Here is a 92361-nt window from a genome sequence, read left to right as displayed (position 1 = left end):
TACAACGACCATCGACCGCATTCCGGCCTCGGCTGGCTGACGCCTGCCGAGTTCGCCCAGACCATCAACCCGAGACGTGATGCAGTGCTACGCAGCCGGAATGGCTCCGCACCGCAACCCGTCGCTAGCGCACCAAATACAGAAACCCAAAACCGCCGGAGCAAACTCAAAACTGGATAAAACTTGGGGGCAAGGTCATTCTTCAAAGCCGATCTCAAGCAATGTCTGCGAGACGTAATTCGTGCAGTCTTGGCAAGAAAGCTTGTTGCCCTGTTTTGTGCGTTTGGGCTGAACGTCGCCTTCCTATGTTATCTTTCAGGACTGGTCGGTTTCTGGAATATTAGCTTCCTTGCACCAACCGTCGTGTGGTATTTATTGGGTGGCATGCCGTTATTGGTGCGCTCATTCGACGTGAAAGAGGGCTCTCAGCATTTTCTAGGTTACGTTAAAGACGCCATAGGCGCTGCCGCACTGTTGGAGTTTTTATTTGTTGCCAATACGTTCAACTTGCTGATTGAGCTAGTCTTGGCACCGATTATTACGTTGATTACCATGACGGCTGTTTTGAGCGAGAGGAACCCAGAGCATAAACAAGCTCATGATTTTTTGACTTGGGTTATGGCGATTATAGCAGTTGTGATTTTTTGGCATTCAATTGCCGGAATATATTCGAACCCCAATGCTTTTTTCACCACCAATACGTTCAGAACTTTTGTTTTGCCGATCTATCTGACGATTGCGTCGATTCCATTTTTCTATTTGTTGCACTGCTACTCCCACCTTAAGGACGCTCGCGCTCAGATAGATCAAGAGACGTTTCAATCCGACGAACTCAAGTCATATGCGCAAAAGCGCTTTTTCACGGCCTTTTTTCTGTGGCCATGGCTTCTTAGGCGAGCAACACGGCAGTTCAATAAATTACCAGCAACGACCAACGGCGACGTGGACAATATCATTCGAGATATTCGCAAGTACGAACGCGAGGCCAAGAGGCCGCCCGACGTTGATGAGCAGAAGGGCTGGAGCCCGTACAAGGCACGTGAGTTTTTGGCACAAGAGGGTATCTTGGCAGGGGATTATCATTGTGGATTTGGCGGTGAGGAATGGTGGGCCAGTTCCGCGCCTGTTGATATCGACAATCAGGTAATTCCGAATACTGCCTCATACTACGTGGAGGGTGTTCAGGGGTTGGTCATGGTTCTTAAGCTGAAAGGGCAGTTTTTTGATGACTTCGATCCGAAAGATGCGGTTTCAAGATTTCTCACAATTTGCCAAATGCTTTTAAGCAACGGGGCCAGTGAATTGGTAGCTGTGCTCACAGACAAACTGTCGAGCGATGACAATTTTTCATACTCGGATGGAAACACGACGGTGTCTTTGCGAAAAGAGCGGTTTCCCTCTGGAAAAGGGTTCAACATTATTTTTCAGATATCGAAGGGCATGTTGGCCCCTTGATCGCTCGGATGGTTCCAAGGAAGGGCAGTGCGAAAGCGCTCTTCCTGGTCAGGATTGCATAAGGGCAGGGACACCCTTTGCTCTCGGGTGAAACTCGTCTCCATGAAATGGTCATGGGGGTATCGGTGGGAGCAGGAACGCTCCCCTGATTGGCGATCGGACGGCCAGACGTTCGTGCATGGTTCGGTGCAGGTGGAGAGGCATATCTCCAAGTTCTGCTCGTGGTTCCAAGGGTGCGAAAGCCTTTGGTCCTCCTTGACAGGATCGATGGGTGCAGGGAGAGCGAAGTCTCCCGCGAGTGATTGACCGACGATACGGTCTACTGGCTCTGGAACGGGTTTGATGCCCTGGAAGAGCCACGGCGTGAGGGTCCACGGGAGAGCGCAGCGTCTCCCTGGCAAGATCGGTTTTGTATTACAAAACACATCTTGCCTATCGCTTTACGGCAAAGAAAAGGCACGTTTTACTTGACAGACTATGGTCTCCCAAGAACACACATTAGCTATATTGGTTGGTATGCGAACAATACTTCGAGCCAGCGCCGGTTCATGCGACATAGGTGCGTACAGGGCCCGGAACCGCCCCGGAAACGAGAAATAAAAAGAGTTTTTCAGTTATTTAACATCATATATCAGCGATTTTACGTGCGTAACCGCAGGGGTCCTCAATGTAATTCCAAATGTCCTCTTCAGGTATATTTGAGAATCTGACTATCATGTTCCCATCTCCAGTTTTATATATGATGTAATCCTTCAACGTCTCTCCTAATTTAAATGTTACATCAGAAATTCGATAAATATCTAGCTCTCCCGAATCGTCTGATTTTGTCACGACAAAATTTTCCCCACTGTTTTCATAAATCATGAGAACTTTTTCGGGCGATCCAATGGGAGTCTCCACTTTTATCATTGCTTTCCTATAAATTTTATATCTTCGATCTTCCCATTGTTATTGTTATATTGGTAACGAGCAACATAATTTGTTCCTTTGTATACAGTTGTCCCGTCTTCTTTTATTGATTTATAGCCGATCGTTCTTATTGAAGCTTGCTTCTTCTGCCATCCTTCCGATTGCTTGAATCTTGGGTCATCATTAAGAGGAAGGCTAACTCCAGATTCAGGCGTTAATAGAATATTCTTTAGTAAAAGCTGTTCGTGCAAATTCCTCGGCTTCGCAGACTGGCCTCCTTTCGCTGTACTTATCTCGGTTAGCCGCTTCGTTCCGAGTCTATCAGCCACGATCTTGCGGGTGACGGCTAAAGGCCTAGAGAGACTTTCTGAGATTGTAATGCGCGTTTTGATTTTCGAAAGCTTTAGGCCCTTAACGCGAGCCACTGTAATTGGCTTTTGCGTGGCTTTCCTGCCCAGATGGGGATGCGGTTTGAGCTTTTGTCCTACGGTCTTCTCAGATTTCGTGCGCGGCTTAGCAGCGCTCTTTTTGAAGGCAGGTTTAAGCGGCTTGGCACCGGGGCGCCCGGCTACGAATAGATGAGGTGTTTCTCGGTTTGCTTCGACCTTGATTGGCAGCATTCGAGGAGCAAATGGGACACCTGCCGATGAATATCCGGGCAAAAGAGCGAACAGTGTTATGAGGAAATATGCCAAGGATTTCTGAAACAATACTGTTCTCCACCGAAATTGGATTGACACAACCCTAGCGTATAATTTTTTATGGAAATATCAAATTCCGAGGGCTGTGGTTGTGAAAAGTTTTTTTCTCACATTAATATTTTCATTGCTTCCGGTCTCGGCGTCCGTGATGGCCGAAGAATATCAGGACATGCATTCATGCGACGAATATGCCGCTCATCCTGCTGATCCGAACCGTTGGGCCAAGGGTGTGACCGATGAAGAGATTATCCCCGGCCCTGCCGTGAAATTTTGCCGTGAGGCAGTGGATGACTACCCTGATACGCCTCGGTTCCAATTTCAGCTTGGTCGCGCCCTTTGGGCCGCTAACAAAATTGAAGAGGGCATTGAGGTCTTCTTCAAGCTTGAAGAGAAGTCTGAGTACGGCCCAGTTTATGCGTATCTGGGCGACGTCTACATGTATGGCCTTGGCGGTCTTGAAGTCGATCAAGACCTCGCGATTTCTCTCTATCAGATTGCTGAAGAATCCGGGTTTTCTCCCGCAGAAGACGTCTTGGCCTCTCTGCAAGAAGGTGACGAAGTGACAGGGGATCAAGAGGTCGCAGAAACGCCTACCTCCGCCCAGGCGATTGAACGTCCGCCCGCTGCTGTCGAAGAAACCGCTGTGCAGGAGGTGGCCTTCAACCCTCGAGATTATACCCAGCCCGAGATCATGCAGGCCCTCTACACGGGCAATTTGTCTAAACTCAAGGTTACAAATGCGGGAAAGACAAACTATGCGAACTTGGATAATACTATCATATATCTTGCCAATCTAAATAGTCAGTTTTCTGGGGACTACAATTTCAAAGACCCTAATTGCATTATGCTCTATAATCCGCAGGTGGAGCGACAACTGCAGTCCAAAGCCCTATCAGGTGTTTTCGGCAATGAGCTGAACATGGGGTATGGCTCTGGCAACATGCCCACGGCTGGGTTGAAAGCGTTTGGAGAGATGCTTAATGGCTTTGCAAAGGGTGGATTCGGCAACGTCATTGCTGTCGAGCAAGCGGCAGAAGCATTGAAGGCGAGCGCCGAAAAGGACGGCGCGTCTCTTATTATTAAGCATCAATGTACGAGTCAGGTCGTCAAGCGCATCTATGCTAATATCGAGGCCTATGCGTTGGGTACGTCTCCCGTTCTGACGGCAGAAGAAAAGGCGAGACAAGAACAGGAGCGCATCGAGACCGAACGCAAAGCACGTGAAGAAGCGGAGCGATTGGCTTTGGAAAAAAAGAAGCAGCGCGAAGAAGGTCTTCGTACATCCGCCCGGAACTCCTGCAACAAGGCGTTCAACAATAGCGAGTTTTGTTCTTGTATCGTTTCCAGCCTTGATGAGTTTTCTATTGAGGACAGCGAATGGTCTCAACTCGGGCAGGACTTTCAAAAGGTACTGTCGGTCGGTGCAAAGCATGATGGCTTTTCCGACAGGCTCAGAAGTTGCCGCTCGTAAGGCGATGTATCTTAACCATAACGCGCGCCCATTTGTCATACTCGAACAAGGCAACCTTGCATGTGTTCCGGGAACACCGGGGATTGAAGGGAAGAAGGTATGCAGCGACACCTAGCTTCGATGGCTGCCGTGGCGGGTATTTTGGCGATCACGACCAATGCCGCATTTTCCCAACAGCTCATCGATCGTTATGAAGCCGTTATCGGGAAAGAAGACCGGGTAAATTCCAAGGGTGTTCCGCTCTCAGGGTTAGCCGCTTTCCTTCGCCAGGATCGGGCAAATTTCCATCGGTTCGGAATTCGTCAAAGCGGTGATACGCAGGATAGCTATTTCAGCAACCCTGCCAATCGCGAAACTTTTCCGGCGTTGGTCAATAACGGCATTTTAGAGCCAGACGCGGTTCAAGCCATTATCGGCGGAACGATGCAGCCGCTTATTGTGTACATATATGGCCGGAATGGTCGCGCCGACTCTCTGCGGGTGGCGTTGAAAGTTGTTGAAGGCGATCAGACACCCAGCGCCGGTGGAGTGGACTCGACTGGTCGGAAACGGCTTTCCGACGTCCAGAAGCGTTTGAATGAACTTGGTTTCGCGACTGGAAATAGCGATGGATTTCCGGAGCAAAAAACAACAGACGCCATAGCGGCCTTCCAAAAATCTTTGGGACTTCGTAGCAGCGGACGGTTAGACTCCAGGACATTGTCGAGACTTCTGGCAGGGCAGCCGAACCGAGCAGCCTCGAACGTTGATATTGTTGCCTCTCAACAACAGTCGAGCATTCAGGCTTCCGATGCCACCGATCCCCAGGTTAGCCCCGCCCAGGCCGTTGGTCCGTATGGGCTATGGTATGCGTCATCGGCCTGCAAAAGAAATCGCGGGGATTTAAACTTCGAGGTTGAGCTAACGGTTTCTCCGGGAACACAGGACGACGGGGTTCCTTATGTTGCCAAAGTCATTGCATCTTCAGACGAGAGCATGGGTTCCGGGACATGGGAGATAGACTATGTGGGAGAAGGCGATCCCTCGGCACCGGAACACCTTCGTTTTTTCAGAAAGAGGGTAAAGCGCGGATCGTTGGGTTCGTTTAATGCAGAGAGTTTTGTATTCTCTACGACCGATCGAAGGGCTATTTTTGCAGACAAGAACTGCGCTCCGTTCATGGCGATAAAACAAAATAGTGCTTCACCACGAATGAACCCTACGAGCGTTACGCCGGGCAATGGTGGAACCTATTGGAAGGCAAACTCCGAAAGGGATCGCTGTGAAGTTGCCATCGCATGGACCGAGCGCTTAACACAAGAATATCCTGGGCGTGACTTTTTCCGAAGAAACCAAGAAGGTGACGCATGGCGAAAGGTAAGGCTTCTTGCTGATGACGATTTTGTTCCTGTGTTTGGAACACCCTATGATCTAATGCCTCATCCGAAGAGACGCGAAATAGATAATCAGGTTAAACGCTGCAGTGCGAACCCTTTTACGCGCGATCGTATGGAGCCATATCAGGTCATACGGCGATTTCTTGACGGAAATCCAGAACAGGAACTTACGACAGAGGGGTATTCATCTGCCGTATTTGCCATTCGAGCAACTCGCGCGGCCAGAAACAGAATTAAAGACCTGTTTGCGGAAATGTCGTCTGGTATCTCGCTTTCAGAAGCATTGTCAAAAACGAAAGCGGTAGTTGCAGAAATTGAAAAGAATAAAGAAAAATTGATTTGGCCGAGCGAGTTTAAAAACCTGCTAGATGACGTGAATGCGCAGTTGAGAGTGTTAGGACAGGCTACGCTTGAGCAGGGAATGGAGCGCATAAACTCAGAAACCGACGACAGTAAAAAATTGGAGTTAGTGGGAGAGCTGGCCAAGGAAGAGAGGTTGGAAAACTATGTGCCAGCGCAAACCTGGATTTCCGCCGTGGCACAGTTGGATGAAATCAAAAAAGTAAGTTCAGCAAATATCGTCGCACCGTGGATATCTGCCGCAGAACAGGCCCCTGATGGACTATCGGGTGCGATGGAGATCCAAGTCTTAATTGATAGGGAATTGCCTAAAATCGCAGTAGTTGGCCAAGAAATTTCAATTGGTTATTTGGATGCGCTGAAGGCCCAGCGGGATAGCAGATTGCAGTCAGCTATTGACCTTGAAGTGGCGGCGTTCAGTAATTTTTCGAGTGATAAAGCGGGGTTAGATGCAAGTCGCCAATGGTTGGCTTCGTTCGAAGCCAGCTTCGCGAATTTTGCCAAGTTGCCACAGTTTGAAGCTGCGTTGGCTGAGCACCGCAATAACCGGACGAAACTTCTCGAATCGGCGCTGGACGCGTTCATTGCCGAAGTGAAGATTGCCGAACCTGCTGAGCGCAAGGCCGTGCTCCAATCTTACCTGAGCTTGAAGTCTGACTGGAAGGAGCCAATTGCATTGGAGTATCAGCTCTTCGCAAATTAAAAAGTCTCAGCGACACATCTCGCTGTGCTACCAAATCGGCGTCAAACTGATCGAATGTTATTGAGAACGTCCGAGTAATTTGCACGCCGCGCGATAACGGCGCCGTTCTTTTTCGAGAGCCGTTGTTGTTCGTTCGAGGAACGCTATCCGCGTCTTGTCCTGCTCCGCAGCCTTTTTTGCCCGATCATGGATGAGTTTGGTTCGCGCGTAGCGAACATAGGCCGATACGACCTGCTGCTGGGTTTCCGAAATTTTCAGCGCTTTATCGATTGGTCCGGTGAGCGTGATGATCTTGCGGAGATGGCGCAACACTTCTCCCGCTGGCCATTCCTCGGCCCATTCGATGGCTTCGGCAGCGTGGGCGTAGATATCATCCGCGCCCAGGCCCCGCCGCCTTCTCAGCTCTGCCTTCACTCCTTCAGATAGGCCCGGCTCGTCGATAGACAGGGCAGCATCCCAATAGTAGCCAACCTCAATCAATCGCCAGCGTATACGGCTGTACTGCTCGTACACCGTATTGAGCGAAAGACCTGTGCGCTTTGCCGTCTCGGCTGGAGGCAGCCGTTCCGCGTAGCACTTCAAAAGCTTGTCAGCCTTCGCTGCTGCAACCTTTGATCGGGTGCTCAGGATCGGTGCTGGCATGGCTTTGTCTTGGCCTCAACTGCGACATCGATAAAAACATAAAATCAATAAATTAAGTGAATTTTTGGGGCGCTTTATCTTGGGAAATCATTGGCCGTCGATTTGGCAAAGGTCGCGAATAGCGCCATGTTTGGGGCTGTGAGGCACGGCAGAGTGTCCCGCCTCACCAGGAAGTAAAAATGCTGCGCGCTCGCAGCCCGTAATCGACATCGAGATTTGATCCGAAACCGCCGGAAGCCTCTCGCTTCCGGGGACAGGGAAACTGCGCCCGAATTTCGGGCGGGAAGGACGAGCCATGTTTGGAAACCCTGGGCAGAACAACGGTCAGCGCGGCGGTGGTCCGGGCGACGATCTGAAGGGCGGGTTTGCCACTATCGCGGCAGCGATGGTCTCCATCGTTGTCAGTCCAACGCTGAGTTCTGCCACGCTGCCTTATGTCATCGGCATCGCGCGGCAATCTTATCCGCCCGAAATCGTGGAGCTCTTCAAGGTCGCGTGGATGCTGCTGTGCTTCCCGTTTGTGTTCTTTGCAGCGCGGGCCAGCATCGCCTTCGCGCTCACTGCGGCGGGCGTCTACGTCGCCTACCGCTTCATCTAACCCTCCCCCCCAGAAGAAGAAAAGAGAATGAGCATGCCCAAGCAGATCAGGACGAAGGTGGGCGAAATCCACCACGTCCGTACCGTCAAAATCTTTGGCGATCAGGTGAAGGAATTCGCCCAGGGTGTCGCCGGAATCGCGATCATAATTTTTATCATCGTCGTGATCTTCGGCTGATGCGCAACATCGGCGGGGGCGGCACGTCCGGCCCCGCCATCCGTTTCCACCGGAGTGATGCCGATGTCTACCATGCAGGATCATCCCTACGGCGCGGCACGGTTTGCGACGGCGCTGGAAATTCGCCGTGCGTTTCGTGACCGGGGCGGCATACCAATCGGCTTCTCTCAAGGGCGGCTGCTGACCCATTCCAAGCTGGCCGGAGCGCTGCTGCTGGGCGGCGCTGGTAGCGGCAAGTTTACCACCATTCTTTCGCATATCATGGGCGCTTGAGGCCGGAACGGCGAACCCGCGCTACGCGATCCTCGACCCCAAGGGTGAGTTGGCTGCTGTGATCGGGCTTGGCCTCGTCCATAGCGGCGCGCATGTTTACACGATTAATCCTTATGGTCTGCATGACCTGCCCAATCACCGCTTGGCGCTCTACAGCCATCTAACGCCGGACACGCGCACGCTGGTGGCTGATGCGCGCCGCGCGGCACGAACGCTTTCGCCGGAAAGCGGTGGGGGAGATGCAAAGTTCTTTGAGCAAAAGACGCAGAACTGGCTGGATGCTCTTATTCGAGGTCTAGTTCACGCGGATAGTGGCGTTTCGCCCCTCAGCCTGTATGAGCTGGTTGGCATGATCCGCGCCGCGCCAGAAGCCTGGGCGGAAATGTCCGAGCATATGGCGGCGCTTGGCGAGCCTGATCTGACTGTCACCTATGCCGAGATGCGGGAGATGGCTGCTGAGAGCCGCCGCACCTACGATTCGGTCGCGGCGGAGATCACCAACGCGCTGTCTTTCATGACCGATCCTGCCTTGCAAAGCACCTTTACAGGGACGGCGGAAGCGGACTTTACGCTGGATGTGCTGACGGAGGGCTCTGACCGTCCGGTTTTCGTCTTTCTCTGCATGCCTGCTGAGTTGATCGCGCAGAACGCGGCTGTGATCCGGCAATTCTTCTCGACCTTGCGGACACTCAAGCAGCGCAAACCCCAAGCGCCAACAGTGAACCTCATTATTGATGAAGCCGCGCAGCTTGGCCGTTTTCCCGAAGTTGCCGAATTCTATGTCGTTGGCCGTGGCTTCGGGCTTTCACCACTTTGCGTCTATCAGGATATCGGCCAGCCCAAGGCCAATCTTGGTGAGACTGGCGCAATGACGCTCTCGGCCAGCTCCGACGTGGAAATCTATCTTGGTGGCGGCATTTCCGATCTGGAAACCGCGCAACATTTGAGCCGCAAACTCGGCAATCAAACGCTTCACCTGGACGACCCCCTGACCAATGAACGCGGCGCGCGGGCAAAGCGTGAGGCTATGCATGCGATGCTGTTCGAAGGAGCAAACCCGGTGAAGACGGGGCTCGCCTTGCGGGCGCTCGATACTGAGATGAGCCACCAGCGCAAGGTGGCGCGTGCCTTGATGACGCCGGATGAGGTTCTCTCCATGCCCCCAAACAAGGCGCTGGTCTGGGCTTCGGGCTACGGCATCCGCCCGTTCTTTGCGGACAAGGTGCCGTATTACATGCGCTCTGAATATGCCGAGCGCTTCTTTCCAAATCCGTATTTCGACCGCGACTTGAACCGCGTCCAGTTGCGCACCTGGTTTGGCATGCGGGCGCGTCAGGTCATCACAGAAGCTGTTCCAGGTATCTACCGTGAATTCCCGCAATACCAAAGCGGCGAATGGAAATTCATCGAAGGGCACCGCCCGAACCTCAAGGAGTGACGATCATGAGCGATCAACAAAACCGCCCGCTGGAAACCCTGCGCGATGGCAGCCTGAAAGCCTCGATCTGGGAGAACCAGCGCGAAGATCACACTGCGCTCAATGTGCAGTTCCGCAAAGGCTACCGTGATCAGGACGGCCAGTACCGGGATACCGATAACTTTTCCTCGGGTGATCTGCTGCGCCTCTCGCGGCTGGCTGAGCAGTCCTACGACCGGATCAAGGCGATCCGTGAGGCTGCGCGGGAAGGCAGAACCGAAAGCCGCCCGCGCACGCGCGAACGGGACAAGGGCAGGGAGCGCTAAGGATGGCCAAAGAGCAGTTTGACCGCTCTGCCTCAGCGCGCACCACCTGGCGGCAAGAGGCGTTGCCCGATCCGGCGAAGGTTGCTGAGCGCGGCATCCACACAAAGGAAAGCCTTGATTGGCTCGCCGCCCGCGAACCAAAGCTGCCTGCGCTGGAGCGTCACATCGATAACGCGGCTCTGCGGTTGGAGGCCACGCAAGAAGCGCAAGCAAAGCACCGTGCAGTTATCAATGCGCTGCGCGAAGAGTTCCGTCAGCGCCCGCAAAAGGCACGGAAGGATTTCACAGTGGCGCGAGATTACCGCGCGCCGGAACGCGAGCGATAAGCAAAGAGGAGTGAATGTCATGCAACAATCACATCAACACCGCAGAAAGCCTCATGTTTTTGCGTTGCAGCACTGAAATGTGATAAACTTAAAGTATATATAAGTGTATCTGCATCAATCAGTGGTGTAGTTCTGACAAATACAAGCGGCAAGCCTTCACACATGACAAGAAAGCCGCCCGGATCGGCAGAACAGTATTTCGCCAAAGCAGCAAGGTTGCGAGGGGGGAATGCAGACGATCAACCGGGGCAAGATGTGGGGAGGAGTGAGCTATGAAACCGCACAAAGACAAGCCGGAATCCGCTTTGGGTTTGGCCTTTCGCAATGGGGCAGGAGCGGAGCCCGTCCGCCCAAGCATCGTTGAGGTCGATTTCGAACACTTCCAGCATTTCCTCGAAGACAGTGACATGAGCGATGCCTAGAAGCATGAGTTTCTGAGCGCTCTGTGGGATATCATGGTGGGGTTTGTTGATCTTGGCTTCGGCATCCATCCGATGCAGCAAGTATCGGAGGAAGATATTGAAAAGACTGTTGAAACTTTCCTTTCAAAAGCGGATACTAAAACATATTCAAAAACAAATATGACTGAAAAATTTTCTGAAACGGCCAGAGGTGATCCCAATGAGCCGTAAGAAGGAAGGCAATATGATTCCAGAAAAACCAATGCCAGAGCCAGGCACGCGGGCTGTCGTTTACTGCCGCGTGTCCTCGGCCAAGCAAACGAAGCAGGGCGATGGTCTCGGTTCACAGGAAACCCGCAGCCGCGAATATGCGAAGTTCAAGGGCTATGAGGTTGTCAGTGTCTTCACTGACGATATGTCGGGCAGTCTGGCCGCGCGGCCCGGCATGCAGGCCATGCTCTCTTTCTTACGCAAACACCGGAAGAATTCGCATGTGGTCATCATTGATGACATCTCCCGCCTTGCACGCGGGCTGGAAGCGCATTTGAAGCTGCGGAGCGAGATCGGCGGCGCTGGCGGTATCCTGCAAAGCCCATCGATTGAATTTGGCGAAGATTCGGATTCGCAGCTTGTCGAGAACCTGCTGGCCTCCGTCTCTCAGCATCAGCGTCAAAAGAACGGCGAGCAAACGGTCAACCGCATGCGCTCGCGCATCATGAACGGCTATTGGGTGTTCCAGGCCCCTCTGGGCTATCGCTATGAGCGTACAAGTGGCCATGGCAAAATGCTGGTGAGGGATGAGCCGCGCGCCTCCATCTTGCAAGAGGCGCTGGAAAGTTACGCCTCGGGGCGGTTTCAGACGCAGGTCGAGGTGAAGCGCTTTTTGGAAAGCCAGCCAGCATGGCCCAAAGACCTGCCAAATGGAGAGATTCGCAATCAACGCGTGGCTGAGCTTTTAAACCGCGTTGTCTATGCCGGATATGTCGAAGCGCCGAAATGGAAAGTCTCGCTGCGCAAAGGGCACCATGAAGGCATCATTACCTTTGAAACCTATCAGCACATTCAAGAGCGTCTGACAGGCACAGCCAAAGCGCCTGCTCGCAAGGATATCAGCGAAGACTTCCCGCTGCGCGGCTTCGTCCTCTGCGATGATTGCAGCAAACCTCTGACGGCCTGCTGGTCGAAGGGCAAGACGCAGAAATATCCTTATTACCATTGCGTCACGAAGGGTTGCGAGAGCCACGGTAAGTCTATCCGCCGAGAAACACTTGAGGGAGACTTCGAAGCGCTGCTGCAACGCCTCCAGCCAACCGACAATCTGTTTCATCTGGCCAAGGCTATGTTCAAACATGCCTGGGATATACGGTTGGCCCAAGCCGCCGATATGGCCAAGACCCTGCAAGGCAATGTCATTCGAATCGACAAACAGATTGAGCAATTGCTGGATAGGATCGTCGATGCCAGCGCGGCGTCCGTCGTCCATGCTTATGAGAAGCGTATCGCCAAATTGGAGGAGGAGAAGATTCTGGCGCGCGAACAGATGGCCAACTCAGGCAAGCCAAAGCATACCTTAGAGGAGTCGTTCGAACTCGCCTTCGGATTCTTATCAAGCCCTTGGAATATATGGAAAAACTGTGATTTTGCGTGGAAGAGAACGGTGCTGAGATTGGCTTTTTCGGAGCCTGTTTCCTACAGCCGGAAAACCGGACTTCGAACACCAAAAACCGCCTTACCTTTCAAGGTCTTAGCGAAAATTTCAACGTCTAAAAGCGAAATGGCGCACCCGACAGGATTCGAACCTGTGACCTTTGGAATCGGAATCCAACACTCTATCCAGCTGAGCTACGGGTGCATGGCGGTTTTGGGCCGCTTTGTGTGATGGCTTCATAGCGCAGAGTTTGGTCAGCATCAATCGTGAAAATATGCTTTTCCGTCCTGCCTTGAAACTAACCGACATACGTCGGTCTGTTGAAGCTCTGTGTGGATGTTTAGCGGCGCCTTGAGACAGTTTATGACTATAAAAGTCTTCGCAGAATGTCCCAAGTCTAGGAAAGGGCTTGAGATTCTTTTTCTGTTCTGTAGCCTGTTAAATATTGTGTGGATCGCGATTGAAGTGTACCCGTGATCTGGGGACAACAATAGACTGGCTTGGGGATGGCCGATAATTTTAATAAAGAATCTGAAGCTGAAATTGATTTTTCGATGTTTGCCGACGCCGTTGGGTACCGTCTGAGACGCGCCCATCTTTCGGTTATGCAAAATTTCAACGAGACGCTGGCGGCCAAGGGGTTGCGGCCTGCGGATTTTGCCTTGTTGATGCTGTTGACGAAAAATTCCGGTTTGAAGCAGAGCGAAGTGGCGCAGGCCTTGGGCGTGCAGCGTGCGAATTTCGTTGCCATTGTCGATGGTCTCGAACAACGCGGATTCGTCGAACGGCGCAAGTCCGAAGTGGACCGGCGCGTGCAGTCGCTCTATCTCACGCCTGAGGGCTTTGCCTATCTGGACGAGATCCGGCCTGTCTGGCAGGGATATGAGCAGCGCATAACGGAGTTGCTGGGCGGTCCAGAGGCGAGTGCGGAATTATGCGCGTTGTTGGGGCGGCTCTATACGGAAGGCTGATGCTGCTCATTCAGCGCGCGCGGCTCATCGCTTCGTCAATCAGGAGATTGGCAATCTTCATGCGGCTGGTCGCCTGTTCGCGAAACTGCGGCGCCAGCCGGTCAGGATGATTGTTTCTGGCAAAGGTGCGGCGTTTCTCGGACAGTTGTGCCGGCGTGTCTGACTGCGACAGCTGTAGATCTTCGAGAATTTCAACAACGGACAGGCGTTCCAGGTGCGGCGGCATCCGGGGCTCGGGTTCCTGGCATTCCGGCTTTGGCTGCGGGGGTGGCGGGCCGCCTTCTGCCATTTCCTGATAGGCGGCGGCATGCTGTTGGAAGGCCGCCTTCGACGGCTCCGCCTTTTCTGCAATGAAGGCGGCGCCAAAGCCGCGCAGCTTGTAGGCTCCGGGCGCTGCCGCATCCGGTTCCAGTTCTTCCGCCTCTTCGGCAAGACGTTCCAGCACTGACTGAAAAATTGATTGTCCAAACAACATCAAATGATCTCCGCTTCTATGGCTTAGGCGCGCAAGGTGGCGCGGGGCTTGCCGGAGCCGGGGTGCCAAATTGGTATGGTTGAATTGTCGGTCCGTTCCGTTGCAGGATCGCGCCGAATTGATACGCCCTTCGACAGGAGACCGTCTGCATGCCCGTCACGCCGCGATACATCATCGAGCCTCAAAGAGCGGTGGAGGTCATCCATTCAACCGATGTGCTGGTCGTGGGCTCCGGTCCCGGTGGTCTTGCTGCCGCACTTGCGGCGGCGCGAAGCGGGGTGGCAGTGACACTGGTCGAGCGTTTCGGATGTTTTGGCGGCAATATCACGGTCGTTGGTGTCGAAGGTTTCGCCTGGTACCGGCACGAGAAGACGGTCGAGGCTGGTGGGATCGGCTGGGAGTTCGAGGAGCGGGCCAAGGCCATGGGGGCCGCGGCTCCGGAAAGCCAGTCGCTTTCTTACGAACTCGATTCGGAAGGCTTCAAGCTGGTGGCTGACCGCCTGGTGGAGGAGGCGGGCATCCACGCCATGCTTCACCGGCAATTCGTCGCTCCGATCATGGAGGGCGATGCCATTATTGGCATCATCGTCGAATCAAAAGCCGGCCGCGAGGCCATCCTTGCCCAGCGGGTGATCGATGCCACCGGCGATGCCGATATCGCCACGCGCGCCGGTGCGGCGGTGTTCAAGACTCCGGTTGAAGACATGCAGGCGGCCTCCGTGATGTTTCATCTGGCGGGCGTCGACAAATCGGCCTTCATGGCGGGCGTTAAAGCCGATCCGCAGACCTATGGCGACTGGTCGACCGGTGAATGGAAGATCGAGACGTCGGGCAAGGAAGACCAGATGTTTTCCCCCTTTCTCTCCAAGCCTTTCGCGCAGGCGATCGAACAGGGCTTGATCCCGAAACACCTGAATACGATCGCCGGCACCTGGGGTGTGCCGCATGACAGCGGTGAACTCACCTATATGAACCTCATTCATTTGGCCGGATGCGACGGGACCGATCCTGACAGTCTCACCCGTTTCGAGATCGAGGGACGCAGGCAGTCGATGCTGGCAATCGAGGCGCTCAAGCGTTTTCAACCGGGCTGCGAAACGGCCCGGCTTCGCAATTTCGGCATGTCCATCGGCATTCGCGATACCCGCAAGATCGATGCGGTCTACAACATGACGGAAGCAGACGCCCGCCATCAAGGGCGGTTCGAGGATACGATCGGCATCTATCCCGAGTTTATCGACGGTTATGGTGTGCTGATCCTGCCGACCACCGGTCGTTACATGCAGATCCCTTACAGGTCGATGTTGCCCAAGGGTGTGCGCAACCTGCTGGTTGCCGGCCGCGCCATTGGCGGTGACAAGATTGCCCATGCCGCCACGCGCAACATGGCGTGCTGCGCAGTCGCCGGACAGGGCGCAGGTGTGGCTGCTGCCCTGTCGGTGAAGACGGGGGCTGAGTTGGGCGGAATTTCCATGCCCGAGGTTCAGGCCGAGCTTCAGCGGCAGGGCGTGCGTATCCATTAAAGAATGAGGCGTACGGCGCCGCTGGTTCGGCCGCTTTCGATATCGGCATGGGCGGTTGCGGCATCGGCAAAAGCGTAGTCGTGACCGCCGGAGACATCGAGACCCGCCTCCAGTCTGGAGAACCAGCCTTTTGCCGCGCATCGATAGGCTATCGGATCGGCCAGATAGGCCAGTACGCTTGGACGCATCAGGGAGCGGTTTGTCAGCAGCTGGATATCGAGCGGCGGAACAGGGCCGGCGGTCTGACCGATATTCAGCACCGTGCCAAAGGCCCTGGTGGCCTTAATGCTGCGAACCAGATTGTCACCTCCGACACCATCGATGACAAGATCTGCGCCCCGGCCCTCGGTTGCAGCCAGCGTTTCTTCAACGAAATCTGCGTCGCGATAGAGGACGGGAATATCGAGGCCCGCCTTGAGAGCCATTGCGGCTTTGTCGGTGGTGCTGACGGTGCCGATGGTCCGAGCGCCGCGCCGTTTTGCCCATTGCACCAGGATCAGTCCAAGGCCTCCCGCTGCCGCATGGATCAGGACGCTCTTGCCCGGTTGCAGCTGGCCAACGACATCGAGCAGCAAATGGGCTGTCATGCCGCGCAGTAGCGATCCGGCAATGGCCGTGTCGGGCAAGCTGTCTGGCACTTTTACAAGTCTTTCGGCGGCGATGTTGCGGTATTGGCGATAGGCACCCACAGGCAGGCCCGCATAGGCAACGCGATCTCCGATGCGGTAGTCCTTCACACGTGTTCCAACGGCGTCAATCACGCCGACCGCTTCCACACCCGGCACGGTTTCACCCTTTGGCATGGGGTAGAGGCCTTGGCGGAAATAGATATCGACATAGTTCACGCCGATTGCCGTCTGGCGTATGCGCACGTCGTTGGGGCCGGGGTCGACGGTCTCTGCGTTTCGCCATGCCAATTGTGCGGGCCCGCCGCGCGTGTCGAATTCAAGCTGTTGGTTCATGATGTGTCTCCGGGTTCTGATGGAACCAATCTAGGCATTCGCACCTATCTGCGGTATTCCACATTATCGCGACATAGATGGGTGAAAATGCACATATGAACTGGGATGACTATCGTTGCTTTCTGGCCGTGGCACGCGAAGGAAGCCTGTCGGCGGCGGCCCGCAGCCTGCATGTCGATCACACCACAGTCGGGCGGCGGCTTGCCTCTTTGGAAGATGCGCTTGGCGTGCGTCTGGTTCACCGCTTGACGCGCGCGGTCATGCTCACCGATGAGGGGCGACGGCTTGCAGATCTGGGTCTCGAAGTGGAGACGGCGATGCAGGCCGTGTTGCGTGCTGCTGCCGGTGCGCGACCGGATATTGCCGGCGACGTGCTTGTCAGCGCGCCTCCCGCCTTCGTCACCTGCGTTCTCTGTCGCGCACTGCCCTTGATCAAGGAGCGCTATCCCGCTCTGGTGCCGACATTCGTCGGCGATATCGGCAGTGCCGACCTCAATCGTCGGCAGGCGGATATCGCGCTTCGCATGTCGCGCCCGACCCAGCCGGGACTGGTTATCCGAAAGCTTTTCGATGTGACGTTTCGGTTTTATGCCGCAGAGGACTTTGAACAGTCCGAGGCGGATTGGCCATTCGTCACCTATGATGTGGACAATGCAGTGCTTCCGCAGATGCGTTGGCTTGATACCGTCCTTGGCGGACGTCACATCGTCGCACGCAGCAATGACGCCTATTCGCAAGCACAGGCGATTTCCACAGGCATGGGCGTGGCTTTGTTACCCGATTTCGTCGGTGAGCTTTTTCCCGGTATCAAACCGCTCGACACACAGCTCAAACCGCCTGTTCGGGAAATGTGGCTCGTGGTCCATGAAGATCTGAGACAGGCGCCGCGCATTCGTGCGACGATGGATTTTCTGGCCGAGGTACTGCCGGGGCTGTCACCCCGGCACTAACCAATATTGACGATCAGCTCTGGCTTTGCGACTGGCTCTGTCCCTGTTGTTCGACAACGACCGTGACGTTCAGGTCCTCTCCAGATGCGCCAAAACGCATGCCGGAAATAGGCGCGGCATCTTCATAGCAAAGGCCTGTGGCGAGGCGCACATAACGGTCGTCCGGGCACATATTGTTGGCAGCGTCAAAGCCAACCCAGCCAAGGCCGGGAAGATGGGCCTCCGCCCAGGCATGCGTCGCCACCTGCTGTTCAACGCCGTTCATCATCAAGTAGCCGGAGATATAACGGGCCGGAATGTCGAGGAGGCGTGCCGCCGAGATGAAAATGTGGGCATGGTCCTGGCACACACCGGTGCCGCTTTCCAGCGCCTGTTCGCCCGTGGTTGTCGCTGTGGTCATACCGGTTTCATATTTGACCGTCTCGCTGATCGTATTCATCAGGGAATGCATGACCTCCAGCGGATTGTCGCCGGACAGGCTGCGGGCAAGTTCGTGTATCAATTTTCCCGGCTTGGTCAGGGGCGTGTCGCGCAGATAAAGCCAGAGCGGCACAAAACCCAGATGCGGGCCGAAAACGCCGGTTCTGTCTTCCGTCTCCACCTCGCCAGAGGCGACGATGTTGACGGCATGGGTTTCCCCCTCGGTCGAGACGAGATGGACGTGATTGCCGAACTGGTCGTTATAACCGGCTTCGACAACAGCACCGTCCACCTTGATGTTCCAGCTGCGGACATTCTGTCCAGGGCCGATGCAGGGGGTGAGCCGCAATCGCTGCAACGAGTATTGCACCGGCTTGTCATAGGTGTATTCGGTCGTATGGGTGATCTTCAGGCGCATGACGTCATTTCCTGCTGGGCTCGTTTCTATTTGTAGAAACGATAGCCTTCGGTGATCTCCTGGCTGAGCTGGTTGTTGCGCGAGATAAAGGTATCGAGAAACTCGTGCAGCCCTTGTTCCATGATGTGTTCAATGCCAACCGTTTCCAGGGTACGCTTGATCTCCGCAGCTGTATCATCTGCCGGGACGCGTTCGCCGTATCGTTTGGCGATGTAGCCGAGATTGGAGACGATCTTCTCGTAACAATAGGCGAGGGATCGCGGCATCTGTCCGTTGAGGATCAGGAAGTCGGCTATGTTGGCAGCGTTATACTCGCCATCATAGACCCACCGGAACGACCGGTGGCCGGAGACGGATCGAAGGATCGATTCCCACTGCATGTTATCCAGTGACGAGCCAACCTCGCTGATGGCCGGAAGCAGGACGTAGTATTTCACGTCGAGAATTCGGCTGGTATTGTCGGCGCGTTCGACGAAGGTGCCGATGCGGGCGAAGTTGTAGATCTCGTTTCGCAGCATCGAACCATGGAAGGCACCGCGCACCAGACCGGCACGACGCTTGATAATGTCGATGACCTCGGGCAGATCGGCTGATTTCAGCCTGCGGGCGAGGACATGTTTCAGTTCGATCCAGAACTCGTTGACCGCTTCCCATGTTTCGCGGGTGAGGGCCGTTCTGACCATGCGTGCATTGTTGCGTGCTGCTTCCACACACGACATTACGCTTGCGGGATTGGCGCGGTCACGCAGCAGGAAATCCACCGCGTCGGCAGAGGTGACCTTGTCGTATTTTTCGCAGAAGGTTTCGCGCACGTCAGCACTCTGCAAAACGCCGTCCCAATCGTCATCGGACGCGCCGGTGCGCGTCAGCGACATTCTCAGGCCCGCATCGACGATGCGAGCGACATTCTCTGCCCGCTCGATATAGCGGAACATCCAGTAAAGGCCATTGGCCGTTCTTCCCAGCATCACCATGGCTCAGTCCTCCAGCACCCAGGTATCCTTCGTGCCGCCTCCTTGTGAGGAGTTGACGACGAGCGAACCCTGCTTGAGGGCCACGCGGGTGAGCCCGCCCGGAATAATGCGTACCTTGTCGGAGACCAGTACATAGGGTCTGAGATCCACATGGCGCGGGGCAATGCCCTTTTTGACCAGGATCGGAACGGTCGAGAGCGACAGCGTTGGCTGGGCGATATAATTGCTGGGCCTTGCCCTCAGCTTCTCGGCGAAGATCGCGCGCTCCTTCTTGGTCGAGGTCGGGCCAACCAGCATGCCGTAGCCGCCCGAGCCGTGCACTTCCTTGACGACCAGCTCTTCCAGATGCTCGAGCACATATTTGCAGCTATCGGGTTCTGAGCAGCGCCATGTGGGCACGTTTTCGAGAATCGCCTTGCGACCGGTATAAAATTCGACGATTTCCGGCATGTAGGAATAGATCGCCTTGTCATCGGCAATGCCGGTCCCGGGTGCATTGGCGATAGTGATGTTGCCGGCACGGTAGACATCCATGATGCCCGGAATTCCCAGCGCAGAGTCGGGACGGAAGGTGAGGGGGTCGAGAAAGTCGTCATCGACGCGGCGGTAGAGCACATCGATCGTCTCATAACCCTGCGTCGTGCGCATTTTTACCTTGCCATCGACGACACGCAGGTCCGAGCCCTCAACCAGTTCCACGCCCATCATGTCGGCGAGGAAGGAGTGCTCGTAATAGGCGGAGTTGTAGATGCCGGGCGTGAGGACGGCGACGCGCGGCTTGCCACGACAACCGGGCGGCGCCACCGCTGCCAGCGACTGACGCAGTAGGTCGGGATAGTCCTCGACGCGCTGTACCTTGTTGAGCTGGAAAAGCTCCGGGAACATCTGCATCATGGTTTCGCGGTTTTCCAGCATATAGGATACGCCAGAGGGGGTGCGGGCATTATCCTCAAGGACGTAGAACTGGCCTTCCCCCGTTCGCACGATGTCGGTGCCGACAATGTGGGTATAGACGCCGCCTGGCGGCTTGAAGCCGATCATCTCTGGCAGGAACGTGTCGTTCTTTTCGATCAGTTCACGCGGTATGCGACCGGCGCGGATGATTTCCTGCTTGTGGTAGATGTCGTGCAGGAAGGCGTTGATCGCGATGACGCGCTGCTCGATACCCTGGGCGAGTTTTCGCCATTCCTGGGCAGCAATGATGCGTGGAATAATGTCAAAGGGAATGAGTTTTTCAGAACTATCGGCGTGTCCGTAGACAGCGAAGGTAATGCCAGTCCTGCGGAAAATGTTTTCGGCGTCCTTCGATTTTGCAATCAGATGCGCCGGATCCTGGCTGGAATACCACTCGTGATACTTCTGGTATGGCCCCCGCGGTGCGTCCCCCGCAGATATCATTTCATCAAATGCCAATGGCGCCGACTCCCCTTTTTTATGTTCATTGAGTACAACACTTCTTGCAATGCAAGAACCGTGCACAGTTCACGCAACATACTGTGTCGGGTCTCCGGAAAACCGGAAACGGCCTGTGTGGCCAGCGTATTTCATCCTTCTATTGTTCGTGGCCCCAGCGGTCTTTGCCGCAATCAATTCAGGTTTGCCCTGACTTTGATCCATAAATTATGGTGATGCCCATAATTTAGTCATTCAGCATCAAAGTCCAGTGCAATCGACCCTTCACCGAAATTGGATGCAGACATCAGCAAAACTGCTTTGACCTTTTGCTCCCCAATAACTAACGCAACAAGAGCGGGATAGTTTCCCTCTCGCGACAGCATTTTCATTCTGGATATTTAATGACCCTGGATCGCCTGGCGCCCGCCATCTTCGTTTTTCTGTGGTCTACCGGATGGGTGGCTGCAAAATATGCGGGGTTTTACGCCGACCCTCTCACCTTTCTGACAATCCGTTTTGCGGTTGCGGCCGTAATCTTCTACGGGCTCTGTCGCGTTGCCGGTGTCGCATGGCCGCGCGGGCGGATGTCCATTGTCCATGTCATCCTGTCCGGCGCGTTTCTGCACGGACTTTATCTGGGGATGGTATGGTGGGCGATCGGGCAGGGTGTGCCCGCTGCGATATCGGGGATTATTGCCGGACTGCAGCCCTTGATGACGGCGGTGGCAGCGCCGTTGATCGTTGGCGAGCGACTGGCGATCTGGCAAAAGGTCGGGCTTGGCCTGGGTTTTTTAGGCATCGGGATTGCCGTTCTGCCCAACCTCTTCGCGCTGGGAGACAACGCCATTCCAGCATTTGCGGTGATGATCAATGTCATCGGCATGGGGTTCGTCACGCTCGGAACGCTCTATCAGAAGCGCTTTGTGCGCGACGGAGACCTTCGCTCCGTCGCCACATTGCAATATGTGGGGGCGGTGGCTGTGACCTTGCCGGCGGCCATGTTGCTGGAGGATTTGCACGTCGACTGGCAGATCGGTTTCTTTGTGACCATGATCTGGTCCGTGGTCGGTATCTCCATGGGTGCAATCTTGCTGCTGCTCTATCTGATCCGGCGCGGGGCCGTGTCGAAGGCCGCATCGCTGATCTATCTTGTGCCGCCGCTTGCTGCGCTTGAGGCCGCCATCGTGTTTGGCGAAAGACTGACTGTGCCAATGATCATTGGCACGGTTCTGGCTGTGGTCGGGGTGTATCTGACCAATCGGCGCGGGGCTGAGCGCCAAGCATAAAAAAACGGCACCGCGAGGGTGCCGTTTTCGTTGTTACTTCAATTTGTTGCTCAGGCTTCCTGACGCTGGCGACGCTGGCCGCCGCCCTGGTTGGCGGAGCGCTGCGGGCGACCGCCGGGCTTGCCGAAGCCACCCTTGTTGCCGCCTGGCTTGCGGCCGTCGCTGCGGGCCGGACGACCGTCGCCGGCAGCCTTGGCGCCCTGGCCTTCGCCTGGACGCTTTGCACGATGGCTCTTCGGTGCACCAGCACCCTTGCCAGCATGGTTGCGATTGGCGCCACCGCCGGCGCGACGCTGAGGACGGACCGGGCGGTTCAAGGTCGCATGCGGTTCGCCGCTTGCAACTGCGATCTCGATGCCCATCAGACGTTCGATATCGCGCAGCAGGCCACCTTCGTCAGGGGCGCAGAATGCAACTGCGATGCCTTCACGACCGGCGCGGGCCGTACGACCGATACGGTGGATATAGGCGTCCGGCACTTCCGGCAGGTCGTAGTTGAAGACGTGGCTCACGGCCGGGATGTCGATGCCGCGGGCCGCGACGTCTGTTGCGATCAGTGTCTTGATGTTGCCGTCGCGGAAGCCCTTGAGCGCGCGTTCACGCTGACCCTGGCTCTTGTTGCCGTGAATGGAGGCAACCGAGAAGCCGACGATTTCCAGATGCTTCATCAGCTTCTCGGCACCATGCTTGGTGCGCAGGAAAACGATGGTGCGGCCATCTGGATTTGCCGTCAGGATCTGCTTGAGCAGTTCTGTCTTGTGGTTCTGGCCGTTTACGAAGTGGACATACTGTTCCACCTTGTCTGCTGCCTTGCCGGGAGGGCTGACTTCGACCTTGACCGGGTTGGTCAGGAAGTTGGCGGCGAGATCGGCAATTGTCTTCGGCATGGTGGCCGAGAACAGCAGGGTCTGACGCTTCGGCGGCACAAGCTTGGAAATCTTGCGCAGATCATGGATGAAGCCGAGGTCGAGCATCTGGTCAGCTTCGTCGAGAACGAGATGCGTGACGTGACGCAGGCTGACGGCATTGCGGTCAAGCAGGTCAAGAAGACGACCGGGCGTGGCGACCAGAATGTCGGTGCCGCGTTCCAGCATCATCTGCTGCTTGCCGATCGAGGCGCCGCCGACGACCTGTACGATCTTCAAAGGCGTCTTGCGCAGGAAGTCGCGCAGGTTGTCGCCGATCTGGTTCACCAGTTCGCGGGTCGGTGCGAGGATGAGCACGCGGGTTGAACGGCCCTGCGGGCGTTCGCCGTTGTTGAGAAGCATTTCGATGATCGGCAGGCCAAAGGCTGCCGTTTTGCCGGTGCCGGTCTGGGCGAGACCGATGAGGTCGCGGCCTTCGAGAACCTGCGGGATGGCCTGGGCCTGGATCGGCGTCGGGGTAGTGAAGCCGAGCTGTTCAACCGTCTTTACGATTTTGTGGGACAGGCCGAGGGTTTCAAAAGTGGTCAATTCAATTGCCTTTCGGGGGCGCCAACAGCAATCGGGCACGATCGCGTCTTGCGATCCTGCCTGCTCTTGGCGTCAAGAACCCCGCGTGAAGTGGGAACTTGTGTGTTGGAAAATGCTTCCCAGCGCTGCGACCGCAAAGTGCGGCCTCTTCATCTGTGCGCTTTTGTCCTTCTTCGCGAAGTCTGTTCGCAAGGCGCGCTCACGCGGCGGCCGGAAGGTGAAAGCTGACCTGCATTTGGGCTCAAAGCGTCTGAAAGTCAAGCAAATGTTTTTGCAGTGCAACCGTCAGCTGTCGCACGAAGTTCGACAGAGGGCTGCAGATCACCGTCAACTGGCGAGTTTTTCACTATAGAGCGGCTTGGCGTCGCGACCGTAGAAAGTCGCATTGCTACCATTCGCTGAGAGTTCCATCAGCAGGAAGCCGGGTTCGGAGCGGGAGAAAAGGCTCTTGGCGTGATGCTTCACAGGTCGCCCCTTGCTGCCGCCGCCGGAGACAAAGTAGGAGACGCCGTTATCGCTGAGCGCTTCCAGGTCGTGATCGTGCCCGCAGAGATAGGCATTGACGCCATACCGGACGAAAAGCGGCTTCAAAATGCGGATGAGCTCTTTATTGTCGCCATGTGCGCCCCCGGAAAAGAGGGGATGGTGGCCGGCCACGATCTTCCAATCGGCCGTGCTGGCCGCAAGTTTCTGTTCCAGCCATTTCAGTTGATCGGCTTTTGCCCAGCCAAACCATTCTGTGATCATGCCGTTCTGGATCAGGACCTCGGTGTCGAGAAAGAAGAAATCTGCCGTCTTCGAGCCCACGCTTTTGCTCATGGTGTAATAGGTGGACGGCATGTTCCAGCGTGGATCGACGCTGCCATATTCCAGTTCCGCATCCACATTGCCCTTATGGTCATGATTGCCGAGCACGGCATACCAGGGGAGTTGCAGTGCCGGTGCCTTGTAGATGGCTTCGAAGGTCGAGGTCCATTTGGGATCTTTGATGTTGGATACGCCAGCTTCGTAAAAATTGTCACCGGTGGAAATAATGAAAGTGACCGCCTGCTGCTCGGCGACTTTGGCCATGGCGTCGGCAACGGCTGTCTGATCCGCCTCGACTGCCTCATCGCCCCAATCGCCAAGAACAAGAAAGGACAGGTTGTCGTCGGCTTTAGTCGCCCATGCGTGACTGGAAAGGCTTGCGAGGGTGAGCGCAGATGCCCCCAGCAGTAAATGGCGTCTTTTCAATTCCATGATAGGGCTACCTGTCTTTTTGATTCAGTTCAGGGCGTGGTCCTGGCCGAAAGGTCTGGCGTGAAATCAAGAGTGAAGCGCAATCCGCCAGACAGCCGGTTCTCGATGCAGATCGACAGATCATAGGCGGTGGCGATGTCGTGGACGATGGAGAGCCCGAGACCTGTTCCAGGTGTGGTGAGGTCCAGTCGCGTGCCGCGTTCCATCAGCCGGCTGATATCGTGCGGATTTGCGCCCGGGCCATCATCTTCAATAACAAGACGGCGGCTCTTCTCGTCGAACTGGATAAGGATGGAGGAGCGTGCCCATTTGACGGCATTGTCGATGACATTGCCGAGCATTTCTTCAAGGTCTTGCTGGTCGAGTGGAACCGGAGTGTTGGTGGCGACCGTCACCTGCCAGTCCAGATATTCTCCGCGCGGGGTGCGTTTGAGCGTTCGGACAATGCGCTCGACACCGAGTGACAGATCGGCGCTCTTGCCCGATAGCGCACCCGTTGCTGCGATCCGGCTTCGGCTCAGTTCGCGATCCACATGCGATCGCATGACCGTCGCGAGATGGGCAAGCTCCTCGCCAATGTCCTTTTCTCCGCGTTCTTTCAACGTCTCGGCGTCGTTGGACAAGACAGTAAGGGGCGTCTTCAGCCCGTGGGCCAGGTCGGCTGCGCGCGAACGGGCGCGCTTGATGGTTTCCGATTGTGCTTCCAGCAGCCGGTTGACGGCTTCGACGACGGCTGAAAGCTCACGCGGGAAGGGGCCGGTCAGCCGTTCTGCCTGTCTCTCGCGAATGCGATTGAGGCCTTCACTCACGGAATACAGCGGCTTGAGGCCGAAGGTCAGCTGCGCGAGCGAAGCGGCGATCAGGAAGGCTGCGATTGCCACCATATAGGGGATGATGTCTTCGGCGAAGTCGTTGCGTGCCTTCGTCAGCACCTTCGCGTCCATCGCCACCGCAACCCGCACCGGCCGTTGTCCATCCGGGGCCGCAAAGAGAAGCATCTGTTCCTGGATGATCACCTGTGAATTGTCGGGACCCTTGAGAGAATAGCGGTCTGTTTCACCGATCTTCTGGTCATCGACGGGGAGGGGAAGAACATAATCCCAGAGCGATTCAGATCGCAGCTGCACGCCCTTGTGATCGTCTTCCACCTGCCAGTACAGGCCGCTATACGGCCGATCGAAGCGGGCGTCTATCGGTCGGACGGGGGGCAAAAGTGTGCCATCGGCAGCAAAGGTCAGTGCGCCGGTAATATTGTTGATATGGTCGGTCAGTTCCTGATGGATTCGCCGTTCGAGACTGTTGGTAAAGAGTGCCACCAGCGCGAAACCAGCAAGTGCCATTGCCGCCAGTACACTGAGGACCGACACGATCAGAAAACGGCCGCGGATAGATTGGATCATTCCTGCGCCCCGCCGATGCGGTAGCCATATCCCCTGCGTGTCGCGATAACATCCTTGCCAAGCTTCTTGCGGAGCCTGCCAATCAGAACTTCGACCGAGTTGCTGTCGCGCTCGAAATCCTGCGCATATAGCTGTTCCGTGAGTTCGATCTGGGAAATATGGCGTTCGTGGTTGAGGGCCAGAATGCTGACGCAACGATATTCGAGCGGCGTCAGGTCGATCTGCTCGTCGCCACGATGAACGGTCTTGTTGCGTGGATCTATGGTGATGCCGGCAAATTCGAGCAGCGGGTTGGCCTGGCCGGAGCTGCGGCGGATGATGGCGCGCAGTCGCGCCAGAAGCTCTGCCATCTGGAAGGGCTTGGCCAGATAATCGTCGGCACCGGCGTCGATGCCTTCGACACGCTCCTGCCAGTTTCCGCGCGCCGTCAGAATGATGACGGGCATTGTGCGTCCGGCTGCACGCCAACGTTTCAAAACAGACAGGCCATCCAGGCCGGGCAGGCCGAGATCGAGAATGGCTGCTGCAAATTCTTCTTCGTCGCCGGAGAACCAGCCGGCCTCACCATCGGTCTCGTGAACCACGTTATAGCCGGCGCGCTCGAGATTGGCGGTCACATCGCGCGCAATTCGCAGATCATCTTCAACGAGGAGAAGGCGCATCAGTCGTTCTCCACCTGCAGGATTAGTCCGCTTTCTCCATCGACTTCAACCTCGACGACGCGACCGTCGCTGCGCAAGATGCGAAACTCGTAATAGCTCTTGTCGTTGCAGCGCTCGATTTCGATATCGACAATTGTCCCATCGACCCGTGACAGAACGGTGCGGCGCAGTTCCGACAGTGACTTGATGCGGCCGCTCGTTACATCATCGAGCACCCGGTCGTGTTCCTGTTCGTGGTGTTCTTCATGCGCGTTGCCGGCATGCGCATGGGCAACGACAAGCATCAGCACAGCCATCAAGGCGGTGCTGCACGCGGCAAATGTGATCACGGGATGCTTGCGGGCATGTCTCATGCCTTCTCAATATCATCACAAGACTGAAGTTTCGCTGACATTTCTCGTCAGTCTTCCCTCAGTCCAGGTCCACTAGGTTGCAATCCATGGCCGGGCAATGATGCCGGGCCGACAACATCCTAAGGACTTTACGATGAAAAAGATCATGTTTGCCTCGCTTTTCGCAACAACGGCCTTTGTCGGGTTTGCCCATGCGGAAAACGACATGTCGTGCGGTGATGTGCCGAAGGAAAAGTGGATGACCGAAGACCAGATGAAGGAAAAGGCGACCGGCATGGGCTTCGATGTCCGTCAGGTGAAGGTCGAAAACGGTTGTTTCGAGGTCTACGGCATCAAGGACGGCAAGAAAATCGAAGCGCTGTTCAATCCCGAAACGGGTGAACAGGTCGGTGAAGACTGATGAGCGCAGCCGAGCATATTCAGCCCGGCTCACCTGCCGGCCGCGAAAGGCGGCCGGACACGGTGCAGGTCTGGGATCCGGTCGTGCGCGTCTTTCATTGGTCTCTGGTCGCGCTGTTTACCTTTTCCTTTTTCACCGGCGACGAGTGGAAGACGGCGCATATCTATTCGGGCTATGCGATCGGCTTTTCGATCGCCGTCCGGGTCGTCTGGGGCCTGTTCGGCTCGCACCATGCCCGTTTCGTCAATTTCCTCTATCATCCGCGAACGGTCGCACGGTTTCTTATTGAAAGCGCCGGAATGCGGGCCAAGCGCTATCTCGGTCATAATCCCGCCGGCGGTGCGATGGTGATCGCGTTGCTGTCGATGATCACCGGTATCGTTGCGACCGGCTATATGATGACGACGGATGCGTGGTGGGGCGTCGGGTGGGTGGAAGTCACGCACAAGACACTGGTCTATACGACGCTCGGACTGATCGCCCTGCATATCGGCGGCGTGTTGTTTGCGAGCCTCGAGCATCGAGAAAATCTCGTTCGCGCCATGATTACCGGACGCAAGCGGCGCGACTGAATTGGCAGCCCCGTCCACGCCTTCATCTGCCGAACGGCGTGGAAGAAGCCCGAACGTGCCCCCGCGTTCGGGCTTCCTTGCGTCCGTGATCCGACGTTCGCTTCAAAGCGTCTCAGATCACATCTGTGGTGTCGAAATGCTGCATCAGCTTTACCGATACGATTGTCTTCATATAGGGGGCAAAGGCCGGATCGGTGCGGACCAAGGCGGCCGCCTTCTCGGCTGAGTCCATATCTTTCCATTCGACGAGGTCGGCGACCGTCTGCCGGTCTCCATGGCCGGTGAGTGCGCGCCACGAGAGGAAACCGGGATAGTTTTGTACGGCTTGCATGGCCGCGCGACGTGCAATCTCGGCCTTTGCGCTATCCGTGATCGTGCAGATTGCGATTTCGAGAACGTTTGTGTCTGTCATTCTTCTTTGTCTCCGTTGCAGATGGCTTGACCTAGCATTGTCCAACTGACAACCTTGTGGCCATAGCCTTCAAGGAGCTCGCCGATGCGTCCTGCAGATCGTCTTTTTCGCATCATTCAGCTCATGCGCAGCTCCGGTCGAGCGATGACGGCGGCCGAGATTGCCGAGAAGATGGAGGTGGCACCTCGCACCATCTATCGCGATATGGAACATCTGATGGCATCGGGCGCTCCGATCGAGGGGGAACGGGGCGTTGGCTACATGCTGCGTGAGGCGTTCGATGCCCCGCCGCTCACCTTTACATTCGAGCAACTGGAGGCGCTGGCCTTCGGATTGCGGGCGGTCGAGATGCTGGGCGATCCAAAGCTTGGGAAATCAGCGCGCGAAGCCCGCGACAAGATGCTGGATATCCTGCCTGAGGATCACCGGCAGCGTCTTGTCGGCGCGCCGATCCATGCCTTTCGCTCTGCCTCGCAACCACCGACGGAAAGTCTGTCGGAGATCCGCCGCGCCATCGGCGAGGCCCGCAAGATCTGGATCGCGTATCATTCGCTGGACGGCGAGCGCAGCCAGCGTGTGATCTTGCCTGTGGCGCTGTGCGCATTTGGTACCATCTGGCTGGTGACGGCATGGTGCGAAATGCGCGATGATTTCCGTGACTTTCGCGTCGACAGGATCGAGGATTGGCAGATGCTGTCAGACCGTTTCACCCTGGAGCCGCATCAGGCCTATGAGGTCTATCTGCAGCGACTGCAAAAGGGCTGATCAGAAGTCGGTCTGTACACCGCCTTCTTCCTTGCGTCTTGCAACGAAAGCGTCGAGCTCTTCCTCGATGGCCGGATCCAGCGGTGGCCGCTCATAGGCGTTCAGTGTTTGCCTGCAGACGCGGCTGGCGTGTTCGAATGTGGTTGGGCGTCCGGCATCGGTCCATGTCTCGAAGTTGCGCCAGTCAGACAGGATCGGGGAATAGAAGGCGCTCTCATAGCGTGCCAGCGTATGCGCTGTTCCGAAGAAGTGGCCGCCTGGGCCGACCTCGCGGATGGCATCCAGTGCCAGGGCATCCGGCGATGTATCGAGCGGTTTGAGGAATTCGGCCACCATCTGCAGCATGTCGACATCCAGAATGAACTTCTCGAAGGATGCGGTAAGCCCGCCTTCCGACCAGCCGGCGGCATGCATGATGAAGTTGCCGCCGCCTTGCGTAAGGGCCCAGAGCGAGAAGGCCGATTCATAGGCTGCCTGGGAATCGACCGTGTTGGAGGCGTTGGTGTTGGAGGTGCGGTAGGGCAGGTTGTAGCGGCGTGCAAGCTGACCACCGGCGATCACGGCCTTCATGTATTCCGGTGTGCCAAAGGCAGGTGCACCGGTCTTCATGTCCACGTTGGATGTGAAGCCGCCGTAAATGACGGGTGCGCCCTTTCGCACCATCTGGGTGAAGGCTATGCCGCACAGAGCCTCGGCATTCTGCTGGACCAAGGCGCCGGCAATCGTCACCGGGGCCATGGCCCCCGCCAGGGTGAACGGAGTCATGATCACGGGCTGGTTGCGGGAGGACATTTCGATGATGCCCTGAAGCATCGGGCCATCCAGTCTGAGAGGAGAGGAGGAATTGATGACGGTAAAGAGCGTCGGCTCCATCTCCATCTGTTCTGCCGTGATGCCTCTGCCGATGCGTGCGATCTCCAGCGCATCGAGATTGCGCTGTTTACCGAGCGAATAGCAATGGAATGGCTTATCGGTCAGTTTGACCAGGTCAGACAAGCAGTCCAGATGGCGGATGGATGCATGGATGTCAGTCGGTTCGACGGGATATCCGCCGGTCATGTGAATGATGTCAAAGGACTGGGCGAGCTTTAACAGCTTGCGGTAGTCCGCCTGATTGCCGGCCCGTCGTCCACCTTCAAGATCGCTGACAAAAGGTGCGGATGCGATCTGGGCAAAGGCCAGATTCCGGCCACCGATGGCGACATTGCGGGCGCTATTGCGGGCATGAAGGGTGAACTGCGACGGTGCCGAGGCAATCAACTGCATGATCAGGTTTCGATCAAAGCGCACGCGGTCGGAGCCTGGATGAACGTCTGCGCCGGCACGCTTCATATAGTCCCGCGCCTCGGGCAGCATGATATCCATGCCGACGTCCTCGAGAACCGTCAACGAGGCCTGGTGGATATTCTCCAGTGCATCGGCAGACAGCAGTTCGCTGTGGGCAGTCGGGTTGACGAGGCTGCTGTAGTGTCGATCCAGCACCGTGCGTTGACGTTCCCCTGATCTGCTCGACGATCGGCGTCGGCGCTCAGGAGCGGGTGCGCTACTATCAGTCTCGGGCAAGGCTGTGGAGATATCATTCGTCATGAAAATACCGTTCCTTTTGATAGACCCTGAATTTGACAGAGTTGAAACAATATTTCTTCCGCCAAATGCGACAATCACCCGGCTCATCTGGAACATTGGACAAGATACAGGGACGGGCGATTCAGTATTTGCGCATGTTGCGAATGGTTAACGAATTGGATCTATCTTGTGCTGAGTCGGGTTGCCGGTAGGCCGAGTATTTTGATGATTTTACACAAAGACCGCGTCCGGCGGCGAAGAAGACTGGTTTTGAGGAGGCGTTTTTGACGCGGCACAGCAGCTTGCTCAAGCTCGCAAGTGAGAGAATTGGCGACCTGCCGCAGCCTGCCTATGTGAAGGACTGCGAGCTTCGCCATGTCGTGGTGAATGCTGCCTATGCCCGCTTCTTCGGCCTTTCGCCGGATGACTTCATTGGCAAGACCAGCTTCGAACTCTTCGGCCGCAGAGAAGACAAGGCGATTGAGGATATCGAGTGCAAGGCGCTCGTTTTCGGCGAAGAGCAAGAAGCCTTGAGTTTCGAGCCGGATGGGCCGGGACGTCGCGGCGTCATGATCGAGCGTTTCGTTGACGAGGATGAGAGCCTCTATCTGTTCGGAGAGTTTCTGGACGGGGAGGCGGATCTGCCGCCTGTGGCCGCTGCACCGGTACAGGCGAATGAGAACCGCCCCGTTGCAGATGGTCTCTTGAAGACGATTGTAGAAGAGCTGCCGTCGCCGACATTCCTGCGCGATGCCGATCATAAGATGTTGATCGTCAACAAGGCCTATTGCGATCTCTTGGGTCTTCGCAAGATTGATCTGCTCGACAAGAGCGAGATTGAAACGATGGGTGAAGATGTCGGACAACATCTTTACGAGCTCAATCAAAGCGTTCTCGACGATGGCACGGCATTTGAAAACGAAGAAATATTCGGCACGCCAACGTCGCCCGTTCATGTGCTTACCAGCCGACGTCGCATTATCGGTGACGATGGCAAGCCTTATCTGCTCGGTTCTTTCACCAATATGTCAGAACTGAAAGCGCGCGAAACGCAGTTGAGTGAAGCTCAGCACGAGGTTGAGATATTGCGGGCGCAAGTCGAAAGCCTGTTGCGCGCCATGCCTGTCGGCATACTACTCCTCGATCATGAATTCCGCATCGAATACGCCAATGAGGCCTTCACCCGGATGTGGGCAGTGCCTGATGCGTCCAAGCTGACGGGGCGTTCATATCTGGATATGATCGTGGGGAGCCATAAGCGTGGTATTTACGATCCCGAAGGCCCCAGCCCCGCTGAGATATTTGCTGATCGCAAGGACAAGCTTAAAAACAAGCTTACCGCTTCCTGGCAATTCGAACGTCCGGATGGGACGTCGCTTTCCGTGCGCGGGAAGCCTCTGGAAACCGGGCAATATCTCCTCAGCTATATCGATGTCTCGGACTTGCGTGCGCATGAGCGAGAATCCGCGTTGTTTCGCGCGGCGATAGAGCAGATGCCGGTGCCGATGTTCGTCCGGGACGATGATCACCGCCTTGTCTTCGTCAATGCCGCCTATGAGACGCTGTTGGGCAAGACCCGCGACACACTTTACGGGACGCGCGAAAGCGATCTTTTTACCGACAAAGCAAAGCGTTTCGAGGACGAGAACAACGAGATCCTGACGACAGGAAAGAGTGTCCAGCGCGAACATGACTTTGAGACTGTCGACAAGCGCAAAATGTCAGCGATCACGCGGATCAACCGGATTACCCTGCCCAGCGGGCAACATTATATCGTCGGTTCGATCTCCGATGTGAGCGCGCTGGTTGCCCAGAAGAAGGAATTGATCCAAGCCCGGTCTGAGGCAGAACGGTTGAACGACTATCTGGAAGGCATCATGCGGACCATGCCGGTTGGCGTGATGATCCTGACAGAGGACCTCAACATCGAGTTCGCCAACGAGAAGGTTTACGAGATCTGGGATCTGTCGGTGGACCGTCCGCTGGAAGGCGTGAGTTTCCGCGACCTTTCCGAGGCGAATTACCACCGGGGCTGGACCTGGGCCCAAGACGAGACATTTGACAAGAATTTCGAGGATCGTGCGAAAGAGTTGAGCCAGCTCGAAGGCACGCTTCAGCGCGAGTTGTCCGGCGTCGACGGAAAGCTCGTGTCGATTACATCCAAGCGCATGCCGGACAACAAGATCCTGCTTGTCTATGCCAATATGACCGACCTGCGCGAGAGAGAAATCGAAATCGACAAGGCGCGCGCCGAGCTCGAACGTCTGGGTTATTTGTGGCAGGACGCCACACAAGTGATGTCTCAGGGACTTGCGATCATCCAGGACGGGGTGATCATCGAAAACAGCATCGCGCTGTCGCGCATGCTCAATGCCCCGGCCTCTCTTCTGGATAAGGGAAATGCCTGGCGTCATTGCTTTGCTTTTTGCGCGCGGCGCGGCGATTTCGGAGCGGAAGCCTTGCCGCTTTTGAGGGAATGGCATGAGAGCATTCGCGCCAACGAAAACTTCTCGCTGACATTTCTGGCTGACGGAACGACCTGGGTACAAGTGGAAGCAATCGTCAGCGGTCGCGGACACTGGATGTTGGTCTTCACCGACATGACAGAAGTGAAGGATCGCGAACTCGAGCTCAAGGCACTTCTGGCACGGGCCGAGATGGCGGACCGGGTGAAATCCGAGTTTCTGGCGAATATGAGCCATGAAATCCGCACACCGATGAATGGTGTGCTGGGCATGGCCGAGCTGTTGTCGAAATCGCAGCTTGAAACGCGACAGAAGACCTTTGTCGACATCATCGTCAAATCGGGCAATGCGCTTCTGACGATCATCAATGACATTCTGGATTTCTCCAAGATCGACGCCGGCCAGTTGAAACTGCGCAAGGCGACATTTGACCCCGTCGAAGCAATCGAGGATGTTGCCACGCTGCTGTCGGCATCGGCCTCCGAGAAGGATCTCGAACTGATCGTTCGCGCTGATCCTGCCATGCGTCACCTTTTGCAGGGCGACGCCGGGCGGTTCCGTCAGATCATCACCAATCTGCTTGGCAATGCCATCAAGTTCACCGAGACGGGGCATGTCCTGATCGAGGTATCCGGAGAGCCGCAGTCGAATGAGCAGATGATGCTGTCCGTGCGTATCGAAGACACCGGAATTGGTATCCCGGAGGTCATGCGGCAGTCGATCTTCGAGAAATTCTCACAGGTAGATACGTCCTCGACGCGCCGCCATGAGGGAACCGGGCTGGGGCTGGCAATCACCGCTGGTCTCGTCGACCTGTTTGGTGGACATATGGAGGTCGAGAGCACGGTGGGAGCCGGATCAACCTTCTCGATCCATATTCCGCTCGCCATCTCGACCGACAGCAAGCCGCAAGAGGGCGTGCCGTTGCTGGTCAAGGATGCCCGTGTCGTCGCGATCGACGACAATCCGATCAACCGGCAGATCCTGTCTGAACAATTGGCCAGCTGGGGGTTCGACGGCGTGGCCGTTGATGGCGGTCGGCAGGCTCTCACCCTTCTCGACGAAGCCGTGCGGCTCGGCCTGCATGTCGATGCCCTGGTGATCGACTATCATATGCCGGAGATGAATGGCGTTGAGCTCGCGCGGCGCATTCGTGCCGATCACCGCTTCGACGAGATTGCCATCATCTTCTTGACCTCCATGGACATGGTTGGTGACGACGATATTCTGGATGAACTCAATATTCAGGCGCACCTGATGAAGCCGGCGCGGGCCAGCATGCTGCGCAAGGCCATTATCGATGTGACGCGGGCGGCACGGCTGAAACGTGGTTTGAACGCTGCTCCATCTGCCGGGAACGGCCCGAACCTTCCCGTGGCAGCCAAGCCGACGCCGCTGCCGGCAAAACCTGAAAACACTGTCCCGCAGGGTGGCAGTGACCTCGATGTGCTGGTGGCAGAAGATAACGAGGTGAACCAGATCGTCTTCACGCAGATCCTTCAGGCGACCCCATTGAGCTTCAAGATTGTGCAGAACGGTGAGGAAGCAGTCGCTGCTTGGGAGCGCGACAATCCGCGCATGATCCTCATGGATGTCTCCATGCCTGTGATGAACGGACACGAGGCAACCCGTACCATTCGCGCCAAGGAAAACCTGATGGGCGCCAGGCAGCATGTGCCGATCGTCGCTGTAACGGCGCATGCGCTCGACAGCGATCGCGACATGTGTCTGGCGGCGGGAATGGACGATTATCTCTCCAAACCGATCAGTCCCGAACTGCTGGAACAGAAGATTGCCGTCTGGCTGAAGGATTTCGCCGACGCGCGCGCATCGTCCAAAGGCGCTCAGGGCTGATCGATGTGACGGTCAGCCCGCCGATCTTACCCCGCACAGCATCTCCCTTTTGCCGGCAAAGCCCTTGCGGCGCTCGAGATTGAAGCCGGCTGCGATCAGGTTGCGACGGACGAAACCGGCGGCGGCATAGGTGGCGAAACTGCCGTTTTCCGCGGTGCGGTCGTGGACGGCCTGCATCAGTTCAGGTGACCACATGTCGGGGTTACGCGAGGGGGCAAAACCATCGAGATACCAGGCATCGAACAGGGCCTGCGCCGATCGGACATTGGGCAAGGCGTTCCCGCACACCACCGTCAGGCGTGTGGCGTCGTCCAGCGTTATATCGATCACGTCTTTCGGAGTATCGGGCCAAAGTGCGGTCAGCGCCTGTCTTTCGGCATCCAGTTCCGGCCAATGCGCGAGGGCGCGGTCAATCGCGTCCCGGCTCATCGGATAGAGTTCGAAGGATGTGAAATGCAGGTGTCCGCCCGGCTTACGTTCCAGCTTCCATTGCCGCCAGGTTTCGCAGGCGTTCAGACCGGTGCCGAAACCGAGCTCGCCGATGCGGAACTTGCCGGCCGAATGCCAGCGCTCCGGCAGGCCGTTGCCGGCCATGAAGACATGACCACATTCAAGCCTGCCATCGGTCTGGCAATAAAAGTGGTCGCCAAAGGCGGTTGAATAAGGCATATCGCCCTCGTGCCAGACGAGGGCATTGTCCTCATTTTTATCCGCTGGATCGAGATTTGTAACTGTCATGCCTGAAGCCGATATTCTGACCGGAGCCGGCGGTCAATCTTCCGTCGATCTTTTGATTGTCGGCGGCGGCATTATGGGGCTTTGGGCTGCACTCAAGGCCGAGCGGCTGGGTATCAACACATTGCTCGTGGATGCCGGTGTTCTGGGGCAGGGTGCAAGCGGTGGCGTTCTGGGCGCGCTGATGGCGCATGCGCCGGAGCGATGGAACCCGAAAAAGCAATTCCAGTTCACCGCATTGATCGCACTTGAAGAGGAAATCGAACGGCTGGAAGCCGAAAGCGGATTGAAGTCAGGCTATCGGCGTTGCGGGCGGATCATTCCGCTGCCCACGGCGCATCATCGCGTAACGGCGGAGCGGCAAGCGCTTGAGGCGAAGGTGAACTGGCAGGCAACAGGTCATGATTTTCGCTGGGAGGTCTTTGATAGTCCGATGATCGGCGGCTGGCCCTCTGCCGATGTGGCGGAACATGGGATCGTGCACGATACGCTTGCCGGCCGGGTGTCGCCACGGCAACTGCTCGCCGTTCTCATCACGCTGCTCAGGCGGGCCAAACATGTGCGTATCGTTGAGAATTCCAGTGTCGCTGCGCTCCAGCCGAATGCCAGCAGTGCACGCCTTTCCGATGGCGATACAGTTGTGTTCGGGCATTGCCTGATTGCGGCTGGGCATCAGTCATTCCCATTGCTGCAAGGGCTTGGCGAACCGACGAAAAAGCCCCTGGGTATGCCGGTCAAGGGGCAGGCGGCCCTGATGAAGGCTGAGGGGTTGGAGGATCGGCCATTGATCTTTCGCGATGGTCTCTACGTCGTTCCGCACGATGATGGGATTGTTGCGATCGGCAGTACCAGTGAAAACAGTTTTTCCTCCGCAGACGATACCGATGCGCAACTGGAGACCTTGATTGCCGAGGCCCGCAGGATTGCTCCGGTTCTGACCGATGCGCCTGTGATCGCGCGCTGGGCCGGCTTGCGGCCCAAGGCGATTGGGCGCGATCCCATGATCGGCCCGCATCCGGCTCACTCCAATATCCTGGCGTTTACCGGCGGCTTCAAGGTGAGCTTCGGGGTGGCGCATCAGCTGGCAGATGCGGTCATGGCCCTGGTCGGCGATCGCGCTATCGATCTGCCTGCATCCTTCCTCTTTTCTGCGCATCTGGAATCGGCTTCGCGCTAAACGCGAGCCATCCCTCTGATTCTTCGTCAAATTGTCATGCAAATCACCTATCTGCATGAGCAATCGGTGATTAACGCCGATGTGACCCGAACGGACGAGGAATGCCATGCGCTACGCCATCTTCTTCACGCCTTCTTATGGCGATCCGTTGACACTGGCAGGCGCAAGCTGGCTGGGTCGCAGCGTCTATTCGGGCGAAGAGGTCGAGCATCCGGACAGTCTGGGTGTCTATCACCACGATATCGCCTTCCAGACAGCCTTGCCGCGCCGCTATGGATTTCATGCTGAACTGAAGGCGCCCTTTGCCTTGCATGCCGATACGAGCGAGCCGGCCTTGCTGCGTGAACTCATGCGGTTTGCCGGCACGGTCGAGCCCTTCGTCATTGAAAGCCTCGAGGTCATGCGGTTCAGCAATCACTTCGGTTTGGGTCTCAGGTTGCCCTGTGCCGAAATCGAGACTCTTGCGGCGACCGTGGTTCAGCATTTCCACGCTTATGCCGCGCCTCTTACGGAAGCTGAGATCGAGCGGCGCAATCCTGATCATCTGACGGCACCGCAATTTGCCAATCTGCATCGCTGGGGAAATCCTCATGTGATGGAGGAATACCGCTTCCAGATGCCGTTGACCGGCCCTGTGCAGGCCACGCATATGGCGCGGATCGACCGGGCGCTCCGGGATTACTTCGAGCCGCTACTGCACCGGCCCGTGCCCTTTACCAATCTGGCGCTGTTTGTCGAGCGCGAGCCGGGTGCGCCTTTTATGGTGCATTCCCTGCATCCGATGGGACGTGTATCGGCGCGCAAGATCGCCTGATTGCACTCAAGCTGTTCCGCATTGCCTAAATGGCGGCGCACTGTTTCCGGTTTTGTATCTCGACATATGGAGTTGTCCTGCTTACCGTTTGCGTCATCACGAGCCAGGATGACCGTATGACAACCAAGACCTATCCCCGCAATCTCGTCGGCTATGGCCGCAATGCGCCCGATCCGAAATGGCCGGACGCGGCGCGGATCGCCGTTCAATTCGTCGTCAATTACGAAGAAGGCGGCGAGAGCAGCATCATGGATGGCGACAGGGCCTCGGAAAGCCTGTTGTCGGAGATCGTCGGCGCGCAGCCTTGGCCCGGCCAGCGCAATCTCAATATGGAATCGATCTACGAATATGGCTCGCGCGCCGGTTTCTGGCGCTTGTGGCGCATGTTTACAGAGCGACAGGTGCCGGTGACCGTTTATGGTGTAACGCTTGCCATGGCGCGCAATCCGGAAGCGGTGGCCGCAATGAAGGAGGCGGATTGGGAAATTGCCTCGCACGGCTATCGCTGGCTGGAATACAAGGACTATTCCGAAGAGGAAGAGAGAAAGCACATTCTTGAAGCCGTACGGCTGCACAAGGAGCTGACCGGATCCCATCCGCTCGGCATGTATCAGGGCAAGCCGTCCGACAACACGCTGAAGCTGGTGATGGAGGAGGGCGGCTTCGTCTATTCCTCCGACAGCTATGCCGATGATCTGCCGTATTGGGTACCGGACGCTGACGGCAAGCCGTTTCTCATCATTCCCTATACTCTGGAAACCAACGACATGCGGTTTGCAACGCCTCAAGGGTTCAATTCCGGTGACCAGTTCTTCACCTATCTCAAGGACGCGTTCGACGTTCTCTATGAGGAGGGCAAGAACGGCGCACCGAAGATGATGAGTGTCGGACTGCATTGCCGGCTCGTCGGTCGTCCCGGTCGGGCGGCAGCCCTTGCCCGTTTCATCGATTATGTGACCAGTCACGAGAAGGTCTGGGTGCCCAAGCGGATCGATATCGCCCGCCACTGGCATGAACACCACAAGCCGGCATGGTGAGCCTATGACCAGAGACGAGTTCATTTCCAGCTATGGCGGGGTTTTTGAGCATTCGCCCTTTATTGCTGAGCGTGCCTGGGATGCCGGCAAGATCGCGCTGCCCCTGACGGCTGCGGCAGTGCATTCCGCGCTTTGTGAGGAATTTCGAAGCGCGACACGTGACGCGCGATTGGGGGTATTGTGTGCGCATCCGGATCTTGCCGGAAAGCTGGCTGTTTCGGGGGACTTGACCGAGGATAGCCGCAACGAGCAGGCCGGTGCCGGGCTCGACCGGCTGACAGAGGCCGAGTTCAGCCGCTTTACGCAACTCAACGAGCGATATACGCGGGACTTCGGCTTTCCCTTTATTATTGCTGTAAAAGGCCTCGACAAAACCGATATTCTAGCCGCTTTTGAAGCGCGCATTGACAATAGCATCGAGGTGGAGTTTGCGACCGCCTGCGGGCAGGTTGAGAAAATCGCCCGACTGCGCCTCGAAGCCCTTCTTCCGGAGACCTGATATGCCCGAAATTTCCACAGTAGACATGCCCGGTTTTGCCGCCGGCGCCATTAATCTCGCCTCGGCGCGGCTGGGGGCCGTCGGGATTGCGTCCAGCGACGAGTTTTTTGCGCCGCTGTCGCGCATGCTGGAAGATCGTCCGGCGGAATTCGATCCGGACCTCTATGACGACAACGGCAAATACATGGATGGCTGGGAAAGCCGGCGCAAGCGCGTGCCCGGGCACGACTGGGCCATTGTCAGGCTCGCCATGCCCGGTCGCATCTTCGGCTTCGATGTGGATACGCGGTTCTTCACGGGCAATTATCCGCCAGCCTGTTCCATCGAGGCTGCCTATATTGCCGATGGTGAGCCGGTTGACGACACGGTCTGGACCGAGCTGGTGAGCAAGCATGATCTGGGTCCGTCAGCGCAGCATTTCTTTGAAAATGTCGGTCAGGACAAGGTGTGGACGCATCTGCGGCTGAATATCTATCCTGATGGCGGTGTGGCACGTCTGCGGGTCTATGGTGCCGCCTATTTCGACTGGTCGAAGATCGGGGATCAGGACGAAATCGATCTCGCCTATATCTTCCATGGGTCCAAATCGCTGGCCTGGTCTGACGCCCATTACGGCCATCCGGACAAGATGCTGTCGACGGGGCGTGGCATCAATATGGGTGACGGTTGGGAAACCAAGCGTCGTCGCGGTCCGGGCCACGACTGGGCGATCATCCGGCTCGGGCATGCCGGGCACATATCCCGTGTGGTCGTAGATACGCATTTCTTCAAGGGGAATTATCCCGATAGCTGTGAATTGCTCGGGGCTTATCTCCCTGACGCTGGCGATGTGCTGAGCCAGGCCGACATTGCTGCTTCGGAACTCTGGATGCCGATATTGGGGCGCCAGAAGCTTGAGATGGACAAGGAACACACCTTCTCTGGCCAGGCACTTGCCGATATCGGCCCTGTCACGCATGTGCGTTTCGCCATGCATCCGGATGGCGGCGTCATGCGTCTGCGGCTGATCGGCACCAAGGCCTGATCAGTCGCCTGGCATGGGACGCGCTTACTGTTTGCGCGTCTCGTCTGCTTCGCGGATGGCGTCCTCGTGATACCAGCTGCCGCAGCCGCTCTCCATCACGTAAAGGCTTGCCATACGCTGTCTTTCACGCATTTCCCGCAGTTTCTGCGGATTTTTTACCGGGAACTCGTAGATCGTGGCCGATTCCCGAACAATGTTCGTTGTCATGCTCCTGCCTCTCGTTCTTCATCGACTCCTCGTTCGATGGTAATTGCCTAACATATTTCGCAATGGGACGCACACAAAAAGTGCAAAATGCCTAAAATATGGGCATGTACGCGGCAAAAAGTGACATGGTCGCAATTTCATCATGTCTGCCTCGCTCAATATTGTGGCAGGCGAAGCTTGCCCAAGCTTGAACGATGCTCTCATTGTAGGCCGCAAATCTTAATGAAAAGGCGGGTTGTCGGGTTCCACTGCCGGCGCGGATGTCGGATTTCACATTTTTTCTAATGTAGAGAGCAAAGTGGCACGCTATGTGCATCTAATGTGACGGCCTCCGGTTTTTACCGGAGATTCGACCCCTCTGGTGCGCCCATGAAAGGCGCCGGACTAAAGAGAGAGCACTATGACCAAATACAAGCTCGAGTATATCTGGCTCGATGGCTACAAGCCGGTACCAAACCTGCGTGGCAAAACGCAGGTCAAGGAGTTCGACACCTTCCCTTCGCTGGAAGAGCTTCCGCTTTGGGGCTTCGACGGTTCGTCGACCGAACAGGCCGAAGGCCGCAGCTCCGATTGCGTTTTGAAGCCCGTGGCGATCTACCCAGATCCGGACCGCAAGAACGGCGCTCTCGTGATGTGCGAAGTGATGATGCCGGACGGCGTTACCCCGCATCCGTCGAACAGCCGCGCGACCATCCTTGACGATGAAAACGCATGGTTCGGTTTTGAGCAGGAATACTTCTTCTACGAAAACGGTCGTCCGCTGGGCTTCCCAGAGCAGGGCTATCCGGCTCCGCAGGGTCCTTACTACACGGGCGTCGGCTACAAGAACGTCGGTTCGGTAGCACGCGAAATCGTTGAAGAGCATCTCGACCAGTGCCTCGAAGCCGGCATCAACCACGAAGGCATCAATGCTGAAGTGGCCAAGGGTCAGTGGGAATTCCAGATTTTCGGCAAGGGCTCCAAGAAGGCCGCCGACCAGATCTGGATGGCACGCTACCTGCTGCTTCGGATCTGCGAAAAGTATGGCATCGACATCGAATGGCACTGCAAGCCGCTCGGCGATACCGACTGGAACGGTTCGGGCATGCACTGCAACTTCTCGACCAAGTTCATGCGCGAAGTGGGCGGCAAGGACTATTTCGAAAAGCTCATGGCCCAGTTCGACAAGAACCTGGAAGACCACATCGCTGTTTACGGTCCGGACAACCATATGCGTCTGACCGGCAAGCACGAAACGGCTCCATGGAACAAGTTCTCCTACGGCGTTGCTGACCGTGGTGCGTCGATCCGCGTTCCGCATTCCTTCGTCAACAACGGCTACAAGGGCTACCTTGAAGATCGCCGTCCGAACTCGCAGGGCGACCCCTATGCCATCGCTTCGCAGGTTCTGAAGACGATTTCTGAAGTGGAAGAATCGGCAGCAGCAGCGGCCTGATTTCAGACCTGACTTCCAGGGGGAATGATCCCAAAAGGGACAGTAAACATAAAAGGCGTCGACTTCGGTCGGCGCCTTTTTCGTTATGGGCGGTTTGTTCGACGTCCGATATGGCTGCTTTACGGAGTGAGGCGGCGCACGGTAGAGTTCCGACGGTCGCAAAGACGAAATGACACAAGAGTATGATTTGCCAATGTCCAGCAGGTTAGGCAGCACGCGCGAGGAAAATGATCATGGCTGACATTCTGGCCATCAAGCCGCTCACTGCGGCAGCTTTTGCGCCGTTCGGCGATGTAATCGAGGCGGTGCCATCGACGATGCGTCTTATCAATGGGGGAACGACCGAGCGTTTTCATGGGCTCGCTTCCGCAGAGGCTTCGGGTGAGGGCGCGGGGGTTGTGATCAATATCTTTCGCGGGCAGCCTCGTGCTTTCCCGTATGCGATTGACATGATGGAGCGGCATCCATTCGGGAGTCAGAGTTTTTCACCCCTTGCAGGGCGCCCCTTTCTTGTGGCCGTCGCAGAAGATGAGCGCGGGCGACCGGGCAAGCCGCGCGTCTTTCTCGCGCGCGACGGACAGGGCGTGAACTATCATCGCAATGTCTGGCATCATCCGCTCATGGCTCTTGGGGATGTGTGCGATTTTCTCGTTGTGGATCGCGACGGTCCGGGCAACAATCTCGAAGAGTTTTTCTACCCCAACCCATTTACCATCCAGGAGCCGCAGATATGACTGGACTGACAACGCATGTTCTCGACACGGCGCTCGGCAAGCCTGCGAAGTGCATGCGCATTCAGCTTGTGCGGATGAAGGGTGAAGAGGCCGAATTGATCCGAACGGTCTTTACCAATGACGATGGACGGGTCGATGGTGGGCCTATCCTGGCTGGCGATGAATTCATCCCCGGACAATATGAGCTGATTTTTCACGCGGGCGACTATCTGAAGGAAAGTGGCGCTGAGCTCACGGATCCGCCATTTCTCGATGTCATTCCGATCCGCTTCGGTATCTCCGACACCGACGCGCATTACCATGTGCCGCTGCTGATCTCACCCTATGGCTATTCCACATATCGCGGCAGCTGACGATGCGATTTGCAGTGATTGCTGACATTCACGGGAACGCGCTGGCGCTTGAGGCTGTGCTTGCCGACATAGCAGCCAGGGGCATCGGCGATATCGTCAATCTGGGCGATTGCTTTTCCGGGCCGCTGGAAGCTGACAAGGTGGCAGAAACGCTGTTGCTTCTCGACCTGCCAACGGTGCGGGGAAATCACGACCGCTACCTGATCGAGCAGGATTCGACCGAGATGGGGGCGTCCGACGCGATTGCCTTTTCTCAGCTTGATGATCGCGCGCTCGAATGGATCCGTGGCCTGCCGGTCGATATGGTCTGGCGCGATGACGTTTATTGCTGTCATGCACAACCAGAAAACGACAACAGTTACTGGCTGGAAACCGTCTCAGACGGTGGAAAATTTCATTTGAAGCCGTTGGCCGAGATCGAGGCGATTGCCAGGGATATTCCGCAGTCGCTGATCCTGTGCGGGCACAGCCACATCGCGCGATCAATGCGCCTTTCCGATGGGCGGCTGATCGTCAATCCGGGTAGCGTCGGCTGTCCTGCTTATGATGACGACCTGCCGATCCCGCACAAGGTGGAGGTCGGCCATCCACGCGCCTGCTATGTGATCTGCGAAAAGATCGAGGGCCACTGGCATATTGCCTTCCAGCAGGTCGAGTACGACCATATGGCCATGTCGGCCCTTGCCGCCGCCAATGGCCGGGCCGAATGGGCAAGTGCACTTGCCTATGGCGATCTACGTTAGGAACATTCTTCAATGCGCATTGCGGCACTCGCCGATATTCATTCCAATCATCTGGCACTCCAAGCCGTGCTGGAGGATATCGCCGCTCTGAACGTCGATATCACCGTGAATCTGGGCGATGTGTTTTCAGGTCCCATCGACGCGGGCAAGACCGCGGCCTTGCTGGCACCGCTCAAGCTTCCCACGGTGCAGGGCAATCATGACCGGGCGCTGGTGGAAGAGGATCCGGAGGCATTGGGCGATTGGGAAAAACCTGCCTATCCGCTGTTGCGTCATGAGGATCTGGAGTGGCTGCGGCTCTTGCCTCTCACGGAAGTGGTCGCCGATGAGGTGCTGCTCTGCCACGGCACACCGGAGAGCGACAGCCGGATGTGGCTCGAGACACTCACGCCCGAAGGCTATTTCCGCATGAGTGACCGTGCTCACATCGAAGAGCAGGCTGTGGGCGTCGATTATCCCCTGATCCTGTGCGGGCATACCCATGTGCAGCGGGCAGTTTCAATTTCAGGTGGGCGCATGGTGGTCAATCCGGGTAGCGTGGGCTGTCACGGTTTTGCCTATCACAAGCCCTGGGAGCACCGGCTGGAGCAGGGCGCACCGGTTGCCTGCTATGCGATCCTGGAAAAGTCTTCGCGCGGCTGGCAGCCGTCGTTTCGGCAGGTTCGCTACGACCATATGGCCGCGGCGAAGCTGGCGAGGGAGCGGGGATTTGAGGGCTGGGCCGAGGTCCTGACCAGCGGTTGGGCGGGCTGAAATCAGGCCGCGAACGGGTTCTCGGCAATGATGCTGCCGTCGATCTGACCGATTTCCCGCTTGCCGCAGAGCGCCATGGTCACATCCATTTCCCTGCGGATGATCTCCAGCGCCTTTGTCACTCCCGGTTTGCCCATGGCGCCCAGGCCATAGAGGAAGGGGCGGCCGATGAAGGTGCCCTTCGCGCCCAAGGCAACGGCCTTCAGCACATCCTGGCCCGAACGGATGCCGCCATCCAGGTGTACTTCAATGCGGTCTCCGACTGCGTCGACGATTCTGGGCAACATCGAGATCGTTGAGAGCGCGCCATCGAGCTGGCGGCCGCCATGGTTCGACACGACAATGGCATCGGCACCGCTTTGTGCCGCCAGGACAGCATCTTCCGCGTCCAGGATGCCCTTGATGATGAGCTTGCCGCCCCAGCGTTCCTTGATCCATTCGACATCTTTCCACGACAGTTGCGGGTCGAACTGCTCGTTGGTCCAGACATTGAGGGATGACAGGTCGGTCACGTTCTTCACATGGCCATGAATATTGCGGAATGTGCGGCGCTCAGTCTGCAGCATGTGCCAGCACCAGCGCGGGCACATGGCCATCTGCATCAAATGCCTGGGCGTCAGCTTCGGCGGTGCGGAAAGACCATTGCGGATATCCTTGTGGCGCTGACCAAGGATCTGCAAGTCAGCGGTCAGCACCAGTGCCGAGCACTTTGCCGCCTTGGCCCGTTCGATCAGGTTGAGGACAAAATCGCGATCGCGCATCACGTAAAGCTGAAACCAGAAAGGCTTGGTGGTGACAGAGGCGACATCCTCGATCGAGCATATGCTCATGGTTGAGAGTGTGAAGGGGATGCCGAATTCTTCCGCAGCCTTCGCCGCCAGCATCTCACCATCGGCAAATTGCATGCCGGTCAGGCCGGTCGGCGCAAGTGCGACGGGCATGGATACATCCTGCCCGATCATGGTGGTGGCCAGCGACCGGTTGGTCATATCCACCAGCACGCGCTGGCGAAGCTTCACCTTGGCAAAATCGGATTCGTTGGCGCGGTAGGTGCTTTCCGTATACGAGCCGCTGTCGGCATAGTCGAAAAAGAGCTTGGGGACGCGGCGCTTGGCCATTTTCTTGAGGTCGGCAATTTCCAGCGGTGCGCCCATTCGACAAACCTTTCCACGTTTTCCCTGACCGGATAGCACGGGCAGGGAGAGTCTGTGAACAGGAATGGCGCGTTATCCGTCGTGTGCTGCGCATTTTCCTTCAGCCTGCGCGGTTCTGGCGCCAAATTACGACAAGCTGGACCGACAGGCCGACCACGAGCGCAACAAAAAGAAGCGCCTGCACACCGATCAGCAGTGGTGCGTCAAGGCTGGTGACGAAGGGATGACCGTCCGGAACGCGACGCAGTGTCTCGCTGACTGCAGGCACCATCAGGAGGAAGACGGTCAGGCTCAGACAGATCGTTTCGATATAGCGTCGTGCACCACCGAGGACGGTCAGCCGACCGACGCCATAACCTGCCAACAGGAATACAAGAGTGGCAATACCGATCACATAACTGATCTGCTGGTGGGCCACGAGAAAGACCGTGAGGGCGCCGATCAGCATGCAAATGAAATAGACGGCGCCGGGACGGGTTTGCGGGGTGATACTACCGCGGGTTGCCAGCATGTATAGGGCGGCAGGTATGGCGGGCAGACTGGAAAGGGTGTGAACCCAGCCGAGGGGTGAGATTCCGAACATGGAGATTTCCTTTGACGTGGTGTTGGAGGGCTAAATATATCTATCTACTAGTTGGTAGGCACATTGGGTAAATTGTACGGCGGAGCTGGGATGCTCAAGAACCGAGGCGTTGCAAGGTCGGCTGAATGATGGACGCGAATGTTGCGGGATCTCCATAGGCACGTGCCGACAACATGGCGCCATGGACGGTTGCCATAAAGCCGTCGGCTTCCACGGCTGGTGGCGCTGACAGGTGGAACTCTCCCTGGTCGGCCCCCGTTGACAGGACCGCGGTCAACCAGGCGGACAAGGTTTGAAAATGCGTGCGAACCTCCAGCGCCACATCTTCGGGCAACATGGTCATTTGTCCGGCCAACAGGGCGCAGAGGCAGAACGATGCTGTGTCGTCGAGAATGCAGGCCTCCCAATAGCCGGCATAGGCGCGCAGCCTTGCTGCGGGTGAGGCGATGGCACTGTCGAGACCCGCAAGGCCGGCTTCTGCTTCCTGGCGGTAGCGATTGACGAGCGTCCGCACAAGGTCGGATTTCGCCGGAAAATGATGGTGGATACTGGCTTTACGGATGCCGACAACGGCAGCGATATCGGCATAGCTGAAACCGTTATAGCCGCCGGCGATGACCAGCGAGCGCGTGCAGTCCAGAATTTGATCGGCAGTGGTACGAAGATTGCTCATTCAGTTCGATTACCTACTAGTAGGTAGATTGTCAATCTCGGCTATAGCATGTGGTGCCGATACGCTAAGGACGGTATGCATTCTGCGATTGACTGGACCGTTCATGGTCGCATGCCACTGCGATGGCCACATATTCGGCTGCGACCGGCGATCCAGCTTACGACGTGGGAAGCGCCATAACGCCGAACCTGTGCCTGCCGACCGTCAGTGACATTGCCAACGTGCAAAGCGCCATGTTGGCGGTGAGGTTCATCACATGGGCTTGCTTGCCGTTCCCGCTACATAGGTTTCGACCACAGCCCGGTCGTCGCCAAGGGTTTGCAGAAGAAAGAGCTCTTCTGCGAGTGTTGTCACGGTCTCCATGCGCAAGGCCATGGCTGGCGTCGAGGCTGCGTTGAGGACAACAAGATCCGCATCTGTTCCGGGTTCCAGTGTGCCGATGCGGTCTTGAAGGGAGAGTGCCTCGGCATTGCCCAGGGTCATCATGTGGAAGCTTTCCAGCGGGTTGAGCCGTTCGCCCAGCAACTGCTGGATCTTGTAGGCTTCATCCATTGTTTTGAGCATGGAATAGCTTGAACCACCGCCGACATCAGATGCGACAGCCATGCGGACCGGCTTTTCGCGGTTTTGAAACTTGCGCATCGGAAACAGGCCGGAGCCGAGGAACAGGTTGGATGTGGGGCAATGGACGGCGATGGCTCCGGCATCGCTCATGGCATCGGCTTCGCGATCGGACAGGTGGATGGCGTGACCGAAAAGCGCCTTTTCCCGCAAAAGGCCGTAGCGAGCATAGACGTCCGTATAGTCCTTAGCATCCGGATAAAGCTCGCAGGTATAGGTGATCTCGTCGAGATTTTCCGACAGATGGGTCTGAATGTGGAGATTGGGATATTCGCGCGCCAGCGTTGCGGCTGCTTCCATCTGTTCCGGCGTGGAGGTGATCGCAAACCGTGGGGTGATGGCCACGTGATTGCGGCCCTTGCCATGCCATTGTTCGATCACCGCCCGGGTTTCGTCGTAACCCATTTGCGGGGTGTCGAGCAGACCCTGGGGCGCGTTCCTGTCCATCATCACCTTGCCGGCAATCATGCAGGTGCCGCGCTTCAGGCTTTCGGCAAAGAAGGCGTCTGCGGAGGCCTTGTGCACCGAGCAATAGGCGGCGGCCGTGGTGGTGCCGTTGCGCAGCAGTTCGTCGAAGAAATGCGTGGCGATGCGGGCCGCATGGGCGCTTTCGACGAAGCGGCATTCCTCCGGGAAGGTATAGGTGTTCAGCCATTCCAGCAGGTTGGCTGCATAGGATGCAATGACCTGCATTTGCGGGAAATGGACGTGGGCATCGATAAGGCCCGGCATGACCAGGTGCGGGCGGTGGTCTATTTCCGTGCAGTCTGCTGGCGCCCTGGCTTTGATGTCCGCAAAGGTGCCGCAGGCGGAGATCAGGCCATCTTCGATCAACAGTCCGCCATCGTCTTCATAGAAATAGGATGCGCTGTCATCGATGGACTGCGGTGCGCGCTTGAAGGACAGAAGTCGGGCGCGAATCAGAAGGGGTGTCATTGGATCTCTTTGTCTTCGGCGACAGCGCTTTCGAACCAGGCGGTCAACAATGCCCGCTCCTGCGGCGTCACCTCGGTAATGTTGCCGGGCGGCATAGCATGGCTGCGTCCAGCCTGGATATAGATCTCACGGGCATGGGCGGCGATCTCCGCATCTGTTTCGAGCATGACATTCTTGGGTGGGCGTATCACGCCTTCCCAGACCGGTTCTGCCGCATGGCACATGGAACAGCGCGACAGGACCACATCACGGGCCGCATCGAAGTGGATATTCTGGGCAAAGCGCTGGTTGACCGGTGCCACCGACAGTTCATCCTCGTGCGCTTCTTTCGGCACCGTGGACAACCAGGCGATGACGATGAAGATCAGGACGGTTGCAAGCCAGGTCCATGTAGGGCGGCCCTTGCGGGCATGGGTGGTGTTGAACCAGTGCCGGATGGTGACGCCCATGAGGAAGACGAGCGCTGCGATGATCCAGCTATAGGCGGTGGCGAAAGCCAGCGGATAATGGTTCGACAGCATGAAGAAGATGACCGGCAGCGTCAGGTAGTTGTTGTGAAGCGAACGCTGCTTGGCGATGCGGCCATATTCGGGATCGGGCGTGCGACCGGCCTTGAGGTCTGCCACCACGATCTTCTGGTTGGGAATAATGATGAAGAAGACATTGGCCGACATGATGGTGGCCGTGAAGGCACCCAGATGCAGGAAGGCGGCGCGACCGGTGAAAATCTGCATATAGCCCCAGCCCATGGCGACCAAAACGCCATAGAGAATGACCATCAGCCCCCAGGTATTGCGGCCGACAGGCGATTTGCACAGCAGGTCATAGACAATCCAGCCGACGGCCAGGGACGCCATCGAAAGGCCTATGGCCTGCCATTGGCTGATATCCAGGACATGGCGGTCGATCAGGAAGAGATCTGCGCCTCCGTAATAGACGACCGCCAGCATGGCAAAGCCGGACATCCAGGTGAAATAGCTTTCCCATTTGAACCAGGTCAGGTGTTCCGGCATCGAGGCGGGCGCCACGAGATATTTCTGGACGTGATAGAAGCCGCCGCCATGGACCTGCCATTCCTCACCGGAAACACCTGCAGGCATGTGATCTCGTTTGACGAGACCGAGGTCGAGCGCGATGAAATAGAAAGACGATCCGATCCAGGCAATGGCCGTGATGACGTGCAGCCAGCGGACCGCGAAGGCCAACCATTCCCAGGCAATGGCGTATTCGTACATGCAGTGTCCCTTTCTAATCCCCGCCCTCCACATTGCAAAAACTGGGGGAGGAAGGGAAGGGCGAGATCAGCTGTGAGGGCGATTTATCGTGTTTTTTGCAGTGCAATAAAATGTCCCCCATTTCATGCGATAGGACGTATATGACGAATATGTTACGATCATCCCGCAGGGCCGCCGGAGGAAGGTGGTTTGCGTAGCACCGGCGGCTGATCTCGAATGGAGAACAGCTCATGCGCATTATCCTCCCAAGCGTATTGTTTGCGTCCGCGTTTCCATTGAGTGTACTGGCCCATGATGCCGCCTCTGGCTGGCGGTATGAGGCCTATTGTTGCAACGGCAATAACCATACGGGGGATTGCCAGATGATCCCGTCCAGCAGTGTGAAGATTATCGGCGGCGGTTATCGTGTGCAGATCGAGGCCGGTGAACACAGACTTGTCACGCGCGAGCATATCTACCAGTTCCCCCAGACGACCGCGCGACGCTCGCAGGACAGCGAGTATCACTTATGCCTCTATCCGGATGAAAATACCCCGCGTTGTTTCTATGCGCCGGATATGGCCTTTTGAAAGATGCGTTCCGTCGGGCCTGATCATGGCGTCGGTATCGGCCAATCGACGCTTGCCGTCGCCATGATCCAGTCAAGGAACGCCTTGATCTTGGGTGTCCTTCCCCGATGTTCGGGATAGACGACCCAACAGTCGTTGCCGTCATTGCAGGAGAGGTCGAACGGCTGTACCAGGCGGCCGGCTGCAACTTCTTCCGCATAATAGGCAGGCGTCAGAATGGCGACGCCTTGTCCCGCCATGGCTGCGTTTGCCTCGTAGGATTGCACGCCGAGTTGGCTTCGGGGGTGCTTTTTCAGATCTGCATCCGGCACACCTGCCGCGTCGAACCACATGCGCCACCAGGGATCACCGGGATCGATGATCCGCAGTTTCAAGAGGTCGGACGGGTGCTCGATACCACCGATCGTCTCGGCCAGCTTCGGGCTGAGCATGGGCGTGAAGGCTCCACGCAGAAGCAGGTGGCTGGTGAGACCCGGCCATTCTCCCTTTCCGATGCGGATTGCGACGTCCGCCTCCACCCGCGAGAAGTCGATGATGGACTGCGTCGTATCCAGACGCACGGCCAGATTTGCATGCTGCATCTGAAATGTGCCAATCCTGCGCGCCAGCCATTGCGATGTAATGGTCATGGGCGCGTTGATGGTGAGTGTGTCATTGGCGTCTTGCCGCAAGGATCCAACCGCCTCCGTCAATGTGCCAAACCCTTCCGTCACCTTGGGCGCCAGCTTTCGGCCCGCGTCTGTCAGGGTCACCTGACGTGGGCGGCGTAAAAACAGAGACTGGCCAAGGGTCTCTTCCAGCAGCTTGATCTGATAGCTCACCGCCGTCTGCGTGAGCCCCAATTCCTCGCCGGCCTTCGTAAAGCTTAAATGTCTTGCTGCCGCCTCAAACACGCGCAAGCCGTTGAGCGGAAAGTTTCTCGACATTTTCATGGATGAGTCCTCTTGATCCATGCAGATGATATACTCGTTGGAATATCCCTATGATTCAGCGCTATCTCATCCACGATAGATGAATTGCACAGTCCTATAGGGAAGGGAAGACGGTTATGATCATGTCATTGCCGAAGGCCGTGTTGCGCCTGCTCCAGCGCGCAGTTGCGGCTATTGCACACCGGTGCCTGTCCAAGCGTCCCGACATTTTGATGTCGGACGACCAGCGCAGGGATATAGGTCTTCTGGATGGCCGTCGGCGGCATAGCGCGGACGAGCGCCGCGGTGTTTCACGATACCCGGCACCGTTCGAAGAGCGGCGGTGGTTTCTATGATTGCGGCTTCAGTGCTCCAGCAGTGGCAAATCCCGTGCGGCACTCGCGCCTGCTTCGAGAATCAATTCCAGTGATGGTCAGGATCGATGCGCGCTTCCCGAAGGGTCGCCTCCAAGGGAGCCAGGAAGGGTCTGAACATTTCCGTCCGGCGATCCTTCGAGCGGTCGAGACCCTCACGTACGCGGGCCGCCGACAGAGTCTTTACCGCGCGGTTGGTGCGCTCGAACGACAGGCAGGTGTCAGACCATTCAAGGCTGCAGAACTCGAGGAGGCGGCGTGTTTGCCCTTCCTGGTCCTGCTTTAGTGCCGTCAGATCGAAATGCAGGATGTGATCTTCTCCCAGCACATTTGTCCAGTGCTGCATCAACTGGACATGGGCGGCATAATAGCGACCCAGTTCCTGCTGCTCATAGGCATAGCGATTGCCTTCGGAGCCGAAGAGGCTGGCATAGATCGACATGCAGTTTTCAATGGGCGGGCGGGTGCAGTGGATGATCCGTGCGTTTGGAAAGAGCGTCTTGATGATACCGATCCAGCGAAAATTGAGCGGCATCTTGTCGGTGAAGCGCGGTTTGCCGCCGGCGACCTGTCTCAGTGCCGTAAGATAGCGGTCTGCCATGATGCTTGCTTTAGGTGCATGCGGTTCGAACCCGTCGAGCATTAATCGAGGGTGCCTGGGATCTGCCAGGTACTCAACCACCAGTTCGGTCAATTCCGCTCGTTCTCCGCCGCCATGAACGCAGGGGTGGCTGGCAAGTATTTGTTCTGCAAGCGAGGTGCCGGATCGTGGCATGCCGACAATAAAGATCGGCGATTGCTGGTCGTCCCGTGGCGGCGCTTGAAAATAGGCGGCATCGAAGTGGGATTGCAGCGCCGCAAACAGCGCTTCCTCGATTTGAGGGTCATGACGAAAGCTCAATCGGCACACCTGATTGCCGCGCTCAAGGGCCGCAAAGGCCAGATCAGGGTTGTCAGACCTTTCATGGGCGCGGAACAGGGCGAAGAGGAGCATGGCGCAGTCCGTTGCATCCGAGGTCTTTTTCGCCAGCCGTTCCGTCTCGGCAATCCAGGTCGCATCCGGTTGGAAATCCGGGCCGTGGGCAAGATTGTATCGCGCTTCCGCATCAGCCGGCTGCTGCGTCAGCAGATGCAGCCAAAGGCAACGTGCGCCGGGGCCATCGCCCTTGTCGCGAAGCAGTGTGGCGAGCATTCTGAGGATAACAGGATCGTTTGGTGCCTGTTCCAGGCCAGAGCGGAGGATCGTTTCTGCTTCCTCATCTCGTTCCAGATCCAGCAGAATGCGGCCTAGATTGGTCAGCACCGACGCGTTTTCAGGGGCCAGTTCCGAGGCCTGCCGCATGGCACGAAGGGCGAGCTGGGGCTTGCCGCACTGGTGGAGTGTCGTGCCGAGCAGGAAGAATAGTTCTGCGTTCAACGGATCTAGTTCCGTTGCCTCCAACAGATGCCTGGCTGCGGTATCATAGTCGCGCCGGGCGCGGCACAGGATGGCTGTCTGCAACAGTTGTCCAGACCGTTGCTTGGACGTCAGCTCCGGTTTCGTCCTGCTGGTGTCTGAGGTCTGGCCGTTGGCGAGTTCGTTCAAAAGGGCGAGAGCCGCGACCGGACGACTTGCGTGATTCATCGTTTTCTCCTTCCCGTTTGGACGTTCGAGAGCTTCAGGGTCACATGGAGGTGGCACCGCGAAGTGCTTAAGCCATGGTTGCATGGACATTCAGCCTCACACTGGTCGTTCTGGCTTGTCCGGGCCTTTCGCGCGGGCATGCAGGTCGCAGCCGTTGGGGACAATCGCAGTTCAGCGCGCGAGCGCTGCCATCAGTTCAGCGGCAACCATGGCCGCGATCACGGCCGGCCGCTTGTCCCTCACCGTTTTGCCGCCGATCGGGAGTATCAGTTGCTCCAGCCTGGCTTCGGGTACGCCCTCCCGGGCAAGCCAAGAGGCAAAGGTGGCGCGCTTTGTGGTCGAGCCTATCATGCCGACATAGGTAAGGTCTTCCCGGGCCAGCGCCTCGTTGGCGATCAGGAAGTCCAGCGCATGGTCGTGGGTGAGGATGATTGCCGCACCGCCCGCGCCAATTGACGCTACTTCGGCTTCGGGCATGGCAATATGGCGAAGATTGACGCCGGCGGGAAGCGTTTCTGCAATGGGGCGGGTCTCCACAATGGTCACACGGACGGGCAGGGGCGCCAGTGCCTGCGCCAATGCCAACCCAACATGGCCGGCACCGAACAGGAAAACATCGGGGTCCTCTTCGCGCTTTGCCAGATCCTTGGCCACAAGCCTCGCCGCCGCCAGCATGTCCACGCGCTCAAACGAAAGCGCCACCCTGCCGCCACAGCATTGGCCGATCTCGGGACCGAGCGGGATATCGAGTTCCAGCGGCTTGTCCTCTCCGCGCAGCAAAGCCTGGGCATGGTCGATTGCCATGAACTCCAGCTGCCCACCGCCAATGGTGCCAAAGCAGGCCTCTTCCGCCACCAGCATGAAGGCGCCTGCTTCCCGCGGCGTGGATCCCTTGGCGCCGATAATCTCGACGAGGACGGTATCGGGGTGCGTCGACAGGAAGGTCGGGAGCGTGTTCGCCATCCTTTCAGGCACCGCTTGCGTTCCGCAATCGCTCCACGGCCATCAATATCCGCTCGGGAGTTGCCGGAGTGTCCAGCTTCGGGCAGATCTTGTAATCGGCGACACTGGCGACGGACATGGATAGGGCTTCCAGCACTGAAATTGCCAGCATGAAGGGTGGTTCGCCGACGGCCTTGGAGCGGCCGATGGTGGGTTCGGCATTTTCAGACCAGGTCGCGAGCTTCGTGTTGAAGATCTTCGGGCGGTCGGAGGCAAGCGGGATCTTGTAGGTGGACGGCGCGTGGGTGCGCAGGCGACCCTTGTCGTCCCACCACAATTCTTCCGTTGTCAGCCAGCCCATGCCCTGCACGAACCCACCTTCGATCTGGCCTATATCGATGGCTGGATTGAGCGACTTGCCGGCATCGTGGAGAATGTCGGTGCGGTCGATCAGATATTCTCCCGTCAGCGTGTCGATCGAGACTTCCGTACAGGCGGCGCCATAGGCGAAATAATAGAAGGGCGTTCCCCGTCCGGCGGCGCGGTCCCAATGGATTTTCGGCGTCTTGTAAAAGCCCGCAGCAGACAGCTGGACGCGGGCGAAATAGGCCTTGTTGATGAAATCCGGGAAGGGAATTTCTTCCTCGCCGACGCGCACGCGGTTGGGCATGAATTCGACCTCGTCCGGCGGCACCTGGTAGTGCCTGACGGCAAAGGCCAGAAGCCGTTCCTTGATCTGGCGCGCAGCATCATAGGCGGCCATGCCGTTGAGATCAGAGCCCGAGGAGGCGGCCGTTGCCGAGGTGTTCGGCACCTTGGCCGTGGTGGTCGCGGTGATCTTGACCTTGTCGATATCGACCTGAAAGCAATCGGCGATCACCTGGGCCACCTTGATATACAGGCCCTGACCCATTTCCGTGCCGCCATGGTTCAGGTGGATCGATCCATCCTGATAGACATGGACCAGGGCGCCGGCCTGATTGAAGGCAGTCATGGTGAAGGAAATGCCGAATTTGACCGGCGTGAGTGCAATGCCCTTCTTGATCACCGGGCTCGTCTTGTTGAACGCGATGATCTCCCGACGGCGGGACTGGTAGTCGCAGGAGGTTTCGAGTTCATCGACGACGCGGGCGATGATGTTGTCGTCCACTGCCTGATGATAGGGGGTGATGTCGCGCCCCGAACCGGCTTCGCCATAGAAATTCAGCTTGCGGATTTCGAGAGGGTCCTTGCCGACAGCATAGGCGATTTCCTCGATGATCCGTTCTCCACCCACCATGCCTTGAGGACCACCGAAGCCGCGATAGGCCGTGTTGGAAACCGTATGGGTTTTAAGCGGTTCAGAGGTGAGCCTCACATGGGGGAAGAAATAGCTTGAATCCGCATGAAACAAGGCGCGGTCCGTCACGGGGCCAGAGAGATCGGCGGAGTAACCGCAGCGGGCGGCGAAATTGGCATCCACCGCGTGAATACGACCCGCGCTATCGAAGGCGACATCGTAATCAACGACGAAATCGTGACGCTTGCCCGTCATCGTCATGTCCTCGTCCCGGTCGGGGCGGAATTTGACAGCGCGGTTCAGTTTCTTGGCTGCAATCGCGGCAAGGGCTGCAAACTGGTTGCCTTGCGTTTCCTTGCCGCCGAAGCCGCCCCCCATGCGCCTGACATTGACGGTGATGGCGTTGGAGGCAATGCCGAGCACATGGCCCACCATATGCTGGATCTCGGAGGGGTGCTGTGTGGAGGACCAGACGGTGACGTCGTCATCCTCGCCCGGCACGGCCATGGCGATGTGGCTTTCGAGGTAGAAATGTTCCTGACCACCGATCACCATCCGGCCTTTCAGGCGATGGTCGGAGCTATCCAGTTCGGTTAACGGATCACCGCGCTTCAGAACCATTCCAGGTGTCACCAGCGGCGATCCGTTGGTCTTTGCGCCTTTCACATCCGTCCAGAAGGGCAGGTCGGCATATTGGATCTTTGCGAGGCGCGCAGCGCGCCGTGCGGCGTCCCGCGTTTCGGCAACCACGGCAAACATCACCTGACCGTGAAATTCGACCTTCTTGTCGGCCAGCAGCGGTTCATCGTGATGGGTTCCCGAGGCGATGTCATTGACGCCGGGAACATCTTTCGATGTCAGCACGCAGACAACACCCGGAGCGCTTTCGACATCGGACAGATCCATCGAGACGATCTCTGCATGAACCCGATCTGACATGCCGATGGCACCATGCAACAGGCCGGCCGGTTCGGGAATGTCGTCGATATATTCCGCGGTGCCGGCGACGTGCTTATGCGCTGAATCATGAGCGCGCGCTGCATGCATGGGGCCTTTGATATCCGTGGCGGCGGTAAAGGCGGCCTTGTCGATTATGGGGCTCTTGTCCATCATGCCTCCTCCAGCGCAAAACGCTGCAATTCCTGGCCTTGGCCCGAGGTTTCCAGGAAGAACCGGGTGAGCAGGTTCTTGGCTGTCAGCGTTCGGTACTGGGCGGTGGCGCGCCAGTCGGTGAGCGGTCGATAATCCTCCTCAAAGGCTGTTCGTGCTGCGTCGACAGTGGCTTGGGTCCAGGACTGTCCGATCAAGGCGGCTTCCACGGCTTTCGCGCGTTTCGGTGTCGCGGCCATCCCCCCGAACGCGATGCGGATGGTGTCGACAGTGCCCTCGTCATTAAGCCCAAGAAGGAATGCACCGCAGAGTGCGGAGATATCCTCGTCGCGGCGCTTGGAGATTTTGTAGGCCGCGTAGTGAAGTTTGGCAGCGGGCCTTGGAACGAAGACGCTTTCGACGAATTCGCCCTCTTTCCTGTCCTGCTTGCCGTAATCGATGAAATAATCTTCGAGCGCGATCGTTCGGCTGCCGGCCTTGCTGCGCAAGGTCACTCTCGCATCCAATGCAATAAGGGCAGGCGGCGTGTCGCCGATGGGGGAGCCGTTGGCGATGTTGCCGCCGATGGTGCCCATATTGCGCACCTGTTGTCCGCCGATGCGGTCGATCAGGCGGCCGATGGCTGGGATTTCGCGGCCCAGTGTCGCAAATGCCTGCGCATAGGTGACGCCAGCGCCGATGGTGATGCCCTCTTGCGAAACAGTCGTCGTTTGCAGTTCCGGGAGATGATTGACGAAGACAACAGGATCGATGTCACGCATCTGCTTGGTGACCCAGAGACCGACATCGGTTGCTCCGGCCACAATTGTCGCCTTTGGTTGTTGAGCGAGTATCTCGGCCAGGTCATCAACCGATCCGGGCACGACGAGCCGTCCGCCATTGCTGTTCATGGTGATGGTTCGTCCGTCTGACAGGGACCAGAGGCGCGCGCTTATATCGGCACGGTCGCGCTCAATCGGATCGAAGAGCGAAGACGGACGCTGGGCTGCCACCTGTTCGGCGGCCTTGACGATCGGCTCGTAGCCGGTGCAGCGACAGAGATTGCCTTGCAAAGCGCGTTCGATATCGGCGCGAGACGGGCTGCTGGCCGTCAGCCACAAACCGTAGAGCGACATGACAATGCCCGGCGTGCAGAAACCGCATTGTGACCCGTGCTGGTCAACCATGGCCTGCTGGACCGGGTGAAGTGTGCCGTCCTTTGCGGCCAGATGCTCAACCGTCACCACATGGGTCGCATTCAAGGAGCCGACAAAACGGATGCAGGCATTGACGGTTTCATAGCAGAGCTTGCCATCGGCAAGGCGTCCGACCAGCACGGTACAGGCGCCGCAATCGCCCTCCGCGCAACCCTCCTTGGTGCCGGTCAACCGGCGTCGCAGCCTGAGGAAGTCCAGCAGCGTTTCCGTCGATCCGACATCGGTGAGTGCGATGTCCTCGCCATTCAAAATGAAACGGATGCTGTCACTCATGCCCTTGCCTCTTCTCCGCCCGGATGGCGGGGTCTTTTTCGCATTGTCTTAATCAGTCTACTGTGCGGTCCAGCCGCCATCAATCGAGATATGCGTGCCGGTAATCTGCCGGGCGGCGTCGCTTGCCAGGAACAGCGCTGTGGCCGCCACTTCATCTATGGAGACGAATTCCTTGGTGGCCTGCAGTCGCAGCATGACGTCCGATTTGACTTCGGCCTCGGATATGCCGCGGGCCTTGGCGGTGTCCGGAATCTGCTTTTCGACCAGCGGTGTCAGTACATAACCCGGACAGATGGCGTTTACGGTGATGCCGAATTCGGCAAGCTCGAGGGCGGCACTTTTGGTCAGACCCATGATGCCGTGCTTTGCTGCCACATAGGCCGCCTTGTAGGGAGAGGCGACAAGCGCATGGGCGGATGCGATATTGATAATGCGACCGGACTTCTTCGCCTTCATCGCCGGGATCGCTGCTTTCATCGTGTGAAAGGAACTGGTCAGATTGATGGCAATGATGGCATCCCATTTGTCGGTGGGAAAGTCTTCGACCGGTGCCACATGCTGGATTCCGGCATTGTTGACGAGGATGTCGACCATCCCGAATTCGGCGGCGGCTTCCGCCATCATGTCGGCGATCTCGTCCGGCTTCGTCATATCTGCGCTATGGTAGAGAGCGCGGCCTCCGCCGCTTTCCAGACCCTTGCGGATCTCTTCGATCTGGCTTCGATCGCCAAAACCGTTGATCATCACGTTGGCGCCGTCTGCTGCAAAGGCCCTTGCTATGCCAAGCCCTATACCGCTGGTCGAACCGGTGACGACGACTGTTTTTGGCATGTGATCTGTTCCCCCCGAAACTGGAGCGCTGTGTTGCGCCGCAATAGACTGGGAGGTTAAGCGGAAACGGGTTTCCGGCGCAATCCGGTATTTGGCCTCGTCACGGGCATAACGCAGTTGCCGAAAGATCCAGTGACGCACTGTTTCCGTATCCGGCCTTTGCGGTGGAGGGCTGCTGCACTATCTGTTTGCAAAGCTTTCACAGACGAGGAAACCCCATGGAACTTGGCCTTTACACCTTCGCAGATGTCGACCCGGACGCGCCCAACAAGGGCGCAGAGGCCAAGCGGCGCATGGACGAGTTGATGGCGGAGATCGAGCTTGCCGACCAGGTGGGGCTCGATGTGTTCGGCCTTGGCGAGCATCACCGGCCTGACTACATGGCCTCGTCTCCCGCGACCATTCTGGCAGCCGCTGCCGTCAAGACCAAGAATATCCGGCTCACCAGCGCCGTAAGCGTGCTGTCATCGGATGATCCGGTGCGTGTGTTCCAGCAATATGCGACGGTCGATCTGTTGTCGGGCGGTCGTGCTGAAATCATGGCCGGTCGCGGATCGTTCATCGAGAGCTTCCCGCTGTTTGGCTATGAACTCGACGATTACGACAAGCTGTTTGACGAAAAGCTCAAACTGTTGATGGAGCTGCGCGACAATGAGACCGTGACATGGTCTGGCGAAACGCGGGCACCGATCCCAGGTCTTCCAGTCTATCCACGACCTTTTCAGGATCCGCTGCCGCTGTGGATTGCCGTAGGTGGCACACCCAATTCGGTCGCGCGGGCTGCCTATTTCGGCCTGCCTCTGGCGCTTGCAATCATTGGCGGCGAGCCACGTCGCTTTGCGCCGCTGTTCGAGCTCTATCGCAAGACGGCTGAAAAGGTGGGACGCGATCCGGCGACCTTGAAGACCTCGATCAATGTGCACGGCTTTGTGGCCGACACGACCGAGCAGGCCGCCGACATTTTCTACGAGCCCCAGGCTGCCGTGATGAACCGGATCGGTCGCGAACGCGGCTTTCAGGGCATGACGCGGGCGCATTTCGATATGCAGCGCGGACCCCATGGCGCGATCTTCGTCGGCGATCCGGAAACGCTGGCCGAAAAGATCATCGCTCATCACGGCATCTTCCAGAACGACCGTTTCCTGATCCAGATGGCCATAGGCCTGATGCCGCACAAGGAACTGATGCGGGCCATCGAGCTGTTCGGCACCAAAGTGGCGCCGATTGTCAGAAAGGCGTTGACCGAGAAGGCAAAGAACGCGAAAGCGGGCGCCGACGAAAAACAGACCGGGTGAGGCCAAGTCTCATCCGGACGGGAAAACCATGATTGTAAAGACTGACGACGAACTGCAGAAGCTCAAGGAGATCGGACGGCTGTGCGGGCTTGCCATCAAGACGATGAGCGAGGCACTGAAGCCGGGGATCACCACGCTTGAGCTCGATCAGATCGGTCGCAAGCTGCTGGAAGACAATGGCGCACGCTCGGCGCCGGAGCTTTGTTACGAGTTTCCCGGCGCGACCTGTATCAGTGTGAATGAGGAAGTGGCGCACGGCATTCCCGGCGACCGGGTGATCGGTGCCGGCGATATCGTCAATATCGATGTGTCAGCCGAGAAAGACGGCGTGTTCGCCGATGCTGGCGCGTCCTTTGCCGTGCCGCCAACCACATCCAAGATGGAGCGCCTGTTGCGCGATGGCAAACGGGCCATGTGGGTCGGTATCAACCAGGTGAAAACCGGTCAGCCGCTTGCCAGTATCGGAAATTCCATCGGCACCTTCGCCAGGAAGAACCGCTACACGCTGATTTCCAATCTCGCCAGCCATGGCGTTGGCTATTCGCTGCACGAGGAGCCGAAGGAACTGGCCACATGGCCCGATCCCGACGAGACCCGGATCATGGAGGAGGGGCTTGTCTTCACCATCGAACCGTTCCTGTCGATCGGCGGTCAATGGGCGGAAGATGGTGACGATCCCTGGACGCTCTATTCCAGTCCCAAGGCACCAACCGTGCAGTTCGAGCACACGGTGGTTGTGACCCGCAACGGCCCGCTGGTCGTAACCATGGTGGACTGAGACAGGCGCGGTTTGCCACCGAGTTGAAACTCGGCCTCTGTTATTCCGAATGACGGTGCAGCATGCCACCCCCGCTTCGACTGAGAGTCAAAGGCGGGGAAAGTGGTCAGCGCGCCAATAGGTCAGTCCGTGAAAGTGACGGTGATGCCTTTCTTGCGGAAGTAGGACTGCATCATCTTGCGACCCTGGCGGTTTGGCACGGCCAGTTTCTTTGTTTCGAACACAGCTTCCCGGACACCTTCGCGAGCCATGGCGGCTTTCAGTGCTGCCACATGGGCGTCGATATCTTCGTTGTCATTGTTGATCGAGACGTAGATGGCGTCGGTTGCCTGCTGCACGGTCAGGTCGCTCATGGGATGCTCCTTTGAATTTTTCCCCTCCAGTAGCGGATTTTGCGCCAAGAACAAGTCATCAACGGCTCGCTCCATCGCCGATGCTCTTCAGTCGCATGAATGGCGGCATCAGAATTTATGATTTGTCAGTCTGAGGACCGGGTGCGATATCCCGGCCATGACGATCATCAAAACGGGCGGCACTGGACTGGTTGGCACCGCGCTTGCGGGTGCCGTGGCGATGGCATCCGCCATGGGTTTCGGACGTTTTGTATTCACCCCTATTCTTCCGGGCATGATGGCCGATCTGCCGCTGTCATCGGCAGAGGCAGGGCTGATTGCCGCTGGGAATTTCGTCGGCTATCTGGCTGGTGCCATTCTCGCAGCCTATGGCTGGGCGGCGGGCCGCGAACGATTGGTGGGGCTATTGGCGCTGCTTGTCAGTTCGTTCATGCTGGCGGCCATGGGGGTCACCAGCAGCGTGGTGGTTTTTATCGCCATCCGGTTCGTGGCCGGTATCGCCAGCGCCTTTGCCATGATCTTCATTTCGTCGATTGTCCTCGCGCATGCGGCAGCGCGTGGCAGTGAACATGCGCAAGCCACGCATTTCGGCGGTGTCGGCATGGGCATCGCGCTGTCTTCCCTGATGGTGTTCGTCACAGCGCTTCACGGCGGTGGCGATCCTGGCCTCTGGCGCACCGATTGGCTTTATGGTGCCGGTATCACGATCTTGCTGCTGTTGTTTGTGTGGCGTTACCTTCCGCATGCACCGCATATTCCGTCGGGCGTGGTTCGCGAGCCACCGCTCGTCTGGCGTCTGCCATTGGTCCTCGTTACGCTTTCTTACGGTGTCTTCGGCTTTGGCTATGTCATCACCGCCACCTTTATCGTCACCATGGCGCGTATGGGCGACGCCGGGCCGACGGTCGAGTTCCTGACCTGGTTCCTGACCGGTATCGCTGCTGCCATCTCGCTGTTTGTGTGGCGTCCTGTGATGCTCCGGATCGGGCTGGCTGGCGCCTATATCACCGGCCTCCTGGTGGAAGCTGCGGGTGTGATGTCGACAGTCGTTCTTCCCGCATCGATGGCACCGATGATCGGGGGCACAGCACTTGGCGCGACCTTCGTGATGATCACGGCCTATGGTCTTCGAATCGGGCGGCGTCTGGCGCCTGAAAGTCCCCGCCGGGCGCTTGCCTTCATGACAGCGTCCTTCGGTGTCGGTCAGATCGTCGGGCCGCTTGTGGCTGGATGGGTGGCGCAGGCGACCGGTGGATTTACAGTTGCGACTGTGCTTGCAGCGGTTGCACTATGTCTGTGCGTGCTGCTGGTTGTCCCGGTCTACAGGCGGTTGGCCGACTGATACCCCCTGATATGCGGCATTCCACGGTGCAAACGATCGCCGAGCGTTCGTTCAAACTCCGCGCGTGCACACGCAAAAAGCGCGGATGACATTACAATGTTGCAAGGTTGGATTGTTGCCATTGCTGGCGAATAAATTCTGCCTTAGTTTCACGGCACTCAAGAAGTTTGACAGGGCTTGCCCTGTCTTCGCCGCTCTTGCATGAAAGTGCCCTGCCTGTGTTTCAATCATTCTTCCCAAAGCCGAAACTGTTCTTTTCCTCAGCCGCGATTTGGACGTTGCTGTCTGTTCTCATCTGGTTTTTCTACGGAGATCAGATGGGGACCGCGCTGGGCATGCCGCCACTGGGTGCGGATGAAGCCCCGTCCATCAGTCTGGGCTTCTTCGTCACGCGGGATTATCTCTGGTTCTATCTCTACGCTCTCGTCTGGACCGTGAGTTTCGGCCTGTTCTGGCAGTTTTATGCCAAGGACCAACCCTGGCGTACATGGTCGATCTGGGGCTCGGCCTTTATCATTTTCACCACCTATTTCGGTGTCCAGGTGTCCGTTGCCATCAACAACTGGCGGCGGCCATTCGGCGACCTGTTGCAGAATGCCCTTACCGGCAAGGAAGGCATTACGGCGCAGAACTTCTACGACCTGATGGTGTTGTTCATGGGGATCGCCTTCCTGAACGTGATCGTCTTTGTCGTCGTTCGCTTCTTCGTCAGTCACTATGTCTTCCGCTGGCGCACCGCGATGAACAATTACTACATGTCTCAGTGGCAGCGCGTTCGCTATATCGAAGGTGCATCACAGCGTGTGCAGGAAGACACGATGCGTTTTGCATCGACCTTCGAGGGACTTGGTGTGTCTTTGATCGATGCGCTGATGACCCTGATTGCGTTCCTGCCGATCCTGTTTTCGCTGTCGCAATACGTCACCGATCTACCGATCCTGGGTGCCATTCCACATAGCCTGTTCTGGCTTGCACTTGTGTGGTCAGTGTTCGGTACGGGGCTGCTCGCCGTCGTCGGCATCAAACTTCCGGGCCTTGAGTTCAAGAACCAGCGGGTGGAAGCGGCCTATCGTAAAGAGCTCGTCTACGGGGAGGATAATGCTGACCGCGCCCAGCCGATGACGGTGCGTGAATTGTACAGCCATGTGCGCACGAATTATTTCCGCCTTTATTTCCACTATCTCTACTTCAACTTCGCACGTTCGTTCTATGGACAGGCGGACAATCTGTTTCTGCTGTTCTTCCTCGTGCCGACGATCGTGGCGGTAAAGATCACCTATGGTATCTACCAGCAGATCGCGACGGCTTTCGGTCAGGTGTCCAACTCGTTCCAGTATCTGGTCAATGTGTGGCCAACGGTGGTGGAGCTGATGTCGATCTACAAACGTCTTCGTGCTTTCGAAGCGGCAATCGACAACGAGCCGCTGCCGGATCTCGATCAGGAATATCTGGAGAAGGGCGAGTAAGCGTTTCGCTTTGTCCACTTTTGAACATGGAAGATCCCGGCGTCCTGGCGTCGGGATTTTTCGTTACTGGCTGACGCTCTTTGGCTCCTGCCGTTCCGCATTGACGGACTGCATGGCCTCGGAATAACTCACACAGGCTACATCTTTGATGCCGCAGACCTCGCTCACGATACGGTCGAGGGCCCGCCAATAGGCCCCGGCGTTCATTTCGACGAAGTGGAAGCCGAGCTGGAGTGGGATGCGGTCGCCGTCATACTGTTCGTCGAAGGCTGCGCGGAAGGCCTGATAGGCGCGCTCCTCAAACTCTCTGGTGCGGGATGGATTGTCCATTCCGGCGGAGTGGCGAACGAACAGATTGTAGTCCATGCCGATAATGCGGCGTTGCTTCGGTCCCTCGAGAATGAGGGGCAGGCCGAAGGCGGTCAGTCCTTTTTCCATGTCCGGCAATTGCGGTCCGTTGGTGACGAGACTGGCGTCGAAGGTAAAGCCGGCTTCGCGTTCGGCTGCGTGCAGGCTGTCGCTGGTGGAGAGATAGGGTGCGCGAAAGCCTTTGATGCCGTGCGTTGCAAAGTCGCGCCAGCCTTCCGGTTCCTTGTTCGCGATGCCGGCTGTCTGCCAGGCGTTCAGAACCACATCATCGAAGCTGCGCATTTCCTTCAGCCAATCGGCCTTGGTCCAGTCTTTGCCGTCGAAATGACCGCAGCCGTGGCTGGCGATTTCGTGGCCTTGCAGATGGGCGTTCCAGATATGCTCGAGGCGCGTGCGCACGTCTTCGGTTGACACGGCAAAGCCGACATTGGAGCGTCCGGCCTTCATGCCGGGCGCCTTGTAGGCGGTGCCCTGTTGGCGCGTCATCAGGTTTGTGCAGGAGAGGAAATAGGTGAAGTGGGCACCGCTTGCCTTTGCCATGGCAAGGCTCTTGCCCCACAGCTTGTTGTCGCCAGCACCATCGAAGGAAATCAGCACCAGCTGTTTCTGCGGGTCGGCAGCTTTCGTGGCATGCGGCGAAGCGATGCTGAGCGCAAGGACGGAGAGGGCGTAGAGAGAACGCGACATGGGCACCTCGTAATGTTTGGCGGCCTCGGTGCCACTGAATTGCGGCCAAGCTTTGAAACGGCTGGAAATTTACCTCCGGGCGCTTTATGCCAAGCCTTGGAAACCTGACCCAGGGGCGAGGACAAATGGCCATTCTCATTATCGGTGTTTTGATGTTTATCGGAACGCATTCATTGCGCAGTTTTGCACCGGGTGCGCGCACCTCGATGATTGCCAAGCTCGGCGTGCAAGGCTGGCGCGCCGTCTATTCGCTCGTCAGCATCGTGTCGATTGCGGTTATCGTCTACGGCTACAGCCAGGCGCCGACCGTCAATCTGTGGTTCCCGCCGGTCTGGACAGCGCATATCGCCTTGACCCTGATGCTGTTTGCCATGGTCTGTCTTGTGGCGGCAGTTTTGCCGGCCGGCCATATCGCCACCAAGACCAAGCATCCCATGGTGCTATCCATCAAGATCTGGGCAACCGCCCACCTGCTTGCCAATGGCGATCTGGCCTCGGTCATCCTGTTCGGTGCTTTCCTGGCATGGGGCGTCTTCATGCGCATCACCCTGAAGCGCCGTCAGCGCGCCGGAGAGATCACGCTCAGGCCCTTCGTTTCCACGCGTTATGACCTGCTTGCACTCGTTCTCGGCGTCGTCGTCTGGCTTGCTTTCATCCTCAAGCTGCATGAATTGTTATTCAACGTCGCGCCATTGCCGGCGATGAGTCTCTAAATATAGGCGCTTTTAGCGCTAGCCCCCTTACAACCGGCTGGATTTGTCGCTAGAAGGCCGTTTCGATCTCAAAATACTGCAGGCGGCCAGCCGGAGAATGACATGGTAGATGAAAACGACAGCTTTATCCGTGAAGTGAATGAGGAACTCCGTTCCGATCAGGTCAAGGATGTATGGCGCCGTTTTGGCAAGATCATCATCGGTCTCGCTTTGCTGATCGTTGTCGGCACTGCCGGTTATCGCGGTTATGAGTATTGGCTGAATACTCAGGCCTCCGGTTCCGGCGACCGCTTTCTGGCGGCGCTCAAGCTTTCCAAGGACGGCAAGAATGACGAGGCGCTGGCCGCGCTCGAAGCTCTTGAGAAGGATGGTCACGGGTCCTATCCGGTGCTTGCCCAAATGCGCGCTGCCACCATTCAGGCGCAACAGGGCCATACCGATGCAGCGGTCAGCGGCTTTGACGCCATTGCCAAGGATACGTCTGCCCCGGATGCCATCCGCGATGTGGCACGTCTCCGTTCTGCATGGCTGCTCATTGACAGCGGTGACTATGACCGGGTCTCAGCCGAAGTCGAAGTCATGGCTGTGCCTGAAAATCCGATGCGTCATTCGGCGCGCGAAGCCCTTGGGCTTACCGCCTACAAGGCCGGTGAATTTGGCCGTGCGCGCGAATGGTTCGAACAAATTACAGAAGACCCGGAAACGCCGGGTAATGTCCGCAGCCGCGCGCAGATGCTGCTGGACGACATCATTGCATCCCAGGGCGCCTCGTAAGCGCTTGCTGGTGAGCTAGAAAGAAGACTGAAATGAGCTTCTCCATCGCCATCGTCGGTCGTCCGAACGTCGGTAAATCCACCTTGTTCAACCGTCTGGCTGGCAAGAAGCTGGCGCTTGTCGATGACACGCCCGGTGTTACCCGCGACCGACGTCCGGGGGAAGCCAAGCTGGTCGACCTCAGATTCCGTATCGTCGACACTCCCGGTCTCGAGCAAGCCGCTCCCGATACCTTGCAGGGCCGTATGCGGGCCCAGACGGAACTTGCCATTGAAGAGGCCGATCTGACGCTGTTCGTCATTGATGCCAAGATGGGGCTGACCCCGGTCGACCAGGAAATGGCGGAGATGATCCGGCGCAAGGGCAAGCCCGTTGTGCTCGTTGCCAACAAGTCTGAAGCCAGGGGGTCGGACACCGGTTTCTACGATGCCTTTACGCTTGGGCTTGGCGATCCGTGCCCTATCTCCGCTGAGCACGGCGGCGGCATGATCGATCTGCGCGATGCGATCGTTGAGGCTCTGGGTGAGGACAGGGCGTTTCCGCCGCAGGACTTCGAAGAAGCTGAAACGGATGTCACTCTGCCGCGGTCGGAAACGGACGAGGACGACGAAGACTATGTCTACGACGAGACCAAGCCGTTGCGGGTTGCCATCGTCGGTCGTCCGAATGCCGGCAAGTCGACGCTGATCAACCGCTTTATCGGCGAGGACCGTCTTCTGACCGGTCCGGAAGCCGGCATCACCCGTGATTCCATCTCGGTTGAATGGGACTGGCGTGGCCGCATCATCAAGATGTTCGACACCGCCGGCATGCGTCGCAAGGCGCGTGTTCAGGAAAAGCTCGAAAAGCTTTCCGTTGCCGATGCGCTGCGCGCCATTCGTTTTGCTGAGACAGTGGTCATCGTCTTTGACGCGACCATTCCGTTTGAAAAACAGGACATCCAGATCGTCGATCTGGTGCTGCGCGAAGGTCGTGCCGCTGTACTGGCGTTCAACAAGTGGGATCTGGTCGAGGACCCGCAGGAGGTTCTGGCAGAACTGCGCGAGAAGACCGAGCGGCTTTTGCCGCAGGCACGCGGCATTCGAGCGGTGCCGATGTCCGGACAGACCGGCTACGGGCTTGAAAAGCTGATGCAGTCGATCGTCGATACAGACCGTGTCTGGAACCAGCGTGTATCGACGGCCAAGCTGAACCGCTGGCTGGACAGTCAGCAGACCCAGCATCCGCCACCGGCCGTATCAGGTCGTCGCCTCAAGCTGAAATACATGACGCAGGTCAAGGCCCGCCCGCCGGCCTTCATGATTTCCTGCACGCGACCGGATTCACTGCCTGAAAGCTATACGCGTTATCTGATCAATGGTTTGCGCGCAGATTTCAATCTGCCCGGTGTGCCGATCCGCATCCATTACAAGGCAGCAGACAACCCCTTCGCCAATCGTCGCAAGAAGCGCTGACCCGTCAGGCCTTTCCGGGCTGACGGGCCGTCGTGCGGCAGGTCTTTTCGCGACGGGTCTGAACGGCTGCGATGACGTTGTCGTAGAACTGGCGCGACGCCGATCGCCAGGAATAGCTTTCTGCCAGGTGACGGGCGGCCGTTCTCGATAGATCCAGAGCATTCAGGCAGGCTGCGCGCAGGTCCTGATCCAGCGCGCCGGCCATGCCGTGCTTTGGAATGATGTCGATAGGACCCGTGACGGGGAAGGCGGCCACAGGAACGCCGGATGCCAGCGCTTCCAGAATGGTGTTGCCAAAGGTGTCGGTTTTCGACGGGAAGACGAAGACATCGGCCTGCGCATAGGCGTCGGCCAGCTCCTTGCCGAATTTCACTCCGGTGAAATGGACGTCCGGATAGCGCGCCTGCAGATCGGCGCGTGCCGGGCCATCGCCGACCACGACCTTTGAACCCGGTAAATCCAGTTCGAGAAAGGCCGACAGGTTCTTCTCGACCGCCACGCGGCCGACCGTCATGAAGATCGGGCGGGGGAGATCGAAGGGTGCAGCCTCCTGAGCTTGCGGGTGAAACTGCGTGGTATCGATACCGCGGCTCCAGATGCGCAGGTTGGTCAACCCCTTGCCCGCCAGTTCCTTCTTCAGGCTCTCGGTTGCCACCATGCAGGCGCCGCTTCTTCCATGAAACCAGCGCACATAGGCATAAAGCCAGCTGAGCGGGACCGGGAAGCGGGCTGCCACATATTCGGGAAATCGGGTGTGGTAACTGGTCGAGAAGGCCTTGCCGTTTCGCAATGCCCAGGCACGCGCCATCAGACCGAGCGGGCCCTCCGTGGCGATGTGCAGATAGTCGGGGTTCTGATCTTCAAGGGCCTTGCGAACCTGCCCATAGGTCGCCAGCGACAGGCGTATCTCGCGGTAGGTGGGCATGGGGATGCTGCGGTAGCGTTCCGGCGTGATCATCGATACGTCGACGCCCATTTGCGCCAGTTCTCGATTGGTGTTTTCAATGGTGCGGACCACACCATTGACCTGGGGGTGCCAGGCGTCGGTTACGATCGTCAATCTTGGCATGCGGTGCGCAGCCTCCTCGCGGATGGTCCGACCCTTATGTGATGTTGTTGTTACAGTTTGATGTCAGGGCTGGTCAGCCCCCTTGAACGGGAACCATCGTGCTGCGGTGCGGTTCTTCTATAGTGTCGGCTAGCCGCCGATTCGTCACGTCGCTCAGGAACCCTCCCACGGAGCCCCGCCATGTCCAGAACATCCCCGAAGAAATCGATGACGCAGACCCAGGCCAGCGAAGACTGGTGGCGCGGTGCGGTGATCTATCAGGTCTACCCACGCTCGTTTCAGGACACCAGCAAAGACGGCATCGGCGACCTGAAGGGGGTCACCCAACGCTTGCCCTATATTGCCTCGCTGGGCGTCGATGCGATCTGGCTGTCGCCGTTCTTTACATCGCCGATGGCGGACATGGGCTATGACGTTTCCGATTACTGCGATGTCGATCCGATGTTCGGGACGCTGGCCGATTTCGACGAGATGATGGAAAAGGCCCATTCCCTCGACATCAAGGTGATCATCGACCAGGTCATCTCGCACACATCCGACAAGCATCCATGGTTTGTCGAAAGCCGGTCGAGCCGGGATAACCCCAAGGCCAAATGGTATGTTTGGGCCGATCCGAAGAAGGATGGCACTGCGCCCAATAACTGGCTTTCGATCTTTGGCGGTCCGGGCTGGGAATGGGATGGGGTGCGCAAGCAGTATTACATGCACAATTTCCTCACATCGCAGCCCGATCTCAATTTCCACAATCCTGCGGTTCAGGAGGCGCTTCTCGATACAGTGAAGTTCTGGCTCGATCGCGGCGTGGACGGGTTTCGTCTCGATACGGTGAATTTCTATTTTCATGACAAGGAATTGCGGGACAATCCACCTCATGTGCCCGATAGCGACGATGCGGGCCTCGATGCACCGGACGTCAATCCCTATGGCATGCAGCATCACCTGCATGACAAGACACAGCCTGAAAATGTTGTTTTTTTGAAGAAATTCCGAGCGTTGCTCGATCAATACGAGGGGCGCACCACGGTTGGAGAAGTGGGCGACGGTGCACGGTCGCTGAAGACCGTGGCAGATTATACCAGCGGCGGCGACAAGCTGCATATGTGCTACACTTTCGACCTGTTAGGCCCCGATTTTACGCCAAGCCATATCCGACACTGCGTGGAAGCGTTCCAGGCAGCGGTGACCGATGGCTGGGTGTGCTGGGCCTTTTCCAACCACGACGTCAACCGCCATGTCAGCCGCTTCATGCAACATGAGAGCGAACGTGCGGATATTGCCAAGCTTGCCATTTCTGTCCTGTCGACGCTGCGAGGCTCGATTTGCCTTTATCAGGGCGAAGAGCTCGGTTTGCCGGAGGCAGAGCTCGCATTCGAGGATCTGCGCGACCCCTACGGGATCCGTTTCTGGCCAAGCTTCAAGGGGCGGGATGGATGCCGCACGCCGATGCCCTGGGATGCCGGAAAATCGCATGCGGGTTTTACCAGCGGTACGCCCTGGCTACCGGTTCCCGATGCGCATCAGGCATTGGCGGTCAAGGACCAGGACGGAGACCCGGATTCGGTTCTGGCCCATTACCGCGCGACGCTGGCGTTTCGCCGTGAGCATGAAGCATTGCGTGACGGGGATATCGAGTTTCTGGACATCACCGAGGATCTGTTGACGTTTGTTCGCAGCAAGGGCGAGGAAAAACTGCTATTCGTCTTCAATCTGCGTCGCGGACCGCAGGTGGAGCATCTGCCCAAGGGCCTGACGGTCAGGGATGTTGTGCCGATGCCGGGATCGCAGGCCACAATCAAGGGCCATGAGATTTCGCTCGATAGCCTCGACTGTTTCTGCGCCCGGGTCTGATTTCAGGCTTCGGTGTAGCGCTCCGGCTGGACGCGCAGACGCCCGATATCCTGCAGGGGCGGCGCTCCGAATTGCCGCCGGTATTCGCGGCTGAACTGCGATGGGCTATCGTAGCCCACGCGGCGGCCGGCTGTTGCCGCGTCCATGCCGTGCGCGAAGATCAGGCGGCGGGCCTCCTGAAGGCGTAGCTGTTTTTGATACTGCAGCGGGCTCATATTGGTGACCTGACGGAAATGCTCGTGCAGCGATGATGCGCTCATGCGCGCTTCGCCCGCCAGATGCTCTATCAGCAGCGGTTTTTGAAAATTCTCCTTGATCCAACTGATCGCACGATTGACGTTTTGCAGGCGGTTGTTGGGCGTGAGGATCTGGCGCAACAGGCCTGCATGCTCACTCTTCAGCAGACGGTAGAGGATTTCACGCTCTATGATCGGGGCAAGGAAGGGCGCGTCGTCCGGCGCATCCAGCAGGCTGACCAACCGGTGGGCCGCGCCCAGAAGTTCCTCTGAGGTCTCGCCAATGCCGATGGCCTTGCAGCCGGTACTGCTGATCTCCGTCGTGGTCCAGTCCATCGCCAGCACGAGTTCGCTCAAAACAGACAGATCGAGGTCGAGGCGCAGGCAAAGATAGGGTGCATCATCCGTCGCTTCGATGATCTGGCCAATGATCGGAACGTCGACCGAAATGACGATATGTTTGCCCGGTCCGTAATCGATCACCTGTTCGCAAAGCATCAACTGCTTTCGTCCCTGTACGATCATGCAAATGGATGGTGTCTGTACCGTGTGGACAGGTTCCGTCCGCTTCGACATTCGAACAAGCGACAAGCGCGGTATGCTGGTCGCATGTATCCCGTCTTTGGCGGCGTGTTGTGCAATCATTTCAGCGATATCGCGGGCAATGCTCATGCTCTTCTCCGGTAGACGGTCCAGTTCCTGTGGCTGGAAGACCATATAAGTGGGGTTGACCGTTTTGAATGCAAGCAGATGCAGTTCTGGAGGAATGTGCAATCTTGCCGGAGATATGTTCTATCACCTCATCGAGGCTTTCCCCATATGATCAACACCGCCAAACAGGGCGGGTCTGATATGGAGAACAGCCATGGCCGCAATGCAGTGCATTCTGGAAAGTCCTTTCCGCTGGATCCTGAAAACAGGCGCGAAGTTCTCGCGTCGTGTGATGAGCCGTATCCGCAGCCATCGCGACGCCACAGAATCCCGGTACGAGCCGAATGGCTAGGGGGCCGGATAGTCTCATCGGTTTTGCCGCAACAATGGCAGCGTTCACCTTCATCCTGATGCTCACAATCGTGAGCCTGGATGGAAAACATGTCTGGCGGACCGACCAATTCGCATCTTCCAAGGAGAGACAAATGACCAGCGAACAATCTCAGGCCTATGTGGGGCTCTGGACCACCGAGGACGGGCATATCCGTCACGAACTGCTTCCCAATGGACGCTATGTCGAAGCACGGGGGGCACGGGAGCGCGCATATGAGGGACGTTATGCGGTGAGTGGCGATCACATCGACTATGTCGACGATACCGGCTTTACCGCTGACGGCGATTTTCGGGGCGGGGTACTTTATCACGCCGGCATGGTCTTGCACCGCGACTGAGCAAATATAGATGTTGCGGCGACGGGCGAGGGCTCACAGGCCCTCGTCCGGAATGTTCAGGATGTGACCGCAAGCCTTGCAGTGGACAGCATCGGCATCATGGCGCTGCAGACCGCATTCCGGGCATGGAAACGTCACCTTGTAGGGACGAACGATCGCCTGGGCCAGACGCACGAACAGCGAGATGCCGATGATCATGGTGATGATCGAGGTGAGCTTGCCAAAGGTGCCGGGCAAAGTGATATCGCCAAAGCCGGTGGTGGTGACGGTTGCGACTGTGAAATAGAAGGCGTCGATGAAGCCGGTGCCGGCATCCTCCCGATAAAAGAAGAAGGAATAGACGAATCCGGTAACCAGGAAGAGAAAGACGAAAAGATTGATGAAGGCCGTGACCACATCGGCCTGTTCCTTCAGCCCCAGACGTCGCATCATCATCTTGAATACCGGCCGCTGCGCCACAGCCCATATGCGGGCAACGCGCAGGAAGGCGAAGTTGAACAGCGACTGCGGAAAGAGCAGTGTGCAAAGGACGAATATGTCCACCCAGGTCATGGGTTTCAGGAAAATCCGTTTCCGGGTGGGCGACGCGACGAACTGGGCGACAAGCTCGGCAGCGATCCAGACCGCTATGGAATAATCGAGAATGAGATAGCTTGGACGGTCGCGCAGATAGGGACCTGCCAGAAAGAAGCCGATAATCGCAAGATCGATCACCATCAAGGCGATTTGAAAGCGTATGGCAGCGGTATCCTGACCGAAATAAAGGCGGGCAAGACGTTCACGGAGCATCGGTGATGGAGGGGCCGCTTCAGCGGGCATAGCTTTTCCTAGTAGTGATAGCGACATTGCGCGATGACGAGAACCTCATCATCACCTTGACCGACAACTCGATATACGAGCCGATGTTCCTGAGTGATCCGGCGAGACCAGAAACCCTTGAGGGTCCCGCGCAAGGGCTCAGGTTTGCCTATTCCGTTGAAGGGATGGCGTAGTGCGTCCTTGATAAGGTCGTTGACGCGTTCAAGCGTCCTGCGGTCGGTTGCCTGCCAATGGACATAGTCCTCCCATCCGCCTGATGAGAAAGCCGAATTCACGTTCAGGTTCCCAGCAAAGCCTTGCTGTCCTTTAGCTCAAAATCACCATTTGCGATATCAAGTCCTGCTCGCACCAGTCGCTCGGCATTTGTTGGCGATGACAAAAGGTGAATTGTTTCAACGAGACTGTCGTATTCTTCCTTCCCCATCAACACCGCAGATGGTTTGTCGCGCCTGACAATTTCGATTGGTGCTGCGTCGTCGTTCACCTTGTCGAGCAAGCCTGCAAGCTCGGCCCGGGCACGCGAGAAAAATATGGTGTCCATCGCCAACTCCTTAGTTGTCCATAATATGGTACAAGTCTTGGTGCTTGCCAATCCCTCAGCCAATCAGTTCGAACTTGTCGACATCCACCATGCCCTTATCCGAAATCTTCAGATGCGGAATGACGGGTAGTGGAAGGAAAGCGACCTGCAAGAAAGGTTCGGCCAGTGTGGTGCCGAGTGCATAGGCTGCCTTGCGCAGGTCGTGCAGTGTGTCACGGACGGTCTCGAAAGGTTCAAGGCTCATCAGCCCGGCGACCTGCAGGGCGATCTCGCCGGTGACCTTGCCATCCGCGACCACCACAAATCCGCCCTTGATCTCGGAAAGGCGATTGGCGGCGAGCGCCATGTCATCTTCGTCGACGCCGACCACGCAGATATTGTGGCTGTCATGGCCAACGGTGGAGGCTATCGCACCCTTCTTCAAGCCAAAACCCTGAACGAAACCATTGGCATGATTGCCATTTTTGCCATGACGCTCGATGACAGCGACCTTGATGATATCGCGGTCGAGGTCGATGCCGGTCTGGTTGCCGGCAGATGGCAGCACATACCGGCGATGATCGGTGATGATCTTGCCCGGTATCACGCCCATGACCGGGGTTTCGCCTTCCGTCACCGGCACCGCAAACTGGCTGGCGAGGACGGTTCGGGCCTTGACGCTGTCGAGGCCGACGGGAGCGACCGCTTTGCGGGTGTCGAACAGGGCATCGGTCACAGGGCGTCCGCCGGAGAACACCATCTCGGCTTTGCAATTCTCCAGACTGTCGATAACCACCAGATCGGCCCGCCAGCCGGGTGCCACCAGGCCGCGGTCGCGAAGGCCGAAGGCGCGTGCGGCGGAAATGGAGGCGGCGCGATAGATCGCCAGCGGCTCGACCCCATGGGCGATGGCTGTGCGGATCATGTAGTCGAGATGGCCTTCCTCGGCGATATCTAGGGGATTGCGGTCGTCGGTGCAGAGCGCCAGGAAGGGCGACAGGCGTTCGGTGATGATCGGCATCAGAGCGTGCAGGTCCTTGGAGACCGAGCCTTCGCGCACCAGAATATGCATTCCCTTGCGGATCTTCTCCATGGCCTCGGGCACATTGGTGCATTCATGCTCTGTGCGGATACCGGCGGAGAGATAGCCGTTGAGGCCAGTGCCCGACAGAAGCGGCGCATGGCCGTCGATGTGCCCGCCCTGAAAGGCTTCCAGCTTTGCCATGCAGATCGGATCCTTGTGGATCACGCCGGGGAAGTTCATGAATTCGGCAAGGCCGATCACCTTGGGATGGTCGCGGAAGGGCAGGAGCTTTTCAATCGGCAGATCGGCACCGGAGGTTTCCAGATGGGTGGCCGGAACGCAAGAGGACAGCTGGACCCGGATGTCCATGATGGTTTCGAGCGAGGAATCGAGAAAGAACTGGATGCCTTCGGTACCAAGAACATTGGCGATCTCATGCGGATCGCAGATGGCTGTTGTGACGCCATAGGGAAGCACGCAGCGGTCGAATTCATGCGGGGTCACCAGCGAGCTTTCGATATGCAGATGCGTGTCGATAAAGCCGGGCACGACGATCTTGCCGGAGATGTCGATTTCCTCGGTGCCCTCGTAGCTCTCGCAGGTGCCGACGATGGTGTCGCCGCAGATGGCGATGTCGGACGCCACGAGTTCGCCGGTGACGAGATCGAAGAGGCGACCGCCCTTCAGGACGATATCTGCCGTTTGCCGGCCTGTGCCCTGGTCGATACGTTGTTCCAGCGTGCTCATCTGCGTGTCTCCTATTCTTCAGTCAGTCGTCATCCTAGCCCGGCGAGGCGGGCTGAGGAAATGGTGGGGGAATGGCCGTCTTTCGGCTCAGGCGGGCAGTTCGACAGAAAAGCCATAGCTTGCTTTCTCGCCGGGTGCCAAAGCGGCGGTGAAGGGGCGTTCGGTCAGTTCGGCACTGCCATCCAGGTGCGCTGCCATGCCGTGCCAGGGTTCTATGCAGATGAACGGTGCGCCGGGCTTTTGCCACAGCGCCAGATTGGGCAGATTGCGGAAGCTGAATTTCAGCGCCGGGCCTTCTGCGACGTCATAGGTGAGGCCGTCGCCGGCCCCTTCGGGAAAGATCATGGCATCTGCCTCGAACTGGCGGTGTTCGAGCATCAGGTGACCGCCGATAAACGGGGACAGGTGTTTTTCCGGAGAGAGCATGCCGTCCTTCAGGCGAAACAGATCCGGCTCTTTGCCATTCTCGAGCGTTATCCGATGCGGCAGGCCGGTCGCGCCGGGCAACGGCCAGAGGAAGGCCGGGTGAAAGCCGATGCCATAGGGCATGCTTTCGGAGCCGGCATTTGTGACCGTGGCGGTGACAGTGAGTACGCGACCGGTGAGGCGGTGCTCGAGTTCAAGTCTGAAGTCGAAGGGGTAACTTGCCATGGTTTCATCGTCTGCTGCCAGTTGATGACGGCAGACGTCGGAGGCGGAGTCTATCAGCGCAAATTCGCGGCGTCGGGCCAGGCCGTGCTGTTTCATGGCATAGGCTTTGCCGTCGATCGCCAATGTGTCCTCCGGTGCCTTTCCGACGATGGGAAAAAGAATGGGAGATCGGCCGGACCACCATTCGCCATCGCCGTTCCACAGCCATTGTCGCCCGTCAGCGCTTGCGAGCGACTGCATTTCGGCGCCGAGCGACGAGACTTCGACGGAAAGCTCTCCATTGTCGAGGCGGATCGTTTCGGTCATGGTTCATCCTTTCAGCCGGTTGTTGCGCCGCAAGGTAACGGATTCGGATGAAAGGCGCTCGTTCTTCCTGGGCTGAAGTGCCGTCAGCGCGATATCGCTTCCACAGGATGGCCAGCATCGCGCCAGGCGGTGAAGCCGCCGGATATATGGGAGACTTTTTCCAGGCCCATATCCTGTGCGGTCCTGGTGGCAAGCGCCGAGCGCCAGCCACTGGCGCAAAAGAAGACGAAGCGCTTGTCCTCGGCAAAGACCGGCTTGGCATAGGGGCTTTCCGGATCGATCCAGAATTCCAGCATTCCGCGCGGGCAGGAAAAGGCATTGGGGATCGTGCCCTCGCGCTCTCGTTCGCGCGGATCGCGCAGATCGACGAAAACCACATCCGTCTCACCATGAAGAGTAATCGCCTCCGCTGCCGTGACGGCGTCGATACTGGCGTTGGCTTCCTCCAGAAGCTGTTTGTACCCTTTTTTCACGACCATTCCTCCCTTTGAATGCGGCGCGCCTGTGTGCTGGCATAGGCGTCCTCGGCGGCAGGTTAGCATGCTTGCCGGTGCGCTCGCCATGGAAAGGGCATCTGGTGCGGAACAAAGCGGCAGGCTGTCTGCTTTCGCTTTAATGAAACAAGCAATCGTGACAGGTGGTGCCGGCCTTATCGGTGCAGAAATTTGCAAGAGTCTTTTGGCCCATGGATATGAGGTCGCTTCTTTCGACCTTGAGGTGCGTGAGGACGGTGTCCGTCATTTCACCTGCGATGTCGGCGATGAGACGTCCGTGGCCGAGGCACTTGCGCGCCTTGGCTGGGACAGGCTGGATCTATTGGTGAACAATGCCGGGATTGCCAATCCGGATCGCGGGCCGATTGAAACGCTTTCGCTCGACGAATGGCGCAAGGTGACCGACAGTCATCTGACCGGTGCTTTCCTGATGAGCCGGGCGGCGATACCGTTGATGGGAGAGGGGGCTTCGATCGTTAATATGGTGTCGACGCGGGCATTCATGTCGGAGCCGAACACGGAGGCTTATGCTGCCTCCAAGGGTGGGCTTGTCGGCTTTACCCATGCATTGGCAATCAGTCTTGGACCGAAGATCCGGGTGAATGCCATTGCTCCCGGCTGGATTTCGGACGGTGAACGCCTGAGCGATGCCGATCGTCAGCAGCATCCGGTCGGACGGGTTGGGCGCGCGGACGATATTGCCGACGCGGTGCTTTACCTTGCGTCCGCCGGTTTCATGACCGGGCAGGTGCTCACGCTGGACGGCGGCATGACACGCAAGATGATTTACGCAGACTAGCATTTGCCGCCGGTCGCGTTGCGAACCGCAGACCAGCCAATCGACCTTTCTCTACCAGAGCCAGCCGTTGAGCAGGAAATAGATCACGGCGGAGAGGCTCGAAAGCATGACCGCAAGACCCGGTATCCGGGATTCATCGTAGGCGCGTATGTATTGGACGATGGAAGACATGCTGTCCTCCTTTGTTGGGGCGAAGTCGAAAACACTTCCGTCGACGGTGCCCTGCATGAATGCCGTCGATGCTCTATGATGCACACCTGAGCCCATGACTACAAGGGTCGAACACATTTCGAGCGCAATCGGCTGGCGGAACTTCTGTCGATTTACGCCAAAAAAAGAAATAATGACGCCGCCATCTTGTATAAAACACAATTGAGGCGCATGGTTATTTCACGTTGATTTGGCCGACTTGGCTTGTTGCGGTGTCAGAGACCCGCCATTATCCTCCGAATTCTCGATTGTGAACGCATTAAGCCTTCGGGCGCTTATGTCGTTTCTGTTCGTATCCGGATTGATTTCTCCCGCTGACCACGGATGTACTGGCAGCAGGGCTTCACTCCGGACCGAACGGATTACCAGCGAAGAGCAGTTTTCGCAGGGCTTCCCAAGTTTATAAAATCGCATTCTTCAGATCGTGGGCCATTTACATCCCACTATTTCGCTTCGCATCGCACCGGCGCAATCCAGCCATCCAGACGTTTTCTGGCAGCTGTGGGGTCGCCCGCCCAGGATCTTTGTCAGGCATGCCTGATGGGGGTCGATGCACACTCAAAGGGACTATCATCATGACCAATACGACTTACAGGCCGCAGGCGCGCAGAGTGCGTGCCGTGGATTCCGCCACCCATATCTTCGCAATCGGTGAGACCGTGCGGATGAAAAGCTCGCTGCCGATGAAGGCAGAGCAGTCTGCCGTCTATCAGATCACTGCACAGCTTCCCGTTCGCGAAAACCTGCCGCAGTACCGGGTTCGCAGCGAAGATGAACGTCACGAACGCGTAACGACACAAGATATGCTCGAACTTGTTGGCCGTGCCAAAGCCAAGACCGGTTCGAACCTGATGGAGAGGACCTTCGGTCATGGCTAAGGGACAAGTGCGCAGTTCGCGCGAGATCAGAAAGCCTAAAAAAGACAAAAGCGCTGCACCGAAGGTATCCGCTCAGGGAAGCCAGGTGAAAGACGCAACAAGCCCGTCAGCCGCCTGGTCCAAGTCCAAGGGCAAGAGCTAAGACTAAGGCAGGCGTATGTGCCCGCGCGCTGATAGGGCCGCGGGCCCGGGATAATTCCTGACATGCCTGTTTTCCCTGAATGCGTTCATGGCGGCATACCAATTGGTCACCCGAGCTGAACGACACTTTCCAAAGGAGTGCCAATCATGTCGCTTGTTTTTCTCAATCCCAGCCGCAGTTATGACGAAACGCGAAAGGCCATCCGGTTCATCGGGCATGATGGCATGTCGGAGATTCGCTTCTTCGTTGAAGTCGGAGCACTCGACAGGCCGGGCGCAGAGATGTGCGGAACGCGCACGTCGGAAGCCGCCTGCCTGACGGCCTTTGACGGATCTGTCGATGCCATCCGCAAGGCGGCACACAAGCTCTATCAGCGGGGGCGTCAGCCCACCTACACCCTGACATCCAACGATTTTCGCTAGGACGACTGAATGCTGATACGTTACGGCTATGAAATCACGCTGACCTGCGAGCAACCGACCGCGATGGTTTGCCTTCTGTCTGTCCACGATGATCGAACGGCGGACATCCGCGACCCGGAAAAGATCATCACCAATCCCGATCTGTTGACGACCACCTATCATGATATGTTCGGCAATCGCTGCCGACGGCTGGTCGCGCCTGCGGGCAATCTGACCATCTGGGGCGATGCGACAATCGAGGATGATGGGCAACTCGACGAAGTGGCACCAGACGCCCGCGAAATCGCTGTTCAGGATCTGCCGGATGAGTGTCTGGTCTATCTGATGGGCAGTCGCTACTGCGAAACCGACCGATTGAGCCAGTTTGCCTGGGACCAGTTCGGGGAGACCCAGCCGGGTTGGGCAAGAGTCCAGGCGATCTGTGACTTTGTGCACCAGCATATCAGCTTCGATTACATGCAGGCACGGTCTACCCGCACGGCCTATGAGGCGTTTCAGGAGCGCGTGGGTGTTTGCCGTGACTATGCCCATCTTGCCGTCACTTTATGCCGCAGCCTGAATATTCCAGCCCGCTATGTGAATGGGCATCTCGGTGACATCGGTGTTCCGGTGGTGGATCCGATGGATTTCAGCGCCTGGATGGAAGTGTTTCTGGATGGAAAATGGTACACATTCGATCCACGCAACAACAAGCGGCGCATTGGCCGGATCGTTGTCGCGCGTGGGCGTGATGCGGCGGATATTCCGCTGATCAATTCGTTCGGTCCGCATGTGTTGAATGGGTTTCGCGTCTGGACCTACGAAGTTCAAGCCGTCGAGTAGCGTTTCGTCAAACGATGACGGAGCGCTCACCGAACGGGGTATCGTCGTCGAAATTGCGCGTGCCTATGCGATCGCTTTCGCCTGACAATGTGCAATCCTCAGGCGGTTCTTCTGCCGTATCGACACTGTCATCCGGTTCACCGAGTTGGCGCGCGTGGCGGGCCTGCATTCTTGCGTCGGCGTCTTCCTCGGCTTCGTCTTCGGGTGATTTGTGGTGGCCGTCGGGATCACTGGCGTGCTCGCGCGCCCTTTCTCTCAGGTCGTCATTGATCTTGTCCTGACGGGCAGCGACCCATGCATTGTAGGGCTCTGAGCCAATGGCAAGGCTGTTGTCGATCTGCGTGGATGAAGACGACGCAGAGGATGAAATACGGGAAACGCGTTCGACCATCGACATTTCTCCTGATCAACTGTGCTGTCCGCATATATTGCCGACAAAATCCTAAGGCGCGATAAACTCCGCGTCACTCGCTCCGATAGAGCGCCATGGCCGTGCAGCCGAGGCCGAGCCTTGTCATAGAGGTGGGGCTGCGGTTGCCTTGCTGCAAGTGCTGCCCGCTGATGGCGGAGTTTTGGCGACCGGAGAGAGTGTATTGCGTTGAACCGAGAACTGCGCGCCAGTGCGCCCGTCAGATGATGATGGAGCGGTTGCCGAAGGAGGTATCGTCCTCGCTCTGCTTCTCGTTTGTGTCGTCGTCGCCATACAGCCGCGCGCTCGCCGGGGGTTGCTCAGCGTCCTGCTCGTTCGGGTCGCGGGATGCGAGCTCGTCTCGCGCGGCCTGCTCAAGTGCCATCAGATCACTCTTGAAATTGGCCCATGGATCGCTGGCTTGCGCTGCGCCGGTGCCGCTTTTTCCCGGCTGCGTGTCAGATGTTTTGGCGCTGGGCTTGTCCGGGTCGACCATGGATTGTTCCTGATGGGACCTGCCTTGCAATCGAAGCGGGTGACGTGATGCCACCGAGGCTGCGTGCCCGGCTTGCTAAGTGTTTGTCCAACCCTGTGACCGTCACCGGTATCAAAGATCGGCCATGATTTGTGGTGCCGAGGATAAAGGCGACGTTGCTGTTGCGCAAGACGTGCCTGCAACAGACAAAAAAGCGGTCGTCACCGACCGCTTTTCATCAGCTCTGACATGCCGATCAGATGTTATTCATCAACACCTTGCGCAGTTTGTCGAACAACTCGTCGATCTGCTCCTTGGTGATGATCAAAGGCGGAGACAGAGCAATGATGTCGCCTGTTGTGCGGATCAGAAGCCCCGACTCATAGGCTTTGAGGAAGGCTGTGAAGGCACGTTTCGTCGGTTCTCCAGCGATCGGGGACAGCTCGATGGCACCGATCAGGCCTGTATTGCGGACGTCGATGACATTGGGGCAGTCCTTGAGCGAATGAAGCTGCTCCTCCCAATAGGGCGCGATCTCGGCTGCGCGCGTCAACAGGCCCTCTTCCTTGTAGGTATCGAGTGTTCCAAGGGCTGCTGCACAGGCAATCGGATTGCCCGAATAGGTGTATCCATGGAAGAATTCGATCATGTGTTCCGGACCGTTCATGAAGGCGTCGTGGATCTCGGAGGTGACGAACACAGCGCCCATGGGAATCACGCCATTGGTCAGGCCCTTGGCGGTGGTGATCATGTCGGGCTTGACGTCGTAATACTGCGACGCGAAAGGTGCGCCCAGACGGCCAAAGCCGGTGATGACCTCATCGAATATCAGCAGGATGCCGTGCTTGGTGCAGATGTCTCGCAGTTTTTGCAGATAGCCTTTCGGCGGGATCAGCACGCCAGTCGAGCCGGCAATGGGTTCGACGATGACAGCAGCCACAGTCGAGGCATCGTGCAGGGTTACGATGCGCTCGAGTTCGGTTGCCAGATCACCGCCATGCTCCGGTTGCCCCTTGGTGAAGGCGTTCTGGTCGGGCAGGTGGGTGTGTGGCATGTGGTCGACGCCGGTCAGGAGCGTTCCGAACATCTTGCGGTTGGAGACGATGCCGCCGACCGAAATGCCGCCGAAATTGACGCCGTGGTAGCCGCGCTCGCGACCGACCAGCCGGAACCGCGAGCCGTCGCCCTTTACGCGGTGATAGGCCAGCGCAACTTTCAGCGCCGTCTCAACCGATTCCGAGCCTGAATTTGTATAGAGGACGTGGTTCATGCCTTCCGGCGCAATGTCGACCAGGCGGTTGGCCAGTTCGAAGGCCTTGGGGTGTCCAAGCTGGAAGGCGGGCGCATAATCGAGTTCGCCAGCTTGCTCGCGGATCGCCTCGGTAATCTTGGGACGGCAGTGACCGGCGTTCACACACCAGAGGCCTGCGGTGCCATCGAGCACCTGACGGCCATCATGGGTGGTGTAATACATATCCTTGGCGCCGACGAAAAGGCGCGGTTCCTTCTTGAACTGACGGTTGGCCGTAAAGGGCATCCAGAAGGCACGCAGGTCGTTGGGCGTCGTATTCATTCGGTTGGACATTCTGTTCTCCATGAGCCCGCATGCGCTGGGCGACCTTAGGCCCGGCTGGCGGCAAAGCTGTCCCTTTGGCAAGGGCGGCGTCACGTTATCAGCGCCGATTGGACCGTCAAGATGGCATCAGAAAACGTCATCGATCCGCAACGCGGCATTGATGAATGCGGTGCGAAAATTGTTAGGCGCCGATGCTGATTGGGAGAGGAGAAAAGCCTAGCGCAAGTTCGCTGGTGCATGATCGGTCCGGTCGTCGCGGGAGTCGCGGAGGGCAGTCCTCGGCTTCCGGCACGCGGCGACATGGCCATCAAGACTTCAGCCCTAACCGGCTGAAGTCTTCTTTTTTCATGCGATCGTTCAAAAGAAAGACCGGCTTCCGCAAAGGAAGCCGGCCAACCTGCAATGTTTATAACGTGATTTAAAAAAGCCGTGGCAAGAAGGCCAGGTTATCATTATCCACCGAAAGCGTTAAAACTACGCAATGGTAGCGCTAACTTATGCGGCAGAACGATTGGCTTCTGTCTGGCAATAAATATCTTCCAGTGTCTGAAGGACCTTGATGACCGATTCAGAGGTGCTGGAATAATAAATGGTCTGCGCGTCACGGCGGGTCTTTACCAGCTTTTGTGCACGCAGTTTCGAGAGATGTTGTGACAAGGCCGACTGGCTCAAGCCCACCTGATTTGCAAGTACGCCAACCGGTACTTCGCCTTCAACAAGGCTGCACAGGATCATCAGACGCTTTGGGTTTGCCATCGCCGACAAAAGACCTGCCGCAACGTTAGACTGTTCAGACAATGATTTCGTTTTCATACGATCATTCTTTCCTTAAACGCGGGTCCGCCAACCGGAGTGCCCGTTTGCAATCCGTGAATTTCGTATTCTAAAAGTGTACCAACTGGGCAAAAATTGTATATGCCTAAATTTAAGGTATCGAGTATGCTTTTTTAGGTATTACGAAATTAATTTTAGCTTCATTGAAATGGCTGTCTGCCGTGTGATTTGAGCGCAGAATTGCCATAAATTCGATAAAAATCAGCCATATAGTATGCGTTTTATCGAATTTTCTCGATATTCAGATGAAAATCAACAGCGTGAATTTCGATGCCGCGTGTGCGATGACAATCCCAAAATCTTGTAGTGCGCCACGCAGGGCTACCAGATTTCAGGTGTCGATGGGCCTCTGTTCAATCAGGTCGATTCTGGACAAATTGTATGCACGGCCGAAGCCGCCATTGAGACTCGCGCTCTGGGGGACCAACCGGAAAAAGCCAAAATCGGCAAAATCGATATAGAGTTTGGCCTTTGGGTGGAGCTTCAGAAAACGCGTTCTGAGCGTCTCGTGTACATCTGTGTCGTGCTCAACACGCTCTGCCAGGCATTGCACGGAGATGCGCGCATGGGCGAGTGGATCGCCCTTGCCGGGTTCACCTGCCAGAAATGAACATCGTGGATCGGTAGACAAAGACTGCGTATGCGCCGAAAGGCGTGAAACGAGAATGAACGGTATGCCGCCCGCATCGGTGGCAAGCAGAACGCGACTTATCTGCGGAAATCCGTTCTGAGGATCGATCACGGCCAGCCCGACATAACGGGCCTTGCGGATCAGCTCTCGGGCAAGCTCTCTTGCTTCATTGTCGGTGTCGCGAATCACGGAAGGCTTGTCTGCCATCTATATCTCCGGACGGAGCCGGCCCCAGAAGGGCCGGCCCCGGTTTCTCAACTGGCTTCGCGCATGCGGTGACGGGTGAGGCCGGCGACGATATCCTGGGCGCTGATGGTCCCAATGATCGAGCCTTTTTCGACCACGCCGATCGTGCCCGGTTGACGGGCAAGCGCGTCGAGTATTTCGACCAGTGGCGTATCAGGCCCTGCGGTGCCGGCCACCGATCCCTCGCTGACGGTGCCAACGCCGCCTTTCATGACGTCGCGGGCATTCAGCATGGCTATCGGGTTCATGTGCTGCACGAAATCGGCAACATACTGATCGGCCGGGTTCTTGACGATCTCCTGCGGAGTGCCGCACTGGATGATGCGTCCGCTTTCCATGATGGCGATGCGATTGCCAATACGGAAGGCTTCATCCAGATCGTGGCTGACGAAGAGAATGGTCTTCTTCAGCCGCGCCTGGAACTCCAGCAATTCGTCCTGCAAGCGATTGCGGATCAAGGGGTCGAGTGCCGAGAAGGGCTCGTCCATCAACAGGATCGGTGCGCCGGTGGCAAAGGCGCGGGCAAGGCCGACACGCTGCTGCATCCCGCCCGACAGCTCGTTTACCTTGCGGTCCGCCCACTGGCCGAGGCTCACCAGCTCCAATTGTTCCGTGACCCGCTCCTTGCGCTCGGCTTCCGGAATGCCTGCCAGCTCGAGGCCGAAGCCGACATTGTCGGCGACGGTGCGCCATGGAAGAAGTCCGAACTGCTGGAACACCATCGAAACGGTGTGCATGCGCAGATCGCGCATCGACTTGGCGTTGGCCGTATAGGGATTGACCGGACCCGTCGCGGTGTTGACGGTCACGCCACCACGGACAACCGGGGCAAGCCCGTTGACGGCGCGCAACAGCGTCGATTTGCCGGAGCCGGAAAGGCCCATGAGTACCAGGATTTCGCCTTCCTTGACGCTCAGCGACGCATCGGCAACCCCCAGCACGAGGCCGGTTTCCTCGCCGATCTCGTCACGGGTTTTTCCGGCGTCGATCAGGGGTAATGCACGTTCGTTGTTCTTGCCGAAAACAATATCGACATTTTCAAAGATGATCGCATCACTCATTTGCCGTCTCCTTCTTCCGGTACGCGGAACATGCGGTCGAGGATGATCGCAAGGATGACGATGCAAAGACCCGATTCAAAACCCATGCCGACATTGACGGTGTTGAGCGCACGAACGACCGGAACGCCAAGACCGCTTGCGCCAACCAGTGCGGAAATGACCACCATGGACAGAGACAACATGATCGTTTGCGTCAGGCCCGCCATGATCTGGGGCAGGGCATAGGGTAGTTCCACTTTGCGCAGCACCTGTGTCGGTGTTGCGCCGAAAGCGACGGCTGCCTCCACCAATGCCGGTGGCGTGGAGATGATGCCGAGGCGCGTCAGACGAATCGGGGCCGGGATGGCGAAGATCACGGTTGCGATCAGGCCTGGAACCATGCCGAGACCGAACAGGATGAGCGCCGGAATCAGATAGACGAAGGTGGGGATCGTCTGCATCAGGTCGAGGATCGGTCGCATGATGGCATAGACCCATTGGCGCCGTGCTGCGGCGATGCCGAGGGGTACGCCAATCAGCATACAGACGAAGGCAGCAGACAGAACCAGTGCCAGGGTCTCTGTCGTTTCTTCGTAATAGCCGAGGTTGATGATCAACAGCAGCCCCAGGAAAGTCAGTATCGCGACGCTGAAGGAGCGACGCAAGGCATAGGCCAGAAGGCTGATTGCCAAGACGACAGCAATAGCCGGAGGTGCCTGCAAGACCCATAGCAAGGCATCGATGACCTGCCTCAAGACATAGGCAAGCCAGTCAAAAAACCAGTCGCCGTTATCTGTTAGCCAATCGACCATTGTTCTGGCCCATTGGCCAATCGGAATTTTAGTTTCAGTGAGCCAATCCACTTGGTCTCCGCCCGTTCTTGATTACTGGAAATGATGTGGGGGTAAGAAGAAGGCCGGCGGTGCATTTGCGCCGCCGGCCCTGAATTCTTGCTTACAGACCGAGATTGGTCTTCACAGCTTCCGCTGCGTCGCCACCGTCGAAGGTGGTAACGCCTTCCAGCCAGGGCTTTACAGCGTCGGGATTGGCCTTCAGCCATTCGGCAGCAGCCTTTTCCGGATCCTCACCATCGTCGAGGATCTTGCCCATGATCTGGTTTTCCATATCGAGCGAGAACTTCAGATTTGTTACGAACTTGCCAACATTCGGGCAGTCCTCGACGTAGCCGCTGCGGACATTGGTGTGAACGGTTGCGCCACCGAAGTCGGGTCCGAATGTATCGTCACCACCCGTGAGGTAGGTGATGTCGAAATTCGAATTCATCGGATGCGGTGCCCATGCGAGGAAGACAATCGGCTTGCCGTCCTTTTTGGCGCGGGAAACCTGTGCCAGCATGCCCTGCTCGGAGGACTCGACCACTTTCATCTTGCCCATGCCCATCTTGTCTTCTTCGATGAGGGACATGACGAGACGGTTGCCGTCGTTGCCGGGTTCGATGCCGTAGATCTTGCCGTCGAGTTCATCGGCATGCTTGCCAATGTCGGAGAAGTCCTTGATGCCGAGTTCCGCACCCTTGGCATTGGTGCCGAGCGTATACTTGGCGCCTTCAAGGTTGGTGCCGATGGAATCGACAGAACCGTCCTCGATATAAGGAGTTACGTCCTTTTCCTGCGCCGGCATCCAGTTGCCGAGGAAGACGTCGATGTCGTTGTTCTTCAGCGAGGTATAGGTGACCGGCACTGACAGGACGGTTGTCTTGGGTTCATAGCCCATGGCCTTTAGCACAACAGTCGCTGTGGCGGTTGTTGCGGTAATGTCTGTCCAGCCCACGTCGGAGAAGCGTACGGCCTTGCAGCTTTCCGAATCCGCGGCATATGCCGCTGAGGAAAGTGCAATAAGCGATGCTGCCGATGCGAGTGCAATACGGCGAAGAGACGGGTGAGTCATTTAGGTACTCCCTTTTTTTGCTGTTCCCAAGTCAACATTCAATACCGCATTAATGCAAGTATGATGGCGTGTTTGCGCCGTATGGACCGCCTGCTTTGCGACGTGTCGGCGTTAACCCGGGATTTTGCCCGCAAGAAATGCGGGACTGGGATGGGAGGCCGTCAGATGCGGCCTCCGCTGCGAAGGCTGCATTGCCTAGTCCAGAAAGGACGCCGTTGTCGACCCCGAACTCCCGTAAAACCCCAAAAATCCTGACGTTAGGCAGTCCGCAGCCTTGATCCGCGTCAAGGCGCCACAACGAAAAGGCTGATAGAGGCATGTAGAGTTCAATACAGTCGTCCTTGTCTTAACAAGGGACTTAACACGACATGACGAGGAAAGTTCCATGACAATTTACAAGCTTGCTCTGATCGCGGCGCTGATCCTGCCAGCGGGTGCTGCACTGGCCGATGGCGATGCCGCAGCGGGTGCAAAGGTTTTCAAGAAATGCGCTGCCTGTCACACCGCCACCGAGCCCAACAACAAGGTCGGTCCATCCTTGATGGGCGTCGTCGGGCGCCCGGTGGCCTCTGTTGAGGATTACAAATATTCCAAGGCGATGAAGGCCTTCGGCGCTGATGGCATGGTTTGGTCGGAAGAGGAACTGACGGACTATCTGCCCAATCCCCGCGGTCTGGTGAAGGGGACGACCATGGCGTTTGCCGGCCTGAAAAAAGACGAGGACATCGCCAATGTCATTGCCTATCTCAAGGACCCGTCTGCCGCGCAATGATCATCGGCGGTTTCATTGCCAGAGCAAATGGCCGGGGCCTTGTCGTCCCGGCTTTTTTGTTTTCGCCTTTGTCGGCATGCGAGCGGCGCAGACTTGTTCTTGTCACATGGCATTTCTATGTGGAGGTTGTGAAAAGCTATTTTAAAATCAGGCTGCTGCTGTAAGTTCAGCGCATTGCAGACGGTTGCGGACGATACGGTTCGCCATACACGAGAGGGAGAGGCAGGACATGGCATCGCTACAGTCGTTCGACGCGGAAATCGAGAAGACCCGCGGAATTGTCACCGATATGCGCGGCAAGCTTGAACAATCAGGTGTTGTTCTCGACCAGTTCGCCAAGGCGGATACCAAGATCGGTGATGCTCAATTCGATATCGAGAATGCCCGCATTCAGGATGTCATCAAGCAGCAGGCGGTGATGGAGTCGAATATTGCCGACCTGATCATCGGCCTTGAGGACGCAACCAATGTTTTCGGCTCCGAATTCGAGAGCATGAAAACCTATACCGGTTACGAAAAATTCGTCGGTATGTTCTCCAAGCAGAAGGCCCAGCGCATGCGCACCGAACGCGTGCGCAACATGTCGCTTGCCGGCAATCTGCAGGAGCTTTTGTCGAAGTCCGACACCATTGTCGGTATCCTCAAAGATCAGCGTCAGGTGCTGGATCAGCGTTACAAGAGTTCAGAGGCAAGCCTTGTGCAGGTCATCGAACGGCGCAAGGGCACAATCGCCGAGCTTGAGGCGACGCAGCAGAAGATCAACGAGCTTAACCCGATGTTGATGGACATCGAAAACCGTATTGCGGCCTCCACGGACCAGTCGGCCCGCACAGAGCTTGAAGGCCAACGTTCCAAGCTTGCGACCGAATATAACCAGGCGCAGGCCAAGGAGCAGGAATTGCTGGCCGAGAGTCAGACGCTGGAGCGCTATACCTCGATGTTCCAGACCTTCGTGGATTCACTCAACAACCAGATCGCTGCGCAGAACACGCTGATCAACAAGCTGACCATCGATACCGAGCAGCGTATCGTTCTCTACAAGGCTCTCGAAGACTCGTTGAAGACTGCCGCACAGCAGGATGTCGCTCACAAGATCAATACACTGGGCAGCCAGGTGGATACGGCAGCGGAAGAGACCATGGCCGGCATCGGCTCGGCGTCCCAGCGTCATATCGGCGATCTTCTTGAACTGCATGAGACCAATATGCGCTCGTCGCAGGACATTCAGCGCCGCAAGAAGCTCGCCGACGATGCCTTTGCACGGCGCTTCCAGGCGGTGATGGACAAGCACAATGCGGCGGATTACGTGAAGCCGTGATGGGTTTGGCTTTGTTGATCGGTCGCGGGGTATCCTTCTTCGTCACGGTCGAGGCGTCGCCATGTTGAATGCCGTGGATGGCCCGGTCGCGCGTTATTTTCAGTCGGTCGAAGCCGCGCTGAACGGGCTTGCGATCTATCTCTCCAAGCCGGATCTTGGGGTGCCGGGTGCGGGAAGTGCCGGGCCTCTGCTGCTGCCTTACATCGAGCGATTGAAGAATTCCTTTGCGTGCTGGGAAAACCGGATCGGCTTTACCGAGCAGTTTCGCATATCCCGTGCCGAAAGCGGTTTCCCTGTTTTCCAGAATGTTCTGGAGTTGGAAAACGATCGCGGGACTGCCGAAAAGCGGTTGGCGTCGATACCGGAAGCGGGCGCGCTTCGATCCGAAATGGTCGACTTCATATTTCGCCAGAAAGAATTGCCCGAGGCATTGCAGTCGCAAATGGCAGAAAGGCTCTATCTGGAACAGATCGGCAAGGGGGAGATCTTTTCGCCCTTCGTGTTGCCCGAGACTGTGCGGGTGACGGTCAATTCTGCGACGCGCCGGCCTTATTACGTCGTGACCTGGGCCGCGTTCGATGGCTCAAACACGCTGCCGATGATCTATGTCGCCGGAATCGAGGATTCGGCTGCCAATGTGGCCAGGCTGCTGGTGACCGGGGACGGCAAGTTGAACGACGCGGTGGATATCCCGCTTCCCGTTGGCGGGCTTCTCAATCCGGAACTGGCGGCGCAGTTCGACGATTTTGCCGGCAAGAACAGCGCCTATTCGCTGACGCCGGCCACCATTGCCAGCAATATGGACAAGGATTTCGCCTCGCTGCACCCCAAGCATCTGCACCGTATGGTGCTGGGGCCGTTTTATGCGGCGGGCGTGACCGAAAACAGCAATCGCATTCAGGAGATCCTGACGCGCGTACGCAAGCCTGAAAATGCCTGGCTTTTGACCTGGACGATGCAGGAGATCTTTTCCAAGAAAGAGCGCCCGGAAAAGCGTGGGATTTTTTCGACGACGCCGGCGGCCGAGGAATTCCACATCGATACGGGCGATCTGGAGGCGGCGCGCATGGGCGTGTCCTCCTTCGAGAAACACGCATTGGTACCCCATGATGCCTATCAGGCGCTCTACGCATCCGGTGAGGCGGCGTCGATCTTCGGCAATTACCGGGTGCATGTGATTTCAGGAAATAATGTGGTGAGCGAGGTCTGAGATGAACGCACTCAATGCGGGGCTGACGACAATCCACGAAGACGAGATCGAAAAGCATCTTGCGGTGGCGCAGGGACTGGTGACACGCATGATCGTCCTGGATCAGGGCGACAGCCAGTCGGGCCCATCGCTTGCGGGGACCGGTCGACGTTTCGTCTCGCCCGTGGCCACAGGTTCGGTGCGCCGCACGCGTGAGGTGGAACTGGTCAAGACCATTGCCTCTCTGAAGGCCGGCGATCCGCTGATGTCGCCGCAAAGCCATGCGGTTCTTTATCGGGCGCGGCGCGGGGCGCAGGTGGCGCTTGCGGTGGGCGATGTTTTCGCACGACAGAGCAATCTGGAAGCGCTTCAGGCGCGCAACCGGTCGGCACCGCTTCAAGGGGCGGATGCCGAGCAGTTCAAGGCGCTGCTGGCAGCCTCGGCCTATGTCGCGTCCTTCACCTTTGCTGCCTATCTGGCATCGACGCTGGCGGGCGAGGGGGAGCCGGTCAACGACACCCGTGAGCCGGATTTCCTGTTCGATACACCGCAGGATGCCCTGAAAAGCATGATTGCCGGACTTGATGCAGCCATTTCCGGGTCGCCGGATGACCAGGCATTGACCGCGCGGGCGCGTGCCTTTGCCCGCGAGGCGCTGGAAGGACTGATTTCCCGCAAGGCGCGCTTCACCGGACTTGCCGGTTTCGACAATACGCATATCCGCATCGACCAGGACGATTTTACCCTGGATGGTTTCGATGTGGCGCCCGGCATGAAGCGCAAGCCGCTGGTGATGACCTTCAAGAAGCCGGAAGAGATCGTCGGCAACCACATTGCCAAATATCAGGCGCTCAAGCTTGCCAAGATGATGATGGCCTACGACTTCGACCGACAGATGAATCCGTTTGTCGAGCTTGGCGGCTTTCTCTTTACCTTTATCGGCGACGGCATGCCGGGAACAGGCAAGACCATACTCATCCAGATGCTGGCGGGCATGTTGAACGATTACTGCCAGGTCGCAGGGTATGCCTTCCATTACGAGAATTTCGGCGTCGACCAGATTTCGTCCTATCAGGGCAAATCCGGCCAGAATGCCAAGGAATTCATCAACAATGTGATCAATCCCCGCGCCATCGGCTTCGGCACGATCGACGATATCGATCAGGTGGCGGCAAAGCGCGCCGATGACCGGGCATCAGCCGGCCAGCAGGAAGTGACTGCCGTTTTGATGGAGAGCTTTGC

Annotated in this window: 93 protein-coding genes, 1 tRNA gene and 4 pseudogenes (1 of these 98 cut by a window edge); 51 read left to right on the top strand and 47 right to left on the bottom strand. The window is 57.4% G+C overall.

The annotated features are described in order from the left end of the window. Together ACQQ2Q_RS12950 and ACQQ2Q_RS12945 are read left to right on the top strand one after the other, a co-directional pair. A pseudogene (locus ACQQ2Q_RS12950) lies at window positions 1-180 on the top strand (IS3 family transposase); the annotation flags it as partial. A 3-nt stretch (window positions 181-183) separates the two neighbouring features. Beyond that, on the top strand, window positions 184-1455 hold the full coding sequence (locus ACQQ2Q_RS12945) for a hypothetical protein (protein ID WP_428187470.1): 1272 nt from the start codon (window positions 184-186) through the stop codon (window positions 1453-1455). Window positions 1456-2079: 624 nt separating this feature from the next. On the opposite strand, the gene ACQQ2Q_RS12940 is transcribed toward ACQQ2Q_RS12945, so the two are convergent. Continuing rightward, window positions 2080-2364, bottom strand: coding sequence for a hypothetical protein (locus ACQQ2Q_RS12940; protein ID WP_428187469.1), 285 nt, complete (start codon window positions 2362-2364; stop codon window positions 2080-2082). Continuing rightward, window positions 2361-3074 (bottom strand): hypothetical protein, encoded by a 714-nt coding sequence (locus ACQQ2Q_RS12935; RefSeq protein ID WP_428187468.1) that lies wholly within the window; start codon window positions 3072-3074, stop codon window positions 2361-2363. The genes ACQQ2Q_RS12940 and ACQQ2Q_RS12935 overlap by 4 nt, the downstream gene beginning before the upstream one ends. 139 nt (window positions 3075-3213) lie before the next feature. On the opposite strand from ACQQ2Q_RS12935, the gene ACQQ2Q_RS12930 reads away from it, so the two are divergent. Continuing rightward, the gene (locus ACQQ2Q_RS12930; RefSeq protein ID WP_428187467.1) at window positions 3214-4536 is read left to right on the top strand and encodes a hypothetical protein; all 1323 of its coding nucleotides are present in this window, start codon (window positions 3214-3216) and stop codon (window positions 4534-4536) included. Between the two features lie 99 nt (window positions 4537-4635). Further along, on the top strand, window positions 4636-6975 hold the full coding sequence (locus ACQQ2Q_RS12925) for a peptidoglycan-binding domain-containing protein (RefSeq protein WP_428187466.1): 2340 nt from the start codon (window positions 4636-4638) through the stop codon (window positions 6973-6975). Between the two features lie 57 nt (window positions 6976-7032). Here ACQQ2Q_RS12925 and ACQQ2Q_RS12920 read toward each other — a convergent pair whose 3' ends face one another. After that, a complete protein-coding gene (locus ACQQ2Q_RS12920; protein WP_428187465.1) occupies window positions 7033-7617 on the bottom strand; it encodes a hypothetical protein in 585 nt (194 codons plus the stop codon). Window positions 7618-7912: 295 nt separating this feature from the next. Between ACQQ2Q_RS12920 and ACQQ2Q_RS12915 the strand changes: the two genes are divergently transcribed. From ACQQ2Q_RS12915 to ACQQ2Q_RS12875, 9 genes and pseudogenes are all read left to right on the top strand, one after another. Next, window positions 7913-8215, top strand: coding sequence for a hypothetical protein (locus ACQQ2Q_RS12915; protein ID WP_428187464.1), 303 nt, complete (start codon window positions 7913-7915; stop codon window positions 8213-8215). Between the two features lie 27 nt (window positions 8216-8242). Further along, on the top strand, window positions 8243-8392 hold the full coding sequence (locus tag ACQQ2Q_RS12910; RefSeq protein ID WP_428187463.1) for a hypothetical protein: 150 nt from the start codon (window positions 8243-8245) through the stop codon (window positions 8390-8392). A gap of 63 nt (window positions 8393-8455) precedes the next feature. After that, on the top strand, window positions 8456-8665 hold the full coding sequence (locus tag ACQQ2Q_RS12905) for a hypothetical protein (protein WP_428187462.1): 210 nt from the start codon (window positions 8456-8458) through the stop codon (window positions 8663-8665). Continuing rightward, window positions 8580-10103 (top strand): type IV secretory system conjugative DNA transfer family protein, encoded by a 1524-nt coding sequence (locus ACQQ2Q_RS12900; RefSeq protein WP_428187516.1) that lies wholly within the window; start codon window positions 8580-8582, stop codon window positions 10101-10103. Before ACQQ2Q_RS12905 ends, ACQQ2Q_RS12900 begins: the two co-directional genes overlap by 86 nt. Before the next feature lie 5 nt (window positions 10104-10108). Beyond that, window positions 10109-10408, top strand: a complete 300-nt coding sequence (locus ACQQ2Q_RS12895) for a hypothetical protein (protein WP_428187461.1) — start codon at window positions 10109-10111, stop codon at window positions 10406-10408. Window positions 10409-10410: 2 nt separating this feature from the next. After that, entirely contained in the window at window positions 10411-10734 is a 324-nt protein-coding gene (locus ACQQ2Q_RS12890; protein WP_428187460.1) for a hypothetical protein, read from the top strand. A gap of 272 nt (window positions 10735-11006) precedes the next feature. After that, window positions 11007-11156 (top strand): hypothetical protein, encoded by a 150-nt coding sequence (locus ACQQ2Q_RS12885; protein WP_428187459.1) that lies wholly within the window; start codon window positions 11007-11009, stop codon window positions 11154-11156. Between the two features lie 33 nt (window positions 11157-11189). Continuing rightward, window positions 11190-11366 carry a hypothetical protein gene (locus tag ACQQ2Q_RS12880; protein ID WP_428187458.1) on the top strand — a complete coding sequence of 59 codons (177 nt, stop codon included), beginning with the start codon at window positions 11190-11192 and terminating at the stop codon, window positions 11364-11366. Beyond that, a pseudogene (locus ACQQ2Q_RS12875) lies at window positions 11356-12369 on the top strand (recombinase family protein); the annotation flags it as partial. The gene ACQQ2Q_RS12880 and the pseudogene ACQQ2Q_RS12875, both read left to right, overlap by 11 nt. A gap of 541 nt (window positions 12370-12910) precedes the next feature. Here ACQQ2Q_RS12875 and ACQQ2Q_RS12870 read toward each other — a convergent pair. Continuing rightward, a tRNA-Arg gene (locus ACQQ2Q_RS12870) sits at window positions 12911-12987 on the bottom strand. Window positions 12988-13337: 350 nt separating this feature from the next. On the opposite strand from ACQQ2Q_RS12870, the gene ACQQ2Q_RS12865 reads away from it, so the two are divergent. Then, entirely contained in the window at window positions 13338-13754 is a 417-nt protein-coding gene (locus tag ACQQ2Q_RS12865; protein ID WP_428187457.1) for a MarR family winged helix-turn-helix transcriptional regulator, read from the top strand. A gap of 10 nt (window positions 13755-13764) precedes the next feature. Here the strand turns inward: ACQQ2Q_RS12865 and ACQQ2Q_RS12860 are convergent, their stop codons facing one another. Further along, entirely contained in the window at window positions 13765-14229 is a 465-nt protein-coding gene (locus ACQQ2Q_RS12860; RefSeq protein ID WP_428187456.1) for a hypothetical protein, read from the bottom strand. Between the two features lie 149 nt (window positions 14230-14378). Between ACQQ2Q_RS12860 and ACQQ2Q_RS12855 the strand changes: the two genes are divergently transcribed. After that, window positions 14379-15752 (top strand): FAD-dependent oxidoreductase, encoded by a 1374-nt coding sequence (locus tag ACQQ2Q_RS12855; protein ID WP_428187455.1) that lies wholly within the window; start codon window positions 14379-14381, stop codon window positions 15750-15752. Here ACQQ2Q_RS12855 and ACQQ2Q_RS12850 read toward each other — a convergent pair. Beyond that, entirely contained in the window at window positions 15749-16714 is a 966-nt protein-coding gene (locus ACQQ2Q_RS12850) for a quinone oxidoreductase family protein (protein ID WP_428187454.1), read from the bottom strand. The genes ACQQ2Q_RS12855 and ACQQ2Q_RS12850 overlap by 4 nt on opposite strands. Window positions 16715-16791: 77 nt before the next feature. Here ACQQ2Q_RS12850 and ACQQ2Q_RS12845 point away from each other — a divergent pair, with 77 nt between their 5' ends. Then, entirely contained in the window at window positions 16792-17664 is an 873-nt protein-coding gene (locus ACQQ2Q_RS12845; RefSeq protein WP_428187453.1) for a LysR family transcriptional regulator, read from the top strand. A 13-nt stretch (window positions 17665-17677) separates the two neighbouring features. Here ACQQ2Q_RS12845 and ACQQ2Q_RS12840 read toward each other — a convergent pair whose 3' ends face one another. Genes ACQQ2Q_RS12840 through ACQQ2Q_RS12830 form a run of 3 tightly spaced genes read right to left on the bottom strand, consistent with a single transcriptional unit; the run spans window position 17678 to window position 20889 of the window. Further along, window positions 17678-18502 (bottom strand): transglutaminase family protein, encoded by an 825-nt coding sequence (locus ACQQ2Q_RS12840; RefSeq protein WP_428187452.1) that lies wholly within the window; start codon window positions 18500-18502, stop codon window positions 17678-17680. A 26-nt stretch (window positions 18503-18528) separates the two neighbouring features. Further along, window positions 18529-19470 (bottom strand): alpha-E domain-containing protein, encoded by a 942-nt coding sequence (locus ACQQ2Q_RS12835; RefSeq protein ID WP_428187515.1) that lies wholly within the window; start codon window positions 19468-19470, stop codon window positions 18529-18531. Between the two features lie 9 nt (window positions 19471-19479). Continuing rightward, window positions 19480-20889 (bottom strand): circularly permuted type 2 ATP-grasp protein, encoded by a 1410-nt coding sequence (locus ACQQ2Q_RS12830; protein ID WP_428187451.1) that lies wholly within the window; start codon window positions 20887-20889, stop codon window positions 19480-19482. A gap of 383 nt (window positions 20890-21272) precedes the next feature. Here ACQQ2Q_RS12830 and ACQQ2Q_RS12825 point away from each other — a divergent pair, with 383 nt between their 5' ends. Then, window positions 21273-22157: a DMT family transporter gene (locus ACQQ2Q_RS12825; protein ID WP_428187450.1), complete on the top strand. Its 885-nt coding sequence runs from the start codon at window positions 21273-21275 to the stop codon at window positions 22155-22157. A 50-nt stretch (window positions 22158-22207) separates the two neighbouring features. Here the strand turns inward: ACQQ2Q_RS12825 and ACQQ2Q_RS12820 are convergent, their stop codons facing one another. The 5 genes from ACQQ2Q_RS12820 to ACQQ2Q_RS12800 form a co-directional block, all read right to left on the bottom strand. After that, entirely contained in the window at window positions 22208-23611 is a 1404-nt protein-coding gene (locus ACQQ2Q_RS12820; RefSeq protein ID WP_428187449.1) for a DEAD/DEAH box helicase, read from the bottom strand. 327 nt (window positions 23612-23938) lie between these two features. Beyond that, complete coding sequence (locus ACQQ2Q_RS12815; RefSeq protein WP_428187448.1) at window positions 23939-24850, bottom strand: purple acid phosphatase family protein; 912 nt, start codon at window positions 24848-24850, stop codon at window positions 23939-23941. 29 nt (window positions 24851-24879) lie between these two features. Beyond that, entirely contained in the window at window positions 24880-26250 is a 1371-nt protein-coding gene (locus tag ACQQ2Q_RS12810; protein ID WP_428187447.1) for a sensor histidine kinase, read from the bottom strand. Beyond that, window positions 26247-26912, bottom strand: coding sequence for a response regulator transcription factor (locus ACQQ2Q_RS12805; RefSeq protein ID WP_428187446.1), 666 nt, complete (start codon window positions 26910-26912; stop codon window positions 26247-26249). The genes ACQQ2Q_RS12810 and ACQQ2Q_RS12805 overlap by 4 nt, the downstream gene beginning before the upstream one ends. After that, entirely contained in the window at window positions 26912-27265 is a 354-nt protein-coding gene (locus tag ACQQ2Q_RS12800) for a PepSY domain-containing protein (RefSeq protein ID WP_428187445.1), read from the bottom strand. The genes ACQQ2Q_RS12805 and ACQQ2Q_RS12800 overlap by 1 nt, the downstream gene beginning before the upstream one ends. 133 nt (window positions 27266-27398) lie before the next feature. Here ACQQ2Q_RS12800 and ACQQ2Q_RS12795 point away from each other — a divergent pair, with 133 nt between their 5' ends. Further along, window positions 27399-27665, top strand: coding sequence for a PepSY domain-containing protein (locus ACQQ2Q_RS12795; RefSeq protein ID WP_428187444.1), 267 nt, complete (start codon window positions 27399-27401; stop codon window positions 27663-27665). Then, window positions 27665-28237 carry a cytochrome b/b6 domain-containing protein gene (locus tag ACQQ2Q_RS12790; protein WP_428187443.1) on the top strand — a complete coding sequence of 191 codons (573 nt, stop codon included), beginning with the start codon at window positions 27665-27667 and terminating at the stop codon, window positions 28235-28237. Before ACQQ2Q_RS12795 ends, ACQQ2Q_RS12790 begins: the two co-directional genes overlap by 1 nt. Window positions 28238-28349: 112 nt before the next feature. On the opposite strand, the gene ACQQ2Q_RS12785 is transcribed toward ACQQ2Q_RS12790, so the two are convergent. After that, on the bottom strand, window positions 28350-28649 hold the full coding sequence (locus ACQQ2Q_RS12785; RefSeq protein ID WP_428187442.1) for a hypothetical protein: 300 nt from the start codon (window positions 28647-28649) through the stop codon (window positions 28350-28352). Between the two features lie 84 nt (window positions 28650-28733). On the opposite strand from ACQQ2Q_RS12785, the gene ACQQ2Q_RS12780 reads away from it, so the two are divergent. After that, a complete protein-coding gene (locus ACQQ2Q_RS12780) occupies window positions 28734-29414 on the top strand; it encodes a helix-turn-helix transcriptional regulator (RefSeq protein ID WP_428187441.1) in 681 nt (226 codons plus the stop codon). Here ACQQ2Q_RS12780 and ACQQ2Q_RS12775 read toward each other — a convergent pair whose 3' ends face one another. Next, the gene (locus ACQQ2Q_RS12775; protein WP_428187440.1) at window positions 29415-31001 is read right to left on the bottom strand and encodes a trimethylamine methyltransferase family protein; all 1587 of its coding nucleotides are present in this window, start codon (window positions 30999-31001) and stop codon (window positions 29415-29417) included. Window positions 31002-31264: 263 nt separating this feature from the next. Between ACQQ2Q_RS12775 and ACQQ2Q_RS12770 the strand changes: the two genes are divergently transcribed. Further along, entirely contained in the window at window positions 31265-35299 is a 4035-nt protein-coding gene (locus tag ACQQ2Q_RS12770; RefSeq protein ID WP_428187439.1) for a response regulator, read from the top strand. A 12-nt stretch (window positions 35300-35311) separates the two neighbouring features. Here the strand turns inward: ACQQ2Q_RS12770 and mnmD are convergent, their stop codons facing one another. After that, on the bottom strand, window positions 35312-36037 hold the full coding sequence (gene mnmD, locus ACQQ2Q_RS12765; RefSeq protein WP_428187438.1) for a tRNA (5-methylaminomethyl-2-thiouridine)(34)-methyltransferase MnmD: 726 nt from the start codon (window positions 36035-36037) through the stop codon (window positions 35312-35314). Between mnmD and ACQQ2Q_RS12760 the strand changes: the two genes are divergently transcribed. The 5 genes from ACQQ2Q_RS12760 (at window position 36036) to alc (ending at window position 40585) form a co-directional block, all read left to right on the top strand. After that, on the top strand, window positions 36036-37211 hold the full coding sequence (locus ACQQ2Q_RS12760; protein WP_428187437.1) for an NAD(P)/FAD-dependent oxidoreductase: 1176 nt from the start codon (window positions 36036-36038) through the stop codon (window positions 37209-37211). The genes mnmD and ACQQ2Q_RS12760 overlap by 2 nt on opposite strands. A 106-nt stretch (window positions 37212-37317) precedes the next feature. After that, complete coding sequence (locus ACQQ2Q_RS12755) at window positions 37318-38025, top strand: DUF1045 domain-containing protein (RefSeq protein WP_428187436.1); 708 nt, start codon at window positions 37318-37320, stop codon at window positions 38023-38025. A gap of 116 nt (window positions 38026-38141) precedes the next feature. Next, entirely contained in the window at window positions 38142-39062 is a 921-nt protein-coding gene (puuE, locus tag ACQQ2Q_RS12750; protein ID WP_428187435.1) for an allantoinase PuuE, read from the top strand. Between the two features lie 4 nt (window positions 39063-39066). After that, window positions 39067-39561, top strand: coding sequence for a 2-oxo-4-hydroxy-4-carboxy-5-ureidoimidazoline decarboxylase (gene uraD, locus ACQQ2Q_RS12745; RefSeq protein ID WP_428187434.1), 495 nt, complete (start codon window positions 39067-39069; stop codon window positions 39559-39561). A 1-nt stretch (window position 39562) separates the two neighbouring features. Further along, window positions 39563-40585: an allantoicase gene (alc, locus tag ACQQ2Q_RS12740; protein WP_428187433.1), complete on the top strand. Its 1023-nt coding sequence runs from the start codon at window positions 39563-39565 to the stop codon at window positions 40583-40585. A gap of 24 nt (window positions 40586-40609) precedes the next feature. Here the strand turns inward: alc and ACQQ2Q_RS12735 are convergent, their stop codons facing one another. Then, entirely contained in the window at window positions 40610-40792 is a 183-nt protein-coding gene (locus ACQQ2Q_RS12735; protein ID WP_428187432.1) for a DUF2735 domain-containing protein, read from the bottom strand. A gap of 400 nt (window positions 40793-41192) precedes the next feature. Between ACQQ2Q_RS12735 and ACQQ2Q_RS12730 the strand changes: the two genes are divergently transcribed. The 5 genes from ACQQ2Q_RS12730 (at window position 41193) to ACQQ2Q_RS12710 (ending at window position 44810) form a co-directional block, all read left to right on the top strand. Beyond that, the gene (locus tag ACQQ2Q_RS12730; protein WP_428187431.1) at window positions 41193-42227 is read left to right on the top strand and encodes a glutamine synthetase beta-grasp domain-containing protein; all 1035 of its coding nucleotides are present in this window, start codon (window positions 41193-41195) and stop codon (window positions 42225-42227) included. A gap of 233 nt (window positions 42228-42460) precedes the next feature. After that, the gene (locus ACQQ2Q_RS12725) at window positions 42461-42961 is read left to right on the top strand and encodes an ureidoglycolate lyase (RefSeq protein WP_428187430.1); all 501 of its coding nucleotides are present in this window, start codon (window positions 42461-42463) and stop codon (window positions 42959-42961) included. Continuing rightward, entirely contained in the window at window positions 42958-43314 is a 357-nt protein-coding gene (gene uraH, locus ACQQ2Q_RS12720) for a hydroxyisourate hydrolase (RefSeq protein ID WP_428187429.1), read from the top strand. The genes ACQQ2Q_RS12725 and uraH overlap by 4 nt, the downstream gene beginning before the upstream one ends. Before the next feature lie 2 nt (window positions 43315-43316). Beyond that, a complete protein-coding gene (locus ACQQ2Q_RS12715; protein WP_428187428.1) occupies window positions 43317-44057 on the top strand; it encodes a metallophosphoesterase family protein in 741 nt (246 codons plus the stop codon). A 12-nt stretch (window positions 44058-44069) separates the two neighbouring features. Further along, window positions 44070-44810 (top strand): metallophosphoesterase family protein, encoded by a 741-nt coding sequence (locus tag ACQQ2Q_RS12710; RefSeq protein WP_428187427.1) that lies wholly within the window; start codon window positions 44070-44072, stop codon window positions 44808-44810. 2 nt (window positions 44811-44812) lie between these two features. Here the strand turns inward: ACQQ2Q_RS12710 and ACQQ2Q_RS12705 are convergent, their stop codons facing one another. From ACQQ2Q_RS12705 to puuD, 5 genes are all read right to left on the bottom strand, one after another. After that, window positions 44813-45964 (bottom strand): alpha-hydroxy acid oxidase, encoded by a 1152-nt coding sequence (locus tag ACQQ2Q_RS12705; protein ID WP_428187426.1) that lies wholly within the window; start codon window positions 45962-45964, stop codon window positions 44813-44815. A gap of 100 nt (window positions 45965-46064) precedes the next feature. After that, window positions 46065-46547, bottom strand: a complete 483-nt coding sequence (locus tag ACQQ2Q_RS12700; RefSeq protein ID WP_428187425.1) for a hypothetical protein — start codon at window positions 46545-46547, stop codon at window positions 46065-46067. A 94-nt stretch (window positions 46548-46641) separates the two neighbouring features. Further along, window positions 46642-47220: a TetR/AcrR family transcriptional regulator gene (locus ACQQ2Q_RS12695; protein ID WP_428187424.1), complete on the bottom strand. Its 579-nt coding sequence runs from the start codon at window positions 47218-47220 to the stop codon at window positions 46642-46644. Window positions 47221-47472: 252 nt separating this feature from the next. Next, window positions 47473-48777 carry a guanine deaminase gene (gene guaD, locus ACQQ2Q_RS12690; protein WP_428187423.1) on the bottom strand — a complete coding sequence of 435 codons (1305 nt, stop codon included), beginning with the start codon at window positions 48775-48777 and terminating at the stop codon, window positions 47473-47475. Further along, the gene (puuD, locus tag ACQQ2Q_RS12685) at window positions 48774-50012 is read right to left on the bottom strand and encodes a urate hydroxylase PuuD (protein ID WP_428187422.1); all 1239 of its coding nucleotides are present in this window, start codon (window positions 50010-50012) and stop codon (window positions 48774-48776) included. The genes guaD and puuD overlap by 4 nt, the downstream gene beginning before the upstream one ends. Window positions 50013-50242: 230 nt before the next feature. Here puuD and ACQQ2Q_RS12680 point away from each other — a divergent pair, with 230 nt between their 5' ends. Then, window positions 50243-50581: a hypothetical protein gene (locus ACQQ2Q_RS12680; protein ID WP_428187421.1), complete on the top strand. Its 339-nt coding sequence runs from the start codon at window positions 50243-50245 to the stop codon at window positions 50579-50581. 23 nt (window positions 50582-50604) lie between these two features. Here ACQQ2Q_RS12680 and ACQQ2Q_RS12675 read toward each other — a convergent pair whose 3' ends face one another. The 6 genes from ACQQ2Q_RS12675 to ACQQ2Q_RS12650 form a co-directional block, all read right to left on the bottom strand. Then, on the bottom strand, window positions 50605-51513 hold the full coding sequence (locus ACQQ2Q_RS12675) for a LysR substrate-binding domain-containing protein (RefSeq protein WP_428187420.1): 909 nt from the start codon (window positions 51511-51513) through the stop codon (window positions 50605-50607). Window positions 51514-51909: 396 nt separating this feature from the next. After that, window positions 51910-53490, bottom strand: coding sequence for a sulfotransferase (locus ACQQ2Q_RS12670; RefSeq protein WP_428187419.1), 1581 nt, complete (start codon window positions 53488-53490; stop codon window positions 51910-51912). Window positions 53491-53661: 171 nt separating this feature from the next. Continuing rightward, a complete protein-coding gene (gene xdhC, locus ACQQ2Q_RS12665; RefSeq protein ID WP_428187418.1) occupies window positions 53662-54453 on the bottom strand; it encodes a xanthine dehydrogenase accessory protein XdhC in 792 nt (263 codons plus the stop codon). A 4-nt stretch (window positions 54454-54457) separates the two neighbouring features. Next, entirely contained in the window at window positions 54458-56821 is a 2364-nt protein-coding gene (gene xdhB, locus ACQQ2Q_RS12660; protein WP_428187514.1) for a xanthine dehydrogenase molybdopterin binding subunit, read from the bottom strand. Next, window positions 56821-58290 (bottom strand): xanthine dehydrogenase small subunit, encoded by a 1470-nt coding sequence (gene xdhA, locus ACQQ2Q_RS12655; protein WP_428187417.1) that lies wholly within the window; start codon window positions 58288-58290, stop codon window positions 56821-56823. Before xdhA ends, xdhB begins: the two co-directional genes overlap by 1 nt. Window positions 58291-58347: 57 nt before the next feature. After that, window positions 58348-59121: a 3-hydroxybutyrate dehydrogenase gene (locus tag ACQQ2Q_RS12650; protein ID WP_428187416.1), complete on the bottom strand. Its 774-nt coding sequence runs from the start codon at window positions 59119-59121 to the stop codon at window positions 58348-58350. 218 nt (window positions 59122-59339) lie between these two features. Here ACQQ2Q_RS12650 and ACQQ2Q_RS12645 point away from each other — a divergent pair, with 218 nt between their 5' ends. Both ACQQ2Q_RS12645 and map read left to right on the top strand, forming a co-directional pair. Then, window positions 59340-60416: an LLM class flavin-dependent oxidoreductase gene (locus ACQQ2Q_RS12645; RefSeq protein WP_428187415.1), complete on the top strand. Its 1077-nt coding sequence runs from the start codon at window positions 59340-59342 to the stop codon at window positions 60414-60416. Between the two features lie 28 nt (window positions 60417-60444). Next, window positions 60445-61194, top strand: coding sequence for a type I methionyl aminopeptidase (gene map, locus ACQQ2Q_RS12640; RefSeq protein ID WP_428187414.1), 750 nt, complete (start codon window positions 60445-60447; stop codon window positions 61192-61194). A 122-nt stretch (window positions 61195-61316) separates the two neighbouring features. Here map and ACQQ2Q_RS12635 read toward each other — a convergent pair whose 3' ends face one another. Beyond that, a complete protein-coding gene (locus ACQQ2Q_RS12635) occupies window positions 61317-61547 on the bottom strand; it encodes a hypothetical protein (protein WP_428187413.1) in 231 nt (76 codons plus the stop codon). 157 nt (window positions 61548-61704) lie between these two features. Between ACQQ2Q_RS12635 and ACQQ2Q_RS12630 the strand changes: the two genes are divergently transcribed. Beyond that, a complete protein-coding gene (locus ACQQ2Q_RS12630; RefSeq protein ID WP_428187412.1) occupies window positions 61705-62889 on the top strand; it encodes a YbfB/YjiJ family MFS transporter in 1185 nt (394 codons plus the stop codon). A 218-nt stretch (window positions 62890-63107) separates the two neighbouring features. After that, window positions 63108-64355: a peptide antibiotic transporter SbmA gene (gene sbmA, locus ACQQ2Q_RS12625; RefSeq protein WP_428187411.1), complete on the top strand. Its 1248-nt coding sequence runs from the start codon at window positions 63108-63110 to the stop codon at window positions 64353-64355. 63 nt (window positions 64356-64418) lie between these two features. Here the strand turns inward: sbmA and ACQQ2Q_RS12620 are convergent, their stop codons facing one another. Continuing rightward, complete coding sequence (locus ACQQ2Q_RS12620) at window positions 64419-65411, bottom strand: polysaccharide deacetylase (RefSeq protein ID WP_428187410.1); 993 nt, start codon at window positions 65409-65411, stop codon at window positions 64419-64421. A gap of 125 nt (window positions 65412-65536) precedes the next feature. Here ACQQ2Q_RS12620 and ACQQ2Q_RS12615 point away from each other — a divergent pair, with 125 nt between their 5' ends. The 3 genes from ACQQ2Q_RS12615 to der all read left to right on the top strand — a co-directional run bounded on the left by ACQQ2Q_RS12615 (window position 65537) and on the right by der (window position 68352). Next, on the top strand, window positions 65537-66124 hold the full coding sequence (locus ACQQ2Q_RS12615) for an NnrU family protein (RefSeq protein WP_428187409.1): 588 nt from the start codon (window positions 65537-65539) through the stop codon (window positions 66122-66124). Between the two features lie 102 nt (window positions 66125-66226). Beyond that, window positions 66227-66898, top strand: coding sequence for a tetratricopeptide repeat protein (locus ACQQ2Q_RS12610; RefSeq protein WP_428187408.1), 672 nt, complete (start codon window positions 66227-66229; stop codon window positions 66896-66898). A 32-nt stretch (window positions 66899-66930) separates the two neighbouring features. Further along, window positions 66931-68352 (top strand): ribosome biogenesis GTPase Der, encoded by a 1422-nt coding sequence (gene der, locus ACQQ2Q_RS12605; RefSeq protein ID WP_428187407.1) that lies wholly within the window; start codon window positions 66931-66933, stop codon window positions 68350-68352. 4 nt (window positions 68353-68356) lie between these two features. On the opposite strand, the gene ACQQ2Q_RS12600 is transcribed toward der, so the two are convergent. Beyond that, the gene (locus ACQQ2Q_RS12600) at window positions 68357-69421 is read right to left on the bottom strand and encodes a glycosyltransferase family 4 protein (RefSeq protein WP_428187406.1); all 1065 of its coding nucleotides are present in this window, start codon (window positions 69419-69421) and stop codon (window positions 68357-68359) included. A gap of 207 nt (window positions 69422-69628) precedes the next feature. Between ACQQ2Q_RS12600 and ACQQ2Q_RS12595 the strand changes: the two genes are divergently transcribed. After that, complete coding sequence (locus ACQQ2Q_RS12595; protein WP_428187513.1) at window positions 69629-71269, top strand: alpha-glucosidase; 1641 nt, start codon at window positions 69629-69631, stop codon at window positions 71267-71269. A 2-nt stretch (window positions 71270-71271) separates the two neighbouring features. On the opposite strand, the gene ACQQ2Q_RS12590 is transcribed toward ACQQ2Q_RS12595, so the two are convergent. Further along, on the bottom strand, window positions 71272-72177 hold the full coding sequence (locus ACQQ2Q_RS12590; RefSeq protein ID WP_428187405.1) for an AraC family transcriptional regulator: 906 nt from the start codon (window positions 72175-72177) through the stop codon (window positions 71272-71274). Between the two features lie 193 nt (window positions 72178-72370). Between ACQQ2Q_RS12590 and ACQQ2Q_RS12585 the strand changes: the two genes are divergently transcribed. Both ACQQ2Q_RS12585 and ACQQ2Q_RS12580 read left to right on the top strand, forming a co-directional pair. Beyond that, a complete protein-coding gene (locus ACQQ2Q_RS12585; RefSeq protein ID WP_428187404.1) occupies window positions 72371-72508 on the top strand; it encodes a hypothetical protein in 138 nt (45 codons plus the stop codon). A gap of 154 nt (window positions 72509-72662) precedes the next feature. Continuing rightward, a pseudogene (locus ACQQ2Q_RS12580) lies at window positions 72663-72887 on the top strand (Atu4866 domain-containing protein); the annotation flags it as partial. 33 nt (window positions 72888-72920) lie between these two features. Here ACQQ2Q_RS12580 and ACQQ2Q_RS12575 read toward each other — a convergent pair. The 6 genes from ACQQ2Q_RS12575 to ACQQ2Q_RS12550 all read right to left on the bottom strand — a co-directional run bounded on the left by ACQQ2Q_RS12575 (window position 72921) and on the right by ACQQ2Q_RS12550 (window position 77433). Next, window positions 72921-73706, bottom strand: coding sequence for a potassium channel family protein (locus tag ACQQ2Q_RS12575; RefSeq protein WP_428187403.1), 786 nt, complete (start codon window positions 73704-73706; stop codon window positions 72921-72923). A gap of 8 nt (window positions 73707-73714) precedes the next feature. Further along, a complete protein-coding gene (locus tag ACQQ2Q_RS12570) occupies window positions 73715-73981 on the bottom strand; it encodes a Txe/YoeB family addiction module toxin (RefSeq protein ID WP_428187402.1) in 267 nt (88 codons plus the stop codon). Between the two features lie 2 nt (window positions 73982-73983). Beyond that, complete coding sequence (locus tag ACQQ2Q_RS12565) at window positions 73984-74247, bottom strand: type II toxin-antitoxin system Phd/YefM family antitoxin (RefSeq protein WP_428187512.1); 264 nt, start codon at window positions 74245-74247, stop codon at window positions 73984-73986. A 55-nt stretch (window positions 74248-74302) separates the two neighbouring features. Next, window positions 74303-75997: an adenine deaminase gene (ade, locus tag ACQQ2Q_RS12560; protein WP_428187401.1), complete on the bottom strand. Its 1695-nt coding sequence runs from the start codon at window positions 75995-75997 to the stop codon at window positions 74303-74305. An 87-nt stretch (window positions 75998-76084) separates the two neighbouring features. Beyond that, window positions 76085-76954: an aldose 1-epimerase family protein gene (locus tag ACQQ2Q_RS12555; protein ID WP_428187400.1), complete on the bottom strand. Its 870-nt coding sequence runs from the start codon at window positions 76952-76954 to the stop codon at window positions 76085-76087. An 83-nt stretch (window positions 76955-77037) separates the two neighbouring features. Next, a complete protein-coding gene (locus ACQQ2Q_RS12550; RefSeq protein ID WP_428187399.1) occupies window positions 77038-77433 on the bottom strand; it encodes a rhodanese-like domain-containing protein in 396 nt (131 codons plus the stop codon). Between the two features lie 136 nt (window positions 77434-77569). Between ACQQ2Q_RS12550 and ACQQ2Q_RS12545 the strand changes: the two genes are divergently transcribed. The 5 genes from ACQQ2Q_RS12545 to ACQQ2Q_RS12525 all read left to right on the top strand — a co-directional run bounded on the left by ACQQ2Q_RS12545 (window position 77570) and on the right by ACQQ2Q_RS12525 (window position 80721). After that, window positions 77570-78247 carry an SDR family oxidoreductase gene (locus ACQQ2Q_RS12545; RefSeq protein WP_428187398.1) on the top strand — a complete coding sequence of 226 codons (678 nt, stop codon included), beginning with the start codon at window positions 77570-77572 and terminating at the stop codon, window positions 78245-78247. Between the two features lie 785 nt (window positions 78248-79032). Then, window positions 79033-79335 carry a hypothetical protein gene (locus tag ACQQ2Q_RS12540; RefSeq protein ID WP_428187397.1) on the top strand — a complete coding sequence of 101 codons (303 nt, stop codon included), beginning with the start codon at window positions 79033-79035 and terminating at the stop codon, window positions 79333-79335. Next, a complete protein-coding gene (locus tag ACQQ2Q_RS12535) occupies window positions 79328-79477 on the top strand; it encodes a hypothetical protein (protein WP_428187396.1) in 150 nt (49 codons plus the stop codon). The genes ACQQ2Q_RS12540 and ACQQ2Q_RS12535 overlap by 8 nt, the downstream gene beginning before the upstream one ends. Before the next feature lie 146 nt (window positions 79478-79623). Further along, window positions 79624-79899: a DUF1488 domain-containing protein gene (locus ACQQ2Q_RS12530; protein WP_428187395.1), complete on the top strand. Its 276-nt coding sequence runs from the start codon at window positions 79624-79626 to the stop codon at window positions 79897-79899. Window positions 79900-79908: 9 nt separating this feature from the next. Continuing rightward, entirely contained in the window at window positions 79909-80721 is an 813-nt protein-coding gene (locus ACQQ2Q_RS12525) for a transglutaminase-like domain-containing protein (protein ID WP_428187394.1), read from the top strand. Between the two features lie 7 nt (window positions 80722-80728). Here the strand turns inward: ACQQ2Q_RS12525 and ACQQ2Q_RS12520 are convergent, their stop codons facing one another. The 8 genes and pseudogenes from ACQQ2Q_RS12520 to ACQQ2Q_RS12485 form a co-directional block, all read right to left on the bottom strand. Then, on the bottom strand, window positions 80729-81112 hold the full coding sequence (locus tag ACQQ2Q_RS12520; RefSeq protein WP_428187393.1) for a hypothetical protein: 384 nt from the start codon (window positions 81110-81112) through the stop codon (window positions 80729-80731). Window positions 81113-81350: 238 nt separating this feature from the next. After that, entirely contained in the window at window positions 81351-81626 is a 276-nt protein-coding gene (locus ACQQ2Q_RS12515) for a hypothetical protein (protein ID WP_428187392.1), read from the bottom strand. A 235-nt stretch (window positions 81627-81861) separates the two neighbouring features. After that, window positions 81862-83190, bottom strand: coding sequence for an aspartate aminotransferase family protein (locus ACQQ2Q_RS12510; protein WP_428187391.1), 1329 nt, complete (start codon window positions 83188-83190; stop codon window positions 81862-81864). 486 nt (window positions 83191-83676) lie between these two features. Further along, complete coding sequence (locus tag ACQQ2Q_RS12505; RefSeq protein WP_428187390.1) at window positions 83677-83994, bottom strand: ArsR/SmtB family transcription factor; 318 nt, start codon at window positions 83992-83994, stop codon at window positions 83677-83679. A gap of 364 nt (window positions 83995-84358) precedes the next feature. Next, window positions 84359-84853, bottom strand: a pseudogene (locus tag ACQQ2Q_RS12500) (HugZ family protein); the annotation flags it as partial. Between the two features lie 47 nt (window positions 84854-84900). Then, window positions 84901-85953 carry a choline ABC transporter ATP-binding protein gene (choV, locus tag ACQQ2Q_RS12495; RefSeq protein WP_428187389.1) on the bottom strand — a complete coding sequence of 351 codons (1053 nt, stop codon included), beginning with the start codon at window positions 85951-85953 and terminating at the stop codon, window positions 84901-84903. Next, a complete protein-coding gene (gene choW, locus ACQQ2Q_RS12490; RefSeq protein ID WP_428187388.1) occupies window positions 85950-86795 on the bottom strand; it encodes a choline ABC transporter permease subunit in 846 nt (281 codons plus the stop codon). Before choW ends, choV begins: the two co-directional genes overlap by 4 nt. Before the next feature lie 91 nt (window positions 86796-86886). Next, the gene (locus ACQQ2Q_RS12485; protein ID WP_428187387.1) at window positions 86887-87840 is read right to left on the bottom strand and encodes a choline ABC transporter substrate-binding protein; all 954 of its coding nucleotides are present in this window, start codon (window positions 87838-87840) and stop codon (window positions 86887-86889) included. 385 nt (window positions 87841-88225) lie between these two features. Here ACQQ2Q_RS12485 and ACQQ2Q_RS12480 point away from each other — a divergent pair, with 385 nt between their 5' ends. The 4 genes from ACQQ2Q_RS12480 to ACQQ2Q_RS12465 form a co-directional block, all read left to right on the top strand. After that, a complete protein-coding gene (locus ACQQ2Q_RS12480; RefSeq protein WP_428187386.1) occupies window positions 88226-88612 on the top strand; it encodes a c-type cytochrome in 387 nt (128 codons plus the stop codon). Between the two features lie 229 nt (window positions 88613-88841). Next, window positions 88842-89930 (top strand): hypothetical protein, encoded by a 1089-nt coding sequence (locus ACQQ2Q_RS12475; RefSeq protein WP_428187385.1) that lies wholly within the window; start codon window positions 88842-88844, stop codon window positions 89928-89930. Window positions 89931-89991: 61 nt separating this feature from the next. Beyond that, window positions 89992-91140: a hypothetical protein gene (locus ACQQ2Q_RS12470; protein ID WP_428187384.1), complete on the top strand. Its 1149-nt coding sequence runs from the start codon at window positions 89992-89994 to the stop codon at window positions 91138-91140. A gap of 1 nt (window position 91141) precedes the next feature. Further along, window positions 91142-92361, top strand: the 5' portion of a protein-coding gene (locus ACQQ2Q_RS12465; RefSeq protein WP_428187383.1) for an AAA family ATPase. It continues 700 nt past the right edge of the window; the window shows 1220 of its 1920 coding nt (coding positions 1-1220); its start codon is at window positions 91142-91144; its stop codon lies beyond the right edge, outside the window.

The organism is Agrobacterium sp. ES01 (assembly GCF_050320885.1).
GTDB lineage: Bacteria > Pseudomonadota > Alphaproteobacteria > Rhizobiales > Rhizobiaceae > Allorhizobium.
The sequence above is the reverse complement of the archived record's forward strand: the minus strand, read 5'-3'. Positions and strand labels throughout refer to the sequence as shown.

Coding starts and splice junctions, on each gene's coding strand:
- ACQQ2Q_RS12940 (WP_428187469.1), bottom strand. CDS start 2,364: ATGATAAAAGTGGAGACTCCCATTGGATCGCCCGAAAAAGTTCTCATG.
- ACQQ2Q_RS12930 (WP_428187467.1), top strand. CDS start 3,214: ATGGCCGAAGAATATCAGGACATGCATTCATGCGACGAATATGCCGCT.
- ACQQ2Q_RS12925 (WP_428187466.1), top strand. CDS start 4,636: ATGCAGCGACACCTAGCTTCGATGGCTGCCGTGGCGGGTATTTTGGCG.
- ACQQ2Q_RS12920 (WP_428187465.1), bottom strand. CDS start 7,617: ATGCCAGCACCGATCCTGAGCACCCGATCAAAGGTTGCAGCAGCGAAG.
- ACQQ2Q_RS12915 (WP_428187464.1), top strand. CDS start 7,913: ATGTTTGGAAACCCTGGGCAGAACAACGGTCAGCGCGGCGGTGGTCCG.
- ACQQ2Q_RS12910 (WP_428187463.1), top strand. CDS start 8,243: ATGAGCATGCCCAAGCAGATCAGGACGAAGGTGGGCGAAATCCACCAC.
- ACQQ2Q_RS12905 (WP_428187462.1), top strand. CDS start 8,456: ATGTCTACCATGCAGGATCATCCCTACGGCGCGGCACGGTTTGCGACG.
- ACQQ2Q_RS12895 (WP_428187461.1), top strand. CDS start 10,109: ATGAGCGATCAACAAAACCGCCCGCTGGAAACCCTGCGCGATGGCAGC.
- ACQQ2Q_RS12890 (WP_428187460.1), top strand. CDS start 10,411: ATGGCCAAAGAGCAGTTTGACCGCTCTGCCTCAGCGCGCACCACCTGG.
- ACQQ2Q_RS12885 (WP_428187459.1), top strand. CDS start 11,007: ATGAAACCGCACAAAGACAAGCCGGAATCCGCTTTGGGTTTGGCCTTT.
- ACQQ2Q_RS12880 (WP_428187458.1), top strand. CDS start 11,190: ATGGTGGGGTTTGTTGATCTTGGCTTCGGCATCCATCCGATGCAGCAA.
- ACQQ2Q_RS12865 (WP_428187457.1), top strand. CDS start 13,338: ATGTTTGCCGACGCCGTTGGGTACCGTCTGAGACGCGCCCATCTTTCG.
- ACQQ2Q_RS12860 (WP_428187456.1), bottom strand. CDS start 14,229: ATGTTGTTTGGACAATCAATTTTTCAGTCAGTGCTGGAACGTCTTGCC.
- ACQQ2Q_RS12855 (WP_428187455.1), top strand. CDS start 14,379: ATGCCCGTCACGCCGCGATACATCATCGAGCCTCAAAGAGCGGTGGAG.
- ACQQ2Q_RS12850 (WP_428187454.1), bottom strand. CDS start 16,714: ATGAACCAACAGCTTGAATTCGACACGCGCGGCGGGCCCGCACAATTG.
- ACQQ2Q_RS12845 (WP_428187453.1), top strand. CDS start 16,792: ATGGGTGAAAATGCACATATGAACTGGGATGACTATCGTTGCTTTCTG.
- ACQQ2Q_RS12840 (WP_428187452.1), bottom strand. CDS start 18,502: ATGCGCCTGAAGATCACCCATACGACCGAATACACCTATGACAAGCCG.
- ACQQ2Q_RS12835 (WP_428187515.1), bottom strand. CDS start 19,470: ATGCTGGGAAGAACGGCCAATGGCCTTTACTGGATGTTCCGCTATATC.
- ACQQ2Q_RS12825 (WP_428187450.1), top strand. CDS start 21,273: ATGACCCTGGATCGCCTGGCGCCCGCCATCTTCGTTTTTCTGTGGTCT.
- ACQQ2Q_RS12815 (WP_428187448.1), bottom strand. CDS start 24,850: ATGGAATTGAAAAGACGCCATTTACTGCTGGGGGCATCTGCGCTCACC.
- ACQQ2Q_RS12810 (WP_428187447.1), bottom strand. CDS start 26,250: ATGATCCAATCTATCCGCGGCCGTTTTCTGATCGTGTCGGTCCTCAGT.
- ACQQ2Q_RS12805 (WP_428187446.1), bottom strand. CDS start 26,912: ATGCGCCTTCTCCTCGTTGAAGATGATCTGCGAATTGCGCGCGATGTG.
- ACQQ2Q_RS12800 (WP_428187445.1), bottom strand. CDS start 27,265: ATGAGACATGCCCGCAAGCATCCCGTGATCACATTTGCCGCGTGCAGC.
- ACQQ2Q_RS12795 (WP_428187444.1), top strand. CDS start 27,399: ATGAAAAAGATCATGTTTGCCTCGCTTTTCGCAACAACGGCCTTTGTC.
- ACQQ2Q_RS12790 (WP_428187443.1), top strand. CDS start 27,665: ATGAGCGCAGCCGAGCATATTCAGCCCGGCTCACCTGCCGGCCGCGAA.
- ACQQ2Q_RS12785 (WP_428187442.1), bottom strand. CDS start 28,649: ATGACAGACACAAACGTTCTCGAAATCGCAATCTGCACGATCACGGAT.
- ACQQ2Q_RS12780 (WP_428187441.1), top strand. CDS start 28,734: ATGCGTCCTGCAGATCGTCTTTTTCGCATCATTCAGCTCATGCGCAGC.
- ACQQ2Q_RS12775 (WP_428187440.1), bottom strand. CDS start 31,001: ATGACGAATGATATCTCCACAGCCTTGCCCGAGACTGATAGTAGCGCA.
- ACQQ2Q_RS12760 (WP_428187437.1), top strand. CDS start 36,036: ATGCCTGAAGCCGATATTCTGACCGGAGCCGGCGGTCAATCTTCCGTC.
- mnmD (WP_428187438.1), bottom strand. CDS start 36,037: ATGACAGTTACAAATCTCGATCCAGCGGATAAAAATGAGGACAATGCC.
- ACQQ2Q_RS12755 (WP_428187436.1), top strand. CDS start 37,318: ATGCGCTACGCCATCTTCTTCACGCCTTCTTATGGCGATCCGTTGACA.
- puuE (WP_428187435.1), top strand. CDS start 38,142: ATGACAACCAAGACCTATCCCCGCAATCTCGTCGGCTATGGCCGCAAT.
- uraD (WP_428187434.1), top strand. CDS start 39,067: ATGACCAGAGACGAGTTCATTTCCAGCTATGGCGGGGTTTTTGAGCAT.
- alc (WP_428187433.1), top strand. CDS start 39,563: ATGCCCGAAATTTCCACAGTAGACATGCCCGGTTTTGCCGCCGGCGCC.
- ACQQ2Q_RS12735 (WP_428187432.1), bottom strand. CDS start 40,792: ATGACAACGAACATTGTTCGGGAATCGGCCACGATCTACGAGTTCCCG.
- ACQQ2Q_RS12730 (WP_428187431.1), top strand. CDS start 41,193: ATGACCAAATACAAGCTCGAGTATATCTGGCTCGATGGCTACAAGCCG.
- ACQQ2Q_RS12725 (WP_428187430.1), top strand. CDS start 42,461: ATGGCTGACATTCTGGCCATCAAGCCGCTCACTGCGGCAGCTTTTGCG.
- uraH (WP_428187429.1), top strand. CDS start 42,958: ATGACTGGACTGACAACGCATGTTCTCGACACGGCGCTCGGCAAGCCT.
- ACQQ2Q_RS12715 (WP_428187428.1), top strand. CDS start 43,317: ATGCGATTTGCAGTGATTGCTGACATTCACGGGAACGCGCTGGCGCTT.
- ACQQ2Q_RS12710 (WP_428187427.1), top strand. CDS start 44,070: ATGCGCATTGCGGCACTCGCCGATATTCATTCCAATCATCTGGCACTC.
- ACQQ2Q_RS12705 (WP_428187426.1), bottom strand. CDS start 45,964: ATGGGCGCACCGCTGGAAATTGCCGACCTCAAGAAAATGGCCAAGCGC.
- ACQQ2Q_RS12700 (WP_428187425.1), bottom strand. CDS start 46,547: ATGTTCGGAATCTCACCCCTCGGCTGGGTTCACACCCTTTCCAGTCTG.
- ACQQ2Q_RS12695 (WP_428187424.1), bottom strand. CDS start 47,220: ATGAGCAATCTTCGTACCACTGCCGATCAAATTCTGGACTGCACGCGC.
- guaD (WP_428187423.1), bottom strand. CDS start 48,777: ATGACACCCCTTCTGATTCGCGCCCGACTTCTGTCCTTCAAGCGCGCA.
- puuD (WP_428187422.1), bottom strand. CDS start 50,012: ATGTACGAATACGCCATTGCCTGGGAATGGTTGGCCTTCGCGGTCCGC.
- ACQQ2Q_RS12680 (WP_428187421.1), top strand. CDS start 50,243: ATGCGCATTATCCTCCCAAGCGTATTGTTTGCGTCCGCGTTTCCATTG.
- ACQQ2Q_RS12675 (WP_428187420.1), bottom strand. CDS start 51,513: ATGAAAATGTCGAGAAACTTTCCGCTCAACGGCTTGCGCGTGTTTGAG.
- ACQQ2Q_RS12670 (WP_428187419.1), bottom strand. CDS start 53,490: ATGAATCACGCAAGTCGTCCGGTCGCGGCTCTCGCCCTTTTGAACGAA.
- xdhC (WP_428187418.1), bottom strand. CDS start 54,453: ATGGCGAACACGCTCCCGACCTTCCTGTCGACGCACCCCGATACCGTC.
- xdhB (WP_428187514.1), bottom strand. CDS start 56,821: ATGGACAAGAGCCCCATAATCGACAAGGCCGCCTTTACCGCCGCCACG.
- xdhA (WP_428187417.1), bottom strand. CDS start 58,290: ATGAGTGACAGCATCCGTTTCATTTTGAATGGCGAGGACATCGCACTC.
- ACQQ2Q_RS12650 (WP_428187416.1), bottom strand. CDS start 59,121: ATGCCAAAAACAGTCGTCGTCACCGGTTCGACCAGCGGTATAGGGCTT.
- ACQQ2Q_RS12645 (WP_428187415.1), top strand. CDS start 59,340: ATGGAACTTGGCCTTTACACCTTCGCAGATGTCGACCCGGACGCGCCC.
- map (WP_428187414.1), top strand. CDS start 60,445: ATGATTGTAAAGACTGACGACGAACTGCAGAAGCTCAAGGAGATCGGA.
- ACQQ2Q_RS12635 (WP_428187413.1), bottom strand. CDS start 61,547: ATGAGCGACCTGACCGTGCAGCAGGCAACCGACGCCATCTACGTCTCG.
- ACQQ2Q_RS12630 (WP_428187412.1), top strand. CDS start 61,705: ATGACGATCATCAAAACGGGCGGCACTGGACTGGTTGGCACCGCGCTT.
- ACQQ2Q_RS12620 (WP_428187410.1), bottom strand. CDS start 65,411: ATGTCGCGTTCTCTCTACGCCCTCTCCGTCCTTGCGCTCAGCATCGCT.
- ACQQ2Q_RS12615 (WP_428187409.1), top strand. CDS start 65,537: ATGGCCATTCTCATTATCGGTGTTTTGATGTTTATCGGAACGCATTCA.
- ACQQ2Q_RS12610 (WP_428187408.1), top strand. CDS start 66,227: ATGGTAGATGAAAACGACAGCTTTATCCGTGAAGTGAATGAGGAACTC.
- der (WP_428187407.1), top strand. CDS start 66,931: ATGAGCTTCTCCATCGCCATCGTCGGTCGTCCGAACGTCGGTAAATCC.
- ACQQ2Q_RS12600 (WP_428187406.1), bottom strand. CDS start 69,421: ATGCCAAGATTGACGATCGTAACCGACGCCTGGCACCCCCAGGTCAAT.
- ACQQ2Q_RS12595 (WP_428187513.1), top strand. CDS start 69,629: ATGACGCAGACCCAGGCCAGCGAAGACTGGTGGCGCGGTGCGGTGATC.
- ACQQ2Q_RS12590 (WP_428187405.1), bottom strand. CDS start 72,177: ATGAGCATTGCCCGCGATATCGCTGAAATGATTGCACAACACGCCGCC.
- ACQQ2Q_RS12585 (WP_428187404.1), top strand. CDS start 72,371: ATGGCCGCAATGCAGTGCATTCTGGAAAGTCCTTTCCGCTGGATCCTG.
- ACQQ2Q_RS12575 (WP_428187403.1), bottom strand. CDS start 73,706: ATGCCCGCTGAAGCGGCCCCTCCATCACCGATGCTCCGTGAACGTCTT.
- ACQQ2Q_RS12565 (WP_428187512.1), bottom strand. CDS start 74,247: ATGGACACCATATTTTTCTCGCGTGCCCGGGCCGAGCTTGCAGGCTTG.
- ade (WP_428187401.1), bottom strand. CDS start 75,997: ATGAGCACGCTGGAACAACGTATCGACCAGGGCACAGGCCGGCAAACG.
- ACQQ2Q_RS12555 (WP_428187400.1), bottom strand. CDS start 76,954: ATGACCGAAACGATCCGCCTCGACAATGGAGAGCTTTCCGTCGAAGTC.
- ACQQ2Q_RS12550 (WP_428187399.1), bottom strand. CDS start 77,433: ATGGTCGTGAAAAAAGGGTACAAACAGCTTCTGGAGGAAGCCAACGCC.
- ACQQ2Q_RS12545 (WP_428187398.1), top strand. CDS start 77,570: ATGAAACAAGCAATCGTGACAGGTGGTGCCGGCCTTATCGGTGCAGAA.
- ACQQ2Q_RS12540 (WP_428187397.1), top strand. CDS start 79,033: ATGACCAATACGACTTACAGGCCGCAGGCGCGCAGAGTGCGTGCCGTG.
- ACQQ2Q_RS12535 (WP_428187396.1), top strand. CDS start 79,328: ATGGCTAAGGGACAAGTGCGCAGTTCGCGCGAGATCAGAAAGCCTAAA.
- ACQQ2Q_RS12530 (WP_428187395.1), top strand. CDS start 79,624: ATGTCGCTTGTTTTTCTCAATCCCAGCCGCAGTTATGACGAAACGCGA.
- ACQQ2Q_RS12525 (WP_428187394.1), top strand. CDS start 79,909: ATGCTGATACGTTACGGCTATGAAATCACGCTGACCTGCGAGCAACCG.
- ACQQ2Q_RS12520 (WP_428187393.1), bottom strand. CDS start 81,112: ATGGTCGAACGCGTTTCCCGTATTTCATCCTCTGCGTCGTCTTCATCC.
- ACQQ2Q_RS12515 (WP_428187392.1), bottom strand. CDS start 81,626: ATGGTCGACCCGGACAAGCCCAGCGCCAAAACATCTGACACGCAGCCG.
- ACQQ2Q_RS12510 (WP_428187391.1), bottom strand. CDS start 83,190: ATGTCCAACCGAATGAATACGACGCCCAACGACCTGCGTGCCTTCTGG.
- ACQQ2Q_RS12505 (WP_428187390.1), bottom strand. CDS start 83,994: ATGAAAACGAAATCATTGTCTGAACAGTCTAACGTTGCGGCAGGTCTT.
- choV (WP_428187389.1), bottom strand. CDS start 85,953: ATGAGTGATGCGATCATCTTTGAAAATGTCGATATTGTTTTCGGCAAG.
- ACQQ2Q_RS12485 (WP_428187387.1), bottom strand. CDS start 87,840: ATGACTCACCCGTCTCTTCGCCGTATTGCACTCGCATCGGCAGCATCG.
- ACQQ2Q_RS12480 (WP_428187386.1), top strand. CDS start 88,226: ATGACAATTTACAAGCTTGCTCTGATCGCGGCGCTGATCCTGCCAGCG.
- ACQQ2Q_RS12475 (WP_428187385.1), top strand. CDS start 88,842: ATGGCATCGCTACAGTCGTTCGACGCGGAAATCGAGAAGACCCGCGGA.
- ACQQ2Q_RS12470 (WP_428187384.1), top strand. CDS start 89,992: ATGTTGAATGCCGTGGATGGCCCGGTCGCGCGTTATTTTCAGTCGGTC.